This window comes from Ferrovibrio sp. GW821-FHT12D07 (assembly GCF_058807275.1).
Genome location: NZ_JBXAQN010000001.1, coordinates 657,856 through 769,749 on the forward strand (window position 1 = coordinate 657,856; position 111,894 = coordinate 769,749).

A 111,894-nucleotide genomic window follows, 5' to 3' on the forward strand; every position below is an offset into this window, starting at 1 on the left:
ATCGCAACCAACCAGACCGTCACTGCGGTGGATGCCGAGGCCGGTACTGTCACGCTGGGTGATCACGGCACGCTGCAGGCGGATCGCGTGCTGGTGACGGCCGGACCCTGGACATCGAAGCTGCTGCCCGGTCTGGCCGATGTCTCGCGGCCCTCGCGCCAGGTGGTGGTGTATCTACAGCCGCCGGCGGATTTCTCCGCCGCCTGGTACAGCGCGCCGATGCTGCTGGAAATCGGCGCGACCAAAGGCTTCTACATCGTGCCGCCGCGTATCACCCGTGACGGCATGCGCACCGGGCTGAAGATCGGTGATCACCGCTTCGGCGCCACCGCCGATCCCTCGAAGGATCGCGAGCCGACCAAGGCTGAGATCGCCGGCATCATCGACAACGCGCGCCATCGCATCGCCGGTCTGGATGATTACAAGGTCACGCAGGCCAGGACCTGCTTCTACGATGTCGAAGCCGAGGAGCGCTTCCAGTTCCGCACGCTGGGCAGCCGCGCCTACGCCTTCTGCGGCACGTCAGGCCATGGCTTCAAGTTCGGACCGCTGGTCGGCGAACTGATCGGTGATGTGCTGATGGACAAGGCGGAAGCGCTGACCACGGCGCAGTGGCTGGCCGGCAATGTCGAGCGTGTGACGCTGACTGCCGATCACATCGATCCGGCCGGCGCCATCAGCAGTGTGCCGGCATCCGCATCCGACAAGAGCGGATAGCGGCGCGGCTGGAACAGCTGATAGTGCCACCATTCATTGCGATAGAAGTCCCAGCCGGCGGCGGTCATGATACCCAGCAGCAGCGCGCGGTTCTTCTGCTGCTCAGGGCTGATCTCCAGCACGCCATGGAAGGCCAGCGGCGTGAAGGCATCGAAGCCGGTGCCCATGTCCAGCTCGTCGCCGGCGGCATCAACCAGCGTCACATCGACGGCCGCGCCGCGCGAATGCGGCGAACCTTTTCGTGGGTCGGCCAGGAAAGTCGGGTCGGGATTGTGGTTCCACAGCGCCCAGGCGGCTTCCGTCGGCCGGAAGGCATCGAACACTTTCAGTCGCAGGTCCATCTGGGCGGCGAGCCGGATGGCGTTTTTCAGCAGTCCGGCAGCCTCGGGGTTGAGGAAGCAGGCGGCGCGGCCGTAGATCGGCTTGCCCGTCAGGTTGTCGTCCGTGGCATAGCGCATGTCGATCAGGACCGGAAAGTCCGGCGGTTTGATCTCGACCAGCTTGATCTCGACCGGGCTGATCTCGACGGGGGCGGTCATCGCTGCTACTCCATCACCATGATGAATCCTTCCTACCATCGCCGGCCGGGCCCGTGAAGCTGCTGGCCATTGATACCGCGCTGAACGCCTGCTCGGTTGCCATCACCGATGGAGAACGGGTCCTGGCGCGCGTGGTCTCGGCCGGCGGCAAGGGCCATGCCGAACGGCTGCTGGCGCTGATCGAGGAAGCGCGGCTGCAGGCCGGTATCGAACTGACGGCACTCGATGGCATCGCAGCCACGGTCGGCCCAGGCTCCTTCACCGGCATCCGCACGGCCTTGGCCACGGCGCGCGGCCTGGGGCTTGCGCTGGATCGCCCGGTCTACGGCGTCACCACCACGCAGGCGTTGGCCGTGGCGGCTGCCCGGCCCGGCTGCGGCACGGTGGCGGTGATCGATGCTCGCCGCGATGAAGTCTATCTCCAGGTCTTTGCACCCGATGGAAGCGCGATTACCGAGCCGCTGCTGCTGGCGCTGAAAGATGCCGCTGCGCTGCTGCCGGCGGAACCGCTGACTCTGGTGGGCAGTGGTAGCGCGCTGCTGGCAGAAACTTTTGGCCGCACGGATCTGCATCTGTCACTCGTTTCGCCTGATCCCGACCCGGTGCTCGTGGCGCGTCTGGCAGCCGGCATGCCGAAACCGCAAATGGCGCCGGCACCGCTGTATATCCGCCCGCCCGATGCGGCTTTGCCCAAGGCGCCGCAGCCGCGCGCAACCCTGTCGGTCGTCATCGAGCCCTGCGGCATCGAAAGTGCGGAACTGGTGGCGGCCCTGCATGCCGATGCATTTCCCGATGCTGCCTGGACGGTCGAAAGCCTGCGCGATCTGATGGCCATGCCGGGCGCGCTGGCGCTGCTGGCCCGGACCGATGATGCGCAGCCTGCCGGTTTCGTGCTGCTGCGTCAGGCGGCCGACGAGGCCGAGGTCATCACGCTGGCGGTGCGGCCGCGCCTGCGTCGCCTTGGCGTGGCGCGTCGCCTGCTGGACGCTGGCCTTGCCGAACTGAAGGGGCGCGGCGTTACACGCTGCTTCCTCGAGGTCCAGTCCGACAACCGGCCGGCGCGGGGGCTGTATCTCGCGCTGGGCTTTGCCGAGGCTGGCCGCCGCGCCGCCTATTACCAGACCCCGGCCGGGCCGCGTGACGCCATTGTCATGCAGCGCCCGCTCTGAGGCCTGCCTTTAAAGTCCTGGTTGAAACGGCAGCGCTCCGACACGCTATAATTTGTTGCGAATAGGCTGGATTTACAGAGTTGGGCTCCATAACTTAAGTATCGACCCTGAGATTTACTTTAACGATTACTGGAGCACGCCGATGCCGCAGTCCGCAGAGCGGTCGCAATTGCTGGCGCTGACCGCCCAAATCGTCGCCGCCCATGTCGCAAGCAACCGAATCGAGACCGCCGCCCTGCCGGCACTCATCCGTCAGGTCTATGCTACGCTGTCCGGCCTCGAAGGCACGGCTTCCGCCGCGCCGTCATCGAGTCCTGCAACTGCGGAGCGCTTGCAGCCGGCCGTGCCGGTGAAGAAATCGGTGATGCCCGATTTCATCGTCTGCCTGGAAGACGGCAAGAAGCTGAAGATGCTCAAGCGACATCTGATGAGTCATTACAAGATGACCCCGGAGCAGTATCGCGAGCGCTGGGGCCTGCCGGCCGATTATCCGATGGTGGCGCCGAATTACGCCCTGCAGCGTCAGGTGCTGGCCAAGAAGATCGGTCTTGGCAAGGGGCGTCGCCGCTAGACTGCGGCACCGGCCGCGCAGTATTAACGAATCTGCTGATTCGCGACCGTGTTCGCCGGTGTTTTGTAGGTGCCGTGGTGCGTTTCATCGGTCGGTCGGCCGTGCTAAGGTCGACTCGCAGGGAATTTCAACCAGATAAGGGCGTTCGGCGAACATGAGCAGCCGCCTCGAACAACTTTGCGAACAACTTGGCATGCGGATGACCGACCAGCGGCGTGTGATCGCCCGGGTCCTGAGCGCATCGCATGATCATCCCGATGTGGAAGAACTGCACCGCCGCTCGGTTGCCGTCGATCCCCGCATCTCGATTGCCACGGTCTATCGCACCGTGCGCATGTTCGAGGAGAACGGCATTCTCAGCCGCCTCGATCTGGGCGACGGCCGTGCGCGCTACGAGGAAATGCCCGAGGCGCATCATGACCATCTGATCGATACCCGTTCGGGCAAGATCATCGAGTTCAACGATCCTGAACTCGAGGCCCTGCAGGAAAAAATCGCGGCCCGTCTGGGATACAAGCTGGTCGATCACCGGCTCGAACTCTTCGGTGTGCCGCTCGACGACAAGGAAAAGAAGAAGGGCTGATCGCTCAGTCCTTCCATCACCATGACAGCCCGTGCCATTGCGACGCTCACCGTTTTCCTTGTCTGGACGGTGCTGTTGATCCCCGTGCAGATGCTGCTGCTCCGCATGGGTAGCCCGCTGATGCGCCGCCTGCCGTATTTCTATCACGTCTCAATCTGCTGGTTGCTGCGCGTGCGTGTGCGCACCGTTGGCCGTCCGTCACAGGCCGCGCCGACACTGTTCATTTCCAACCATATCTCCTGGCTCGACATCGTCGTGCTTTCGGCGGCACTGCCGGAAGTCAGCTTCATCGCCAAGCGTGAAGTGAGTGAGTGGCCCTTTTTCGGCACGCTGGCCAGGCTGCAGCGCACGGTGTTCGTGGAACGCGAAAAGCGCTCGCGCACGGCCGAGCATCGCGACGAGATGGTCGAGCGCCTGCAGAATGGCGACCGCCTGATCCTGTTCCCGGAAGGCACGTCGTCAGACGGCCTGCGCATCCATAATTTCAAGTCCGCTTTCTTCGGCATGGCCGAGCAGCCGGTGAATGGCCGCCCGCTCACCGTGCAGCCCGTCAGCATCGGCTATGCGCGCCTCAACCACATGCCGGTCGGCCGACGCTGGATGCGGCTGTTCGCCTGGGTCGGCGACGAGGACCTGGTGCCGCATCTGTGGCGCTTCCTGAAGGCCGGTCCCAGCGAGGCGGTGGTGGAATTCCACGAGGCCGTCACCATGGAGCAGTTCAACTCACGCAAAGGCATGGCGGCCTGGTGCCACCAGCGCGTGGCCGAAGGCCTGAGTGACATCAACGCCGGCCGCGAACTGCCCGGCCCGCGCACGCCGCCGCAACTCAAGCTCCAGCCGGCCCCGGTCACCGCGATGGACAACATTTCCTAAACCGCAAATTCGTTGCCCGGTCTTGCAGGCTTGCCCAGCCTGAATCGTCCTAGAGAATAGGGGCCGACCAGCAAGCCAGCCGTCGCCAGCCAGCCTTTGCCCCTGCCGTTTGGGCTGTGCCTGCCGGTTTCCGGCTGCACAGCCCAAACGTCCCTTCGATAACTCTTTGATTCTCCTGTGAAGAATCTGTGACGCAGGACCCCCTGCATCCCGGTTGCCCTTGGTTTTTGGGACCCGGGGTGGTAGCGTGGGTGTGTCGGAAACGAATTCTTAAGGAGCGTCTGGGGCGTCGTCAGATCGAAGGCCCGCCCCGCTGAAACCCGGATTTGGCCAAAAAGCTGTTCATCAAGACCTACGGCTGCCAGATGAACGTCTACGACTCCGCCCGCATGGCGGACGTGCTGGCCCCGCTTGGATACGCCAAAACCGATTCGCCCGAGGATGCCGACATGGTCATCCTCAACACCTGCCACATCCGCGAAAAAGCCGCCGAGAAGGTCTTCTCCGAGCTCGGCCACTGGCGCATCCGCAAGGCCGAGGCCCGTGAAAAAGGCGGCGACGTCACCATTGCCGTCGCCGGCTGCGTGGCCCAGGCCGAGGGTGAGCAGATCAACCAGCGCGCGCCCTTTGTCGATCTCGTCGTCGGCAGCCAGGCCTATCACAAGCTGCCCGAACTGCTGGCCCGCGCCGAACGCGCCCGGGTGAAGCCCAGCGGCGGTCGCGGCCTGCTGGAAACGGCGTTTCCGGTCGAATCGAAATTCGATCATCTTCCTGATGAGATTTCGTCTGCGTCCGGCCCGGTCGGCTATCTCGCCGTGCAGGAGGGCTGCGACAAGTTCTGCACCTTCTGCGTCGTGCCCTATACGCGCGGCGCGGAATATTCGCGCCCGGCCGAGGCCATCATCAGCGAAGCCCTGCGTATCGCCGCGACGGGTGTGCAGGAGATCGCGCTGCTCGGCCAGAATGTGAATGCCTGGCATGGCGCAGGCGCCGATGGCCGGACCTGGTCGTTGGCACAACTGCTGAAAACCCTGAAGGACCGCGTGAATGCGCAGTATCCGCATATCCGCTGGCGCTACACCACCTCGCATCCGCTGGAAATGACCGATGATCTGATCGCCGCCCATGGCGATCTCGAGACGCTGATGCCTTTCCTGCATCTGCCGGTGCAGGCCGGTTCAGATGCAGTGCTGAAAGCCATGAACCGCCAGCATCGCGCCGAAGACTATCTGCGCATCGTCGACAAGCTGCGCACAGCCCGGCCCGACATCGCGCTCAGCGGCGACTTTATCGTGGGCTTCCCCGGCGAAACCGATCGCGATTTCGAGGCGACGCTCGATCTGGTGCGCCAGGTGCGTTACGCCTCGGCCTATTCCTTCAAGTATTCCATCCGTCCCGGCACGCCGGGCGGCCTGATGCCCAACCACGTGCCGGAAGCAGTGCGCCGCGAACGTCTGCTGGCGCTGCAGGCGCTGCTGCGCGAGCAGTCGACCGACTTCAACCGCGCCTGCGTCGGCCGTGAACTCGATGTGTTGTTCGATCGCCCGGGCCGTCCCGGTCAGGTGCTGGGGCGTTCGCCCTATCTGCAGTCCGTCATCGTGGAGGATGCGTCGCTGCAGGTTGGCGACCGCGCCCTGATCACCATCACCGCCGGTCACGGCAGTTCCATCGACGGGCAAATCGCTCGTCGCGAGGCAGCATGAGGGTCGATTGGACGCAGCAACGAGGCCAAAGCCTGTGAGCGATGCACGCGGCGCGGATAAGACGGCAGCCGATCCGATCATTCTGGATTTCGAGGACAATCGTCTGCTCGCGCTTCTGTTCGGCGAGCATGACCGCTATCTGGCCCGCATCGAGGAACGCCTCAATGTGACGGTGGCGTCGCGTGGCAACCGGCTGATGATCACCGGTCCGGCCGATGCGATGGCGCAGGCCCGCAAGATTCTCACCGACCTCTATCGTCGCCTGGAAAGCGGCGCGGAGATCGAGATGGGCGATATCGATGGTGCAATCCGCATGACGCAAGGGGGTCCAATGAATGCTCCAGTGACGGCGAAGCTGCGTGACAAGGCCGAGTTGGTTCGCGATGACCGTCCGGTCCCCGATGGCGCGGTGCGCACCAAGAAGCGGATTATCCTGCCGCGATCGCATACGCAGAAGCTCTACTTCGAAGCGCTGCAGCAACATGAACTGGTCTTCGGCCTCGGCCCGGCCGGCACCGGCAAGACCTATCTTGCCGTCGCCATGGCGGTGAACATGCTGCTTGAAGGCCGCGTCGACCGCATCATCCTGTCGCGTCCCGCCGTCGAAGCCGGCGAACGCCTCGGCTTCCTGCCGGGCGACATGCGCGACAAGATCGACCCCTACCTGCGTCCGCTCTATGACGCGCTTTACGACATGCTGCCGGCCGAACGCGTGGCCAAGGGACTGGAAAGCGGCGAGGTGGAAGTCGCGCCGCTGGCCTTCATGCGCGGCCGTACGTTGGCCAATGCCTTCGTCATTCTCGACGAAGCGCAGAATACCTCGCCGGTGCAGATGAAGATGCTGCTGACGCGACTTGGCGAGAATTCACGCCTGGCGGTCACCGGTGACCTGTCGCAGATCGATCTGCCGATCGGTGTGCCGTCAGGCCTGCGCCATGCGCTGGATATCTTGGATGGTGTCGAGGGCATCTCGTTCGTGAAGTTCGGCGAGGCCGATGTCGTGCGTCATCCGCTGGTGACCAAGATCGTACGGGCCTATGCCCAGAAAGAGCAGCAGCTCGATCTCGGCGCCGACGCCATGCGTCCCCGCCGCTAGAAGCAGGATTATCCAGGTTCCGTCATGCCCGAAGGTTCCAGTAGCCAGTCCCGTATCGAGATCGATATCCGCATTGCCGCGGCCGGCTGGCGCACCGCGCTGCCCGGCGCGGCGGCGGCGATCCGCAAGGCCGTGCAGGCGGCGCTGAAGTCCGAACTGCCGAAGACGGCGCGGGTGGCGCTCAGCATCCTGCTCACCGAAGACGCCGAGATGCGCAAGCTCAATGCCGGCTGGCGCGCCAAGGACAAGCCGACCAACGTGCTGTCCTTTCCGGCCGAGACCGCCATCGATCCGTCACGACCGCCGCCGTATCTGGGCGATATCGCGTTGGGGCTCTCGACCTGCCGCCGTGAGGCGAAGGAGCAGGGCAAGACCCTGGCCGACCATGTGACGCATCTGACCGTACATGGCGTGCTGCATCTGCTGGGCTATGACCATATGGACGACGACCAGGCTGAAGCCATGGAGCCGCTGGAAACAGCAATCCTGGCGGACATGGGCGTCGCCGATCCCTATAAATCCTCCGCGCCAGCCGTTAAGAAGGCCCCCAGGAAGACTGCTGTTAAGAAGCCTGTTGCAAAAAAGAAGAGTGTTGTGAAAAAGAAGCCCGCGGCCGCCCGGTCGCAGAAGAAAGCCGTGCCCGTCAAGGCGAAGACGAAAACTGCGAAGCGGAAGCGCGCAGCATGAGCGAGACCCGTGAGCATGCCGGCAACGGCACGACATTCTGGCGCCGCCTGCTGACGCTGCTGCGTGGCCGCGATGAGTCCTTGCGCGAAAGTATCGAGGAGCTGCTCGAGGAACATGCCGAGGACAGCGCTACACCCGAGGAGACCGCCGAGCGCGCGCTGCTGCGCAACGTGCTGGAAGTGGGTGAACTGCGGGTAGGCGAAATCCGCGTGCCGCGCACCGATATCATCGCCGTATCGGCCGAGATCGAGTTCGAGAAGCTGTTGAAGACCCTCGTCGATGCCGAGCATTCGCGCCTGCCGGTCTATCGCGGTTCGCTGGACGATGTGATCGGCATGATCCATGTGAAAGACGTGCTGCCCTATCTCGCCGGCCGCAGCGGCTTTTCCATGGACAAGATTCTGCGCAAGCTGCTGGTGGTGCCGCCATCGAAGTCGGTACTCGAGCTGCTGCGCGAGATGCGCGACAATCGCACCCATATGGCCATCATCGTCGACGAATACGGTGGCGTGGACGGCCTGGTCACCATCGAGGATCTGGTCGAGCAGATCGTCGGCGAGATCGACGACGAGCATGACGAAAGCGTCGGCGCGATGCTGATCCAGCGCGCTGATGGCGTGCTGGAGGCTCATGGCCGTTGCCCGGTCGAGGATTTGGAAGAAAAGCTCGGTCGCCCGCTGCTTGATCCTGAAGAGGATGAAGAAGTCGACACCGTCGGCGGCCTCATCGTGTCGTATCTGGGCCGCGTGCCGCTGCGCGGTGAACTGGTCGAACATCCGGCCGGCCTCGCCTTCGAGGTGCTGGATGCCGATCCGCGCCGGGTCAAGCGCGTGCGCATCCGCGTGCAGGCGTCTGAATCCAGCGCCGATGCGGCCTGACCCACTGAAATGACGGCCCTGCTTGCGATGCCGGCCGCTCTGGCGGCCTTAAGCGGCTGGCGGCGCTATGCGCTCGCGCTGGCACTAGGCGTGGCGCTGGCCGGTGCACAGGCGCCGCTGTCGGTCTGGCCGCTGGCCTTCATCGCTTTTGCCGGCCTGCTGCTGATGATGGTGGGTGTCCGTGGTTGGCGCAGTACATTCACCGCCTTCGCCTTCGCCTACGGCTATTTTGTCGCAGGATTTTACTGGATCGGCATCGCTTTCTTCGTTGATGCCGAGAAATATGCATTGCTGCTGCCGGTGCCAGTGCTGGGTCTGCCGCTGTTGCTGGCACTGTTTCCGGCAACCGGCCTGTGGCTGGCGCATCGCGTGGCTGGTTATCGTCCTTCGCGCTTTATCCTGTTGGCGCCTTTTGGCTGGCTGGTCGCCGAATATCTGCGCAGTCATGTGCTGACTGGCTTTCCCTGGAATCTGGTCGGCGCCGTTTGGGGTGCATGGCCCTCGACCATGCAGCTTGCAGCCTTCATCGGTGAACAGGGTCTGGGCCTGCTCACTATGCTGGCGGCCAGCGGCCTGACGCTTGCGCTGCTGCCAGTGCTCCCTTCGCGCCGCCGTCTGATCGCCTCGCTACTGCCGGCGGGTTTTGCGCTGCTGCTCGGGCTGGGCTGCCTGCGTTTGCCGGCCGATGCCGTTGAAACCGTTCCCGATGTGCAGTTGCGCCTGGTGCAGCCCAGCGTGCCGCAGACAACAAAATGGCGCGACGACCTGCGCCAGCAGCATCTGCAGGAGCATGTCGCGCTCAGCCTGAAGCCGGCCGCCATTCCGCCCACGCACATCATCTGGCCGGAAACGGCATTGCCCTATCTGCTGGATGAGGAGGGTCCGCTGCGCGAGGGCCTGTCGCGTCTGCTGCCGGTCAAGTCCGGCGCGCTGATCACCGGTGCGCCGCGTCGCATGTTCGATGCCAAGGGCCAGATGGTGCTGTTTAACAGTGTCTTCGCCGTTGATGGCATGGGCACGCTTGCTGGCGTCTATGACAAGCTGCATCTGGTACCCTTTGGTGAATATCTGCCATTTCGCAGTATCCTGAAACCGCTGGGGCTCGATGCATTGGCCGCCGGCAGCATCGACTTCTCCCCAGGCTTTGCCGCATCGCCACTCGCTTTTCCCGGTTTACCGCCCGCGCGTGTGCTGGTCTGCTACGAGGCGATCTTCGCCGACGAAATCAGGGATGATGCATCGCCGCGGCCCGGCCTGCTGCTCAATGTCACCAATGATGGCTGGTTCGGCCGCTCGTCCGGTCCCTATCAACATCTTGCTTCCGCACGCTTTCGTGCCGTTGAACAGGGTCTGCCGCTGGTGCGTGCGGCCAACAATGGCATCAGTGCGATCGTCGATCCTTATGGTCGTGTAACGGCCAGTCTCGGTCTTGATGCAATTGGTACGGTTGATGGTGCGCTGCCCAAGGCGTTGTCGGACTATCCGCCTTACACGCGTATCGGCGACATACCTTTGCTCGCATTATCGATATTGCTTCTCATCTGTTGCTTTGTGGCGGAACGTCGCACCACAAGGCATTGACCGCAGCCATCGCGGCGGCCTTTAATCCGCCCTTCGTTTTTTGGTTTTGCGTGCGTGAGGGCAGTTCAGTGACGAAGAATTCCGTCGACGTCCATGTCGGCAATCGATTGAAGTTGCGTCGGACCATGGTCGGCATGAGTCAGGACAAACTCGGCCAGATGGTTGGCCTGACCTTCCAGCAGATTCAGAAATACGAAAAGGGCGCCAACCGCATCGGTGCCAGCCGGCTGTTCCAGTTCGCCACCATTCTCGACGTGCCGCCGGCCTATTTCTTCGATGGCCTGGAGGGCGTGCCGGTCGCCAACCGCGATGGCCGGGTGCTGTCTGCCGCCGTGCCAGCCGACAGTCCGGCCGCGTCCTTCAGCCGCGAGGATGTCGAATTGCTCCGTGCCTTCCATGGCCTGCGCCAGCCCGGTCTGCGCCGCCGCATCATCGAACTCGTCTGGGCCATGGGTGGGAATGAGGTCGGAGAGTCACCGGAACTGGCTGTGGAACCGGCAGAAGCCCCCATTCGGTCACGCCATTCTGCTTGACCCCCGGGTCAGGCTCTGCGAAATAACCGGACTTTTCCCGTTTTCCAATCCCGGCGTGCGCCAAACGCCGGTGCGGGGGCGGGCTGACAAAAAGCCTGGGGCCGGTTGGCGCGGCCTTTGAGGAGATAACACGTGGCGCGTTCTTCCTATCTGTTCACCAGTGAATCGGTGTCTGAAGGTCATCCCGACAAGGTCTGCGACCAGATCTCTGACGGTGTGCTGGATCTCTTCCTCAAGGAAGATCCTTATGCCCGCGTCGCTTGCGAAACCCTGGCGACCACCAACCGCGTCGTCATCGCCGGCGAAGTGCGCGGCCCGAAGAGCCTGGTGTCGAAGTCGGGCGCCGTGAACAAGAAGAAGATCGAAGAGGTGGCGCGCGCCACCATCAAGAAGATCGGCTACGAGCAGAAGGGCTTCCACTGGAAGACCGCCAAGGTCGAGGTGCTGCTGCACGGTCAGTCTGCTGACATCGCCGTCGGCGTCGATGCCGCCGGCAATAAGGATGAAGGCGCGGGCGACCAGGGCATCATGTTCGGTTACGCCACCAACGAGACGCCGGAACTGATGCCGGCGCCGCTGCAGCTGTCGCAGAACATCCTCTCGGCGCTGGCCGCCGTCCGTCACAGCGGCAAGGAGCCGCTGCTTGGCCCCGACGCCAAGAGCCAGGTCACGCTGCTCTACAAGAACGGCAAGCCGACCGGCGCCACCGCCATCGTCGTCTCGACCCAGCATGCGCTGAAGGACAAGAAGGGCCGCGTTCTGGAAAGTGGCGACATCAAGCGCATCGTGAAGCCTTACGTGCAGAAGGTCATGCCGAAGGGCTGGATGTGCGATGACGAGCATTTTTATGTGAACCCGACCGGCCGCTTCGTCATCGGCGGTCCGGACGGCGATTGCGGCCTCACCGGCCGCAAGATCATCGTCGACACTTACGGCGGCGCGGCCCCGCATGGCGGCGGCGCTTTCTCGGGCAAGGACCCGACCAAGGTTGACCGTTCGGCGGCTTACGTTTCGCGCTATCTGGCGAAGAACGTTGTCGCGGCCGGCCTGGCCGACAAGTGCCTGATCCAGCTGTCCTATGCCATTGGCGTCGCTTATCCGCTGTCGGTCTATGTCGATACTTACGGCACCGGCAAGGCCGACGAGAACAAGATCGCCAAGATCCTGCAGGAGCTGGTAAAGCTCAGCCCGCGCGGCATCCGCGAGCATCTGAAGCTTAACCGTCCGATCTACGCCCGCACTGCTGCCTACGGCCATTTCGGCCGCAAGCCGGAAAAGGACGGCGGCTTCTCGTGGGAGAAGACCGATCTGGTCAAGGACCTGAAGTCGGCCTTCAACGTCCGCTAATACGTGTCTGACGACGAGTCCGCGGCCGCGCCGCGACGCCTGATCTTCGGGCGTCGGCGCGGCCGCAAACTTTCCCCCACCCGCGAAAACCGTTTCGGCGACTGGCTGCCGCGCGTGTCGATCACGCTGCCGAAGCCCGGCGCAGTGCTCGATCCCGCATCGCTGTTCTCGACGCCGAAGCAGGCCTACTGGGTCGAGATCGGCTTCGGCGACGGCGGGCATCTGTTCGCGCTGTCGCAGCAGCATCCCGATGTTGGTTTCATCGGCATCGAACCCTACGAGCATGGCGTGGCCAAGCTGGTGATGCGCATCGCCGAACGTCATGAGGGCGGTGATGTCCGCGACAACGTTCGTATCCTGACCGATGATGCACGCCTGCTGCTCAAGGCGCTGCCCGACAACAGCGTGGCGCGCGGCTTCACGCTGTTTCCCGATCCCTGGCCGAAGAAGCGCCATCAATGGCGCCGCATCGTCAACGCCGACACGCTGGCCGACTGGTCGCGGTTGATTCCGGCGGGCGGTGAACTTCGCGTCGCCACCGACGTTCCCGATTACCAGCGCTGGATGCTGCGCCATATCCTGGCCGAACCGCGGTTCGACTGGCAGGCGGAGAGCAGCGCCGACTGGCTGACGCGGCCCGCTGACTGGCCGCCCAGCAAGTACGAGCAGAAAGCCATCACGGCCGGGCGCACGCCGCATTACTATCGTTTGCGCCGGGTCTGAGTTTTTCCTTCCTCCCCGAGAGGACGCGCGCCGATGTCGTTTCGCCTGTTTGCCGCTGCGGCCATGGCCGCCATCGCCGCCACGCTCGGGCTGATGGTTTTTCGCGTCTTTTCCATCGCCCTGATGCCGATCGATCCGGCTGAAACTGATGCCCTGCTGTTACACCATCTGGGGCTGGGCCTGGCTGGCAGCCTGCTGATGCTGCCCCTGCTGCTGAAAGCCGATGGCGGTTTCCGTCAGGGTCTGAGGCTTGGCGGAGGTATTTTCCTTGTTTTCTGCCTTTTTCCATGGCTGGCGCAGCCTGGGACCCATCCCGGCCATGTGCCGGCCGGCCTCGGACTTTGGCTGTTTTCCGTGGCTGCCAGCATGGCTGGCCTGTGGCTGTTCCGGCGCGGCGACTGGCAGCGCCGCCTGGCCGGCCTGGTGCTGCTGATCCTGCCGCTGCTGCTGGGCTATGTGCTGGCCGACCGGCCCGACGTCCTGACCACGCCCGGTTTCGGTGAGGCGCGGGACCCAGACATTGCGGTCTGGCGTGACCTTGCCCTCAATCTGCTGTTCTGGCTGCTGCTGGGGGCTGGATCGTCGCTGGCGGTCCGCCGAGTCCTGGTCCGCAAAGTTGCTTCCAGAGCCGGAACCGAGACCGAAACCGGCACCTGAAAACCGGCGTTCCGGCAGGCCCGTAAACGGGCCGAAAAGCCTTGCATTGGTGGAATTTGCCGCTATAACAGCCTCCGACATTGCTGGCCTGGTCCATGGTCGGATCGGGAAGGGGACATGGGCCAGCCGGCCCATTTTTTGTTTCTACGGGGTCAGCCGGATTTCCCGGCCCCGACCAGCCAGGCTGACCGCCCGCAGAAACGCTTTTTCGACGCCTTAAAGGACATTGCGCGGGCATGGATGCTGCGACCCGGATTGCCGACCTGATTGCGCCCACGCTTGAAGCGATGGGCTTCCAGCTCGTGCGGGTCAAGCTGATGGGCACCGAGCGTCCCGTGCTGCAGATCATGTTCGAGCGCGACACTGGCGGCGCGCCCCATGACGGCGGCGTCACGGTCGACGACTGCGCCGATGTCAGCCGCGGCGTCAGTGCCGTGCTGGACGTGGAAGATCCGATCGCCAGCGCCTATCGGCTGGAGGTGTCGTCGCCTGGCATCGACCGCCCGCTGACCAAGGCGGCCGACTATGAGCGGTTCAAGGGCTTTGCTGCCAAGGTCGAGCTCGGCCGTCCGCTGGATGGCCGCAAGCGCTTTGCTGGCCGTATCGGCGGCCTGGCTGGCGATACGGTGGTGCTGAAGGACGAAGAGAAGGGCAACGAGGCGCGTCTGCCCGTGGCCGAGATCACCAGCGCCAAGCTTATTGTCACCGACGACCTCATCGCTGCGGCGATGGCGGCTCGCCCGGTGGCGAACTGAAATTTTTGAGTCTGTGACCAGGTAAGGGTTCGAGGAACACGACAATGGAAACGGTGACCAGTTTCAACCGGATCGAGCTGCTGCAAGTGGCCGATGCCGTGGCCCGCGAGAAAGCCATCGAGCGCGATGTTGTGCTCATGGCCATGGAAGATGCGATCCAGAAGGCGGCGCGCTCGCGCTACGGCCTGGAAAACGACATTCATGCCGAGATCGACCGCAAGAGCGGCGAGATTCGTCTCGAGCGTCATCTGCAGGTCGTCGAGAAGGTCGAGAACGACGCCATCGAGATCGGCCTGGTGGAAGCGCAGCGCCGCAATCCGGACGCCCAGTCGGGCGACGTGATTGCCGAGCCGCTGCCGCCGATCGATTTCGGCCGCATCGCCGCACAGACCGCCAAGCAGGTGATCGTGCAGAAGGTGCGTGAAGCTGAGCGTGAGCGTCAGTACAACGAATACAAGGACCGCATCGGCGAGATCGTGAACGGTCTGGTCAAGCGCGTCGAATACGGCAACGTCACCATCGACCTGGGCCGCGCCGAAGCGATCCTGCGTCGCGACGAACTGCTGCCGCGCGAGACTTTCCGCCAGGGTGATCGTGCCCGCGCCTACATCTACGACGTCCGTCGCGAACCGCGCGGCCCGCAGATTTTCCTGTCGCGGTCGCATCCGCAGCTGATGGCCAAGCTGTTTGCCCAGGAAGTGCCGGAAGTCTATGACGGCATCATCGAGATCCGCGCCGTCGCCCGCGACCCGGGCAGCCGCGCCAAGATCGCCGTCTTCTCCAACGACACCTCGATCGATCCGGTTGGCGCCTGCGTCGGCATGCGCGGCAGCCGCGTCCAGGCGGTGGTCAACGAGCTGCAGGGCGAGAAGATCGACATCATCAAGTGGTCGCCCGATCCGGCCACCTTCATCGTCAACGCGCTGGCCCCGGCCGAAGTGGCCAAGGTCGTGCTCGATGAAGAAGCCAATTCGGTTGAAGTCGTGGTCCCGACCGACCAGCTGTCGCTGGCGATTGGCCGCCGTGGCCAGAACGTGCGCCTGGCCTCGCAGCTCACCGGCTACGACATCGACATCCTGACCGAGGAAGAAGAGAGCGAGCGCCGCCAGAAGGAATTCCGCGAGCGCAGCCAGCTCTTCATTGATGCGCTGGATGTCGACGAGACCCTGGCCCAGCTGCTGGTCACCGAAGGCTTCACCAAGGTCGAGGAACTCGCCTATCTGCCGGTGGAAGAACTGGCCGAAATCGAGGGCTTCGATGGCGACATCGCCCACGAGCTGCACGAGCGTTCGGTCGAGTATCTCGACAAGCGTAACAGCGAGATGGAAGAGAAGCGCAAGGCGCTCGGCGTCACCGACGAAGTCGCCGCGATCGAAGGCCTGACCCCGCCGATGCTGGTTGCCCTGGGCGAGAAGGGCGTGAAGACGCTCGACGACCTCGGCGATCTGGCCGGCGACGAACTGCAGGAAATCGTCGGCGAAGGCATGTCGAACGAAGATGCGAACACCATCATCATGGCGGCGCGTCAGCATTGGTTCGACGGCGAGGAGACTGCGGGCGACAAGGCGTAAGCCTGTCACCCGGTGAATTGAAGGCTGTCGAAGCCATGCCGCGGCGCCGTTGTTTGTTGACCGGCCTGCGCGCGGATGAAGACAGCTTGCTGCGCTTCGCCATTGATGTGGCGGGTGCGGTGACGCCGGATCCGGCGCATCGGCTGGGTGGCCGCGGGCTTTGGCTCGCACCGGCCAGGGATGCGGTGGCGACGGCAGCGGCCAAGGGCATGTTTGCCCGGGCGGCGAAACGCAAGCTGCAGGTGCCGGTCGATCTGGCGGCCCGCAGCCTGGAAGCCTGGACAGCGCATGCCGCTGCCCAGGTGGCGAAGGCCCGGCGTGCCGGGTTGGTGGTGACTGACGCGGATGCGGATGACGCGGTGTTGTCCGTCGATGCGGCGGTTCTGGGTTGCGGGCGGCTGGCGCTGAAGCGTACGCCGTTCGGAATGCGGGCGGCGGCCGATGTGGCGCTGCTGACTCGACTGGTTGTTTAAGGTCCACCCGGGCCATAGGTAATGCATCGCGAGATGCGTTTTTTGTTTTTTGCGGTAGGCGGAAGCGGACTGTATGAGCGACGTGAACGAGCAGGACAAGGACAAGGCAGCGGCAAAGCCCAAGCGGCTTGAGCTGAAGAAGACGGTTGAGACCGGTCAGGTCCGCCAGAGCTTCAGCCATGGACGCACCAAGGCGGTGACGGTGGAAGTGCGCAAGAAGCGCACCATCGTTCCCCCGGGTTCGGCTGCTGCCAAGGCTGAAGCGGCTCCGGCCGCAGCGGCCGCGCCTGCTGTTGCGCCCGCTGCGACGCCGGCAACCAAGACCGCTGCGCCCAGCGTGCATGTGCCCTCGCGCGCCGAGATCATCGCCGAACATGATGCCGCTCAGGCAGCCAAGGCTGCTGAAGAGGCGGCTGTCGCCGCTGCAGCCCGCGCCGCTGAACCGGCGCCCGCGCCCAAGGCCGCCGCTCCCGCCGGGACCACACCGGCTGCTGCGCCGACCGCCCGCATTGTCGACCCGTCCCGCACCGGCCCGCGCATGACCGCGCAGCCGACCGGCGATTCTCGTCCCAATGCCCGCACCGAACGCGCCGAGCGCGGCGTGGATCGCACCGAGCGCCCTGGCGCCGCTGCGCGTCCGCAGCGCACCTCGGGCATGGTGCTCAAGCCGATGTCGGATGAGGAGAAGCAGGCCCGCGCCCGCAACGATGATCTCCGCAGCCGTGTGGGTGAAATGCGCCGCGTCGCCGAAGAAGGTATGCGACGCCGCATGGACGACCAGTCCAAGATTCACGCCGAGCGTGAAGCGGCGCTGCGTCGCCAGGCCGATGAAGATGCCCGCAAGAAGGCCGAAGACGATGCCCGCAAGAAGGCCGAGGCTGAAGCGGCCCGTCGCCTTGCTTCGCCCGAGACCACTGGCACCGAAGCCGCGCCCGGCGCAGCAGCGCCGACCGGCGTGCGTCCGGCCATGGACGAGGAAGAGGATGCCGGCGCGAAGCGCCGCACCGGTCCGGGTGGCACCAAGATCGTGCCGGCCAAGCCGGCCACGCTGCGTCCGAAGGACGGCGGCGAGCGCCGCACCGGCAAACTGAGTGTCACCAAGGCTCTCGATGACAACGAGCGTGTGCGTTCGGTGGCGAGTTTCCGCCGCCGCATCGAACGCGAGAAGCGCGCCCATGGCCAGGCCGCCATGGAGCAGCAGAAGATTTTGCGTGACGTCATTATTCCTGAAACGATTACGGTGCAGGAGCTGGCCAACCGTATGGCCGAACGTGGTGTCGACGTCGTCAAGGCGCTGATGAAGATGGGCGTGATGGCGACCATCAACCAGACCCTCGATGCCGATACGGCCGAGCTGATCGTCAGCGAATTCGGTCACCGCGTGCAGCGCGTGGCGGAATCCGACATCGAGCTGGGTCTGGGCGGCGAGAAGGACGAGGATGCAGTGATGCAGTCGCGTCCTCCGGTCGTCACCGTCATGGGCCACGTCGATCACGGCAAGACCTCGCTGCTGGATGCGCTGCGCGCGACCGATGTGGTCAGCGGCGAAGCCGGCGGCATCACCCAGCATATCGGTGCCTATCAGGTGCATATGAAGTCGGGCAAGGCGATCACCTTCCTCGATACACCTGGCCATGAAGCCTTCACGCAGATGCGCGCCCGCGGCGCCAAGGTCACCGACATCGTCGTGCTGGTGGTTGCTGCCGACGACAGCGTGATGCCGCAGACGGTGGAAGCCATCCACCATGCCAAGGCCGCCGGCGTGCCGATCGTGATTGCGATCAACAAGTGCGACAAGCCGGCTGCCAATCCGCAGAAGGTGCGGCAGGAACTGCTGCAGCATGAAATCGTCGTGGAACAGATGGGCGGCGAGGTGCAGTCCATCGAAGTGTCAGCCAAGACCAAGATGGGTCTCGACACGCTGGAAGAAGCCATCCTGCTGCAGGCTGAAATCCTCGACCTCAAGGCCAATCCGGACCGCAAGGCGGAAGGCGTGGTGGTTGAAGCCAAGCTGGAGCGCGGCCGTGGTTCGGTTGCCACCGTGCTGGTCGCGCGCGGCACGCTGCATGTCGGCGATGTCTTCGTGGCCGGCAGTGCCTGGGGCCGTGTGCGCGCCCTGATCGATGATCACGGCAAGAACGTCGTCTCGGCCGGTCCGGCCGTCCCGGTCGAAGTGCTGGGCCTGCAGGGCAACCCGGAAGCCGGCGATGAATTCGTCGTCGTCGAGAACGAGGCGCGCGCCCGTGAGGTCGCCGAGTTCCGCGAGCGCAAGCAGCGCGCGGCCCGTTCCGCCATCTCGGCCCGTGGTTCGCTGGAGCAGATGTTCTCCAAGATCCAGGCCGGCGAAGCCAAGGAACTGCCGATCGTCATCAAGACCGACGTGCAGGGCTCGCTCGAAGCGATCCAGGCCGCCGTCAACAAGCTCGGCACCGAGGAAGTGGTTGTCCGCTTCCTGCATGGCGCCATCGGCGGCATCAACGAGTCCGACATCTCGCTGGCCGGCGCCTCAAAGGGCGCGGTCATCGGCTTCAACGTGCGTGCGTCCAAGCAGGCGCGCGAACTGGCCGAGCGCGAAGGCGTCGACATCCGCTACTACTCGATCATCTATAACCTGATCGATGACCTGAAGGCGCTGCTGTCGGGTATGCTGGCTCCGACCATCCGCGAACGCTTCCTCGGTTATGCCGAAATCCGCGAGGTGTTCAACATCTCGAAGATCGGCAAGATCGCGGGTTGCATGGTTACCGAAGGTCTGGTCAAGCGCGGCGCCAAGGTGCGCCTGCTGCGCGACAACGTGGTCATCCACGAAGGCGCGCTCTCGACCCTCAAGCGCTTCAAGGACGATGCGCGCGAGGTCAAGCAGGGCATGGATTGCGGTATGTCGTTCGAGAATTACAACGACATCCAGGTCGGCGATGTGATCGAGTGCTTCGAACTCGAGAGCGTGGCGCGCGAGCTCTAAGCCCGCGCGTCCGTCTCTGTTTCGGGGAGAATCTGTCATGGCGCAGCGTAAAAGCGGTGGCGGTAAAGGCAGCAGCCGGGGCGATTTGCCCGGCGGCCGCAGCCAGCGTCAGCTGCGCGTCGGCGAGGAACTGCGCCATATCCTGTCGGACGTGCTGCGCAACGGCCATTTCCGCGATCCCGATCTGGTCGATCTCGTCGTCACCGTCACTGAAGTGCGCGTCAGTCCCGATCTGAAGGCGGCCACCGCTTTCGTCATGCCGCTGGCCGGCAAAGACGCGCCCAAGATTATTGCCGGGCTCAATCGCGCCACTGCCTATATCCGCACCGAGGCCGTGAAGCAGGTCAACCTGCGCGTCGCGCCGCAATTCTCCTTCAAGCTGGATCACAGCTTCGACGAGGCCGCCCGCGTCACCAAGCTGCTGCAGGGACCGGCCGTGCGTGCCGATCTCGACAAGCCTGCGGATTCTCCCGCGGATTCCGAGGAATGAAGAAAAGAGGCCGCCCGATCCATGGCTGGGTGATCGTCGACAAGCCGCTGGGGCTCACCTCGACGCAATGCCTAGCGAAAGTCCGCCGTCTCACCGATGCCGCCAAGGCCGGCCATGGCGGCACACTCGATCCCCTGGCCAGCGGCGTGCTGCCGATTGCTTTGGGCGAGGCCACCAAGACCGTCAACTGGGTGATGACCGCAGGCAAGACCTATCGCTTCACCGTGCGCTGGGGCCAGGGCACCGAAACCGACGATGCCGAAGGTCCGGTCATCCAGCAGTCCGACATCCGGCCCGACCGCGCCGCCATCCTGGCCATGCTGCCGGGTTTCACCGGCGAGATCATGCAGCGCCCGCCGCCCTATTCCGCCATCAAGGTCGACGGCCAGCGCGCCTATGACCTGGCCAGGAAGGGTGAGGCGCCCGAGTTGCCGGCCCGTCCGATCCGCATCGACGCGCTGCGTCTGGTCGACTGTCCCGATGCCGATCATGCGGTCTTCGAGGTGGATTGCGGCAAGGGTGCCTATGTACGGGCGTTGGGCCGGGATTTCGCTTTATCTTTAGGGACTTACGGGCATATCACGGCCCTGCGGCGCACCCGGGTCGGGCGCTATGAGGAAAAGGCGGCCTTTTCGCTGGATTCACTGGAGGAACTATGCCAAAAGGACGCCGCGCACGCGTATCTGCTGCCGATTGAAACCGCGCTGGACGACATCCCGGCCCTGGTTCTGACCGGCCCGCAGGCTGACCGCCTCAGACACGGACAGCCTATCAAGATCGCGCTCACGGCCCCCGGACTCCCGCCGGAAGGCGAACTTCTGGCCATGGCAGACGGCAAGCCCGTTGGTCTGGTCGAACGTCTCGCCGACGACGTCCGCCCGTTGCGTTTGTTCAACCTATGATGTCGCGGAGTTAAGACCATGACGATCACTGCCGAGCGCAAGACCGTAGTTGTTTCGGAATTCGCCACCAAGAAAGGCGACACCGGTTCGCCGGACGTCCAGGTGGCCCTGCTCACCGAGCGCATCAACAACCTCTCTGAGCATTTCAAGACCCACAAGAAAGACGTGCATTCGCGTCGCGGCCTGCTGATGATGGTCAGCAAGCGTCGCAGCCTGCTCGACTATCTGAAGCGGACCGACACGCCCCGCTACGACGCGCTGATTCAGCGCCTGGGTCTCCGCAAGTAATAGATTATGGCCGCTGCCGCGAAGCGAATCGCCAGCAGCCGTATTCCGGATACGATGAACCACGCCCGCTCCCGGATCGCCGGGGCGGGCGTTGTCATTTCATCGTAGGCCGGACCCATGGCCGGTGGCATCGGGATGGACTCGATGCGCCGGTTTGCCGCGTGCGACTGAACTGAATTCAGTTGTGCCGGCCGGGCGGGAGGCGATGGGCGCCGTCCCGCCAGGTGCCTAGGTCAGGGACAGTCCGAAGGACCGAGGGCGCCGAGGAAGGAAGAAAAGACATGTTCAATATCCACAAGACCGAACTGATGTGGGGCGGACGCAAGCTCACCATCGAGACCGGCAAGATTGCCCGTCAGGCCGATGGCGCCGTGATGGTCACCTATGGCGACACCATCGTGCTCTGCACCGCGGTTGCTGCGAAGTCCCCCAAGCCGGGCGTCGACTTTTTCCCGCTCACCGTGAACTACCAGGAAAAGACCTTTGCCGCCGGCAAGATCCCCGGTGGTTTCTTCAAGCGTGAAGGTCGTCCGACCGAGAAGGAGACGCTGACCTCGCGTCTGATCGATCGTCCGATCCGTCCGCTGTTCGCCGACGGCTTCCGCAACGAGACCCAGGTCGTCGCTACCGTGCTGTCGCACGATCTGGAAAACGATCCCGATATCGTCGCCCTGGTCGGCGCCTCTGCCGCACTCACCATCTCGGGCATTCCCTTCATGGGTCCGATCGGTGCCGCCCGCGTCGCCTATATCAACGGCGAATACGTGCTGAACCCAACCAAGACCCAGCTCAACGAAGAGGGCAACAAGCTCGACCTGGTCGTCGCCGGCACCGCCGACGCCGTGCTGATGGTTGAGTCGGAAGCCCAGCAGCTGCCGGAAGACGTGATGCTCGGTGCCGTGATGTTCGGTCACAAGGGCTTCCAGCCGGTGATTGAAGCCATCATCGGCCTGGCTGAACGCGCGGCCAAGGATGCGATGCCGCTGCAGGCCCGTACCGGTTACGAGACCGCCTTCAAGAAGCTGCAGGATTCGGGCATCGAAGCCGAACTGCGCAAGGCTTATGAAGAGAAGGTCAAGCAGGCCCGCTACGCCAAGGTCGGTGAAGTGAAGGCCAAGGCCAAGGCGCTGTTCGCCGAGGGCGAAGCCAACCCGGTCGACGTTTCCGATGCCTTCAAGCATCTGGAAGCCCAGGTCGTGCGCTTCAACATCCTCGACACCGGCCTGCGCATCGACGGCCGCGACACCAAGACTGTCCGTCCGATTGTGTCGGAAGTCGGCGTGCTGCCGCGCGCCCATGGCGCCGCGCTGTTCACCCGTGGCGAGACCCAGGCACTGGTTGTCACCACGCTGGGCACCGGCACCGACGAGCAGATCATCGACGCGCTGGACGGCGAATACCGCGAAGCCTTCATGCTGCACTACAACTTCCCTCCCTACTCGGTCGGTGAAGCCGGTCGCATGGGTTCGCCGGGCCGCCGCGAAATCGGCCATGGCAAGCTGGCCTGGCGTGCGGTTCGCCCGCTGCTGCCGGCGAAGGAAGCCTTCCCCTACACCATCCGCGTTGTCTCGGAGATCACCGAGTCGAACGGCTCCTCCTCGATGGCCACCGTCTGCGGCACCTCGCTGGCGCTGATGGATGCCGGCGTTCCGCTGACCGCTCCGGTCGCCGGCATCGCCATGGGCCTGATCCTGGAAGACAAGCGCTTTGCCGTGCTGTCCGACATTCTGGGTGACGAAGATCACCTCGGCGACATGGACTTCAAGGTGGCTGGTACTGAAGCGGGCGTCACCGCCCTGCAGATGGACATCAAGATCGCCGGCATCACCGAAGAGATCATGAAGGTGGCGCTGGAGCAGGCCAAGCATGGCCGCGTCCACATCCTGGGCGAGATGGCCAAGGCAATGTCGCAGAACCGCAGCGGGGTGAAGGAAAACGCGCCGCGCATCACCACCATCACCGTGCCGAAGGACAAGATCCGTGAAGTGATCGGTTCGGGTGGCAAGGTGATCCGCGAGATCGTGGAAAAGACCGGCACCAAGATCGACATCGAGGATGATGGCACGATCAAGATCGCCTCGTCGGATCCGGCTGCTTCGGATGCCGCGATCCAGTGGATCAAGTCGATTGTCTCGGAGCCCGAGGTCGGCATGATCTACAAGGGCAAGGTTGTGAAGCTGGTCGACTTCGGTGCCTTCATCAACTTCTTCGGCAGCCGCGACGGCCTCGTGCATGTCTCGGAAATGGCGCCCAAGCGCGTCAACAAGCCGAGCGATGTGGTGTCGGAAGGCCAGGAAGTGCGCGTCAAGGTGCTCGGCATCGACGAGCGCGGCAAGGTGCGCCTGTCCATGAAGGTGGTCGACCAGGCCACCGGCGAGGACCTGTCGAACAAGCCGCGCGGCGACGACGCCGAAGCTGCCCAGGCTGAATAAGCCTTACGACAATCAGACACGGAAAAGGCCGGGAGCGATCCCGGCCTTTTTTATTAGCTACGACGGACTTTCCAGCGGCGCGATGATGCGCTTATAGCGGCCGTCAGAGCGCAGCGCGCGATAGGCGGTGCGCAATCGCGCTACCGTCTCGCCCGGCAGGTTGGCGGATGCCGCGATCCAGAAGGGCAGCACCGCAAAGGTTTCGCCGTCCTGCAGGTCAGCCGGATCGAATTCCAGCATCTTCCAGGTGGTGCGGGCCACCGTGCGCGGCGCGAACCAGCCATCGACGCGGCCGGCGCGCAGCAGGCGGGCGATGTCGGTCTCGTTGTTGCTGGGTTCGATATCGGTGATGCCGAAGGATTGCAGCATGGTCTGCAGCTCCGAGCCGCGCATGACGTTGATGCGGCCGATCCGGTGCGCCGTCTCCAGGGTGTTCACTACGGGCGAGCCTTTGCGGGTCAGGAACACGGCGCGGTCGCTATACACCTCGCCGATCCAGATGTATTTGGTCTCGCGCGGTGGCGTGCGCAGCAGGGCGGGATAGAGCACGCCACCCTGGTCCAGCGCCATGATGGCGCGCTGGAAGGGCAGGATGCGCACGGTCGGGTCGATGCCGGCGGCGGGTGCGATCTGCTTCAGGATTTCGACGGCGGGGCCGGTCCCGAAGCCGTCGCGGTCGACCACGTAGGGCGGCCGGGCGGCACTGATGATCTGGATTCCGGAACTCTGGATCGGCTGCGGATCAGCACCCGTCGCAGCCGTCTGTGCGGAAACCGGCCCAGCCACAGACAGGCCGGTCACAGACAGGCCGGCCAGGATGACGAGCGCCCCCGCATGCCTCTTGAGCCCTTTTGGGGGCACAGTGTTTCCTTCCCGCAAAACCGGGGCCAGCTTACGACAAGTCCTATTCTGGTCACGGATTTTTTTGGTTTTGAGGCGTCCTCGCCATTGCGCCGCCCGATTCCTGCCGCTTTTCTGCGTTCATGTTGTAATAGGTGATTCTGCATGGAGCTGACCCCATGAAGACCCCGTCTTCCGGCTTTCTGACCCGACCCATTGCCGCCCTGCTGCTGAGTGCTGCCGTCCTGGCCGCGCCCGGTTTTGCCTATGCGCAGATGCTGGCGCAGACCCCGGCGGGTGACCAGACCGGGCAGGCCGCTGACGGCACCGAGGATATGGCCGACGGTGCCACCATCGTGCGCGGCCGCTATACCGCGGGCGAGACCAAGGCCGACTGGGAGGCCGCCGTGCAGAAGGGCAAGCCCGAGCGCATCGCCGAATGGCGCGACTACGGCCAGAACGGCAATGCCAATGTGATCTTCTCTTTCCATAACGGCGACCTCATGCATTACGGCGAGCATGGCCAGCGTCGCGGCGGCCAGGCCGGCTCGATGGATGGCATGCGCAAGGTCGAGCTCAGCCTCTCCTTTGCCAATGGCAAGTATACCGGCGGCAAGAAGACCATCGACGGCATCGAGACCGAACCGACCGAGGCCGAGATTCGTGGTGCCAATGTGCAGGCCGTCGCCGCGCTGGAACGTCTGGCCGGCTCGAAATCCGCCTGGCAGGAAACCCGTGGCGCCGGCTTCTCGATGAATTCGCTTCCGCAGCCCGCACCGGCGACGCCGGAAGCGCGCAAGCTGGCGGGTGAGGGCGGCGAGATCGTCTTCCGCTGCTCCGATACGCTGCATGCCGTGCTCGGCTCGGCGCAGGACCGCCTGGTGGTGGAAACCGCCGGCCGCGATCCGGTGGTGCTGCAGCGCCAGCAGCCCGGCGCGCGCTTTGATTATTTCGGTGCCGGCTGGGGCGCGGAACGCAGCGGCGAGGAACTCCGCCTGCAGGATGCCGGCGGGCGCGGCCAGCTCTGCCGCATCGTCTCCGCCGGGGCGCCACCCGACTCGGTGCCGCCAGCGGCGCGTCAGCAGCAGCCGGCCCAGCAGTCAGGTGCGCCGATGGAGCCGCTGCCGGCGATGACCATTCCGGCCACGCGCAACTAACCGGTCGACACTAGTCCCTCTTCTCGGGGACGCTGAACACGGCACTGGCCTTGCAGGCTACCGTTTCTCCGATTCGCAATTCCATATTCACGGTGATGTAGCGGCCTTCGCGCGTGATGCTGGCGAGATGGCCCTCCAGCCAGGCACCCATCGGCGCCGGCCGCTTGTATTCCATGCTCATCCGCGCCGTCCACATCACCACCGCGGGATCGCGATGGTGCACGAAGGCGGCCATGAAGGTATCGGCGAGCGTGGCGAGGAAGCCGCCATGGCCGGTGCCATGCCGGTTGGCATGCTTGGGCCGTACATGCAGGCCATAGACCGGATCGGCTCCGTTGCCGGGATCACGGACATACACCTTGCCGAGGCTGCGGAAGAAGGGCGAGACCGGTGGATGCGCGACGAAACCGGGCGGCACCGGAGCGGGCTTGGAACGACGGGTCATGAAAAATGTGATGGCCCATGCAGGCGCCGAAGGCAAGCCATGCAGCCCAGGCAAAGGTATTGGGCAAAAAAGAAGAGGGCGATCTGGGGGGAGATCGCCCTCTAGGGGGTATTCATTGGGGGAGGAAATAGGAAAACGAAGCGACTCTGCAAAATCTCTCCGTATCCCCGAACCAGCGCGACTCTGCAAAACCACGCCGCTTCATGATCCCTATATAGGCCGCTTCCGCCCAGTGTGCAGTGATGGCGGTCACGAATCTCGCGCAACCGCCGGTTTGCCCATAACCCCAGTAAAAACTAGCGCTTGCGCAGACGCAGCAGCAGCGGCGTCAGCAGCAACAAAGCTGCAATAATTAGCAAAGTCAGGCTGAGCGGGCGGGTAACAAAGGTGGACAGGTCGCCGGCCGAAATCGTCATGGCGCGCCGGAATTCCTGCTCGGCGAACGGCCCGAGGATCATGCCGATCACGGTGGGCGCAGTGGGGAAATCGAAGCGCCGCATCAGGTAGCCGACGCCGCCGATCAGATACAGCAGCACCAGGTCGACCGGCGACTGGCTGATGCCGTAGGTGCCGATGGTGGCGAAGACGAGAATGCCGCCATAGAGCCAGGGCGAGGGGATGGTGAGGATCTTGGCCCACATGCCGGCCAGCGGCAGGTTCAGCACCAGCAGCATCACGTTGCCGACATAGAGCGATGCGATGAGGCCCCAGACCAGTTCGGGCTGGTTCTGCAGCAGCAGCGGACCTGGATTGATGCCATAGGACTGGAACGCCGAGAGCATGATCGCAGCCGTCGCCGAAGTCGGCAGGCCAAGCGCCAGCATCGGCACCAGCACACCGGCAGCGGAGGCGTTATTGGCGGCCTCGGGCCCGGCCACGCCCTCGATGGCACCATGGCCGAATTCCTCGGGCTTCTTCGACAGCTTCTTCTCTAGGAAGTAGCTCACAAAGGTCGGCACCTCCGCGCCGCCCGCCGGCAGCGCGCCAAAGGGGAATCCCAGGAAACTGCCGCGCAGCCACGGTTTCCACGAGCGTTGCCAGTCTTCCTTGGTCATGAAGGCGCGGCCTTTCAGCGGCACCAGCGTCACTTCATCCTTGGGGCGGCCGGCCAGATACAGTGTCTCGCCGACTGCGAACAACCCGACGGCGACGACAATCACGTTGATACCGTCCAGCAGCTCAGGGAGTCCAAACGTGAAGCGCGGCTGGCCGGTCTGCAAGTCGATGCCAACCAAGCCCAGCATGATGCCAAATGCCAGCGCAGTCAGGCCGCGCACGACAGAGCTGCCCAGCACGGCGGAGACGGCGATGAAGGCGACCACCATCAGTGAGAAATAATCGGCCGGGCCAAACTGCAGTGCGAATTCCACCAGCGGCGGGGCGACGAAGGTGAGCCCCAGCGTGCCAATGGTACCGGCAACAAAGCTGCCGATGGCCGCAGTGGCCAGTGCGGCTGCGGCGCGGCCCTTGCGGGCCATCTTGTGGCCTTCCAGCGCCGTGATGATGGTGGCGCTTTCACCGGGCGTGTTCAGCAGGATCGACGTCGTGCTGCCGCCATACATCGCGCCGTAATAGATGCCGGCAAACAGGATAAAGGCGGCGGTGGCCGGTACGCTGAAGGTGATCGGCAGCAGCAGTGCGATGGTCAGCGCCGGGCCCAGACCCGGCAGCACGCCGATAGCGGTGCCGAGCGTGACGCCGACCAGCGCCCACATCAGGTTGATCGGCTGCAAGGCGACGGCGAAGCCGCCAGCCAGAAGCGACAGCGTTTCCATTAGATCCAGCCTTCCAGAAGTCCGGCGCCGATATTGATGTTGAGCAACTGGGCGAAGCCGAAATAGGCAATCGCCGCGAAGATGAAGCCGATCAGGGCATCGCGGCCCGGTCGCGTGCTGCCAAATGCCCGCGCAGTGCAGGCGAACAGCAGCATGGAGGCGGGGATGAACCCGAGAGGCCCGATCAGGCCGATATTCAGGATCAGGCCCAGCACCAGCCAGCCCATGGCCTTGAGGTCGAGCGTCACCTCGGTCTCTTCCGGCGGGCTGGTCCAGACACCGGTCCAGACCTGCACCAGCAGCGCGACGCCCAGGCCCAGCAGCAGCGCGCTGGCCAGATAGGCCATCGCGGTAGGCCCGACCTGGGCATACATCGGAGAGACGGGAATCTGGGTTGTCTCATAGAAGGAGAGACAACCCAGGGCGACAACGCCGAACGCGACCGCCGTTTCCGGCTTCTTCAGGCGATTCATTTAAGCGAGACCAAGTTCTTTCAGGATCGCCTCGATGCGGGTCGATTCCGCTTCCAGGAATTTTCCGTAGGCATCGCCGGGCAGGAAGATGTCTGTCCACTCGCGCGTCTTGAGCTGTTCCTGCCAGGGCGCGCTCTTGCTCATCTGGGTGACCAGATCGATCATTGCCGTCTTGTCGGCATCCTTCACGCCCGGAGGCGCGAAGACGCCGCGCCAGTTGAACAGCTCCACGTCCAGGCCCTGTTCCTTGATGGTCGGCACGTCGATGCCGGGCTGGCGCTTGTCGGCCGAGATGGCGAGCGCACGCAGCTTGCCGGCTTTCACCTGCTCGCTGAACTCGCCCCAACCCGACACGCCGCAGGTCACCTGATTGCCCAGCAGCGCAGCCTGGGCCGGACCACCACCGGCATAGGCCACGTACGACACTTTCTTGGCGTCGCCGCCAGCCGCCTTGGCGATCATGCCGGCGAGGATATGGTCGGAGCCGCCGGCCGAACCGCCAGCCCATGACACCTTGGTCGGATCGGCCTTGAAGGCGGCGATCAGGTCTTTCAGATTCTTGTGCGGCGAATTAGGCGGCACCACGATCACCTCGAACTCACCGGTCAGGCGGGCGATCGGCACCGTCTGCGTCATCTTGACCGGTGACTTGTTGGTCAGCAGCGCGCCCACCATCACCATGCCGGCAACCATCAGCGCGTTGCCCTGGCCTTTCCACTGATTGACGAACTGCGGTAGGCCGACAGCGCCGCCAGCGCCGCCCACATTGGTCACCTGCGCGCCCTTGATCAGGTTGGCCTGCTTCAGCGCCAGCTCCATGCTGCGCGCGGTCTGGTCCCAGCCGCCGCCCGGATTGGCTGGCACGAAGAATTTCAGGTTGTCGATGGCAGCCTGCGCATTGCCGATGCCCATGGGCAGCAGGGCGGCGGCGGTGCCGGCATAAACGGAGGACTGCAGGAAGCTGCGGCGGTTCATCATGACGTTTTCTCCCAGATACGGTTTCTATGATTGGTGACGGGTTGCACGGCCGAAAACAAGGAAATATCGCGTAAAAAACAGATGTTACAAACTGCGGGGGGCATGGCCGGTGTAACGGTAGGGCAACTGTCGCGGCAGGGGCCCCTTGTTACGCTCGCCACGACCCGATTGTTCCCAGGCATGGGCCAGAATGCCGACACTGCGCGACAGGCAGAACAGGCCGCGCGCCAGCGCCGGGGGGAATCCCAGTTCGGTATAGATCACCGCCGTCGCGCCATCGATATTCATCGGAATGGCCTTGCCCTTGGCGGCCTGCAGTGCGACTTCCACCGCACGGGCGATGCCGGCAAAGCGCCCCGAGATCGCGCCGCGTGTAGCGGTGTCATCCACCAGGGCTAAAAGCCGGCCTGCGCGCGGGTCGACAGGATGAAACCGGTGCCCGAAACCGGGGATGAACTTGCCATACTCTGTCGTGAAGGCATCCAGCCCGGCACGCGCGGCCTCATCCAGCGGCTGGCCGCCGGCCACGCGGCGGTCGATATCCAGATACAGCGCGCTGGCCTGTTCGCCGGCGCCGCCATGCACGTCGTCAAGCGCGTTCACCGCGCTTGCCATCGCGCCGTTCAGTGGCAGGCCGCAGGTCACTGCCATGCGTGCGATTGCAATTGAGGGCGCCTGCGGGCCGTGATCGACCGCCGAGACCAGCGCCGCCTCCAGCAGCCTCGCCTCATCCTCGCTCGGCCGCTCACCGCGCAGCATCAGCCAGATCATGGCGGGAAGGCTGACATTGCCGATCAGGTCTTCAATGGCGAAACCGCGCATGCGGATCGAGCCGGGATGGATGTCGACAATCGCCGTATTCCAGTAATCGGCTGCCAGCTGCGCGCTTTTCTCGTCAGTCATGCTCATATGGCGCCCTCGGATTTCAGGATTTCGATCCGTGCCTCGTCATAACCCAGATGTTGCAACCAGCGCACCGTATCGGCCGACAGCGCCGGCGCGGGCGAAGTGGGCGCGGGGGCTGTGTCATCGAAGCGGAAACCGCCGCGCGTCATATATTGGGCCCCCTCAGGCGTATCGAAGCGATGCAGGAAGTCGCGGTCTGAAATCTGCGCGTGGTTCAGGATGGTTGGCACATCCATCACTTGGCCGGCCGGCACGCCGGCCTTGATGAGCGCGGCTTCCCATTCGGCTGCCGTGCGTTCCGACAGCGCCAGACTGATCTCGGCATTCAGGCCGGCGCGGTTGGCCTTGCGTGCCTGACGTTCGGAATAATGCGGATCGCTGGTCAGTTCGGGTCGACCGATCACGTCACACAGCGCGGCGAACTGCTTGTCCTCGTTGGCGGCGATATTGAGAAGGCCTTTCGCCGTGCCGAAGGTGCCGGATGGGGCGGCCGTGAAATTCTCATTGCCCATCGGCTCCGGCGTCACCCCGGCATTCAGGTAGTTCGACACCACCCAGCCCATGGTGGCCAGCGACGATTCAAGCATCGACAGGTCGATCATGCGGCCCTGGCCGCTCTGCTTGGCGCCAAATAATGCCGACACGATGCCGAATGCCGCGGTCAGGCCGCCGACGGTGTCGCAGACGGGATACCCTACCCGCAGCGGCGCACTGTGCATGTCGCCGGTCACGCTCATGATCCCCGATAGTCCTTGAATGATCTGGTCATAGGCTGGGCGGTCGGCGAACGGCCCGGTCTTGCCGAAACCGGAAATGGCGCAATAGACCAGCGCCGGATTGATATCCTTCAGCACCGCATAACCCAAACCTAAGCGGTTCATCACGCCAGGGCGGAAATTCTCGACCAGCGCGTCGAATTCGGCCACTAGCTTGCGCAGGATGGCTTTTCCTTCTGCATGTTTCAGGTCCAGCGTCACCGATTGCTTGCCGCCATTCACGGCCACGAAACTGGCGCCCATGTCGCGTTTGGCGGCCTGAGGGTCGGCGCCCAGCCGGCGCGCCAGGTCGCCGCGCCCGGGCTGTTCGATCTTCACGACTTCCGCCCCCATCAGAGCCAGTTGATAGGTGCAGAAGGGCCCGGCCAGCACGTTGGTCAGGTCCAGTACACGGATGCCGGTCAAGGGAAGCGCACTCATGATGTGATCTTTTCCGCCATGTCGCGCAGCGGATCGGCGTCGCCACCCATCGCCCAGGTGGCTTTCGCGGCGGCCTGCAGCAGCGGAGCGCGAGTGTTACTGATGAAATCTTCCGTCACACGCGAGCGCGGTCCGGCCACGGTCAGCGCACCGATCAGATGTTGGTCGCGGCCAAATACTGGCGCGGCGACGCCGGCAATATCGGGATCGCGTTCGCCAAACGAGGCATAGTGAAGATGTTTGCGGATGCCGGCGTAAGGTTCGCCGCGCTCGTCATACAGGAAGGTGGCGATGACACGGCCGGCCGATCCGGCATCCAGCGGCAGGCGGTCGCCTTCGCGCACGTGATAGCGCACGGCATGGGTCGACTGGATGCGATAGAGACAGATGCGCGCGTCAGCTTCGGGCACATAGAAGGCGACGCTCTCGCCTGTCTCGGCGGCCAGCGCGCGCATCGCTGGCAGCAGCGCATCGCCCATGGCGAAATTCTGCTGGCACAGCGCGCCCAGTCTCAGCAACTCGCTGCCCAGACGATAGCGGCCGTCCTCCAATCGCAGCAGCAGCCGGCGTGCGATCAACGACTGGGTCAGGCGCAGGATGGTGCTTTTATACAGGCCGGTGCGCAGGGCCAGGTCGGCCAGCGTCAGGCTGCGGTCATCGGCGGTGAAGGCGGCGAGGATGGAGAGCGCGCGGTCGACGGCGGCCACGCCGCCGGCAGCTTCGATGGTGGAATCACCAGTCGTGAGTGTGGCAGCAGAAGCCCTGGCCATCAGCCGGCGTCATCCTCGGTTTCGTTTCTCCCATCATTCCGCTCGATAAAGTTCTATCTAACAGAACAGCATTCTATTTTATGAAAAGATTGCCGAGCGGGCAAATGGATTCGACCGCCATGACCGGCAGGGCAGCACGAAGCCGGCTTATCGTGCCTCACTGACTCTCAGTGCGGGCTGGACGGACGCTTATTGATTCTGCGCAAACCGCGCAGCGCCGGGAACCGGCGTCAGCCATGCCGCCGCATGATCGGTATAAATCTCAGTTGTTGGCTGCAGCCCCTCCACGCTGTCGAGCGTGCCGGCCTTCACCACGACTTTTCCGGGCGCTGCTGCAATCTTCGCAAAGACAGGTGAGCCGCAGCTTCCGCAGAAATGACGATACACCGGCTGCCCGCTGTCGCCCTGGTCGATGTAGACCATGGTCTCGCCCTGCTGCTCATAATCAGTGCTCCTGGTGATGAGGTTGAGAGAGAACAGGCTGCCGCTTTGCTTCTGGCAATGCGTGCAATGGCAGAGGGTAATGGCGCGCGGCTCACCTTTCAGCACATACCGCACCGACCCGCATAAACAGCCGCCTTTGCGCTCCTGCATGATATTTCAGGCCGCGTCTTTGGCATATTGCGCGAGGCCAAGGCCAAGAGACCAGTTCTCGGGCACCACCTCGACCAGACTGATCAGGACATCCTCCGGGCGAAGGCCAGGATTGTGGCCGAGCTTTTCGATGATACGGCGATACAGCGTTTTCTTCTGCACGACCGTCCGCGTGTTGTTAACGGTCAGCTGAACGATGACGAGATCATCGCTGCGTGCGACGCCGAGATAGGTGGGGCTGCACCAGAAATCATCCGCGTCATGCTCCGTGACCACCATGAAGTAGTCATCCTCGGGCACATTGAAGGTCTCGTGCATGGCCTCGCTGAGGCCCTTGAGAATGGCCTGGCGATAGGCGGTGGGCTTGCCCCGGCGCAAAAAAACACGGCTGAGCGGCATGGTGTGATCCTCCTGATGGGGACGGTCCGGTTCATCAATGGCCCGGAGCGTAGCCCGGTATTGACCATTCGAAAATCGCATGAAAGTATATTTCAATGATTTATATTCAACATGATTGGCCGTCATGAAGGCGCTGGATATCGAAACCGTTCAAGCCTTTGTTCTGGTTGCTGATCTCGCCAGCTTCACCCGGGCGGCGGAGGCGATGGACGCGACGCAGTCTGCGGTGAGCCTCAAGATCAAACGGCTGGAGGATGAACTCGGTCGGCGCTTGTTCGAGCGGACGCCCCGACGGGTCCGCCTGACTGCCGCCGGCCAGCTTTTCCTCGACCGCGCACGCATGCTGATCGCGGCCCATGGCAATGCGCTCGACGCGTTCGCGACCGAGCAGCGGCGGCTCGCCATTGGCATCAGCGACCATGCGGTTGGCGGCGAACTGCCGTTGCTGCTGCAGCGGGTGAAGCGCGCCGAGCCGGGCCTGGTGCTGGAAATGCAGGTCGGCAGTTCGCGCGACATCCTCGCTGCGTTCGATGATGGCGCGCTCGACGCCGCAATTGTGCTGGGGCATGACGCGGGTCGGCGTGATGGCGAGGTGCTGCGCGCCGAGGCATTCGGCTGGATGGCTGGTCGTGATTTTGCGCATCGTCCGGGTGATCCGTTGCCGCTTGCCGCGCATTCCGAAACCTGCGGCATGCGCAGCATGGGCGTGGTGGCGCTCGACGATGCCGGGATTCCTTGGACCGAAGTCTTCATCGGTGGCGGAGTCGGCACCATCGCCGCGGCGGTCTCGGCTGGGCTAGCCATCGCCGTGCTCGGCCGGCGTGTCGCCCCGCCGGACACGGTCGATGTCGGTCCGGTGCTCGGCCTGCCGGCGCTGCCGTCGCGCGATCTCGTGCTCTACGCGAGCCTTTCCGATCCTGCGGCCCGGCAATCGCTCAAGACGCTGGCGGCGGCCATTCGTGCAACGGCGGCCTGAAACCGGGCGAAATCTGTAGCGAACACAAACGAAGCGGAATAAGACGAAGATCGCATTCGGTTACGCCGGCAGCGCGATTTCCACCGTGGTGCCCACGCCGGGTTCGCTGCGCAGCTCCATCCGGCCACCATGCAGTTCGATCAGGCTTCGGCAGATCGAGAGCCCAAGGCCGGCGCCGCTGTTGGCGCGGCTGCGATAGACGTCGGAGCGGTAAAGTGGCTGCACCACGGCGCGGCTTTCCGCCTCGCTCATGCCGATGCCGGTATCGCTCACCTGAATATGGATCACGCCATTGGTGTTGGTGGCCCGCAGGGTGACCGTGCCCTGGGGCCGGTTGAACTTCACTGCGTTGCCCAGCAGGTTGATCAGGATCTGGGTCAGCGCACGTTCGTCGGCGCGTAACGTGAGCTGCTGCGGTTCGAAATCCAGCGTTACCTGCGCCTGGCGCGCCTGCGGTTCCACCATGGCCAGCGCGCTCTGGGCGATCTGGTCAAAGTTGCAATCTTCGAGGCTGATTTCCAGTCGGCCGCTTTCCAGCCGCGACAGGTCGAGGATGTCGTTGACCAGCCGCAGCAGATGCTCTCCGGAATCACGGACATTGATAGTGTAGTCCTGCTGGCGCGGCGTCAGCGGTCCGGCATAGCCCGCCGCCATCATGTCGGCGAAACCGATAATGGCGTTGAGTGGCGTGCGCAGTTCGTGGCTCATGTTGGCGAGGAAGCTGGTCTTGACGCGGCTGGCCGTCTCGGCCGCCTCGCGCTGCTCGATCAGCTGGGCTTCGGTTTCCTTCAGTCGCGTGATGTCGACGCCGCAGGTAATAATGCCGATGACCTGGCCCGTCATGTCGCGCAGCGGCACTTTCAGGGCGAATAGTACCAGCCGGCGGCCGTCGGGACCGGTCCAGACCTGCTCCATATGCTCGGGCTCGCCGGTTTCCAGGATGCGGCGGTCGGCCTCTTCCACGATGTCGGCTGCGACATCGCCGACAATCTCGGCCCAGGTGCGGCCGATGAAGTCGCTGCCATACATCGCCATCAGCTCATGCATGCGACGATTGATGATGCGGTAGCGCAGCGCGGTGTCCTTGTAGGTCATGGTCGCCGGCATCACGTCCAGCACAGTCTCGAAGAACACGCGCGTCTCGCGCTCACCGTCGCGGGCCTGCGCCTCGCGATACCGTGCGTTGTCGAATTCCATCAAGATCAGGCCCAGCCCGGTGAGCAGGTTGACGAAGATCGACGAGGTCAGTGCGCTGTTCAGTTCGGCCACCTGCAACAGCTTCAGGCCCAGCGACAGGGTCAGCATGGCCCGCACCAGCAGCAGCAGCCCGGTGAAGGTATAGAGGATCGAGCGGCGGTGCTGCAGCAGCGTCACGCCGGCATAGACCAGGAACAGTGCGCCGATCACGGTTGGTGCCAGATAGAAGAAGGTCTCGTTGATCTGCTGCAACAGCAGCACGGCCACCGTCACTGCAGCAGCCACCAGCAGGGTGCCGCGCAGAGTGTCGGACTTGCCGGTCAGGACCCGGATGCCGGCGGCCAGCATCACGGTCCAGAGCTGGTTGCCGACGACGGCAAGAACGGCGAGCGGCCAGGGTGGGTTGGTGAAGTCGGTGAAGCCCAGCAGGGCCAGCGTAATGGCCAGGCCGGCATGGCCGATGGCCCAGAACATCAAATGGCGGCCGCCATCCAGGCGCCGCCACGTGAAATAGCAGATAAGGGTGACGACCAGCGGCGCGGCGATGGCTATGGCGGCGATGATCGGAAAGGTCATGGTCGTCTGCTGGTCCTGTTTCTTCACTCTTATGGTCAGATGATTGTTATTTGATTAACCGGTGATGGCAGTTCCGTGAGGCAAGGCCTTGAAAGCGCGGAGGCTTCTCTCCACGATGCCGGCCATGACAATGCAATGGTCCCGCCTGCTGTCGGCCCAGCGTCTCGGTCACGAAACCGCCGAACCGGTGACGCCGGCCCGCAATCCCTTCCAGAAGGACTGGGACCGTGTGGTCTTCTGCTCGGCCTTCCGGCGCCTTCAGGACAAGACCCAGGTTCACTCGCTCCCCGAAAGCGACTATGTCCGCAACCGGCTGACCCATTCGCTGGAAGTGTCATCTGTCGGCCGCTCGCTCGGGGCCCAGGTGGGCCAGACCGTGCTGGACCGCCATGGCGATCTGGGCGGCATCGGCGCGGCGGAATTCGGCCATATCGTTGCTGCCGCCTGCCTCGGTCACGATATCGGCAACCCGCCGTTTGGCCATTTCGGCGAGGCGACGATCCAGCACTGGTTCCGCTCTGGCGCGGGTGTGGCGCTGGTGAAGGACCTGTCGGAAGCCGAGCGCCGCGACTTCCTGCATTTCGAAGGCAATGCGCAGGGCTTCCGCGTGATGACGCGGCTGCAGAACTGGCGCGATGCCGGCGGCCTGCGGCTGACCTGCGCGACGCTCGCCACCTTCATGAAATACCCCTTCGGCAGTCCGGCGGCCGACCCGGCGAAGGGCAAGTTCGGCCATTTCGCCGCCGAGACTGCAGCCTTCGAGGAAGTGGCGCGCAATGTCGGGTTGCTGGCGCTGGGCCAGGATCGCTTTGCCCGCCATCCGCTGACCTATCTGGTCGAGGCAGCCGACGACATCTGCTACTCGGTGGTGGATATCGAGGACGGCTTCAAGCTCGGGCGCATCACGTTTGCGCAGGCCGAAGATCGGTTGAAGAAGCTGCTGCAGAAGGTACCGCCGCGCTATGTCGAGATCGAGGATGAGACCTGGAAGATCGCCTATCTGCGCGCCAAGGTGATCGGTGACCTGATCGATCTGGCCGTGAAGGTCTTTCTCGATCATGAAGCCGACATCCTGGCTGGCCGCTTCGAGGGCGACCTGCTCAGCCGCAGCGTTGTAGCCCCGGCGCTGAACGAGATCGCCGGGTTTACCCGCAATCGCATCTTCGAGACGCGCGAGCGCTTCCAGACCGAGGTCATGGGCGGTGAGGTGCTGACCAGCCTGCTGGAGGCTTTCTGCGGCGCGCATCATGCCCTTGAGCTGGCGGGTGGCGACGTGACGGCGCTGGCACCGCGCCAGCGCGCGCTGCTGCGCCTGATGCCGCAGAAACCCAAGGCCGGGGCCAGTCGTTACGACTGGCTGCTGACGGTGACCGACTTCATCAGTGGCATGACCGATTCTTACGCGTTGCGGCAGTTCCAGCGATTGCGCGGCCTGCAGTAAAACAAGATATCTCCGGAGGATTCATGGCGGCGCAGATCGACTATTACGTCTTCATCACGTCGCCCTGGGCCTATCTCGGATCCAAGCGTTTCGAGGCCATCGCCGCGAAGCACAAGGCCAACGTCAACATCATTCCGATGGGATCGCTGGCGGTCTTCGATGCCAGTGGCGGCCTGCCGCTGGCCAAGCGATCCAAGCAGCGCCAGGCCTATCGCCTGTTCGAGTTGAAGCGCTGGAGCGAGCATCTCGGCATCAAGCTGATCCCGCAGCCGTCTGTGTTTCCACTGAACGAGGCACTGGCGGCGAAGCTGGTGGTCGCGGCGCGCATAGCGGGCGACGACGCCGTCACGCTGGCTCATACGATGATGCAGGCGCTGTGGGCAGACGAGCGCAATCTCGCCGATCCGGAAATCCTGGAAGAGATCATCACCGAAGCGGGCCTCGATCCGGCCAAGCTGTTCAAGGCCGCCGACACCGGCCCCGTACAGGCGGCCTATGAGCGCGGCACGCAGCAGGCAATCGATGCCGGCGTGTTTGGTGCACCGTTTTTCGTGCTGAATGGCGAACCTTTCTGGGGCCAGGATCGCTTGGAGTTTGTCGACCGCGCGCTGGCGAAGGCGAGTTGATCATGCGCCGGCTGCTGGTCACCCTGTTGGCAGCCGCTCTGCTGAGCAGCGCGGCTGCAGCGCAGGAAACCGCGGCCCAGGTAGCAGTTACCGAACCGGCGAAGCCACTGGATGCCGAAAGCAAATGCCTGGCGCTGGCGGTCTACTGGGAAGGCAAGACCGAGGCGCGCCAAGGCCAGCTTGCGGTGGCGCATACGGTGCTGAACCGCACCAGAAATCCGAAATTCCCCAATACCATCTGCGGCGTGGTTTCGCAGAAGGCTGAAGGCGGCAAGAAAGGCTGCCAGTTCTCGTGGTGGTGCGACGGCAAACGCGACGAGCCCAAGGAAGACGAGAACTGGAAGGAGGCGGTCGAGAGTGCGCGTGCGGCCATGCAAACTGGTGCCAAGGATCCGACCAACGGCGCGCTGTATTTCCACAGTGCCAAGATCAGGCCGCCAGTCTGGGCGAAGAAACGCAAGACTCTCGGCCGCATCGGCGATCATGTATTCTACCGCTGAAGGAGCGAAACATGACGAAGACTGATGAAACCAAGGCGCTGTTCGAGGCCGGCCTGAAGGTGCGTCGTGAGGTGTTGGGCGCAGACTATGTCGACGGCTCGATCGCAAAGGCCAACGACTTCATGATGGCTTTCCAGCACATCACCACCGAATGGTGCTGGGGCTATGGCTGGGATCGTCCGGGCCTGGATCGCAAGACCCGTAGCATGCTGAACCTTGCCATGCTCACTGCGCTCAACCGGGCACCTGAGATCAAGCTGCATGTGAAAGGCGCGCTGAACAACGGCGTCACCGTCGACGAGATCAAGGAAGTGCTATTGCACGCCACCATCTACTGCGGCATTCCGGCTGGGCTGGATGCCTTCAAGGCGGCCAACGAAGTGCTGGAGGCCGCCGGGGCGGTAAAGCCGAAATCCTGATCGCCCACTCGGGAGGGGCCGATATTTGGCAAGCTGTCAGCCGCCCTTCCGAGCTATCATTTTGATTTCACTACAATTTTATCTGATCACTTTTTCATTCTTGCGAATGCTTCCTAGTTGCTAAACCGATTGTGACACGTTAAGAGAGACACCACTCAGCCAGCCACCCACCCGCGCATGCTCGCGGCAAGGCAGCCAGCCACAACATCAAACAGGGCCGACAGTGCCCATTGTTGGGGGATTGGCGTGGTGAGCGCATCCAATCGAAATCGCTATTTTGCAACGACTTTTCTGGGCCTGACGCTGGCCGGGGGCGTAGTTCTGCCGGCCTTCGCGCAACAAGTGGCGGCCGGTCCGTCCACCAGCAGCGTACAGCTCGATCCCGTGACGGTGACCGCGACCAAGACCGAACACAAGCTGGATGAAGTGCCGGCCTTCGTGTCGATCATCGACATGGAGGCGATCGACAGCCGTAGTCCCGCGAAGATGGACGATCTGCTCCGCGATCTGCCGGGCGTCGACATGGCCGGCGGTCCGCGCCGCGTCGGTCAGGACATCAATATCCGCGGCTTTGGCGGCCAGCGGGTGGTCACCACGCTGGATGGTGCGCGTCAGAACTTCAACGCCGGCCATAAGGGCCGCTTCTTCCTCGATCCCGACCTGCTGCGGCAGGTGGAAGTGGTGCGCGGCAGCAACTCTGCCCTCCATGGCTCGGGTGCCATCGGCGGCGTGGTTGCGATGGAAACCAAGGAAGCAGCCGATTTCCTCGATTCCGGTGAGACCGTCGGCTTCCGCACCAAATATGGCTACAGCTCGGTGCAGCGCGAGAATTACTACAGCGCCGGTGCTTTCGGCCGCGTCCAGGACAAGGTCGACCTGGTCGGCAATGTATCCTTCCGTGACAGCGGCACGCTGAAGCAGGGCCGGGACACCGAACTGCCGTATTCGTCGGAAGACCTGCGCGACCTGATGCTGAAGGCGACCTTCCGGCCGGCAGAGAATCACAAGCTCAGCGTCAGTGCGATCGGCTTCAAGGAAGACGGCCTGTCGCTGCTGAATCCGGACTCGGCCCCGAACACGACGAGCAACGTCCCGCATTTCCGCGAGACGCGGATGGAGACCTATTCGGCGGGCTATTCCTACGCCAATCCGGACATGCCGCTTCTCAATCCGTCGGTGAAAATCTATCACAACAGCATCGACATCCAGGAAGTGCGCGTGCCGCCGGCGGCTTTCCGCCTCGATACGACCACGCTGTTCACCGACGGTTATGACATCTACAACACCAGCCGGTTCAATACTGGTGCGCTGAAGCATGCCGTCACCTTTGGCACCGAATATTACACCGATAGTCAGAAGGCCACGCGTAACAACGCGCCGCGACCGGGTTATCCGACAGCGAAAAGCGAGGTAACTGGCTATTACCTGCAGGACGAGATCGAGCTGTTCAAAGGCTTCACGCTGACACCGGCCGGCCGCTTCGACATGTATGAATCGTCGTCCACGGTTTCGCGCAAGGTCGAGGAAGATGCGTTCTCGCCCAAGATCGCCGCCAACTGGCAGGCGCTGGACTGGCTGAGCCTGTACAGCTCCTACGGCTACGGCTTCCGCGCACCCAGCCTGCTGGAAACCTATGTCTCCGGCACCAACGGCATTCCGCCGAACGGCGTGTTCATCCCGAACCCGAACCTGCGTCCGGAAAAGACAGAAAGCATCGAGGGCGGTGTCCGCACCAAGTTCAACAATGTCGTGAATGACAAGGATGCGGTGCGCTTCAACGCAACGTATTTCCACACCAAGGCAGAAGACCTGATTGAGACAATCTTCCAGGGCATCAATCAGACGAACATCAACGTGCCAAACGCCGTGGTGCGCGGTACCGAACTGTCGGCGCAGTATGATGCGCCATCCTACTTCGGCAGCCTGGCCTATGCCCGCATCCGCGGCGAGAATGACGACACCAAGAAGCCGCTGGATTCGATCCCGGCCGACAAGGTGGTCGGCGTCATCGGCGGCAAGCTGCCGGAATACGGCCTGCGCTACGGCTGGCGCACCGAATATGCCTTCAAGCAGACGGAGGTCAGCGGCGATTCCACGCTGGGCGCCCCGATTACCGATCCCTATGCAGTGCATAGTGTGTTCGTGACCTGGTTCCCGATGCAGCAATACCTGCAGGGCTTCCGCGTCGATGCCGGTGTCGAGAACATCTTCGATACTGCATATCGCCGACACATGGCCTCGCTCTACGAGGAAGGCCGCGATTACCGCATTTCCGTCAGCTACACGAAGGGGTTCTGATCACCGCCCTGCGGGCGGTCCGCATAGTCACAGCAGTGCAGGCCGGCCGGGAGCCCCATCCCGCGCCGGCCGCATCTGTGTTTATCACCATTTTGTCTGTTCCAGTTTCTGCCCTACTTTTCCATTCTCAGAGATACGGGAGACCGTTCATGACCAGCCAGACCACCACCACCCTTGCCGACCGTTGGACCGCACTGCGTGCCAGCGAAACCAACCTCCGCATCCGTGATGCCGCCCAACGCCTGGGTGTGAGCGAAGCCGAGCTGCTTGCCACTCGCCTGGGCAATGGCGTCACGCGCCTGACCGGCCCCTGGCCCGACATCATCACCGCCGTCGGCGGGGTGGGTGAGGTGATGGCGCTGACGCGCAACGATTCCGTCGTGCATGAACGGCATGGCGCCTATGGCGAACTATCGGTGCAGGGCCATGTCGGTCTGATCGTGGGCGAGGATATCGACCTGCGCATTTTCTTCGGTCCCTGGGCCTACGGCTTCGCGGTTTCGGAAGACACCAAGTCCGGTCCGCGCAACAGCCTGCAGTTCTTCGACGCCGCCGGTCAGGCGGTCCACAAGATTTATGCCACCGAGAAGACCGATGCAGCCGCCTTCAAGGCTGTCGCCGACAAGTTCCGTGCGGCCGAGCAGTCCGCCGACTTGGCGGTCAAGCCGGCCGCCGCAAAGGCGGCGCCGCATCCCGACGCCGATATCGATGCGACATCGCTGCGCAGCGAATGGGCGGCGCTGAAGGATACGCATGACTTCTTCCCGCTGCTGCGCAAGCATAAGGTGGCGCGCGAGCAGGCCTTCCGTCTGGCGGGCCGCGAATTCGCCGAACCGGTGTCGAATGACAGCGCGCGCCGCATGATGGAGGCCGCGTCTGCGTCCGATCTGCCGATCATGGTCTTTGTCGGCAATCCCGGCATGATCCAGATTCATACCGGCACGGTGAAGCGCCTGGTGCCGACCGGCCCGTGGTTCAACGTGCTGGATCCGATGTTCAACCTGCATCTGCGCGAAGATGCCATCGTGTCGAGCTGGCTGGTGCGTAAGCCCAGCGTGGACGGTACGGTCACGTCGCTGGAGCTGTTCGACAAGGATGGCGAGCTGATCGTCTCCTTCTTCGGCAAGCGCAAGCCGGGCAATCCCGAACTGCAGGAATGGCGCAGCCTGGCCGAATCGCTGGTGACACGGGCGGCGGCGTGATGATCAGCCGTCGTGCCCTGCTTGGCGCGGTGGCGGCGGCAGCGACCCTGCCGCGCATCGGATTTGCGGCCACTGCCGACCAGCGGTTGGTGGTGGCCGGCGGTGCGCTGACAGAGATCGTGGTGGCGTTGGGACGGGGTGACCGGCTGGCCGGCGTCGATTCCACCAGCCTGTATCCCTATAGCCTGACCAGCAGGCTGCCGCAGATCGGTTATGTACGCACGCTCAGCGCCGAAGGCATCCTGTCGCTATCGCCCAGCCTGCTGATCACGTCCGATCATGCTGGCCCGCCGGCCACGATCGCGCAGCTGAAGGCGGCCGGCGTACCGCTGTTGGTGGTGCCGGAAAGCTACACCGACCCGGCAGTGCCGAAGAAAATCCGCATGATCGGCGAGGCGATTGGTCGCGTGGCCGAAGGCCGGGCGGTTGCGGATGCAGTGGAGGCTGACCAGAAGGCAGTGCAGGAAATGGTGGCCCCGCTGAAAAAGCCTCGCGTGCTGTTCGTGCTCAGTACCAGCAACGGCAATATCCTGGCTGCCGGGCAAGAAACCTCGGCCGATGCCATGCTGCGTCTTGCCGGGGCGCAGAATGTCGTGACCGACTACAAGAATTTCAAACCGCTAAATGCCGAGGCCGCACTCGCCGCCGATCCCGATGTCATCCTGCTGCCGGGCCATTCCTTTGAGGCATTGGGCGGCGCTGCCGGCGTTGCGGCCATACCCGCACTGAAGCCCACGCGTGCCGTGCGCGATGGCCGTGTGCATGCCATGGATACGCTCTACATGCTCGGCCTGGGGCCGCGCATCGCCCATGCCACACGCGACCTGGCGGAACTGCTGCATCCGGGCACGAAACTTCCGGTCCTCCCGGCGCGGTCATGGATATGAGTGCAGGAGCATGAGCGTGATCGAAGCCTCGGTGGGGACTGCTCCGTTGCGCCTGCGTCTGCCGGTGCTGCTGGGGGTGGCGCTGGTCCTGCTGCTGATCGCCGCCATCGCCGGTCTTGGCATCGGCGCGGTGGCGCTGTCACCCTCTGATGTGCTGTCCGCTCTGATCGGTCAGGCGCATGAAAGCCGTCATGAAGCCATCGTGCTGCATCTGCGCCTGCCGCGCGTGCTGTTGGCCGGTCTGGTCGGCGCCGCACTTGGCATTTCGGGTGGTGTGATGCAGGGGTTGTTTCGCAATCCGCTGGCCGATCCCACCCTGATCGGCGTCTCGGCCGGCGCCACGGTGGCGGCAGCCAGTGTGATCGTGCTGACCGGCTCTGTCTTTCCTGCGGCCTGGCAGCCGGTACTGCTGCCGCTGGGCGCCTTCTGCGGGGGTCTGGTCGTGATCGCGATGATTTACCGCGTCGCACTGGTCGATGGCATCACCGTGGTGCCAATGCTGCTGCTGGCCGGTATCGCCTTCAACGCTATCGCCATGTCGCTGACCGGATTCCTGATTTTCCTCGCCAACGACAATCAGCTGCGCGACATCTCTTTCTGGACGTTTGGCAGCGTCGGTGGCGCGCGCTGGCAGACCGTGATGATGCTGGCGCCCTTTGCGCTCGTGCCTTTCCTGGCGCTGCCCTGGTTCGCACGCGCACTGGATGCGCTGAATCTGGGCGAGCGCGAGGCCGCACATCTGGGATATCGCGTCGAGATGGTGAAGCGGCTGGCCTGCCTGTGCACGGCGCTGGCGGTAGGCGGTGCGGTCGCGGTCAGCGGCACGGTCGGCTTCGTTGGCCTGCTGGTGCCGCATGTGGTGCGCCTAATCACCGGGCCGCAGCATGGCCGCCTGCTGCCGCTCTCGGCCATTCTTGGCGCGGCGCTGCTGATCGGCGCCGATCTGGTTGCGCGCACCATCGTGGCGCCGGCCGAACTGCCGCTCGGCCTGCTAACCTGCCTGATTGGCGCGCCGGTCTTCCTCACCCTGCTATGGCGAACGCGCAAGGATTTCCTGCCATGAGCCTGCAGGTCGATAACGTCACCGTAGAGCGCAAGGGCCGTCTCCTGCTGGACAATGTGAGCTTCCAGCTCCAGCCTGGTGAGCTGCTGGCCATTATCGGGCCCAACGGCGCCGGCAAGACCACGCTGCTGTCTGGCATGTCCGGTGATCTGTATCCCGATGGCGGCGCCGTGCACCTAGATGGCCGGCCGCTGCGGCAATGGACGCCGCTGGCGCTGGCGCGTCGTCGCGCCGTGATGCCGCAGGCCTCGCGGTTGGGCTTTTCGCTGCCGGTCTGGGATGTAGTGGCGCTGGGCCGCGCGCCCTTCCGCGAACGCAACGACAGGGCCGGTGATACCCGTGCGGTGCAGCAGGCATTGGCCGCAGCCGATATCACGCATCTGGCGCAGCGCACCTACGGCACGCTGTCGGGCGGCGAGCAGCAGCGCGTGCAGCTCGCCCGCGTGATGGCGCAGCTCGATTTCGATGAAGCGCCGGCGGTTCCGCCGGTGCTGCTGCTGGACGAACCCACGGCCAGCCTCGACCTGTCGCATGCCCATGGTGTGCTGCGGCTGGCCCGCGACCTGGCGGCGCGCGGCGCCGCTGTCGCCGCCGTGCTCCATGACCTGAACCTGGCCTATCGCTATGCCGATCGCGTGCTAGTGCTCAGCGGCGGCCGGCTGGAGGCGCTGGATCGTCCGCAGGCAGTGCTGGGACCCGAGATTCTGCGCCGCATCTTCGCCGTCGAGGGTCGCGTCCTGGACGACTGCCTGGTGATCAGCGGACCGGTCCTGCACTAGTCGTTCGCGACAATTCCCCGGGCTGCGGCCATAATTGCCGCCGCAGGAGGGATTCGCCATGAAAAGCCTGATGATAAACTGGCAGCTCTGGGCAGTGCTGTCAGCCACCTTCGCCGCGCTCACGGCCATTTTCGCCAAACTGGGCGTGGCGGATGTGGCGGCCGATTTCGCCACCTTGCTCCGCACTGTGGTGATCCTGCTGCTGCTCGCCGGCATCGTGCTGGCCACAGGGCAATGGCAGCCGCTGCACAGCATTTCGACCAAGACCTATGTCTTCCTGCTGCTCTCGGGCCTGGCCACGGGGGCGTCGTGGCTGTGCTATTTTCGCGCGCTGCAGCTGGGCGATGCGGCGCGGGTGGCGCCAGTCGACAAGCTGAGTGTCGTCATGGTCGCCGTCTTCGGCGTGCTGCTGCTGGGCGAAACGCTGTCGCTGCTGAACTGGGCCGGCATCCTGCTGATCGCTGCCGGCAGCTTGATGGTGGCCTGGAAGCAGGGTACTTGAGCGTAAATGATTTGATCCGTATAGCCCTGAGTGGCTAAATGCCGTCGATGGCTGTACCGCATAAGGCGGTGCTCTGGCATACACGAAGATGCAGGGGCCTGTGACAAAGACACAGATACTGATCGTCGAGGACGACCCCGCTGTCTCGAGGCTTCTGACTGCCTATCTGGGTAAGGAAGGGTTTGAGACGGTCGTGGCCGGCAGCGTCCCGGACATGCGGCAGGCGTTTCTCGCCACGCCGCCTGACATGATCATTCTGGATGTGATGCTGCCTGGTGAGGATGGCTGGAGTGCATTGCGCTGGCTGCGCGCCCGCAGCCAGGTGCCGGTGATCATGCTGACCGGCAAGGGCGATACGGTCGACAAGGTGGTCGGACTGGAACTCGGCGCCGATGACTATCTTTCCAAGCCCTTTGATCTGCGCGAACTACTGGCGCGTCTGCGCACGGTGCAGCGGCGAGCGGAAAAGCCCGGTGCGCCGCCGCCGGCGCCGACTGGGGAAATACGGTTCCAGGGCTGGCTGCTCGATCTGGCGGCGCAGCAGTTGCGCAATGATCAGGGCGATGTCGTGCATCTGACGTTGGCGGAATATCGCATCCTGGTTCTGCTGGCCCAGGCGCCGCGCCAGGTGGTGACGCGCGAACAGCTGATGGAGGCCGTGGCGGGCCGCGACTGGGATCCGATGGATCGCAGCATGGATGTGCATGTCAGCAACCTGCGCCGCAAGCTGGAAGCCGATCCGAAACGCTCCGGCCTGATCCGCACCGTGCGCGGCTCCGGATACATGCTGGTACCGAACTAGTCGTCGCCGCCCGGCGGTTTGTCGTCCAGCACGGCGCGCAGCAGGTTGGCGAGTTCGGATTTCCGGTAAGGCTTGCTGAGCAGATGCACGCCCTCGAGGCCATCCATGTCGTCGCCGACCTTGGTATCGGGGAAGCCTGAAGTCAGCACCACCTTGACCTGCGGCCATTTGCCCGGAATCAGGCGCGCGAGATCCAGACCATCCAGCTTGCCGGCCATGACGATGTCGGTGAAGACCAGATCGACATGCTGTCCGCCTTCCAGCAGCGACAGCGCCTTGCTGCCATTGTCGGCTTCCAGGGTGCTGTAGCCCAGACCATTGAGTTCATGCAGCACCAGCTTGCGGATCGCCGGATCGTCCTCCACCACCAGGATCACCTCGCCGCCGCCGCGCGCCGCTACTTTCTGCTGCGCCAGGCTGCTTTCGGCGGCCGGATCGTGATGGCGCGGCAGATATAGCCGGAAGGTGGTGCCTACGCCCACCTCGCTGTAGACGTTGATATGGCCGCCGGACTGCTTCATGAAGCCGAACACCATGCTCAGGCCGAGGCCAGTGCCGCGGCCGCGATCCTTGGTGGTGTAGAAGGGCTCGAAGATGCGGGCCAGCACCTCGGGCGGAATGCCGGTGCCGGTGTCTGATACCTGCAGCATCACATAATCGCCCGCTATCGCCTCCGGATACTGCGCGACATAGGTTTCGTCCAGATGCCGGTTCTGCGTGGCAATGGTCAGACGGCCGCCACGCGGCATCGCATCGCGGGCGTTGGTGGCCAGGTTAGTCAGTGCGGCCTCCACCTGCACGGGATCGGCCTTGACCGGCCAGAGCGTGCGGCCTGACTCCAGGGCGATGCTCACCTTCTCACCCAGGATGCGGGCCAGCATCTTGGTGGTGCTGCTCACGACCTCGTTGATGTCGATCTGGCGCGGCCGCAGCGGCTGGCGACGGGCAAAGGCCAGCAGGCTGCGGATCAGGTCGGCGCCGCGCTCGGTCGCCTTGTAGGCTTCGGTGGCGAAATCGAAGACCTCCTTCTGGTCTTCGGTTAGGTCCATGACAAGCTGCAGGTTGCCCATGATCACCATGAGCAGGTTGTTGAAGTCATGCGCCATGCCACCGGTGAGCTGGCCCAGTGCTTCCATCTTCTGCGATTGCAGCAGCTGTGATTCCAGCGACAGGCGCTGCGAGATGTCTTCCAGTATACCGACGACGCCGCGCAGCTCGCCATGATCGAACAGTGCCGCGCCGGAAAAACTGATTGCCAGCGGGCTGCCGTCTTTCCTGAGGGCCCGGACGGGATGGTTGCGTATCACCTTGCCTGCGATGATGGCGTCGAGCATGGCATCGAAGGTTTCACGATCCTCTTCCATGGCGAGGCTGAAGGGTTCGCCCAGAATTTCGCCGGCCGAATAGCCAAAAATCTGCTCAGCCGTGTGACTCCAGAACAGGATGTTTTTGCGTGGATTCAGGTGAATGATGCCGACCGGCAGGGTTTCCAGCGTGGCCGCCAGGGTTTCGGCCTGCTGCTGCAAGGCTATTTCGGCGCGCTGGCGCTCGGCGATCTCACGGTTGAGCGTGAGATTGGCGGCCGTCAGGTCCGCTGTGCGGGCGGCGACCAGTCTGTTGATGCTGCGCGTAATGGCCTGCTGGCGTGCCATATACATGACGATCAGCGCCGTCAGCATCAGGGCGGTTGCAAACAGCGCCAGTGGTGCCCAGGATCGCAGGCCGGCGACAAGCTCGACGGGGAAGATTGAGACCAGGGTCCAGTACTGTCCCAGAATCTCGAACTGCCGGCTGATGGGAAGGCCTGAGACTGCCTCCGCATTGGACTCCGGCACAAAGCCTTTGCCAGGACTATAGACGGTGACGAGCTGGGGCGGCCTGTCGATGGCAGGAGATCCAACATGGAAGCGAATCTGTTCGACGATCTCGGGCGTGCCCTCGATGGCCGCGGCCAGCACCGCTTCGATGCGGAAATGGCCCATGGCAAAGCCGCGCAGGAGTTGCCGGCGTTCCTCGAGGGCATTGGGTATCAGGTCGGTGCTGTAGACGGGCCAGAAAACCTGAAAGGCCGGTAGCACGAGCGGCGGCACTGCCGTACTGACGGCAGACACCATGACGGGCAGGCCGCTGTCACGTGACAGGGGGAGCAGTCGACCGAAATCGGGATGGGACAGAAGGTCGAGGCCGATGGCAGAAGCCTGATTCTCGAAGCGCTCGCTCAGCCAGACCGGAAAATACGCGTCACGATTGGCGGCGGACACCAGCGCGCCGTCCTGGCCGCGTTGCAGGATGCTAAACTGCGGCTGGCCGCTCATCCGGGCGTGGGATTCGAACCAGGCCCGATCGGCGCCGGTGACATAGGGCACCCAGTTCAAGGTCCGGATCGGGGCGGTGAGCTGCTGCTTGCGGACGAAGCGATAGAAATCGCCGGGTGTGACCGGATCCTGCGAGGCGACGAGGGCGGCAAGGTTGCCGACCGTGAAGGTGCTGTTGCGGATTTTGGCTTCGATATCGCGGGCGCGCCATTCGGCGCGGAATTCCAGGATGCTCAGGACACGCTCTTCATCCAGCCTGCGTCCGACGATCAGCAGGGCCGATGAAATCGCCACACCCAGAACAGCCACGAAAAGCAGCAGCTTGTTGGCACGCACCCATTGCCCGGGATGCAGGCTGGCAGACAAGGGCTGGGATGCATCGCTTGGGTCCGCTGCCATGGGGCCTGTCGGTGAAGATCGGCAACTCGGTGCTATCACGGGTAAAACACCAGCGGCAAGAAATAGTGCCGCGGGCGAGAAACCGCAGAATACGCCGGTATGAAAAGAGTAATATTTAAGTATTTACTTATTTAAGTATATAGTATAAATAATGAGCCATGCAGACCAATACCGCACCCATCTTCACCGCGCTGGCGGATCCGACCCGTCGGCAGATTGTTGAACTGCTCAGCCGCGGCGAATCCTCTGCAGGCGAGATTGTCGAGGCCTTCGAGGTCAGCGGTCCGGCAATCTCGCAGCATCTGAAGGTGTTGCGCGAGGCGGCGCTGGTTCAGGTGCGCGTGGATGGTCAGCGCCGGATTTATCAGCTCAACCCGCAGGGCCTGAGCGAGATGGACGACTGGTTGAACAGCGTGCGGCGGTTCTGGGCCCCGAAGCTCGATGCCCTGGAGCGCGAGCTGCGCCGGCCGGATAAACCGAAATCAAAGGCGAAAGGAACCAGACGATGAGCGCGGATATGGTCGACAACAATGCCTATGGCACAGTGCTGGAATCGGGTGCAGTGCGTTTCGAACGCCTGCTGCCCGGACCGGTCGAGCGGGTCTGGGAATACATCACCGATTCCGACAAGCGTGCCACCTGGCTGGCTGCGGGCAAGATGGACCTGCGGATCGGCGGCGCAGTGACACTGGAGTTCCGCAACGGCGATCTGGCGCCGAAAGGCGAAACCGTCCCGGAGCGCTACAGCAAATACACCGGCCCTGTCACCCATCGTGGTCATATCACGCAACTCGAGCCGCTACGCCTGCTGGCGATGACCTGGAATGAGAAAGACGGCGGCGCGGATGCCGGTTGCAGCGGCAACAGTTCCGAAGTGGTCTTTGAGCTGACGCCAAAGGGCAAGGACGTGCTGCTGACGCTGACCCATCGCCGGCTTGCCACCCGCGGCGACATGCTGGGCGTCTCGTCCGGTTGGCATACCCATGTGGCCGTGCTGATCGAGCGACTGAATGGGCGCGCGCCCACAGAATTCTGGGGCAGCCTCGACCGCTTGTCGCCGGTTTACGACAAGCGCATCCCGGACTGATCGGACATGAAAAAGCCCGGCCTTGCGGCCGGGCTTTCCATGGAGCGGACCTGGCTGCGAGTCAGTTCACACTCTGGATGCTGTCTTTCAGGATGCCGAAGATGTCGTCGATATGGCCCTTGTTCAGGATCAGCGGCGGCGACAGAGCGATGGTATCGCCGGTCAGGCGGCACATCAGGCCCTTTTCATAGGCATTCACAAAGACCTCGTAGCCGCGCTTGCCGACACCGTCTTCACGCGGGCTGAGCTCGATGCCGGCCATGATGCCGATATTGCGGATGTCGATGACATTATTCACGCCCTTCAGGCTGTGCACCGCATCCTGCCAATAGGGCGACAGTGCTTTGGCATTCTCGAAGATGCCTTCATCGCGATAGATATCCAGCGTGGCGATGCCGGCAGCGCAGGCCAGCGCATGGGCCGAATAGGTGTAGCCGTGGAACAGTTCGATCATGTTCTCCGGGCCACTCATGAAGGCGTCATGCACATGCTTGCGGGTGAAGACGGCGGCGGCCGGCACGGCGGCATTGGTCAGGCCCTTGGCCACCGTCATCATATCGGGGATCACGTCGAAGGTATCTGCGCCAAAGGCGGCGCCAGTGCGGCCGAAGCCGGTGATGACCTCGTCGAAGATCAGGAGGATGCCATGCTTGTCGCAGATCTGCCGCAGCTTCTGCAGATAGCCCTTCGGCGGGATCAGCACACCGGTGGAGCCGGCGACAGGCTCGACGATCACGGCGGCGATGGTGCTGGCGTCATGCAGCGCGACGATGCGCTCCAGATCATCGGCCAGATGGGTGCCCCAGTCCGGCTGGCCTGTGGAGAAGGCCATGTCCTTCAGGCTGTGAGTGTGCGGCAGATGGTCGACGCCGGCCAGCAGCGGGCCAAAGACCTTGCGGTTGGACACGATGCCGCCCACCGAAATGCCGCCGAAGCCCACGCCGTGATAGCCGCGCTCGCGGCCGATCAGACGGGTGCGCGCCCCGTCGCCGCGGGCGCGGTGATAGGCGATGGCGATTTTCAGCGCCGTGTCGACGGCCTCGGAGCCGGAATTGGCGAAGAAGACATGATTGAGGTCGCCTGGCGCCAGATGCGCGAGGCGGGCGGCGAATTCAAAGGCTTTGGAGTGGCCCATCTGGAAGGTGGGCGCGAAATCCATTTCGGCCGCCTGCTTCTGGATCGCGTCGACGATGGGCTTGCGGCAATGGCCGGCATTGACGCACCACAGGCCGGCGGACCCGTCGATCACCTGACGGCCGTCATGGGTCGTGTAATGCATGTCCTTGGCGCCGACGAGCAGGCGGGGATTGGCCTTGAACTGGCGGTTCGCGGTGAAGGGCATCCACCAGGATTCAAGGTCGTTCGGCACCGCCGTATTTTCGTTGGATACGAGCGCGGGTTTGGCGGGCATGCGGAACTCCGGGATGCGGAAGGGAGGGGCTGGCCGTGATCATCGGGGAGTTTGCGATGGCGAAACAGGGTTTTTCTGAAGATTCTTAACTCATTGATTTTTATGAAGTTGAACGTCAAAATGTTTATGATCGTAAACAATAAAACAGGCCAAAACCCGGCCTGGGGCGGAGACCGGCATGGAGATCGATATCGGGGCGCGGCTCAAATCCGTGCGGCTAGCGGCCAAGCTGTCGCAGCGGGCGCTGGCCCGGCGTGCCAACGTCACCAATGCCACCATTTCGCTGATCGAGTCGAACCAGATGAACCCATCCGTCGGTGCGCTGAAGCGCGTGCTGGACGGCCTGCCGATGAGTCTGGCGGAATTCTTCGCCGCTGCGGAGCAGCCGGCGCCACACAAGGCTTTCTATGCGGCCGACGAACTGGCAGAAGTCGGCAAGGGCAAGATCAGCTATCGCCAGCTGGGCGCCGATCTGAGCGGCCGTGCGCTGCAGATCCTGGTCGAGCGTTATGCGCCCGGCGCCGATACCGGCCGTGTCATGCTGCAGCATGAAGGCGAGGAAGGCGGCGTGATTATTCGCGGTCGCATGGAAGTGACGGTGGCGGGCCAGGTGCGGGTGCTGGGGCCGGGCGATGCCTATTATTTCGAAAGCGCGCAGCCGCATCGCTTCCGCAATCTCGGCAGCGAACCCTGCGAGCTGATCAGCGCCTGCACGCCACCTACTTTCTGAAGCGGGCGGCGCGCAGGCTGCAGGATCAGTCCTTCGTCGCGGCGACGGCGACGATCTCCAGCAGATGCGTGGTATCCAGCGTCGCGCCGATGCAGGCGCGCTGCGGCTCGTTGGCCTTGTCGACCCAGCCGAGCCAGACGTCGTTCATCTCCGATTTCCGTTTCATGTCGGCGATATAGACGGTGACCGACAGCAGACGCGACTTGTCGGTGCCCATCTCGGCGAGATGCTTGTCGATCTTGGCCAGCGCCTCCGTGGTCTGCTTGCGCATGTCCAGTTCAGCGGTATCGGCCACGGCGACGGTGAAGACGAGGTTGCCGTAGCCGACGGCGCGGCTGCGGCCCGGCGCCATGCCGGTGAGACGGGTGATGGGAAGCATGGGGATTCTCCTGAGGTTGTATTGGCCGTAACCGGCGCATAAACGGCTGAGAGAAAAGCAGATTTTTAGTCAGCTGCACAGAGATTGACCAGCCGTAGAAACGAACAAAGTCTTGTAACGATACGGTCTATGACTGATAAGTTTCGGCAGCAATTGGTTTGTATCGGGGGTCGTATGAAAACGCAGTATGGACCTGGAGCGACCGCCGTGCGGCGCGCCCTAGACGGTCTTTATCTTGTTTGCGGCTGGGCAGCCGGACTTCTGCTCATCATGATCTGCGGCATCATGCTGATCCTGTCGGTCGGCCGCGAGATCGGCTTCGTTCTGCGCGGCGGCGACGAGATCGCCGCCTGGGCGTCCACCGCCTGCTTCGCGCTTGGTCTCGCCTATACCTTCAAACAGGGCGAAGTGGTGCGCGTCGGCATTCTGGTCGAACGGTTCGAAGGCAATACGCGCCGCTGGCTGGAAACGCTGTGCCTGCTGGTCGGCTGCTTCCTCACCGGCTGGATCGCCTGGTATTGCGGTGATTTTGTCTGGGATGCTTATCGCTTCAAGGACGTGACGCCCGGTATGCTGGTCCTGCCGTTGTGGATCGTGCAGTTCCCGCTGGTCTTCGGCACCACGGTGCAGTTCATCGCTTTCGTCGAGCAGCTGGTGATCGTGGCGCTGGGCTACAAGCCCGATTACGCCAAGGACCCGCCGAAGACCGCCGAGGAAGTTCTCGAGCGCGCCGCGTCGATGGTCTGAGGAGCGCGCCATGGGACAAATCGAACTCACTGCCCTCGTACTGGTCTTCATGCTGCTGCTGCTGGGCACTGGCGTCTGGATCGGTATTTCGCTCGCCGCCTGCGGCTGGCTTGCCATGTACCTCTATACGCCAGCGCCGGCCGGCAAGGTGCTGGCCGTCGCCTTCTGGGATTCCAGCGCCTCGTGGACGTTGGCGGCGCTGCCACTCTTCATCTGGATGGGCGAAATCCTGTTCCGGACAAAGCTGTCGGAAGAAATCTTCAAGGGACTGGCGCCCTGGCTCGGCTGGCTGCCGGGCCGCCTGATGCATGTGAACGTCATCGGTTGCGGCATCTTCGGTTCAGTCTCGGGCTCGTCGGCCGCAACCACGGCGACGATCGCCAAGATCGCGCTGCCGGAGTTGAACAAGCGCGGTTATGACGAGCGGGTCTCGCTGGGCTCGCTCGCCGGTGCCGGTACACTTGGCATCCTGATTCCGCCGTCGATCACTATGGTGGTCTATGCGGTGGCCGCCGATGTCTCGATCATCCAGCTCTTCCTCGCCGGATTCCTGCCCGGTCTGCTCGTGATGGTGCTTTATTCGGGCTATATCATCATCTGGTCGCTGCTGAACCCGGACAAGACGCCGCCCAACGACATGAAGGACATGCCGTTCCGGGAGCGGATCCGGGAATCGAGGAACCTGATCCCCACTGCATTGCTGATTCTCTTCATCACGGTGACGCTGATTTTCGGTTGGGCCACGGCCACCGAATGCGCCGCCTGGGGTGTGGTCGGGTCCTTCGCCATCGCCGCCTGGTCGCGCTCGCTCACCTGGGAGAACTTCTGGCAGAGCGTCATGGGCACGGTGCGCATGACCTGCATGATCATGCTGATCCTGGCATCTGCCGCCTTCCTGTCCAAGGCGATGGCCTATACCGGGATTCCGCGCGGTCTGGCCGATTACGTCGGTGGCCTGCATCTCAGCCCGTTCGCGCTGATTGCAGCGCTGACGATCATGTACATCATCCTCGGCACGGCGCTGGACGGTATCTCGATGATCGTGCTGACCACCGTGGTGGTGTTGCCGCTGATCAAGCAGGCCGGCTTCGATCTGGTCTGGTTCGGCATCTTCATGATCCTGGTGATCGAGATGGCAGAGGTGTCACCGCCAGTAGGCTTCAACCTCTTCGTGCTGCAGACCATGTCAGGACGGGACAGCTTGTTCGTGGCGAAAGCCTCGCTGCCCTTCTTCTTCCTGCTGGTGGTGGCGGTGGCACTGATTACGATCTTCCCCGAGATCGTGTCAGTCGTGCCGAAATGGGCCTTCCCGGATAGCGCGGGCGGATAGTCCGCGCCAGAAGGACAATAAAAAAGGGCGGCCTTTCGGCCGCCCTTTCTTTTTTGCGCCGCCCGAGAGCGGCGTCAATTACATCTTCTTGTAAGCGTCGACGATGCCGGCGCCATCGGCACCGGCCTTCTTGACCCATTCTTCGGTCAGGGTGACGCCAAGCTTCTCCAGGCCCGACTTCAGCGCCGGCGACGGCGGCAGAACCTTCATGCCGTTCTTGGTCAGCTCGGCCTTCGACTCATCGGTCTCGGTCTTCGACATCGCCAGGCCGCGTGTTTCGGCGGCAGCGGCGGCGTCCATCACCGCCTTCTGGGTGGCGGCATCCAGCTTCTTGAAGGCATCGTTGTTTACGAAGATCAGGTTCTTCGGCAGCCAGGCCTGGGTGTCATAGAAATGCGTCAGGCTTTCCCAGACCTTCATGTCGCGGCCGGTCGAACCCGAGGTCATCATGGAGTTGATGACGCCGGTGGCCAGCGCGCCCGCCAGTTCAGCGACCTGGATGGTCACCGGCTGCGCCTGCACCAGCTCGGCGATGCGCGAGGTGGCCGGGCTGTAGGAGCGCCACTTGGTGCCCTTCAGGTCGTCGATGGTGTTGATTTCCTTCTTGGCATAGATGCCCTGGGCCGGCCACGGCACGGCATAGAGGACAGTCATGCCCTGTTCGGCCAGCTTCTTCTCGACCACCGGCTTCTGGGCTTTCCACAGCTTGACCGAGGCGTCATAGCTGGTGGCGAGGAACGGCACGGCATCGGCGCCGAACACCGGAATCTCGTTCTCGATGTTGCTCATCAGCACTTCGCCGAGCTGGACCTGACCGGTCTGCACAGCGCGCTTGATTTCCGGAGCCTTGAACAGCGAGGCGCCCGGATGGACGGTGATCTCCAGCTTGCCGTTCGACATCTTCTTCACGTCTTCGGCGAACAGGACCAGATTCTTGGTGTGGAAGCTGTTGACGCCATAGGCGTTCGGCAGATCCCACTTGGTCTGCGCCGAGGCGCCGCCAGCGATCATTGCGGTGCCGAGCAGGGCAGCGCTAAGCCACATCTTCGTCATATCGATTGTCTCCCCATTGGACGATGCGCCAGCCAGATATAAAGCGCGCATGAAATTAGTTTGTCATCGTATGACCGGTATTGGCAAGGCCAAGGCCGAGAAAAGAGGCTGATGCCGAAACGGGCAGACTGGTCGCGTAGCGGTCAGCCCGTGCTTATTCCGTGTCGAAAACCGCGGCGACGGCGCGTCGCACATCTTCAGGCGAGAAGGGTTTTTCCAGGCAGGGCTGGCCGCTGTCGCGCAGGAAGTCGGTCACATCGGGGCTCAGCGTATCCCCGGTGACAAAGATGATGCGCTGCGACAAAGCGGGATTCTGCTGTTGCAACCGGGCGAACAGACTGGGACCGTCTAGTCCCGGCATGCGCAGGTCGGTGAGAATGACGGCGAACTCGGTATGGCCGAGCATGTCGAGTGCCGTCTGCCCGTTATCGGCGAGCGCCACCGTGAAGCCGGCGTCGCGCAGGATTTCGGCCAGAAGATCGGCCACGCCGCTTTCATCGTCCACCACCAGCGCATGATGGCCGATCGGCAGGGGTGGCACGGCCTTGTCGCCATGTCGTCGCGCCGGCTGCGCACTGCCGGTGAGAACGGGCAGGCGCAGACGGAAGCAGGCGCCACCATCGGTTGCCGCCTCGGCTTCCAGCGTGCCGCCATGCGCGGTGACGATGCCGTGGCTGACCGCCAGGCCGATGCCGGTGCCGCTGCCGGGACTGGATCCGGGCGGCTTGGTAGTGAAGAAAGGCTCGAAGATGCGGCGCCGTAGATTGGGCGGGATGCCGGGACCATTGTCGCAGACCTGCGCCTCGATCCACTGGCTGTCGTCGCCAAGTGCGATGGTGACGGTGATGCGGCGTGGTCCGGTCTGCCCGGCCAGCGCCTGCTGCGCATTGATGACCAGATTGCTGAACACCTGGTTCAATTGGTCCGGATCGGCCGAAATTGTCGGCAGGTCGGTGGAGAACCGGCGCTCGATGCTGACGCCGGCGCTGCGCAGATTGTAGTCCAGCAGGTTGAGTACGTCCTCGACCACGCGCTCCAGCATCACCGGACGGCGGGCAGGGCGGCGCTGGCGCGCCATCGACAGGAAGGTGCGGGCGATGCGGGCGCAACGGCCGGCGGCGGTCTCGATCTTGGTCGCGCGTTCGGCGTAGGGCGTGTTGGCGGCAGTTTCCTTCAGCATCTGCGCCTGGCCGACCACGATGGACAGCGGATTGTTCAGTTCATGCGCCACGCCAGCCAGCAGCGATCCGAGGGCGGAGAGCTTCTCCGACTGGTACAACGCCTCGCGCTGGCGTTCGATTTCGGCAGCGGCACGCTTGCGGTCGGTGATGTCGCCGATCGAGCCGCCGATGCGCAGCACCTGGCCATTGGCATTGCGTTCGGTCGCCGCCGTCACCTGAATCCATCGCTCCACGCCATCACTGCGATAGATGCGATATTCCATCACGATGCGCTGGATGTCGCCGCGCAGCAGCTTGCGGGTCTCTTCCTTCAGGCCATCCAGGTCTTCCGGATTCACAAAGGCATGCCAGGCCGTGATGTTGTTGCCCAGATCGCGCGCCTTGCGGCCGACGATTTCCTCCAGCCGCGCCGAATAGAAGGCGGTGCCATGCTCGACATCCCATTCAAAGATGCCGTCATTGGCGCCGCGGATGGCGAGGCGATAGCGTTCCTCGCTGATGCGCAGCTGCTGGCGCGCGGTGATGTCGCGCACATAGGCCAGCAGCAGCCGGCCGCCGCTGGGCAGCATCACGTCGGTGACGGTCAGTTCCACGGGGAAGACGGTTCCGTCCGAACGCAGGCCGTCGGTCTCGAAACGCTGGCGATTGCGGGTGTCGCCCGGATTACCCAGCCGGCGCAGCATGGCTCTTTCATGCGAGTTGCGCAGGCGCGGTGGCACCACCACATTCCCGACAGGCCGGCCGATGATGCGATCGCGCTGCTGGCCGAACATGGCTTCGGCGGCGGGGTTGAATTCGATGATGCTGCCCTGGATGTCGGTGAGGATCACGCCGTCGAGCGACGCATCCAGGAAAGGACGCAGATGGTCGAGATCGTATACGGCGTCCTTGTACACGCGCTACGAGGCTCGACGGCTGAACAGATAGCCGGCGCCGCGCACGGTCTTGATCACTTCCGGCTTGGTCGGATCCGCCTCGATCTTGCGGCGCAGGCGTGCGATGCGGATGTCGATGCTGCGATCGAACGGCTCCCAGTGATGATGATGTGCCAGGTCCAGCAGCTGGTCACGACTCAGCACGCGGTCGGGATGGCGGGCGAAGGCGGCTAACAGATCGAACTCCATGGCGGTCAGTGCAATCTCACTGCCGGTGCCGTCAAACAGCTTGCGTGCGGCCAGATTGAGGAAGGTACCGCCAAACCGCACAACCTCGATCTCCTCGGTCGGCTGTGGCGCATCGTCCACGCGGCGCAGTACGGTGCGTACACGGGCACGCAGTTCACGCAGGTCGAAGGGTTTCTGGATATAATCATCGGCGCCGATTTCCAGGCCGACGATGCGATCGATCACTTCGCCGGCCGCCGTCAGCATGATGATGCCGACTTTGGAATGGGCGCGCAGCCAGCGGGCTAGACTGAGGCCGTCTTCACCGGGCATGTTGATGTCGAGGATCACCAGATCGGCCGGGCGTTCGGCCTGCAGCAGGCGGAAGCTGGCCGCGTCAGCGGCGGTTTCGACGTGGAATCCGTGACCGCCGAGATATTCCGCGACCATGTCTCGGATACCCGGTTCGTCGTCCACCACAATGATGCGAGGCTCGCCCGTCATGCTGCGCCATCCTGTCCCCACTGCTGTGATAGCAAGAGGAGGGCGGGGCCGTCCATTCCTCTTGCCTGGCCTGGTGAATTTAGGCCCGATGAACGCTGGCCTGGTGAATGCTGGCTTGGCGGATTTCAGCCCCGGACGTGCGGCGGAAGGGCGCGCTCGCAGACGTTCAGGAATGGCTGGATCACCCGGGCCACGGCTTCGGGGTGGGTGACCGGCGCCAGATGGCCGAGTTCGGGCAGAATGGCATGGCGGACCAGTGGCATCACCCCGGCGAGGCGGTCAGCGATCAACCGGAGCGTGCTGGACGAGCGGCTGCCGCTCAGCAGCAGCACCGGCATGCGCAGCGCACGATAGGTGCTGGGCGGCTGGCTGGGACCGAAGCTCATGCCGATATCAAGGCACAGCCGGGGCGCCTGCACGGCCAGCAGGGTCCGCCGCGGCTCGGACAGGACGTCATAGGCGCCCGCCCCATGACAGTGATCGAAGAACAGCCGTGCGGCGTCCAGTGTCGCGCCACGCAGGCAGGCTATGCGCATTTCGCCGGCCATGATCTCGATCTGCCGCTGCGCCGGCGCATGGCCCTCGCATTCGGGTTTCAGCAGATGCAGGGCCAGCGGCTCGTACAGCGTCATGCTGGCCAGGCGTGTCGGATTGTCCAGTGCCGCCCGCAGCGCAACAGCGGCGCCGAAGGCATGACCGACCAGATGCACCGGACGGTCGAAGCGGCGCAGCAATGCGCCGATCAGGCTGGCATTGTCTTCCAGTGTCATGCGCTGCTGCACCGGCAGCGGTTCGCTCTGGCCATAGCCATAGAGATCGGGGCAGTGCAGGCGGAACTCGTCATTCATGCAGGGCAGCATGCTGCGCCACATTGCGCCCTGCGTGCCGGAGCCATGCACCGCCAGCACCGGCGCGCCGGTACCGGCGGCAAACATGTGGACCACCGTGCCATGCGGACCGACGAAGGCCTGGATCGGCACGCTGCTGGTCAGCGCTGTGGGCAGCGCCGGATGTATGACGGCCGGCTGCGCTGCGTCGGCCGGAGCGATCTGCTGCTGAGGGAGTGTGGTCATGGCTGGATCATGGGTCAGGCGGCCTTCCGTGACGCCTCGATCATCACGCTGCTGAGCGCACCATAGGCGGTAGCCCAGGCCTCGCGCATTTCAGGTGTGAAGGCATCGCCAAAGGCGCCGGCCAGTGTATCCAGCAATGCACCACCGACAGTCGCGTAATGGCTCTCCTTCACGCCGTAATCGGCATGACGGCGACCCAGCGCCTGCACGGTCGGCAGAACGGTCTCAAGGCGGTCGAGGGCTGCAACCACGGTGCCGATGGCCAGCATCAGTTTCTGGCCCTGGGCCACCAGATCATTCTTGAACAGCGGCTTCAGCGAAGGATCAATCGTGAAGAGACGATCGTAAAAAGCCGCCGCGGCAGCCTCCTTGATCGGCAGGACCTTGGAAAAACTCTCTTTGACGAGCGTGATCTGCTGCGGGGTCATGCGGGGTCTCCTGGGAAAACCGGTGCCATGGGCGTTGCCGGCTGGCTGGTGCAGGCCGGTTTATCGGGCGTGCCGGTTTCGCCTCTGTTTCCCGCAACTGCGAAAATTGTTTCAATTGTGTCTGCGCGCGTACCGGTGGCAATTGGCGCTGTCGCATCCGGCCTCTATGCTGGGGCAAACGACTGGAAGCAGGATGTCCATGACGGCTGACAACGATGCCATGCCACAAACTGCTGCATCCGCGGCCCGCGCGCCGGCATCATGGCGGGCGCGTCTGTCCTGGGCGATGTTCGATTGGGCCAACCAGCCCTATTTCACCGTCATTACCACCTTTATCTTCGCGCCCTATTTCACCAGCAAGGTGATCGGCAATCCCATCGAGGGTCAGTCGCTCTGGGGCTTCACGCAATCCTTCTCCGCCGTGATCGTGGCGCTGGGCGCGCCCTTCCTGGGCGCCATCGCCGATGCCGGCGGCCGTCGCAAGCCCTGGCTGTTCCTGTTCCAGCTTGTGCTGGCCTGCGGCTGTGCGCTGCTGTGGCTGGCGCAGCCGGGACAGATGCAGCTTCTGCCGCTGGTGATCCTCGGTCTGGTGCTGGCCAATATCGCCGCGGAATATTCCATAACCTTTAACAACGCGTTGTTGCCGTCACTGGAAACGCAGCGGCATGTCGGCCGGCTCAGCGGTCTGGGCTGGGGGTTGGGTTATGCCGGCGGCCTGATCGCGCTGTTCGGTATTCTGATCGTCTCGCAGCCCGAGCTGATCGGCATCACACCGCCGCCGGGCGAGGCGCTGCTCGGTTTGCGGCGCGATGCCTTCGAGGCCGAACGCATCATCGGTCCCGCGACTGCGGTATGGGTCGCGATCTTCGTGCTGCCGATGTTTCTGTTTACGCCGGATCGTCCCGGCTCAGGCCTGCCGTTCGGCCAGGTGGTGAAGGTCGGCATCCACCGCGTCATCACCACCATTCGCCATATGCGGCAATATGAAAACCTGTTCCGCTTCCTGATCGCCTACATGATCTTCTATGACGGCCTGGTCACCGTGATCGGCTTCGGCGGCATCTATGCCGCTGGTATTTTCGGCTGGGGCACCACCGAGCTCGGCATCTTCGGCATCCTGCTCAACGTGATCGCCATTCCGGCCGTGATCGCCGGCGGATCGCTGGAAGACCAGATCGGCTCCAAGCGTGCCGTGCAGTTCGCCATTCTTTCGGTCGGCCTCGGCACGCTCGGAATTCTCTCCATCACGCCGACCTCCATCTTCTTTGTCATCGATGTCGTGCCGCGCGTGGCCGGCGCTGGGCTGTTCAGCTCAACCGGCGAGCAGGTCTTTTTCCTCTGCGCCATTCTTCTCGGCCTCGGCATGGGGCCGATGCAGGCCGCCAGCCGCACCCTGGTGGCGCGGCTCTCGCCGCCTGACATGGTGGGCGAGTTCTACGGCATCTTCTCGCTGTCGGGCCGCGCAACCACCTTCCTCGCGCCATTCCTCATTGCCGTGATGACGCCGATCTTCAATTCACAGCGCGCCGGCGCGGTGATCGTGCTGGTTTTCCTGGTGGCGGGCTTTATTGCCTTGTGGAAGGTGAAGGAGCCGGTACGCAGCTAGGCAGCGCACCGGCTTTCACAATTCAGGCCGTCTTGGCGAAGGGCCGCTGCGGCAGTTCGCGTCCGGCCAGCGCCAGTTCGGTCTCGTGCATGTAGTCGCGCGTGACCGGCAGGGTGTCGACCCGCTTGGTCAGCTGCATCTGGAACACCATGTTGCCCCAGTGCCGGAAGGTGACTTCCGAGGCGGCGAGATAGAATTCCCACATGCGGCAGAAACGCTCGTCATACAGCGCCTTGGCCTTGTCCCATTGCGCGATGAAACGCTGACGCCAGTGCAGCAGCGTCTCGGCGTAATGCAGGCGCAGGATTTCCATATCGGTGATCCACAGCCCGGTGCGTTCGACCACCGGCACCACTTCCGAGAGGCCGGGGATATAGCCGCCGGGGAAGATGTATTTACGGATGAAGCCCGGCGTGGTGCCTGGGCCGTCCATGCGGCCGATGGAATGGATCAGCGCCACGCCGTCATCTTTCAGCAGTCGGGATACGCCGCTGAAATATTCGCCGTAATGCGGCACGCCGACATGCTCGAACATGCCGACAGAGACGATGCGGTCGAACTGGCCAGCGAGCGTGCGGTAATCCTGGATATGGAATTTCACCCGGTCGCTCAGGCCCCGCTCCTGGGCGCGGCTGGTCGAGATGGTGTGCTGCTCGGTGCTGAGCGTGACGCCGGTGACTTCGGCGCCACAGGTCTCGGCCAGATAGAGCGCCATGCCACCCCAGCCTGAGCCGATCTCCAGCACTTTCATGCCGGGTTCGATCTGCAGCTTGGCGGCAATATGCCGCTTCTTGGCCAGCTGCGCCTGTTCCAGCGTCGTCTCCGGCGTGGGAAAGTAGGCGCAGGAATACTGCTTGTCGGTATCGAGGAAGAGATCGTACAGCCGGCCGTCCAGATCGTAGTGATGCTGCACGTTCTTGGTGGCCCGGCTGATCGGGTTGAACTGGTGCCACAGCCGGGTGAAGCGGTCGATGGAACTCTGCAGGCCCGACAGCGGAAGCTGTCCATGGGTGCCGAGATTACGGACCACCACGGCGAGGAAGTCGTAGATGGAGCCTTTCTCCATCACCAGATCGCCGTTCATGTAGGCCTCGCCCACGGCAAGGTTCGGGTCCAGCGCCATGCGCCGTCCCGTCTCTGACTTCATCAGTCTGATCACAACGTTGTCGGGACCCGGCGGGTCACCGTAATGGCGGCTCTGGTTGCGATGATCGATCACCGTCAACGAACCGGACTTCAGTACCGACTTCAGAACAAAATCGAGAAGCATGCGGAATCTCCGGTTAATAGAGATAACGCCCCAATCCACCAACTATATTGGCGCGCTGGGTTGCCCTCGACAAGAGGGGTTGTGCAGGTTGGGCCTGCACGGGACTGGAAAGATAACGGTGCGTTGGTTACCGACCCGGCGAATACGCGGGACAGTTATGCGGCGCGGGCGACAGGTCTACTTTTGCGGCCAGTTTTCCGCCCAGCCGATGCCCTGCTTCTGCATCATCCGCTGGAAGGCCGGACGGGTGTAGGCATTGCCGGCCACGCGTTTGATATTCGCCCACTGCCACATCGGCCGGGCCAGGAAGCGGCTCCAGCGCGTCATCATGGCGAGATAGATGTCGCAGATGCTGTAGGCGTCGCCCAGCATATGGCGTGTGCCGACGCCGATGCCGTCATCCAGCACCTGGAAGATGCCATAGAGCCGGGTCTCGGCCTGGGCTTTCAGCGCCGCCTGCAGGGCGGCATCCTCGAAAATCCAGTCGGGGTGGAACCAGTCGCTGAATCCCACCTGCACGGTATTGGTCATGTAGGTCAGCCACTGGTGATGACGGCCGCGGCTGCGCAGATCGGTCGGCACCAGCTTTGCGTCCGGATGTTTGTCGTTCAGGTATTGGCAGATCGCGGCGGTCTCGAAGATGACGAAGTCGCCGTCCACCAGGGTCGGAATCCGGCCGTTGGGATTGAGTTTTTTGTAGGTCGGCCGCTCATGATCCTTGGCGGCGCGGTCGAGCAGCACGGCCTCATAGGGCGCGCCGATCTCTTCCAGCATGGTCTGCGGCGCCATCGCCGCGGTGCCCGGAGCCCAGTAGAGCGTGTACATGAGATCTGCCCTTAGTGGCGGAAGTGGCGCATGCCGGTGAAGACCATGGCCAGCCCGGCCTTGTTGGCGGCGTCTACCACTTCCTGGTCGCGGATCGAGCCGCCGGGCTGGATCACGGCGGTGGCGCCGGCTTCGACCAGCACTTCCAGGCCGTCGGCAAACGGGAAGAAGGCGTCGCTTGCCGCCACCGAGCCCTTGGTCAGGCTTTCGGTCAGGCCGGCCGCCTTGGCCGAATCCTGCGCCTTGCGGAAGGCGATGCGCGCGCTGTCGACGCGGCTCATCTGGCCGGCGCCGATGCCGACCGTGGCGCCATTCTTCGCATACACAATCGTGTTCGACTTCACATGTTTGCCGACGCGGAAGGCGAACAGCATGTCGGCCAGTTCCTGCGGCGTCGGCGCGCGCTGGGTCACGATCTTGAGGTCGGCTTCCACGATGCGGCCGGCGTCACGCGTCTGCACCAGATAGCCGCCGGCAACCGTTTTCACGAACCAGCCCGGCGCCACCGGATCGGCCATGCCGCCGGTCAGCAGCAGGCGCAGGTTTTTCTTGGCTGCCAGCAGCGCCTTGGCGTCTTCATCGGCCTCGGGCGCGACGATCACCTCGGTGAAGATGGCGGCGATCTTCTCGGCAGTGGCCTTGTCCAGCTTGCGGTTCATGGCGACGATGCCGCCAAAGGCCGAGACCGGATCGCAGCGCAGGGCAGCATCCCAGGCGGCGGCCAGGGTGTCGGCGGTGGCGACGCCGCAGGGGTTGGCATGCTTGATGACGGCGATGGTGGGCTTGTCGCTGAACTCCGAGACCAGCTCGAAAGCCGCGTCGGTATCGTTCAGGTTGTTGTACGACAGCTCCTTGCCCTGCACCTGCACGGCGGTGGCGACACCCGGACGCTTGTCGCCGGTGATGGTGTAGAAAGCCGCGTCCTGATGCGGGTTTTCGCCATAGCGCAGGCTCTGCTTGCGCTCGGCCGAGAGCAGCAGCGTGGGCGGGAAGGTCTCGCCATTCTGGCGCGCGAACCAGGTGGCGATCATCGAGTCATAGGCGCCGGTATGGGCATAGGCCTTGGCGGCCAGTTCGCGGCGCAGCTTCAGCCCAGTGGCGCCGTTATTGGTCTTCAGTGCATCCAGCACCTTGGCGTAATCCGCCACATCGACGATGACATTGACGAAGCCGTGGTTCTTGGCCGCCGAGCGGATCATCGCCGGACCGCCGATATCGATATTCTCGATGCAGGTGGGGAAATCCGCGCCCTTGGCCACGGTGGCGGCGAAGGGATAGAGGTTCACGACCACCAGGTCGATCGGCGGGATGTTGTGCTTGTCCATCGCCGCCTTGTGATCAGCTTCGTCGCGCAGGGCGAGGATGCCGCCATGGATGGTGGGATGCAGCGTCTTCACGCGCCCGTCCATCATCTCGGGGAAGCCGGTATGCTCGGCGACCTCTTTCACAGCGACGCCGGCATCCTTCAGGGCCTTGTAGGTGCCGCCGGTGGACAGGATCTCGATCCCGAAGCCGGCGAGCGCCTTGCCGAACTCGATCAGCCCAGTCTTGTCGGATACGGAAAGCAGCGCGCGGCGGACAAGAATGAGATCGGCGGACATCGGATGGGGCCTCTGGACTCGGCAGGAGGGAAGGGCGGACGGGCTATAGCATGCCCCGGGCACCCCCGAAAGATGTGGAAAACTTCACCCAATACAATGGCTTAGGGGGTTTGTCCGCCGCCGCGATCCATGCTAAACGATGCCCCCATGCGCTCTTATCTGGAATTCGAGAAGCCGATCGCTGAACTCGAGGCGAAAATCGCCGATCTGAGGAAGCTGGTCGACAGCGGCAACACCGATATCGCGGAAGACCTGGAAAAGCTGGAGGCCAAGGCCGCCCAGCAGCTGCAGAGCACCTACGCCAAGCTGGGTGCCTGGCAGAAGACCCAGGTCGCCCGCCATCAGGACCGGCCGCATTTCGCCGACTATGTCGCGACGCTGATCTCCGACTATGTCCCGCTCTGCGGCGACCGCGCCTTTGCCGAGGACGGCGCCATCACCGGCGGTCTCGGTCGCCTACGTGGCCGCGCCGTCATGGTGATCGGCCATGAAAAGGGTCGTGGCACCGAAGGCCGCGTGAAGCACAATTTCGGCATGGCCAAGCCGGAAGGCTATCGCAAGGCGATCCGCCTGATGCGCATGGCCGACCGCTTCCGCCTGCCGGTCGTAACGCTTGTCGATACTGCCGGCGCCTATCCGGGCGTGCAGGCTGAAGAGCGCGGCCAGGCCGAAGCGATCGCGCGCGCCATCGACTGCTGCCTCGACATCCGCGTACCGCTGGTCGCCGCGATTGTCGGCGAGGGCGGTTCGGGCGGTGCGGTGGCGTTGGCCGCCGCCAACCGCGTGCTGATGTTCGAACACGCGATCTATTCGGTGATCTCGCCCGAGGGCTGCGCCGCCATCCTGTGGAATGACAACGCCAAGGCGCCCGATGCGGCCGAAGCGCTGCGCGTCACCGCGGAAGACCTGCTCAAGCTCAAGGTCGTGGACGAGATCGTGAAGGAGCCGCTGGGTGGCGCCCATCGCGATCCGGTGCGGGCCATGAACAGCCTGGGCGATGCGCTGGACGCCAACCTGCGCAGCCTGGCCGGCCAAGAGCCAGGTGCTCTACGCGAGGCGCGCCGTCGCAAATTCCTCGATATGGGCGCCACTGGTCTTTAAATCTGACGCAAGTCATTGAAGATGCGCGGCCGGTCTTGACCGGCCGTCGTCATTTCAGGGTCAATAGGGTGCCAGATGCGGCTCATATGGAGCCAATTGAAGCCCATTCGGAGCCAGGTCTGTCCCATTGGGAGCCAATCCTGTCCCGTTCAGGGCCAATTGAGTCCCATTTCGTCCCGAAGATTTTCACGATGTCCGACAGCAGCATCCTTGAGATGGTGCCTGTATCGGGATGATCAAGCGCGCAGGAAATTTTCCACCAGCGGCGCGATCCCGGATGCGCGATCATGCGGAAAGCCGTGATCGCCGCCCCTGATGATCTGCAAGGTCGACTGCGGCAGCAGGCCGTGCAGATGCCGGCCGACGCCGAGCGGACTGATCGGATCGGCATCGCCCCAGAGCAGCAGCGCCGGTGCGGTGATGCTGCCGATCTCGGCCGTGTGATCGGCGCGCGCTTCGGTGATCCATGGCGCCGCGTCGGGATATTCGGCGCGATAGGCCGGCCGCCAGTCGGCGGCGCGGAACTTCATCACATCGACGCCGCCCGATGATGCGGTCAGCACCAGATGCGTGATGCGCTCGGGATACAGCAGTGCCAGCCGCATCGCGAAAATCCCACCCATTGAATGTGCGACGATGGCGCTGCGCGGCTCAAGCTGCGCCGCCGCGTAAGCCGTCAGTTCATCCAGGCTGTCGAAGCCGGGCCTGTGTTTCTCGCGGCCAAGGCCGGGCCAGTTCAGATAGGTCTTGCGCCAGCCTTCAGGCAGCAGCGCGCCGAGCGGATGCCAGAATTCAGCCGCGCCGCCGGCGCCGGGCAGAAAAAGAAGATGCGTCATGGCGCGATGATAGGCTCGATAAAATCCGGCGTCGCTGTTTAGATTGCATCCATCCATTGGGGAGAGGCGTGATGCTTGTCATTCTGTCGCTGGCTGCCGCCGCGCTGTTCGGACTTGCGCTGGTGCTGGGGCAATCCGGCCTGCGCCGCATCGAACCGCTGGCTGGCGCCTGCATCAGCCTGCCAACCGCCACCGCCATCCTCTGCCTGCTGTTCGCCGCGCATATCGGTATGCAGGGCTGGCCATCGACCGACAGCATGCGGTCCGGCATACCGTATTTCGCCCTGAGCGGCCTGCTGTTTCCCGCCGTCGTCACGCTGATGACCTTCTTCGCCAACCAGCGCATCGGCCCGGTGCTGACCGCCAGCTTCGGCAATCTTTCGCCGGTCTTTGCCGTGGCGCTGGCAGCGGTGTTGCTGGGCGAATGGCCGCTGCCGCTGCAATGGGCCGGCATCACCGTCATTCTTGGTGGCGTCTTCGTGCTGCTCTATGCGCCACGCGGCAGTGCTGATGCTTCGTTGCAGGTTGTCGCGATTGCTTTCGCGGTGCTGGCCGCCTGTATCCGCGGATTCATGCAGCCGGTGTCGAAGCTGGGGCTTGTAGCCTGGCCCGATCCATTGGCCGCCGCCACCATCGGTTATGTCTGTTCCAGCAGCACGATGTTTGTCATCTATCTGCTCATGCGCCGTCGCCTGCCGCGTCTGATCCAGCCGGGCGCGATGTGGTTCGTCGGCGTTGGGCTCTGCAATGGCGGTGCCATGCTGTGTCTTTTTGCGGCGTTGTCGCTTGGCGATGTGATCATCGTTGCGCCGCTGGTGGCGACCTATCCGGTTTTCACGCTGCTGATCGGCCACGTTTTGCGCAGTCAGGACAAGCTGCCGGCACGTGGCCTCGCCGGGGTAATGCTGACGGTGATCGGCGTTGTATGCTTATTGATTACGTTGCGATGAGATATCGCATCATTTTGTAATCCCGCGGGATTATCCCACGAATTTTACAACGCTGGCTCTCACTCCATTGTGATTCTTCTTGTGACCGTTGTCGCAAAGATCCACGCAACACGCGTGCTATAGCGCAACGCAGATCGTCGGCTTTTCCGAGTCGGCTCAACGTCGCGAGTTGCCATGACAGTAATGACATATCCGACCTCTCCCGCATGCCTGCCGGCGGATTTTCCTATCGGCTGCGACGATATCGGTGCGCAGTCAGCCACTGGACGGCCGCTGGTGCTGCTGCATTGCTCGGGTGCGGATCGCCATCACTGGAAGCGCGTGATCAACGCCTGGGGTGAGACCGGCCGCCGCATCATCCGGCCGGAACTGTTCGGTTGTGGCCAGACGGCCGCCTGGTCCGGCGACCGTCCGATCACGCTGGATGATTACGCCGCCATCGTGACGCGCTGCGTGCAGGATATCGACGAACCCTTCGATCTTGTCGGGCATTCGATGGGCGGTGCGGTGGCGCTGCGCTTCGCGCTGACATGGCCCGACCGCATCCGCACGCTGACGGTGATCGAGCCGGCGGCCTTCTTCCTGCTGAAGGATCGCGGCGAAACCGAATTGCGACTGTTTGCCGAAATTTCCGCCGTCGCCACCGCAGTGCATACCGGCGCGGCCTCGAAGGCTGAAGAGGGCCGGCACTGCGCCATGGAATATTTCTTCGATTACTGGAGCACCGCAGGCCGCTGGCAGACAGTGGACCAGCCGCTGCGCGATGCCATGGCCCAGACGGTGGGTGCGATTTCGGGCGACTTCACGGCCGCCTTCAACGAGCCCACGCGACTGCCCGACTACGCGGCGCTGACCATGCCGGCACTGCTGGTCAGCGGTGGCCAGTCGCCGGGTCCGGTGCGTAACATCGTCGCCGGTCTGGCCAATATGCTGCCGGCGGCGCAACAGATCGGCATTCCCGATGCCGGCCATATGATGCCGCTGACCCACGCAGCCATGGTCGCGGAACTGATCCGCGATTTCCAGCACCGCGCGGCCGGCTGACCGCAGCGCTCGTTTCCGCCAGTCCGGTATTCAGGGCTGCGGCATGACTGCCGCAGCGATCCTCGTCATGCCAGGAAGGATTCGATTTCCGACTTCAGGGTCGACCAGGCCGGTTCGCTTTCCAGGATCAGGTGGTTCGGGCTGGGCAGCGTGATGAACTGGGCCTGCGGTATGCCGGTGGCGCATTCGCGGCCGAATTCCATCGGCACCATGGAATCATCGCGGCTGTGCAGGACCAGGGTCGGGCACTGGACCTGGGCGAGCAAACCGCTCACGTCATAGTCGCCGAAACTGTCCATCAGCGTGGCCGCCGCTTCGGGCGTGGCCGAGACGCGTTGCAGCTCGTTCAGCCATGTGGCTTGCTCCGGCGTCGCCTCGGGGAACATCAGCGAGGTGAAAATCTGCCGGAAGGCCGGATTGTCCAGACCCCAGCCATGACGCGTCAGGGCGACCATGTGCTCGTTGGGCGCATTGCCATGCGCGCGCCGGCGCCAGCCCAGCGCCGATGTGCCGATCAGGATCAGGCGGCGTACGCGCTCCGGGTGACGCGCCGCATAGACGATGGCCATGGCGCCACCGCTGCAGAAGCCGACAAGATCGAAGGGTTCGGTATCGAGTGTGTCGGTCACAGCCTCAAGGTCGGCCAGTGACTCGTCGAAGCTCAAGGCCTGGGTCGTGCGATCCGACAGGCCGCAGCCGCGCCTGTCATAGCGGATCAGCTGCCGGTCCTGTGCCAATGTGTTGATCAGGTGCTGCCAGATCGGGCTTTCCAGATCGTATTCCAGATGGCTGTACCAGTTGGCCGCCTTCACCAGACGCGGGCCGTGGCCGGAAACGGCATAGGCGATCTGCACGTCATCGGAACTCGTGCAGAAATGGACGCGCTGCCGTGCGGGATTGCTCCTGATCCGGTCGACAGCAGGCTGACGTGTGGTGCGATGGGCAGCCCATTGCCGGATCAGCTTGTGCGGAGGCGCTAGGTCGGCTGTCTTGAACTGCCGCTGCGCCGTTTCGACATGCGATTCCGCTTCCGGCATGCGGCCGAGCGCAATCAGCATCGTCAGCAGCGACACATGGGCTGCTTCCTCTGTCGGCTCAAGCAGCACGCGCCGGCGCGCATAGGGCAGCGCCTGTTCGGTGGCGCCGAGCCGGTCGCACAATGCCGCCAGGATCGCGACCTGCGAGCGGCGCAGGTTTTCCCGTTCCGCCATGCACCAGAGCCGGAATTCATAGCAGTCCGGCAGATCAAGGCCTTCGAGAAACTCGCCCTGCACCAGACCGGCAGCCGCGATCAAGTCTGCCGTGGATGACAGCGCGGGCGTCATGGTTGCGATTCTCTGCAGCGCCCAGATATCGCAATCCGTATGAGCCGCATCCAGGACGATCGTGTCCCGGTCGGCGACAAGACGGACCATGCCATCCAGTTCAAGCGTTTTACGCAGACGGCTCAGGCTCCAGCGCAGTCCCTCGCGGCCGGCTTCCGTCTCGCCCCACAGCAGGGACGCCAGCTGCTCGCGGCGCTGCGGACGGCGGGTGGATGCCAGATAGGCCAGCAGGGCGCGCGCCTTTTTGGATGGCGGCAGTTCCAGGTCGGCACCATCCAGGTTCGCGGACAGCGAGCCTGTCAGCGAGAGCATCAGTATCCCGCTTGGTTTGTTTTGAACGGCGTTCCTGTTGCGCATGTGTCGTCCGAGCCTCTGCCGTCTTGTAGGCCATCGACAGAAGCGTCACAAGCTCAGGTTTTTCGCCATGCGGAGTTCAGAAACTGAACTTATTGATGCGATGCGCGACGCACCAATCCGGCGTTTCTACTTCCAGTGGGGCGGCCAGGTCTTCTGCATGATCGGCAATGCCTTCATGCGCTCCATCCAGGTGCCCACTTTCGGCGTGAAGAGATCGGCCGGAATCGCTTCGGGCCTGCGCAGCTGGAATCGCCCGATGATGGCCAGATGCGGATACAGCGTGTAATCCACCGCTGACACGGCATCACCGTTAACATAGTTGCCGGCGATCTGCGGTTCCCAGCGGGCGATCTCGGCCTTCACATCGGCGACAGCCTGCGTCAGCGCGGCGGCATCGGCCTTCTCCGGCGGCGCGAACACGGCATGGAACAGATGCTCCACCGTCTCGCCCACGTAATTGTCGGCCTCGCGGATCATGCGGCGCTGTTCGCCGCGCATGCGCAGGTCGCCGGAAAACAGCGGCGCCTGCGGCCAGCGCTCCTCGACATATTCCATGATTGCCGCCGATTCACGCATGATGAAATCGCCGTCCACCAGGGTGGGCACGCGCTGGCGCGGGTTGAGCTTGGTGTATTCGGGCGTCTTGTGGCCGCCCTCGCTGAAGGACAGCACCTTCAGGTCATGGGCAACGCCTTTGTGCTCCAGCGCCAGCCAGATGCGCCAAGCATAGGCCGAGCCGGAACCGTAATAGAGCGTGACGGACATTCTGTGTAATCCCCCGGAAGCGGTTGTGGGCCTGAAAAAGGGTGGGGTATGGGCTTAGTCAAGCCGAGTTTGCGCGATTTCCACGCCGGCTACCACGCCTGTCCCCACAGGGTCCGGCCACAGTGGCAGGCAGGAAGGGCCGCCGAATCGGTGGCCCGGTATGCGTTCAGGATACAGTGTCCATGCAGAGCGTCGCCGCCGGCCGTTCGATCCCCTCCGTCCTGATCTATACCTGCATCATGGCGGCCTGCCTGATGGCCTTCCTGTCGTTTGGCGTGCGCACCACCTTTGGCGTGTTCCTCGAACCAATCCTGCAGGCGCGCGGCTGGGAGCGCGAAACCTTCGGCCTGGCGCTGGCGATCCAGAATCTGGTCTGGGGCCTGTCGCAGCCGCTGGCCGGCGCGATGGCCGACCGCCATGGCTATGGCCGCGTGCTGGTTGGCGGCGTGCTGCTCTATGTCGCCGGCATCGCCGGCATGGCGGTGGCCGATACGCCGATCCTGTTCCATCTCGCCGGCGGCGTCGTCGCCGGCCTGGGTCTGGCCGGCGCATCCTGGACCATGAGCGTGGGTGCGATGACGCGCGTCGCGCCGCCACATCTGCATGGTTGGGCCACCGGCATGGCGATCGCCGCCTGTTCGATGGGGCAGTTCGTGCTCGCCACCGTCAGCCAGGCGCTGATCGTGATCTATGACTGGCAGACGGCGCTGCTGATCATGGCCGGCTGCATCGGCGTGATCCTGCCCTGTGCTTTGCTGCTGACTGCCAATATCAGAAACGGCGGGTCATCAGTCCCGCGCAGCAGCCTGACGGCGACGATGACAACGGCGGCCGGCAGCGGCAGCTTCTGGATGATCTTTGCCGGCTTTGCCGTCTGCGGCCTGCATGCGGGTTTTGTCTTCACCCATATGCCGGCCTATGTGGCCAGCCTTGGCCTGTCGGCCGAGACCGGCGCCTGGGCGCTGGGCGCCATCGGCCTGACCAACCTGTTCTCGGCCTACTTTGTCGGCGTGCTCGGCCAGACGCGCAGCAAGCGCACCATCCTGATCTGGATTTACGGCTGCCGCGCGCTGGCGATGACGGCGCTGCTGTTCGCGCCGGTCAATGATGGGGCGGTGCTGCTGCTCTCGGCGGTGCTGGGCGTGTTCTGGATGTCGTCGATCCCGCCGACCTCGGGGCTGCTGGGCCAGATTTTCGGGCCGTACTATATGGCGACACTGTTGGGCCTGGTGTTCCTCGGCCATCAGGTCGGCGCGTTTCTTGGCGCCTGGCTTGGCGGCGCGCTCTACGATCTCACCGGCTCCTACGCGATGATGTGGTGGATCTGCATCGCGCTCAGCGCCGCCGCCGCCCTGGTCAACATCCCGGTCAGCATGAAGCCGCTGGGCGATGCGGCGCAGCCGGCCAGAGCGTGAGTAACCCCCAGTCATGAACGCCATCACTTCCATGCTCGATGTGCAGCTGGCTTGCCGAAAATCCGGCAGCGGCCTGTCGATCGTCTTCATTCATGGCACGGCGGGCGACCGTGGCCATTGGCACAAGGTGATCGCCGAACTGGCCGAGCAGCAGGTTCCGGTCTGCGCCATCACGCCCGAACTGTATGGCTATGGCAAATCGCCAGCCTGGCCGCTGGACCGCGATGTCACCGTCGAGGACCATGTGCGCGCCGTGCGGGATGTGCTGGCCACGCTTCTGGATGGCCCCGCCATTATCGTCGGACATTCGATGGGCGGTGCCATCGCGCTGCAGCTCACGCTCGATCATCCCGAGATGGCATCGCATCTGATCCTGGCCGAGCCGGCGGCCTTCCACATGCTGCGCAGCGGCGATGCGGAAGACGCGGTGCTGCTGGAAGACCTTGCCCGCATCGGGCGTCAGCTCGCCAGCGGCGGCAAGCAGGATGATCCGGTGGTCAGCCATATCACCACGGGGCTGTTCGTGGATTACTGGAATGGCGCCGGTACCTGGGCGAGTCTGCCCGGCGCGATGCAAACCGAGATGACCCTGCGGCTGTCCAGCATCGGCAGCGACTTCACCGCACTCTATGCGGCCCGCATGCCGGCCGAGCGGTATGCCGAACTGGGCATGCCGGTGCTGGTGATCCGCGGCGGCCGTTCGCCGCAGCCGACGCGTCGCATCGCCGAACTGCTGACTCGGTCGATTCCGCATGCGAGCCTGGTCGAGATCACCGATGGCGGCCATATGCTACCGCTCAGCCATGCCAAGCGGCTGGCGGCCTTCATCCGCGAGGAGCTGACGCTGGAGCGGGTCTAGGGCCGCTTCAGCACCATCTGGGTGCCAAAGAAGCTCATCACGGTTTCGCCTACCTGGTTCTCGATCCAGTATTTCATCCGCACGATGCCGCGATCAGGCTTCGACTGGCTTTCGCGCTTATCCTCGATGCTGGCGCGGCCGTACAGCGTGTCGCCCGGGCGCACCGGCATGAACCAGCGGATTTCATCCAGGCCGGGAGAGCCCATGCTGCCTTTCCCAAGCAGGCCGGCATTGAGTAGCATGCGGAAGCCCAGCAGGCCGGTCTGCCAGCCGGACGCGATCAGGCCTTTGTACGGCGATCGCTCAGCGGCAATCTTGTCGAGATGAAACGGCTGCGGATCGTAGGTGAAGGCAAAGGACAGGATTTCGGCTTCTGAAATGGTGACGCCATCGGCGCGGATGATCTCGCCGACAGTGTAATCCTCAAACCAGCGTTCGCTCTTGCTCATGATCCTAGATCTGCATGTTGCGGAAGAATGCCTGCACGTCGGCCGCGAAAGCCTCGGGCTGCTCCATGGCGACGAAATGGCCGCCCTGCGGCAGGTCGTGGCGATGCGTCACGGCATAGCCGCGCTCCAGCCAGCCTGGCGGTGGCGGCGGCGTCAGGTCCCAGGGCACCAGCAGGAAGCCGGTGGGCACCGCGATGAATTCACCGGGCTTCAGATTGAAGTCGCCGGTCTCGCGCGCGGCCCAGTATATCCAGGTGGCAGTGGTCGCCGTATCGGTCAACCAGTAGAGCGCGATATTGGCGATCAGGTGATCCATGTCGAAGACCGGCTCTTGCTGGCCGGGCGCGCGGGCGAAGCCGTGGAATTTCTCGACGAACCAGGCCGCCAGTCCCACCGGGCTGTCGCTTAGGCCATAACCGAGCGTCGAGGGCTTGGTGCTCTGGATCGCCAGATAGCCGGTCTCGGCGGCATGCCGCTTCTTGGTGCGCGCGATCCAGTCCTTCTCGGCATCGCCGAGCGGAGCAGAGTCCTTGGTGATCGCCGGGCGCAGCGGCACCATGTTGAGATGCAGGGCTTGGACATGCGCGGCATGGTCGACGCCCATCCAGCTCGAGACGATGGAGCCGAAATCGCCGGCCTGCACCAGGAAGCGTTCGCAGCCCAGCACATCCACCATCAGGTCGCGCCACAGCCTGGCAATCGCGCGCGGGCCGATTGGTTTTTCGATGGGCATCGAGAAGCCGTAGCCGGGCAGGGTGGGGCAGACCACCGTGAAGGCGTCTTCCACCCGGCCGCCAAAGCGTTCGGGATGCGCCAGCCGCGGGATGACATCAAGGAATTCCAGCACCGAGCCCGGCCAGCCATGGGTCATCAGCAGCGGGCGGGGCGCGTCACCCGAACCGCGCTCGATCAGGAAATGCACGGTTTGCCGGCCGCCATCGGGGCGCTGCAGCGCCACGCGATATTGCGGATAGGCATTTAGCTTCGCTTCCCAGATGCGCCAGTCGAAACCGTCGCACCAGCGCGCGACGAAGCGGCGCATATAGGCGCCGTTGCTGCCGTATTGCCAGGCCGCATCCTGCGGCTCGGCCGGAAAGCGGCTGAGTGCCAGTCGTGCCTGCAGATCGGCCAGCGCCGCATCCGGAATCCGGATGCTGAACGTCTCCGCCGAAGCCGCGAGGCGCATCTCAGGCCTTTTTCAGCGACGCGGTCAGCATGCCGGCGCCGACCAGCATGGCGCCGCCGGCGCGGTTCATCCATTTCAGCACGCGCGGGCTCATGATGCGGTTGCGCGCCTGACCCATCATGGCGATCCAGCAGCCCTGGATGCCGGCGGCCAGCACGTTCAGCGTGAGCGTCAGCACTACCACCTGCGGCAGCAGGGGCTTGGCCGGATCGATGAACTGCGGCAGGAAGGCGGCGAAGAACAGGATGCCCTTCGGGTTCAGCAGTGTGACCAGGAAGGTCTGCAGGATGGCTTCGCGCGCCGAGCTCTTGCCGCTGCTGACGGGCGTGATCTCCATCGGTGGCGAGCGCCACAGCTTGATGCCGAGATAAACCAGATAGGCGGCGCCGATCCATTTCATCGCCGTGAAGGCTTCGGCGGATGCTGCCAGCAGCGCGCTGAAGCCCAGCATGGACAGTGTGATGGCGCAGATGTCGCCGAGCGTTACGCCGATCAGGCTGAGCGCGCCGATGCGCGGACCGCCAGCCATGGTGTGGCCCATCACCATCAGCGTGGTGGGGCCGGGAATCAGGATCATGATCGCGGCGGCGGCAGCGAAGGCGAGCCAGAGTTCGGGGCTGACGGGCATGCGAATCCTCCAATCTTTGTCCCAGCCAGCCATAGGGCGGGCCGTTTCTGCAAGGGGTGGCAGGGGCTTAGGTAAAAAAAGAACAAAATGAGAAATTATTCTGGCCATATTAAGATAAATATCCTATTATAAGTTCATCTATTGTTCCAAATGGAGTCTTCCATGTCGCTGTTGTCTCCTGATCCGGATACCGGTTTCGACCCTGACCGCCTGTTCGGCCCGGTGTCGGCACCGGAACCCGATTCCGATCCCTTCGGCCGCATCGGTGCCGGCGATCCGGCCTGGGAGGCGGCGCGTGGCCGCTGGATGGATGGCGCGCCGTTGAAGGATTTGTTCGGCGATCACCTGTTCAGCCTGAACGACACGGTGGGCACCGGCCGCACCAACCAGCGTGGCGATGTATTCAAGATGCAGGCGCTGTTGCATCGCGAGGCCGCACTGGATGCCGAAGCCACCGGCGGACCAACCGGCTACTGGGGCAACCGCGACGATGAGGCGCTGCGCGCGCTGCAGAAGGACAATGGCCTCACCGTGGATGGCTGGGCTGGTCCGCAGGGTGAAACCATCACCGCGCTGCAGGCGGGCTATCGCCCGGTGCAGCTGGCCCAGGCGTCGACGCCAGCGCCAAAGCCGGAATCAGTGCAGCCGGCACCGCAGCCGGCCGTTGATGCCTGGCCTGAGTCGCCGGTTAGCGCCGATTTCCGCAATGCCATCGCCAGGCTGGAGAGCAGGAACGGTGGCTATGGGGCCGAGAATGCCGGCGCCTATGGTCGTTACCAGATGCGCAAGCCGGCCTTGCGCGATGCAGGGCTGCTGGACGAGAAGGGAAACTGGACCGGCAAGTACGGGATCAACAGCCTGGAGGATTTCAAGCGCAATCCGAAGGCGCAGGAACAGGCCTTTGCCGATTTCATGGCGCGCACGGCTGCCTATCAGCGCGAGGCAGACCTGCCGAAGTATCTCAACCGCGAGGTCATCGGCCTGGAGGAAAAGTTCAAGGTCACCGAAGGCGGTCTGGCTGCGGCGACACATCGCCAGGGCGCCGGCATGGTGAGGGCCTATTTCGATTTCAAGAATGCAACCGACTGGGTGAAAAGCGACTTCGATAATATCCCCAAGACGATCGAAGTCGCCATCGCCAGGATGCAGGATGGCCTGAAGCCGGAGCAGAAGCGGGCAGCGAAAACGATTTTAAGTAGCGTGGAAACGCGGCTGCGCGAATTCAGTAATATCGACTATCGCAGGTGACCGTGACTATGGGTTGTTCTTGGGTTGCCAGACGACAGGGTTCTTTCTTGTGTAATTCAGGATGCGCAGCCAAGATTCGTGCGCAGCTCCGACCTCGATATCGTGAATCTCTTTATATCGCGCAAAGGCACTGACGGTGGGGAGCAGTTCACTCATATAGCGTGTATCGGCGAACACGATGGTTTCTGCTTCGGTGCGAATAACGACCTCAGACGAGCCACCCGTCCACGAAACCAGGACGAGGACATTATCCGTGACCCAGTGGTCCTTTACTTTCCTTTCTCCGATATGGCCGCTAAGGGCTAGGAAGTAGGACGCCTCGTAACCGATATGCTTGGTGAGCGTCATGTTACTGATCCGCTCGTAATAGGGGCCGGTCAGTGCGCGCAGCTGCCGTTCGACTTCCGGATGCTTCAGCACCAGGTCTCTGTTCATGGTGCCGATGGCGGGGGACAGGTCGGCCGCGTATTTGCCGAACTTCTTCATGTCGTCTTGGTCAGCATCGGCGGCATGCACCGGCGCGGTAGGCAACAGGAAGAGCAGGGTGAGAATCAGCAGGTGTTTCATCATGACGCCAGCCTAGCGCAACTGCCGCGCTATTTTCCAGCCAGTCCTTCGACGCTCAACGCGCCATAGGTGGCGAGCCAGTGCTCACCACCGTATTCACCGCTCTCCAGCAACGGCAGGCTGGCCTGCTCATGCGCGGCGGCGGCGAGCAGCAGCGCGGTGGAATCACCGGCAAGTTTCGCGGCGATGCCGCGCAGGCACCAGGCACGGCTCAGATTGAGGCCATCCAGATGCACGCCTTTGGCATCGGACCGGTCGGCGACGATGGCGGGGCGAAATACAGTTGCAGCATCGGGCAGGAAGCGTGCCCACCAGGCGGCGAAGTCGCCGGCCGGCAGCAGCTCAGCCATCAGCAGTGCCTCGATCAGCGCGCCCGACAGGAAGTCGTCGCCATTGGGCTCATAACGCGCCGGATAATCGGTGTCATGAGCGAAGACGCGGCCGGCATAGGCCGTGATCGCCGGCTCCAGCGTCGGCTCATTGGTGATGCGCGCGTAATGCAGAGCCAGCAGCAGGCCAAAGGCGGTGTTGAAATGCGTGCCGACGCGGATCGGATAGGTCAACTTGTCCATGTAGGCCGGAAAGCGCTGTACGATGCGCTGCTCCAATGGCAGCAAGGCCGCGCGCCAGGTCTTCGCCTGGGTGTGATCCCACAGCGACAATTCGGCCGAGAGCGCCAGCAGCCAGCCCCAGCCGTACGGCCTTTGCCAGGTGCCACGACCCGGCGCATCCAGATAGGCGGCCTCACCCGCGCCTTTCTCAGGCGTGAAATGCACGGGGAACAGCTGCTCGGCCTTCACGCGGCCGCTGAGATCGGGATGGCGGCGCAGGCAGCGCGCCAGCAGCCACCAGCCATGCACGCAGGAATGCCAGTCGTAGCTGCCGTAGAAGATCGGATGCAGCCGGTGCGGCGGCAGCACATCGGCGGCGTCGTTGTTGAAATGCGTCAGGTTGTTGGGGAATTCGCGGTCGAGGTTGCGCAAGGGCAGCGCGGCGAAGCGCTCGGCCTGATCACGGGAGAGGCGGGGCTGTGTCATATGCCGATCATGGCATGACACAAGAGAAGTCGTCATCCCGGGCTTGACCCGGGATCCCATGATTCTTTTTGCGGGAATGACGGAAACGAGGGCGAGGCAAAAGAAAAGGCGCCCGGCCGGAGCGGGGCGCTTTTCTGTTCAAGCTGTTTGGCTTATTTGCCGTGGCAGTATTTGAACTTCTTGCCCGAGCCACAGGGGCAAGGGGCATTGCGCGGCGTGGACTTCCAAGTGCTCTCGTCGTTCGGATCGACGGCAGCCGAGCGGGCCTGCGACACCGGACGTGCCGGCAGTGCATCGTCGTCCTCGCCATCGAGGCTGCGGCCCTCGTGCATTTCCTGCGGCGGGCGGGCGAAGGCCGGCGGCTCCTCGGCGCGCACTTCGACGCGGGCGAGGATCGAGGTCACCTGCTCGCGTACGCGCACCAGCATCTGTTCGAACAGCGTGAAGGCCTCGCGCTTGTATTCGTTCAGCGGGTCCTTCTGCGCATAGGCGCGCAGGCCGATGGCCTGGCGCAGGTAGTCCAGGTGATGCAGATGTTCCTTCCAGGTCTGGTCCAGCACCTGCAGCAGCAGGCTGCGCTCGACCATACGCATCACGTCGGGGCCGAAATTGGCGGCCTTTTCGGCCATGCGGCGTTCGACGGCATCCAGCAGGCGCTCGCGAATCTGCTGTTCAGCGATGCCTTCTTCCTTGGCCCAGTCAACAATCGGCAGGTCGAGCGCGAAGATGCGCGACACTTCCGCCTGCAGGCCCTCGGCGTTCCACTGTTCGGCATAGGCCTTTTCAGGGATGTGGATGTCGACCAGGTCGTTGATGATCTCGTCGCGCATGTCGGTGACCGTGTCGGCCACGTGATCGGCGCTCATGATCTCGATGCGCTGCTCGTAGATGACCTTGCGCTGGTCATTCATCACGTCGTCGTATTTCAGCAGGTTCTTGCGGATTTCGTAGTTCCGCGCTTCCACCTTCTGCTGCGCCTTTTCCAGCGCCTTGTTGATCCAGGGGTGGATGATGGCTTCGCCTTCCTGCAGGCCAAGGCGCTGCAGCATGCTGTCCATGCGCTCAGAACCGAAGATGCGCAGCAGGTCGTCTTCCAGCGACAGGAAGAATTTCGACGCGCCCGGATCGCCCTGGCGGCCCGACCGGCCGCGCAGCTGGTTGTCGATGCGGCGGCTTTCATGGCGTTCGGTGCCGATCACGTAGAGTCCGCCGGCGGCGCGCACCTTGTCCTTTTCGACCGCGACTTCGGCGCGAATCTCGGCCTCGCGCTTTGCCTTGGCGGCATCGTCCAGGCCTTCGGTTTCGCGCAGGATGCGCATGTCGGCGTTGCCGCCGAGCTGGATGTCGGTGCCGCGGCCGGCCATGTTGGTGGCGATGGTGACGGCATTCAGGCGGCCGGCCTGCGCGACGATATAGGCTTCCTGGTCGTGATGGCGCGCGTTCAGCACATTGTGCTCGATCTTGCGCTGCTTCAGGTAATCCGACAGCAGTTCCGACTTCTCGATCGAGACGGTGCCGACCAGCAGCGGCTGGCCCTTCTCGCGGCATTCGGCGATCAGCTTGACGATGGCTTCGTATTTCTCGCGGGCCGAGCGATAGACCTCGTCATCGGAATCGATGCGCGCGACGGCGACGTTGGTGGGGATTTCCACCACTTCGAGACGATAGATGTCGGCAAATTCAGCGGCTTCCGTCGAGGCCGTGCCGGTCATGCCGGCCAGCTTGGGATACATGCGGAAGTAATTCTGGAAGGTGATCGAGGCCAGCGTCTGGTTCTCGGTCTGGACGGCGACGCCTTCCTTGGCTTCCAGCGCCTGGTGCAGGCCGTCGGAATAGCGGCGGCCTTCCATCATGCGGCCGGTGAATTCGTCGATGATGACGACCTTGCCGTCCTTGACGATATAATCCACGTCGCGGCTGAACAGCACATGGGCGCGCAGCGCCTGGTTCGCGTGATGCACGGCGGCGATGTTGTCGATATCGTAGAGCGAGTCCGACTTCAGCAGGCCGGCATCGCGCAGCAGCTGTTCGATATGGCCGGTGCCTTCCTCGGTGAAGTTGGCCGAGCGCTGTTTCTCATCCTTCTCGAAGTCGCCCGGCACCAGGCTCGGGATCAGCGCATTGACCTTCACATAGAGGTCGGTGGTGTCTTCGGACGGACCGGAGATGATCAGCGGCGTGCGTGCTTCGTCGACCAGGATCGAGTCCACTTCATCGACAATCGCGAAGGTGAAGGGGCGCTGCACCATCTGCTCGCGCTGGAACTTCATGTTGTCGCGCAGATAGTCGAAGCCGTATTCGTTGTTAGTGCCGTAGGTGACATCGCAGGCATAGGCCGCGCGGCGCTCCGCGTCATCCAGGCCATGCACGATGATGCCGGTGGTGAGGCCGAGGAAGCCGTAGACGCGACCCATCCAGGCGGCGTCGCGGCTGGCGAGGTAGTCGTTCACGGTGACGACATGCACGCCGTTACCGGTCAGCGCATTGAGATATACGGCGAGCGTGGCGACCAGGGTCTTGCCTTCACCGGTCTTCATTTCGGCGATGCGGCCATCATGCAGCACCATGCCGCCGATCAGCTGCACATCGTAATGGCGCTGGCCCAGCACGCGCTTGGCGGCTTCGCGGGTGACGGCAAAGGCTTCGGGCAGCAGGTCGTCCAGCGCCTCGCCCTTCTCCAGGCGCTGCTTGAACTCGACGGTCTTGGCCTGCAGGGCGGCATCGGTGAGGGCGCTGATCTCGGGCTCGAGCGCGTTGATGGCCTGGACGGCCTTGGAATAACCCTTCACGGCGCGGTCGTTGGCCGAACCGAACAGCTTCTTGGCAATCGCGCCGAACATGCCGTACCCCTGAAAATGCCGCTAAATATGCGTCGCCAAACGAGAACCGGGCGACGGAAACCCGGCATTAGATATGCATTGCCCCCGCCCGTGTCAACGAAGGGGGGTGCGGTAAAACAGCCCGTAAACCCAGCAGGAAGTCAGTCTGTCCGCCGCATTGACCCGCGTCGATTCAAGGGGTTACATGCCCGCTCTCCGGCCAGATGCCCGAAATGGCCGTTTCCGCAGCCTTTCCCACAGTTTTCAGGGGCTTTTCAGCCGTGTCTGCCTCCGCTCTGCCCGATCCCGTCGACCTGTCTCAGGCCCTGATCCGCTGCCCCAGCATCACGCCCGCCGACAAGGGCGCGCTGGGGGTGCTGGAACAGGCGCTGACCGGGCTGGGCTTCCACTGCGAACGCCTCAAATTTTCGGCACCCGGCACGCCGGATGTGGAAAATCTCTATGCCCGCTGGGGTGCCGGCGCGATCGGCCAGATGAAGCCCGGCACGCCGAACTTCTGTTTCGCCGGCCATACCGACGTGGTGCCGGTGGGTGATGCCAAGGCCTGGACCGTTGATCCCTTCGGCGCCGAGATCATCGAGGGCCAGTTGTATGGTCGTGGCGCCACCGACATGAAATCGGCCATCGCCGCCTTCGTTGCCGCCGCCGGGCGTTTCCTGGCCAGCCGCAACAATCAGCTCGATGGCGGCATCAGCCTGCTGATCACCGGCGACGAGGAAGGCCCGGCCATCAACGGCACCACGCGCGTGCTCGACTGGCTGAAGGAAAAAGGCGAGACGCTGTCGGTCTGCGTGGTGGGCGAGCCGACCAATCCGCTGCAGCTGGGCGAGATGATGAAGATCGGCCGGCGCGGCTCGCTGACGGCGCGGCTCACCGTGCATGGTATCCAGGGCCATGTCGGCTATCCGCATCTGGCTGACAATCCGGTGCCGAAGCTGCTGGACATTCTCTCGGCGCTGAAGGCGCGCCGCCTGGATGCCGGGAATGCGCATTTCGAGGCTTCCAATCTGGAGATCACCACGGTCGATGTCGGCAATCCGGCCAACAACGTGATCCCGGCGGCCGCCAAGGCCGTGCTCAACATCCGCTACAACACCGAACAAACCTCGGCCGGCCTGAAGGACTGGATCACGCGCGCGGTCGAAGCCGTCTGCGGATCGCAGAGCGCCAATCGCAGCCTGCAGGGCACCCGCTTCGACCTGCTGCTGGAAGACGGTGCGATGCCCTTCCTGACCAAGCCCGGGCCGTTCGTCGCCGCGATGGCCGAAGCCGTGAAGACCGGCACGGGACGAGTGCCCGAGTTGAGTACGACGGGCGGCACATCCGATGCGCGTTTCATCCAGGCCTACTGCCCCGTGGTGGAATTCGGCCTGGTCGGCCAGACCATGCACAAGGTGGATGAACGCGCCGGCGTGGACGACATCCGTGCGCTCAGCCGTGTTTATGAAAGCATGCTGCAGCGGTTCTTCGATGGCGTTGTCGCTTAAGGGCGAAATCCTCGCCGCCATCGGCGGGCTCGGCCTGCTGCTGCGCGGCGACGCCCGCGCGCTGCTGGCCTACGATGTTTCCGAAAGCGGCTTCTGGCGCAGCTTCCGCTGGCCGTTTCTCACGCTGCTCGCCTATATCGCGCTGATGCGGCCCGATGCGGTCGAGCTGGCGGACTGGAATGACGACGTGCTGGCCTACAACATGGTGCGCGGCGTCGAATTCCTGCTGGCGTGGATGGTCTATCTGGCCGCGATGGCGGCCTTGAGCCGCGCCTTCGGCCTGGGCAACCGCTTCGCCGTCTTCACCGTGCTCTACAACTGGGCGCAGGCGATCACCACGACGGCGACCTTGCCGCTGCTGGCCGGGACTAGCTTCGGCCTGCTGGGGCCGGGCATTCTCTCGGGCTGGAGCACCGCGCTGCTGCTGGTCTGGCTCTATATCGTGGCGCGAATCGCCCGGCTCGGGCTCGGTGCTGGCTGGTCGCTGGCGGTTGCCGCGGCGGCGCTGGATCTGACCATCAGCATTCTTGTGCATCGGCTGATCGGCACCGTCATCTGAGAGGGTTATCCGGATGCGCGTGGCCGTGCCCGATTTTGGCCAAAAACATGTGTGTCAGACTGGACTTAGCCGGTCCAAAGCGTCAATCTAACCGGAAGATTCGAACCCAGAATCGGTTCGACATGCATGCCGGAGAACTGGCCTGATCGTACAGGACTATCTGAGGTATCAATGGACCAGGCATTGCGCAGCCGACTGATCGGCATGCTGGAAGAGAACCGGACGCTGCGAACCTCGCTCGCCGCCGATGGCACCCTGTTCCAGGGCTATAACGAACAGATGCGCGCCCTGCACAACAAGCATGCCAAGGCGTTGGCCGATATCGTCGATGCCAAGGGCTGGCCCGGCTTTGCGCTGGTCGGTGAAGACGGCTGCACCTCGGCCTGGTTGATCGCCCAGCATGCCATCGGCCTGCCGCGCTTCATGCGCGCCTGTCTGGAAATGATCGAGGAGGCCGCGGCCAAGGGCGATGCGCCGCCCTGGCAGGCCGCCCTGCTGACCGACCGTATCCGCTGGCTGGAAGGCAAGCCGCAGGTCTATGGCACCCAGTTCGACTGGGATGAGAAGGGCGAACTCAATCCGCTGCCGATCGAGAATCCGGCCGGCGTCGATGCCCGCCGCGCCCTGGCTGAACTCACCCCGCTGTCCGAGGGTGTCGCCCAGCGTCGCAAGGAAGCTGCCGATGCCGGCGAAGTGGCGCCGGCCAATCCGTCGGCGCGCAACGCCGATTTCGCCGCCTGGGCCAAGGCTATTGGCTGGCGCGACTAAGGCGTCAGTAGTCGACGCGGGTCAGGCATAGCCCGTCCGGCGGCGCCGTCGGACCGGCAGCGGCGCGATCCTTCTTTTCCAGCGCGGCTTTCACATCCGCGGCCGTCCAGCGGCCTTCACCCACCATTTTCAGCGTGCCCGCCGTGATGCGGACCTGGTTGTGCAGGAAGCTGCGCGAGCGCACGGTGATATGAATCTCTTCGCCGACGCGGCTGACGTTCAGGTGATCCAGCGTGCGTTCGGGCGTTTTCGCCTGGCATTCGGTCGAGCGGAAGCTGGTGAAGTCGTGATGGCCGATCAGCACCTGCGCCGCCTCATGCATCGCCTGCGCATCCAGCGGCACCGGCACATGCCAGACAAAGCCCGCTTCCAGCGCCGGCGGCGGCCGGCGGTTCAGGATGCGATAGAGATAATGCCGCGCAGTGGCGGAAAAGCGCGCATCGAAGCTGTCATCGACAATGCTTGAATCCAGCACGGCGATGCGCTGTTCGCGCAGATAAAAATTCAGCCCGTCGCGGATGCGGTCGGCCGTGAAGTCACGCGCCAGATCGAAATGAACCACCTGGCCAGTGGCATGCACCCCGGCATCGGTGCGACCGGCGGCGAATATTTCGATGGGCGTGCTGCACATGGCTTCCAGCGCTTCTTCCACCGCTTGCTGCACGGCGCGGCCATCCCTCTGGCGCTGCCAGCCGACAAAGGCCGTGCCGTTGTATTCCAGCGTGAGCTTGAAACGTGGCATTACGAGAGCCGCGTCGATTTCGGCAGCGGCTGGCCGCGCAGGAAATCGGCGATGGCAACGGCGGATTTGCTCGGACGCTGCAGTTTCAGCAGCTTCAGTGTGCCTTCACCACAGGCGACGGTGCCGGCATCGTCCAGCATCGTACCGGGCGCGCCGCTGCCTGAAGCCGGTTCACAGGCCAGCAGTTTGATGCGTTCGCCGTTCAGCTCGAATGTCGTGCCGGGGCCGGGATTGAGCGCGCGCACCATGCGGTCGATTTCGATGGCCGGCTTCGTCCAGTTGATGCGGCCTTCGTCCTTGGCCAGCTTGGACGCATAGGTCACGCCATCTGTGGGCTGCGGCTGCGGCGTGATCTTTCCCTCGTTGAAGGCATGCAGCGCACGCACCATCAGCGGCGCGCCAAGGCGGGCGAGGTCGTCATGTAGCTCGGTGATGGTCATACGCGGCGTGATGGCGACGCGCTCGCAGTCCAGCACCGGGCCGGTATCGAGGCCGACATCCATCTGCATGGCGCAGACGCCGGTTTGGGAATCGCCAGCGAGAATGGCGCGCTGTATCGGCGCGGCGCCACGCCAGCGCGGCAGCAGTGAGGCATGCAGGTTGAAACACCCCAGACGCGGCGCATCGAGCACCGGCTTTGGCAGCAGCAGACCATAGGCGACAACGACAGCCGCATCGACGTTGAGCGCGGCGAACGCGGCCTGCGCCTCGGGTGCCTTCAGGCTGACGGGATGGCGCGTGCTGAGGCCCTTCTGTTCGGCAAAAGCCTGCACGGGCGAAGGCGTCAGCTTCTGGCCGCGACCGGCGGGACGGGGCGGCTGGCTGTAGACGGCGACGATCTCGTCGCCGGCTTTCAGGAAGGCGTCGAGCACCGGCACGGCGAAATCCGGCGTGCCCATGAAGACGAGGCGCAATGTCATGCGCGGATCAGGCGGTGGTGGTGAGGCGCTTCTGCTTCAGCAGCTTGCGCAGGATCATGTTGCGCTTCAGCGCCGAGATATGATCGACAAAGAGGATGCCGTCGAGATGGTCCATCTCATGCTGCAGGCACACGGCCATCAGGCCATCGGCATGCAGTTCCTGTTTCTCGCCGTTGCGATCGAGATAGCTGACCTTGATTTCGGCCGGGCGTTCGACCTCGGCATACTGCTCCGGCAGTGACAGGCAGCCCTCTTCATAGAGCTGGTCGTCATCCGACACCCAGGTGATTTCCGGGTTGATGATGAAATAGGGCTGCTTGTCTTCGCCCTCGCGGCTCACATCCATCACCAGCATGCGCTTCTGGATGCCGACCTGGATGGCGGCGAGGCCAATGCCCGGCGCCGCGTACATGGTTTCCAGCATGTCGTCGAGCTGCTGGCGCACCTCGTCCGTCACCGCCTCGACGGGGGTCGAGACAGTCTCCAGAACGGGGTCTGGCGCCGTGATGATGGGCAGCAGGGCCATAAGCGGTTTCCGTGATAATCCGGGCGTAAATCCGAGGCGTGAGATAGGCCGCGGGCTGGCGGTCCGTCAAGCCCGCTGTTATTTAACATCCATGCCTATGGATATAATGCCGATTCTCGCCGTCGCCAGCATTATCGGGCTGGGTATCGTGCTGATTCTGCTGGTCTTGCTGCTGCGCCGGGGCGCCCATCCCGGTGACGAGGCGGCGCTGGTGGCCGAGCTGCGCGACCAGGTGGATGCCGCCCGCGACGAAGCCGCAGCCGCCCAGGCCGCCCGGCTGGAGGCCGAGCGCATGGCGGCCGGCCTGCGCGCCGAACTGGCCGTGAAGACCCAGGCTTTCGAGAAGCTGGCCGAGACCGCCACGATGGCGGCCAAGGCCGCCGCCGTGGAATCGGCGACCCAGCTTTCCAACAAGCTGCTGGCCGACCACAAACGCGAAACGGAAGCCCAGAAGGAAGAGTCGCAAAAGCAGGTGCAGCAGGTCACCGAAGGCGTGGTCAAGCAGATGACCGAGGTGGCGCAGGTCGTCGCCGGCACGGTGGCGCAGCAGCAGAAGGACAACCAGCGCGTCGACGCCATCCATCGCATGCTGTCGCATCCCGGCGGCGCAGGCAGGCTGGCCGAAATCGGACTGGAGAACACGCTGAAGGCCTTCGGCCTGCAGCCCGGCGTTGACTTCATCCTGCAGTATCATGTGGCCGGCGACAGTAATCGCGGTGCCCTGCGTCCCGACGCCGTGATCTTCCTGCCGGGCGACGCGGTGCTGGTGGTGGATTCGAAAGCTTCCAAGCTGCTGCTCGATCATGCCGAGGCCGCAGGCGAGGTGGCCGAGGCCGCAGCACTAGCCCAGCTCGCCCAGCGCATGACCGCACACCTGCGCGCCTTGACCGCCAAGGATTACGGCAATGCCGTGGTCGCGGCGTACCGTGATGCCCAGCGCGGCGGTAGCCTGAAGCGCAGCATCGTCGCCATGACGCTGCCCAACGATGCCGCCGTGGAAAAGTTGCGGCTGGCCGCGCCCGATTTCGAGCAGCGCGCCATCGAATCCGGCGTAGTGCTGGCCGGGCCGTCGTCGCTGTTCTCGCTGATCGCGTTTTCGCGCATGCAGATCGATACGGGCCGCCAGGCGGAGAATCTCGACAAGATCGTCGATGCGGTCGCTGCCCTGGTGGACAGCACGGCCACAGCCTTGTCACTGGCCGAGAAAGTCGGGCGCGGATTGCAGCAGGCGACGGAACAGTTTGAATCCTTCAGCCGTTCGGTCAATGCGCGCCTTCTGCCGCGCGTGCGCAAGCTGGCGCAGCTGGGCATCCGTCCCGGCAAGAGCGCGCCGGCGGCATTGCCCAGTTTCGAGGTCAACGTGCATCGGACCGAAGACGTGATCGAAGCGGATGTGGAAGAGGTCGTCGCACCGCGTCTGCCCGGCTTCACGGATAGCAAGTGAACGACAGCCCGACACCAGAGAAGGTCAGCGATATCGTCGCTGCACTTTGCGATGGCACCGGTGAGGATCGTATCAGCCTGGACGAATTGCTGCGCGCCTTCGGCCTGCGCAGCTTCGGCCTGCTGGTGCTGGTTTTCGCGTTGCCCAACGGCATCCCCGCCCCGATAGCGCCCGGCCTCTCGGCTGTTTTGGGCGCGCCGCTGCTGCTGCTGTCGATGCAGATGCTGCTGGGCTTCAACACGCCGTGGTTTCCGCAGAGCTGGCGCGCGCGCAGCTTCCGCCGCGCCGATGTAGCCAAACTGCTGCGGCCGACCTTGCCGGTGATCATCAAGATCGAGCGCTTCGTGCGGCCGCGCCTGCCGCAGCTCTCGGGGCGCAGCGCCAACCGGCCGCTGGGCCTCCTGATCCTGTGGAATGCCGTGCTGCTGTCGCTGCCGATCCCGTTCGGCAACCTGATCCCGGCCTGGGCGGTGATCCTGGCGGCGCTGGGCCAGGTGGAGCGTGACGGCGCGCTGGTGATTGCAGCCTTGGCCACCACGGTGCTGGCAACCGGCTGGGTCTGGTTCCTGCTCGATGTCGGCCTCGTGCTGATCGAGAAAATCTTCTCATGACTGCCGACGAGATCATCGCAGCGCTCGGATTGCTGCCGCATCCCGAAGGCGGGCATTTCGTCGAGACCTTTCGCGATGCACCGGCCGCCGATGGCCGCAGTCGTTCGACCGCAATCTATTTCCTGCTCCGCCGCGGCGAACGCTCGCACTGGCATCGTGTCGATGCAGTGGAGATTTGGCATTTCCATGCCGGCGCGCCACTCAGGCTCAGTATCGCCGAAAAAGCCGGCGCGCCCGTGCAGACAGTCATGCTGGGTAGCGACATTGCAGCGGGTGAACGCCCACAGGGCATCGTGCCGCCGCATTACTGGCAAGCGGCCGAGACGCTGGGCGAGTGGACGCTGGTCGGCTGCACGGTTGCGCCGGGTTTTGACTTCTCTGGTTTCGAACTCGCACCACCGGGCTGGAAACCGTAGGGCGGGTCGCCCTGGTTTTCCGTAGCTTTCCCTGCCTCCGGTTTTTCGGACAAGTTTTCCGTTCGGCCAGCCAAAGACCGGCCGCCTCTGCTTTGCCTATAACCCATGCGGTTTAGGACGATGCAACGCGGGAGCGCAGATCATGTACCTGAGGACGATTGCGGAAAATGAGGCGACTGGTGCTGTTGCCGAGATTTACCAGGGTCAGATGCAGCGCATGGGCTTCGTGATGGAAGCGGCGAAATGCCTAACCGCGCGGCCTGATCTGCTGCCGGTCTACAATGACTTCGTCGACAAAATACGGGCCGGCTTTTCGCTGTCGCCGCGCGACTGGCGGCTGATCACCCTGATCGCGGCCAAGCATGTGCCTTCCACCTACTGCTCCTTCGTCTATGGGCAGCAGCTGATCGAGGATTTCGGCAGCCGCAATGCCGTGCTGGCGGTGCAGTACGATTTCCGTCATGCCGGACTGTCCGATCGTGACATGGCAATGCTGAGCTATGCCGAGAAGATTGCCCTGGACGCCAGCAGCGTCGAACAGGCGGATGTGGATCGCCTGCGTGTTGCCGGCTTCAACGACCAGCAGATCTGCGATATCGCGCTCTGTGCCGCTTTCCGTTGCTTTGTCGGCAAGCTCTTCGATGCCCTGGGCGCTGGCCCGGAGGCGGTATTCGCCAGCGAAAGCCGCACCTTCCGGACGGCGATGGCCGTGGGCAAGCCATACCAGGCCGATGGCGATCAGCCCGTTGTGGCGCGGCGGAAACCGAAATACCGGCTTGGTGTCGTGCCCAGGGCGCGGCGGAACATCGCCGTGAAGGCGGCGGCAGACGCATAGCCCAGATCGCTGGCCACCAGCGCCACCGGACGGCCGCTGCTCAGGCGCGACAGTGCTTCGGCCAGCCGTGCCTGCTGTCGCCAGGCCTGGAAGCCCATGCCGGTCTCGCGCTGGAACAGTCGCGCCAGACTGCGGCTCGACATGCCTGCCTCCAGTGCCAGCGTCTCGATATCGATGTCATCGCTCAAGCTTTCCAGTACGCGGCGGCATACAGGTTGTAGCTTGATGTCGCGTGGCATCGGCAAGTGCAGCGGCAAAGCCGAGACGGCGCGCATCTCGTGCAGCAGCAGCTGCGCAATCGCCGCGCCGCGACTCCCCCGGTCGTAGTCCACCGGTTCGTCGATGGCGGCGAGGATCAGCGCGCGCAGCAGGTCGGAAACTTCGATCACCTGACAGGTATCAGGCAGTGTCGTGGCCGTTTCGGGTGCAACATACAGCGTGCGCATGGCGACGGCGGCACTGCCCATGCGAATCTCATGGCGCACCTTCGGCGGAATCCACAGGGCACGCTGCGGCGGCACCACCCAGGTCCCGCCATTGCTGTCATGACTGGGCGTGGTCGTCACCTGCATCACGCCCTTCACGGCATAGACCAGCTGCGCCCGCTCGTGGCTGTGCGGCTCGATATGGAAGCCGGGCGGAAAATCCTTGGGCATCGCCGCCACCGGGATGGCGAGGCGCTGGTAATCCTCTGGATTGGTGCTGCGGCCAAGTATAGCTTTTCTCGGGACCATTTTGTCTGATTCTCGACAGAAACAGGCAGGACGATAGCTATCAGACACCTCTATGCTGGGCCCTGCAACTGTCTTTCTCAGGGATTCCGTCCATGTCGCTGCCGCGCCGGGTGATCAATTTCGTCAACATCGCCCATCTGTTCGACCACATGTTCATGCTGATCTTCCCCACTGCCGTGCTGGCGATGGAGGCGGATTTCGGCAAGAGCTACGGCGAGCTGCTGGCGCTGTCGATCGGCGGCTTCATCGCCTTCGGCGCCGGGTCGATCCCGTCGGGCTGGCTTGGCGACAAATGGAGCCGACGCAACATGCTGGGCGTCTTCTTCATCGGCATCGGCGGCGCCGCGATCCTGGCCGGCAGCACGACGTCGCTGTGGATGCTGGCGGCCGCGCTGACGCTGATGGGGCTGTTCGCCTCGATCTATCACCCGGTCGGCACGGCGATGCTGACCGCGCATGCGGAATCGCTCGGTTCGGAGAAACTCGGCCGCGAACTCGGCACCAATGGCGTCTGGGGCAATGTCGGCGTCGCCTGCGCGGCGCTGGTGACCGGCGCGATCGCGCAGTTCCTTGGCTGGCGCTTCGCTTTCATCCTCCCGGGTGCGGCGTCAATCCTGTTCGGCATCGCCTATCTGCTGATGGTGCCCGAGCATGTGAGCCCGCCGCGCAAGGGCAAGGCGCAGGTGAAGGTGCCGCGCGCCATCGCCATCCGCGCCTTTGCCGTGCTGGCGGTGGTGGGCGTCAGCGGCGGCGTGGTGTTCAATGCCGCCACCATCGCGCTGCCCAAACTGTTCAGCGAACGCATGCATGACCTGGTCGGCACGCCGATCGGCATCAGCATGCTGGTCTTCACGGTCTATCTGGCCGGTGCCATGGCGCAGCTGATCATCGGGCGTCTGGTTGACCGCTACACGCTGAAGCAAATCTTCGTGCTGGTGTCGTTCCTGCAGGCGCCGTGTCTTCTGTTTGCCGGCTTCACTGAAAGCTGGTGGTTGGTGCTGCCTTGCCTCGGTGTCATGTTCGCCGTCTTCGGCCAGGTGACGATCAACGACACCATGGTGGCGCGCTATACCTCGGATGAATGGCGCGCGCGGGCGTTTTCGCTGCGCTACCTGCTGTCGTTCGGCGCCAGCGCCACGGCGGTGCCGCTGATCGCGTTGATTTATGAGCGCGGCGGCGGATTCGACACGCTGTTCGCCGTGCTGGCGGCGCTGGGCCTCAGTATCTTCCTGTCGGCGCTGGTCTTCCCGGGCGGCTCGCCCACCGAAGCCGCCCGCAGCGAAGACGTGGCCGTTTCAGCGACGTCTAAGGTCGCCGGTGCCTAGCACGGCGCCGCCGATGATTAGCGCGCAGGCAAGGATGACGGGCAGGGTGAGCGCGCCCTGTCCGAACACGATCAGCAGCAGGGTGGACAGCAGCGGCGCGGCATAGGCCATGGTGCCGAGCGCACGCACATCGCCGCGCTTCATGCCGTGATCCCAGCAGAAAAACGCCAGGCCGACCGGCCCCAAGCCCAGCGCGACGATCGCCGCCCATTCGGTGACATCCGCCGGCCAGCCGGTGGTCTCGAAGGCAAAATGCCCAATCCATGACAGCAGCGCTGTCGCTGCGCAAAACGCCCCGACCGCGTCGGTGGGCACAGCAGCGAAGCGCCGGCTCAGCACCGAATAGCCAGACCAAGTGAAGGCGCAGGCAAAGGCGGCTGCATAACCGGCGGCATAGCGCCAGTCGAAGCCGAGTTCGCCTTTGCCGGCGATCAGGATGATGGTTCCGGCCAGCCCCAGCGCCGCACCGGCAAGATGGAACCAGCGCAGGCGCTCACCCGGCAGCAGGGCTGAGAACAGCACGATCAGCAGCGGCCAGAGATAGTTGATCAGGCTGGCTTCCAGCGGCGGCGCCAGTTTCAGCGCCAGGAAATACAGTGCGTGATAGCCGAACAGGCCGCAGACGCCGAGCGCCCAGGCTGCTGGTGCGAGACGGAAGTGCTTCACGACACCATCGCCGCGGATGATCCAGAGCAGCACGGCGGCCAGCGCCGACAGTGTGAAGGTCATAGCGGTGAGCTGAAGGGCCGGCACGTTCGGCGTCAGCGTGGTGAACAGCGCGAGCGCCGCCCAGAGCCAGATGGCGATGGTGCCGATGAGAGTCGCGCGCAGGCGCGCGGATGAATCAGACGTGGTCATTGTTGTGAATCCAGCAATACGGAAAAGAGCGCGGCAATGCCCCTATACAGTGATAGGGCGCATTGCGCAGGGATAGGGATGCCGCCGCCGGGACTCGAGATGTACGAAAAAGCCTGCTTTAGATCAAGCAGGCTCAGACCGCCTTGGCCGCCTCGAGGCGATAGAACAGCGGCGACTGCTCGTCTTCCAGCAGGCGCAGTGTGCCGCGAATCTGCAAGGGCTCTTCCACATAGGCGACCGGCGTGGCGGCTCGCACCGCCACGATTCGCGAGAGGCTACCGGCCATGCAGCCGGGGCAGTGGAACTGCAGGCCGCCGAACAGGAATTCGGTATGCGTCGCGCCCTCGCGGAAGGGCATCATGTAGCCGAACAGGGTGACCTCGTGGTTGTCGAGCGCGCGCACGGCGGCGGGGAAGCGGCTGACTATGCCGTCCTGCAGCCGGGTCTCGCCGGCCTGCGCTAGCAGGCTCCAGTCCAGCGTCCCCTCGGCCTCCGGAGCCTCCAGGCGCAGATGCGCCGGCGCCGGCGCCGGCGCAGGCTCCAGCGACAGGGCGCGCGCTGCGGGTGCGGCTCCCAGGCAGGTGAAGCCGGCGACGGAAAGAGGGGCAGCGGACAGGAAGCGACGGCGCAGCATGACGGTCTCATTCAGGAATAATGTTATAATATATCACAATTAAGAGACCGGACAAGTCAGGCGACAGGTCGGGCTTCTTTCGCGCCGCATAAGAAAATCTCATGCCGCTCCACGGAAAGCCCGGCTATAACGCCGCCATGTTTCTCAGCACCTATCGCCGCGACGGCTGGCCGCTGGTCGCCACGCTCTCTGTCGCGCAGCTCGTTTCCTGGGGCACCATCTTCTACGGCTTCCCGCTTTTCGTGGTGCCGATGGAGTCCGATCTGGGCTGGAGCCGTGCCGAGATGAACGGCGCGCTGTCGCTGGCGCTGCTGCTCGCCGGCTTCCTGGCGTTCCCCGTGGGCCGCCGCATCGACAGCCATGGCGGCCGTGCGTTGATGAGTGCGGGTTCGCTGCTCGCCGGCCTGCTGTTTGTCGCCTGGTCGCTCAACAGCAGCCTGATCCTGTTCTACGGCATCATCATCGGCCTCGGCCTGACCCAGGCGCTGACACTCTACACGCCGGTCTTTGCCGTGCTGACGCGACTGTTCCCGGTCGACTACAAGCATCGCATCACCGTGCTCACCCTAGCCGGTGGCCTGGCCAGCACGGTGTTCACGCCGCTGATCGCCTGGAGCATCGAGGCGATGGGGTGGCGTAACGCATTGCTGATGATGGCCGGCGTCAACTTGCTGTTCTGCCTGCCGGTGCATGTGCTGATGCTGCGCGACCGCGATGTGCCGCCAGTGGAAAAGGCAGCGGATGTCGAAGCCAATCCGATGAGGCGCGCCCTGCGCCATCCGGTTTTCTGGGGGCTGGCTGTCTGCTTCACCTTCTATCTGCTGGCGCATGCCATGCTGATCTTCCACTTCATGCCGATGCTGAACGATTATGGCATTCCGCTGGCGATTGCGGTTGGCGTGATGGCGGTGATCGGTCCGTCGCAGGTGGCGGGTCGCGTGCTGCTGCTGTTCGGCCGCAAGATCAGCACGGTGGCGACCGGCACTATCGTGATGGGACTGTTCATCTGTGCCATGCTGCTGCTGGCGCTGTTTCCCTCGGTGGTATCGCTGCTGTTTCTCTTCGCCGCGATCTATGGCGCGGCCAACGGCATGATGACCATCCTGCGTGGCACGGCGATTCCGGACTTCCTCGGTCGCGAAGGTTATGGCGCGATCGCCGGTGCGCTGATGCTGCCCGCCAGCATCGCCGCCGCAGTGGCGCCGTCGCTGGCGGCGCTGATCTGGGAACTCACCGGCGGCTACGGCATGGTGCTGATCGCCATGCTGGGCGCGATGGTCATTTCGGCGGTGGGATTCGCCTTCGCCGCACTCAAGGCGCGACCGGGTATTCGGTAATAATTATTAATTTCCACAGCCTTAGCTGACGCTTGACGATTTCCGCTTTCAGGCAGAGGATCGCGCCGCGTTTGACTGAAAACGCTTCAGCGACAGGCAACTGCCTCTCCCTTTTCCCGTTATCACATCATGAAACCTTCTTGGCTGAGTCTCGAACGACTCAAGCGTCTCTTTCTGGGCGCTCCTCTTGATCCCTTCTCGCCGAAAGTGCGTCAGCATATCGCGCTGGCTGCCTTCCTTGCGTGGGTCGGCCTTGGCGCAGACGGATTGTCCTCGGCCAACTACGGCCCGGCGGAAGCCTTCCTGGCGCTGGACGGACATACGCATCTGGCGCTGTACCTTGCCGTGGCCACCGGCCTCACGGTGTTCATCATCGCCTTCGCCTATAACCAGGTGGTCGCGCTGTTTCCCAATGGTGGCGGCGGCTACAAGGTCGCCACCGAACTGATCAGTCCCAATGCCGGCCTGGTCTCGGGTTCGGCGCTGATCATCGATTATGTGCTGACCATCGCCATCTCGGTGGCCAGCGGCGTCGACGCCCTGTTCAGCCTGTTCCCGCCGCATTGGCAGGCCTGGAAGCTGCCGATCGAATTCCTGGTCGTGATCCTCCTCACCACGCTGAACATGCGCGGCATGAAGGAGCCGATCGCACTGCTGCTGCCGCTGTTCCTCGGCTTCGTGGTCACCCATGTGCTGCTGATCCTGATCGGCATCGGCACCCATGCGGATGCATTGCCGGCCCTGATCCCGGCGACCGTGACCGAGACCCAGGACCTGGCCGGCACCATCGGCATGGTCGGCGTCATCGCGCTGCTGCTGAAGGCCTTTGCCATGGGCGGCGGTACCTATACCGGTATCGAGGCGGTCTCGAACAACGTCAACATGCTGCGCGAGCCGCGCGTGCAGACCGGCAAGCTGACCATGCTCTACATGACGCTGTCGCTGGCTTTCATGGCGGCGGGCCTGATCGTGCTCTACCTGCTGTGGAATGTGAGCTACGAGGAAGGCAAGACGCTGAACGCGGTGGTGTTCCAAGCCATCCTCGCCGAGCTGTTCGGCGAAAGCGTCTGGGTGCCGATTGCACTGACCATCACGCTGATCTTCGCCGCCGCCCTGCTATTCGTTGCCGCCAATACCGGCTTCCTCGGCGGCCCGGCCGTGCTGGCGAACATGGCGGTCGACCGCTGGATGCCGCATCAGTTCAGCCAGCTTTCGGATCGCCTGGTCACCCAGAACGGCGTCGTCGTCATGGGCGCGGCCGCCATCGGCGCGCTGTGGGTCACCGGCGGCGAGGTGCATTTCCTTGTGGTGCTCTACTCGATCAACGTGTTCCTGACCTTCTCGCTCTGCTTGGCCGGGCTGTGCCGCTACTGGATGATGCACCGGAAGGAAAAGGGTTTCGTGATCGGCATGCTGCAGTCGGGCATCGGCTTCGCGGTCGCCTTCTCGATCCTGCTGGTGACGCTGGTGGAGAAATTCCTCGATGGCGCCTGGTTCACCGTGCTGGCCACCGGCTTCGTCGTCTTCCTCGGTTATTCGATCAAGCGCCATTATGACGCAGTGAATCGCCAGTTGGCCGAAGCCGACATGCTGTTCGGCAATGGCCAGGGCGCACCGCCGGCGCGCGAGCTGGTGCCCGATCCGAAGGCGCGCACGGCGGCGCTGTTCCTCGGCGGCCGCGACGGCGTGGCCATGCATACGCTGCTGGCGGCGCTGACGCTGTTCCCCAACCAGTTCAAGAACGTGGTCTTCCTCACCGTGGGCGAGATTGACATCGAGCAGTTCCACGGCCAGGAGAAGGTCGCCAGGATGCAGGTGGAGATCGACACGCGGCTGGAGCGCTTCTCCAACTGGTGCGAACGCCGCGGCATCGCCACTGCTACCTACCGTGCCTATGGCACCGAGACGGTAGAGCTCCTGGACAAGCTGTCGGGCGAGGTGCTGCAGACCTTCCCCAACACCATTTTCTTCGCATCCAAGCTGCTGTTCGCCAACGAGAACTTCTTCACCCGGCTGTTGCATAATGCGACGCCGCTATCGCTGCAGCGCAAGCTGCACAGCCGTGGCGTAACGATGGTGATTCTGCCGATGAAGGTGTGAGGCCCGCCCCACACCGGACATGAAAAAGCCCGCTGGTAACAGCGGGCTTTTTTTTAATGGCGTCTGGCATTACTTCTTTTTTGGCTTCTTCTTTTTGGCGGGCGCCGGTTTTTTCTTCGGCGCGACCTTCTTTTTCACAGCCTTTTTTGCCTTCTTCTTCGCAGGCGCGGCCTTGGCGGCTTTCGGCTCCGGCAGCAGGCGGGCGACGAAGTTCGGCAGGGCAAAGGCGCCGAAGTGGATTTCCGGGTTGTAGTAGTTCAGTGCCGGCAGCTTCGCCGCATCGAAGCGGGCAAAGATATGGCGCGGATCGACATCGGTCATGTCGCGATCAGACGCCCAGGTCATCGACATGAAGCCGCAGACATAGGTCGGCACCACGGCGAGATAGGTGCCCGAATGCGCCCAGATCTGCTGGAACAGCTTGATCGCGTCGGTCAGTTCCGGGCCCTGCATATGCGGCACGCCGTTCTGCGCGACAAGAATTGCACCCGGCTTCATCACCCGGCGGCAGTTCTGGTAGAAGGCCTTGCTGAACAGCACGGTAGCCGGGCCGACCGGGTCCGGGCGATCCACGATCACCAGGTCGTAGCGGTCCTTGGTCTCGGCCACATAGGCCGCGCCATCGCCGACGATCAGGTTGGTGCGCTTGTCGCTGAAGGCCTTGCCGCAAATCTTGGGCAGGTACTTCTTGGCGATGTCGATCACCATGCCGTCGATCTCGACCATGGTGACGCGCTTGATCGTCTTGTGCTTCAGCACTTCTTCGAGGATGCCGCCGTCGCCGCCGCCCACGATCAGCACCGACTGCACCTTGCCATGGGCAAGGATCGGCAGATGGGTCAGCATCTCGTGATAGACGAACTCGTCGCCCTCGGTGCACTGCACGACGCCGTCGAGCGCGAGCACGCGGCCAAAGCGGCCGCTCTCGAACACACCGACATTCTGGTATTGCGACTTGCCCTCGAAGAGGACCTTCTTGACCTCGTGCGCCTGGCGGAAGCCCTTGTAGAGGGTTTCGTTGAACCAGGTCGTCACAGGACGAGGCCCCGCTTCAGTTCGGTGCACTGGATGTTGTCGGGCAGGAAGGCGCGGCGCAGCACCGGAATCGCCTTCTGCGGCTGGCAGTCGCCACAGACGAAGACGTCCAGCGCCGCATAGCCCTTTTCCGGCCAAGTGTGGATCGACATGTGGCTTTCCGCCAGCACGGCCACGCCCGAGATGCCGCCATTGGGCTCAAAATGATGCAGGTCGATGTTGAGCAGGGTCGCGCCGATCTCGGCCACGGCCTCGGTCAGCGTCTGCTTCACCAGCGCCAGGTTATCCAGGCCCTTGCCGCCCCACAGGTCGATGATCAGGTGCATGCCGGCATAACGCATGCCGTCCTTGCAGATGAAATGTTCCTCGGCCGCAGCCGACTCATCGATCGACACGGCATGCAGGGCGGGCTTGAGCGAATTCTTGGTCATACAGGTCTCTCCACCACGGGGATTGCTATCCGCAATCCTGGGAAAAATGAGCGCCCCCGGTAACGATAAGGGGGTGTCCGATTGGCAGAGAGACTGTTGGGAAAGCCCCGTGGTTCCGGTCGGTGGACACAAGGTCCGGGCCGACGGCCAGTGCGCAAACTTTCCAAACAGTCTCGAGAGGGGGGTATGGGGCCAAACCCCCGGCAATGCAAGAAAAAACTGCCCCTTTGGGGGTGTTTTTTCCCCCTGTTGTGCGGGGGTCACAAGCGTGGCGCAAAAGCGGCTGTGAATCGCCGTTTCATGGCGGGATTCCGGTGCATTCGGCTGTCATATGTGACAACCGCGCCCTGCCGTTCACGCCAGTCTTTCACGCCAGCGGCGGACCGACATGGCTGGAGGGGCGCTTGGCGAAAATCTGGCAGGCCAGCAGCATGTCGACGGTCTGGTGATCGCTGGCCAGCGGCAGCCAGATCGCTTCGTAATCGTACCAGCGCTCATCATAGAACTGCTTGTTGTGCACCAGCACCGGCATCGGCTCGCGCGCCACCATTTCCAGCCGACTGAGCAGCAGCGCGCGGTATTGCAGCAGCGGCAGCTCATCCAGCCATTTGCCGGTATGGTCGAAACCATCACGTGCGACGATGGCCGAGCCGATCAGGCGGTACCGGAAACGCAGGCCGCTGGGCGTATCGGCGTTGCGATGGACTTCGAAGATGGTGATGCCGCCCAGTGCGAAACGCATCTCGATCGGATCGACATCGCTGCGGGCAGGAAAACGGTGTGTCCCGCGCTGCACCTGCCAGTAATCATACAGCCGTCCGATGGCGGGTTCGCGGCAGTCGGCCGCGGTGAAGTCCCGGCGCAGCTGGCTGGCGGTGGAGAAGGTGGAGCGGCCAGGAGCCGCTGGCGTCTCCGATGTACCTGGCGGATGCCCCTCGGTCATGGCGGCAGCTTGGCGGCTTGGCCGGCGGCCGTAAAGCCCGCGTGCTGCAATGAATCCGTGACGGCGGCGGAGAGTAAGGTCTGGTTTTCGGGATGGCCCGGACGCCGTACAATCCGGGGGTGATTTGGTGGAGCCAAGCGGGATCGAACCGCTGACCTCCTGCATGCCATGCAGGCGCTCTCCCAGCTGAGCTATGGCCCCATTAAATCACGGACTTAAAGGCTTCTGGTAAGCCTGAGGTCCGTCGGCGGGGGCGGACCATAAGCCGGCCCCCGCCGCTTTGCAAGTGCTTCGTGGCCCTGAAAAAGGGCCCCGAATCCAACGCTATTAGCGTTCTTCTTCGGTCGGCTCAGTCTCGACGTCGATCTCTTCGGCGACATCATCCTCTTCGAACTCGTCGGCATCCTCGAGGATCTCGTCGCCGATCTCGGTATCCTCAACCTCGTCATCCACCGCATCGGGGACGACGGCGACCTTCGGGACCTTCTTTTCCTCGACCTTGGCAGGGCGGCGGGCCGACTTGGCCGGCACTTCGGGATTGAATTCCGTGCCGCATTTCGGGCACAGGATGGGCGACTTGTTCAGATCGTAGAATGCCGCTCCGCAACTCAGGCAGCGGCGCTTGGCGCCCCATTCGGCTTTAGCCATCGAGCAAATCTCCATGCTGGTCGGCGCCCGGACATCCTTGAAAACGGGTCCGGCGGCGACGCCCCGGCCGGCTGGCCGGAGCGGCGCGATTGTGTTAAAGAAGCGCGCTCTGTCAACCCGTTAATCCCGGCTTTTTTACAGCCGGCGACCCGTCCTGGGACCATTTCCCCGATGACCGCTCATTCCACCCCCAAAGCCCAGCCTGACGCCCCTGTCCTGCGGGCCCGTCCGGCCACATCCGGCCTGTCCGGCACTGCTGCCATTCCGGGCGACAAGTCGATCTCGCATCGTGCCCTGATCTTCGGGGCGCTCAGCGTGGGCGAAACCCGGGTCAGCGGGCTGCTTGAGGGTGAAGACGTGCTGCGGACGGCCGCCGCCATGCGCGCCATGGGCGCCGAGGTCGAGCGGCTGGGCGACAGCCCGCGCGGCGGCGGCGACTGGCGCGTCTGGGGCGTGGGCGTGGGCGGCCTGTCCGAACCCGACGACGTGCTGGACATGGGCAATGCCGGCACCGGCGCGCGTCTGGTCATGGGCCTGGTCGCCAGCCACGATTTCTCCGCCACTTTCACCGGCGACGCATCGCTGCGCCGCCGCCCGATGGGTCGCGTGGTTGAGCCGCTGTCGCGCATCGGCGCGCGCTTTGTCGGCCGCAGCAACGGCCGGCTTCCGCTCACCGTCGTCGGCACTGCGCATCCGCTGCCGATCGAATACGAACTGCCGGTGGCCTCAGCGCAGGTGAAGACTGCCGTGCTGCTCGCCGGCCTGAACGCGCCGGGCATCACCACGGTGATCGAGCACGAAGCCACGCGCGACCACACCGAAAACATGCTGCGCCATTTCGGCGCCGAGGTGAGCGTCGAAAAGACCAAGAGCGGCGGCCGCATCGTGAAGCTGGTCGGCCAGCCTGAATTCAAGGCGGCAACGATTTCTGTCCCCGGCGATCCGTCTTCGGCTGCCTTCCCGATGGTGGCGGCGCTGATCGTGCCGGGTTCGGAAATCACGCTCACCAATGTGGGTCTCAATCCGCTGCGCACCGGTCTGTTCACGACGCTGCAGGAGATGGGTGCCGACCTCAGCTTTAGCAACCGCCGTGACGAAGGCGGCGAGGCGGTGGCCGACATCACGGTGAAGCATGGTCGTCTGAAGGGCGTGACCGTGCCGCCCGAACGTGCGCCCAGCATGATCGACGAATATCCGATCCTGTTTGCTGCTGCTGCCTGTGCCGAAGGCGACACGGTCGTGCGCGGCGCCAAGGAACTGCGCGTGAAGGAAAGTGACCGTCTGGCGGTGATGGCGCGCGGGCTCAAGGCCTGCGGCGTCGATCTCGAGGAATTCGAGGACGGCATCGTCATTCGCGGCAAGGGCGCGCCACCCAAAGGTGGCGCGACCATCGCAACCGAACTCGATCACCGCATCGCCATGTCTTTCCTGGTGCTGGGCCTGGCGGCCAAGGACGGCACCGTGATCGACGATGCCCGCGTGATGGATACCAGCTTCCCCGGCTTCGCCGACCTGATGCGCCGCCTGGGGGCGACGCTGGAGCGCGTCTAGGAACGCATCTGGCGCATCACGCCTTGTAGCAGACGCGCAGGCCACCCCAGAGGCGGCCGTCGATCATGATCGGGGCGGACGCATCCTTCATCAGCGCGAAGGCACCGCCGCCCATGTCGCGGCGATAAGTCTGCAGCAGGAACGGTGCAGTGCTGCGGGTGATCGCCTGCGCGGTCTTGTCCAGATACTGGCGACGATTGCGGCAATGCGCCGCGTTCCACACCGGATCGTTGCTCAGCGGCTGCCGGAACTTCGGGTTATGTGTCGGGATCAGCTGGTTGTGGTCGGTGGTGGCGCAGAAGACCATGCGCTCGTCCAGCGCCATGATCGGGTCATGCAGCGGCGGCAGCACCTTGTCGAGGAAGGGGATGTAGCGGGTCATGTATTGCGCCGGATTGCTGCCCTGGATCGGCTGCAGATTCTTGTCGAACAGCGCATCCACGGTGATCTCGCCGCGGGCGATGGCATCCCGGAAGCAGGTCTCGATCTTCGCCGCCGTCTCCATCGCCTTGGCGATGAACTTGGTGTCGGTAATCTCGAAGCCCGATGTCGCGGTCAGCATCATAATCGATTCCGCGCCGGCCAGCGTGCGGTCGATGCGGGCCGAGGCGGCTTTAAGTGCCTCATTCGACTGATCCACACCCTGGTTCAGTTCGGTGACGGTTCCGGCGAAACTGTCGCAGCGCTGCCCGATCGCCTCGGTCATGCTGGCGATGGTGTCGGCATTCTCATCCACGCGTTTGACTGCGTCGCCCACGGTCTGCATCGCACCGCTGATGGTGTCGGCGCTCCGGCGCACCCGTTCGGTGCTCTCCATGCCGGCTGTCATGCGGTCGCTCAGCTGCTTCATCTGCGCGGTCAGCGCCGCCAGCGTTTTTGCGATCTCGTCGGTGGCGCCGCTGGTCTGCTTGGCCAGGGCCTTCACCTCATGGGCGACAACCGCAAAGCCGCGACCGGCCTCACCGGCGCGCGCCGCCTCGATGGTGGCGTTGAGCGACAGGATGTTGGTGTGGCGTGCGATCTGTCCGATCTCGGCCGAAACCTTGGCCACGCTCTGCATGGCGGTTTCGAATACTGTGAGCTGCTTGCCGATGGCGCCCACGGCTTCCACCAGGTCGCTGATATCGGTTAGCGATTTCTTCAGTTCGATATGGGATGCGTCGACATCCTTATGGGCCTGCTTGGCGACGTTGCGCGTCTCCACCGCCATGCCGGCGATCTTCTGGTTGCTTTCGACGATTTCCTGCGTCGCATCGGCAATCGCATGGAACTGCTCGGCCTGCGTATCGATCAGGCGGCTGACCTGCTGTACGTCGCCGACGACATCGGCGATATCCACGCTCAACTGACCGACTTCGTCCGAGATGCGGCTGATCAGAACGCCCGCGTCTTTATTGATCTGTTCTAGGCTGGCATCCATGCGCCGGTAATTCTCCGCTAAATCCGTATGCTTTTTTTCTTGTTCATAACGCAAAAGCTTCATCCATGGCGAGTCTTGTGAGGCACCGTATTTATTTCCCGATTATCCGGATGAACACTAATCCTTTGAAATTAGGATACAGCCGAAGCGAAATCCGCTAATAGCTGTAAGCCAAAAGGGCGGGAGCAATGATCGACAAGCTTGAGTTTCTGCTGGCGTTGGCCCGGGAGAAGAATTTCCGGAAGGCCGCAGACGAATGCGGCGTCACGCAGCCTACATTTTCTGCTGCAATCAAGCAGTTGGAAGACACGCTCGGCGTTTTGCTGGTGCAGCGCAGTTCGCGTTTCCTGGGCTTTACCGCGGAAGGCGAGCGAGTCCTGGACTGGGCGCGCCGCATCGTGGCCGATTCACGCGCTATGCGGCAGGAGGTGCAGGCGCTGAAGCGCGGCCTGGTCGGACATCTCAAAATCGCAGCCATTCCAACGGCTTTGGGCATGGTCTCAGAGCTCACCACGCCTTATCGCGAGAAGCATCCCGATGTGAAATTCACCATCTATTCGCGCACTTCTGTTGAAGTGCTCTCCATGTTGGCGAATCTCGAGGTCGATGCGGGAATCACCTATATCGACAACGAACCGCTCGGCAAAGCACGTTCAATTTCACTTTACTCCGAGCAGTACCGGTTGGTGACATCGGAGCACAGCCCGCTCGGTGATCGCGAAACCGTGACCTGGGCGGAGGTGGGCAAGATCCCGCTCTGCCTGCTGACGCCCGACATGCAGAACCGGCGCATCATCAACCGGCTGCTGCGCTCGGCTGGTGGCGGTGATCCGGAACCGACGCTGGAATCGAACTCGATGATCGTGCTGTTTTCCCATGTGCGTACCGGTCGCTGGGCCAGCGTAATGCCTGAGAAACTGGCGAATACGCTGGGTTTGACCGAGCGTCTGCGCTCCATTCCGATCATCGAGCCTGAAGCTGTGCACATGATCGGTCTCGTGGTGCCGAATCGCGAGCCGATGACGCCGTTGATCGTTGCCCTCGTGGCTGAAGCCAAACTGCTCGCCTCGCGTCTGCGCGACTAATCGCTCCGATCATGTAAGCCTATCGGGTGATATGAAAAGCATGGGTAATGAGCATGCTTTGATAGCTTTATGCTATCGCAGCATAAGGATGCTGTATTGATCGAGTTCTCGGAGTCGATCACTAAAAGCTTTGTGATTCTAAAATCATGACGGTAGCCGCGAGGAAATAACGACGGCCACTGTTCGGAAAAGCCCTTGGGAGGGGAAAACTATGGCGACTGCACAAGACACTGCAGGTCTGCTACCCGGTGTCGGGTTGCTCGATCGCGAACGTATTATCGCAAAACCTGGCTTCAATCGTTGGCTTGTGCCGCCGGCGGCGCTCGCCATCCATCTCTGCATCGGCATGGCCTATGGCTTCAGCGTGTTCTGGCTGCCGCTGTCGCGTGCCATCGGCATCACCTCGGCCAAGGCTTGCCCGCCCGACATGGGCCTGATGGCAGCGCTGTTCACCACGGCTTGCGACTGGAAGGTCAGCGACCTGGGCTGGATGTACACCCTGTTCTTCGTGCTGCTCGGTTCGGCTGCCGCCATCTGGGGCGGCTGGCTCGAGCGCTCTGGCCCGCGCAAGGCCGGCGTCGTCTCGGCGCTGTGCTGGTGTGGCGGCCTGCTGATCTCGGCCATCGGCGTCTATACCCATCAGCTCTGGCTGATGTGGCTGGGTTCGGGCGTGATCGGCGGCATCGGCCTCGGTCTCGGCTACATCTCGCCGGTCTCGACGCTGATCAAATGGTTCCCTGACCGTCGCGGCATGGCGACCGGCATGGCCATCATGGGCTTCGGTGGCGGCGCCATGATCGGCGCCCCGCTGGCCGACATGCTGATGAACACCTTCCGCACCGCCAACTCGATCGGCGTGTGGCAGACCTTCGTCGCCATGGCGGTGATCTACTTCGTGTTCATGATGGGCGGCGCCTTCGGCTATCGCATTCCGCCGGCTGGCTGGCGTCCGGAAGGCTGGACTCCCCCGCCGGAGAACGCCAAGTCGATGATCACCAAGCACCACGTGCACCTGAAGAACGCGCACAAGACGCCGCAGTTCTGGCTGGTCTGGGCTGTGCTCTGCCTGAACGTCAGCGCCGGCATCGGCGTGATCGGAATGGCATCGCCGATGCTGCAGGAAATCTTCGCTGGTGGCCTGATCGGCGCGCCGGACGTTTCCTTCACGCAGCTGAACGACGAGCAGCGCCGCACTGTGGCGGCGATCGCAGCTGGCTTCACCGGCCTGCTGTCGCTGTTCAACATCGGTGGCCGCTTCTTCTGGGCCTCGCTGTCGGACAAGCTCGGGCGCAAGATGACGTACTACACGTTCTTCGCACTTGGCATTGCCATGTACGCGCTGTCCCCTTGGGCGGCCGGCATTGGCAGCAAGGTGCTGTTCGTGACCTTCTTCGGTGTCATCCTGTCGATGTATGGCGGTGGTTTCGCCACCATTCCGGCCTATCTCGCCGATCTGTTCGGCACGCAGTTCGTGGGCGCCATTCATGGTCGCCTGCTCACCGCGTGGTCGACGGCCGGCATCCTTGGCCCGGTGGTGGTGAACTACATCCGTGAAGCCCAGATCGCGGCCGGCGTGCCGCGTGCGCAGGTGTACGATTTCACCATGTACATCCTGGCCGGCATGTTGCTGCTCGGCTTCATCGCCAACCTGTTCATCAAGCCAGTGGACCCGAAATGGTACATGAGCGAGCAGGAAGTGGCGGAACTGCAGGCCAAGACTGCGGCCTCGAATGCCGCCACGGCCACCGGCTCCTTCGGCATCGGCAAGGGTGGCTTCGACGGCAAGGCCATGCTGGCCTGGGCCATTGTCGGCATCCCGATCGCCTGGGGTGTCTGGATTACGCTGTCCAAGTCCCTCGTGCTGTTCCGCTAAGGCGGCGCAGTATCACAGGACTGGTGTTACGACTGCTCTCCGGCGTCCTGCGGACGCCGGAGAGTTTTATGATTTTTAGCGGTACCAGCAGCTATGAACGTCAACGCCAACATGAACATCCGTAACAACCGGAAGGGCCGGGCGACGCCGCGTGGCCGCCAGGCGTCGGATGCTGATCATGAGGCGCTGCGGGCCATCGTGAAGCCTGATGCAGGCCGTCGCGACCTGCTGATCGAATATCTGCATCTGATCAATGACGCGAAGGGGTACCTCCCGTCGCCTTTGCTGACCGCACTGTCCGAAGTCATGCGCCTGCCGTTGGCCGAGGTTTTCGAGGTCGCCACCTTCTATGCGCATTTCAAGGTTGTCGATACCGATGAGGTGCAGCCCGCATCGATCACGCTGCGCGTCTGCGATAGTCTGAGCTGCGTCATGGCCGGCGCCGATGCGCTGGCTGAAAAGCTGGACAACATCAGTCCCGATGTCCGCGTCGAGCGCGCACCCTGCATGGGTCAGTGCGACCGCGCGCCCTGCGCCATCTATGGCAAGAATGTGATTGCGCCGGCCTCTGTCGAAACCGTGCTGATGGCGCATGTGCAGAAGGCTGTGGCACCGGTGCTGCCGAACTACAAGGGTCTTGCCGCGTATCGCGCGCAGGGCGGCTATGGCGTGCTGGCGAAACTGCGCAGCAATGCCATGACACGCGAGGCATTGGTGGCCGAGATCGAAGCCGCCGGCCTGCGCGGCATGGGTGGTGCTGGCTTCCCGACCGCACGCAAATGGAAGGCGCTGCTGGAGCAGCCCAAACCCCGGCTGCTGGCGGTGAACGGCGATGAGGGCGAGCCCGGCACGCTCAAGGATCGCTGGTTCCTGGAAACCGATCCGCACAGCTTCCTGGAAGGCATGCTGATCGCCGCCCATCTGATCGAGGCGGAGACGGCTTATATCTATCTGCGCGATGAGTACCCGGCTTTACATGTCGTCATCGAGACCGAACTGAAGGCGCTGAAGGCCGCCGGCCTGCTTGGCAGCGTGAAGGTCGAACTGCGGCGCGGCGCCGGCGCCTATATCTGCGGCGAGGAGTCGGCGATGCTGGAAAGCATCGAGGGCAAGCGCGGTCTGCCGCGCCAGAAGCCGCCATTCCCCTTCCAGGTCGGCGCCTTTGGCCGCCCGACCCTGATCAACAATGTCGAGACGCTGTACTGGGTGCCGCAGATCGCCGACAAGGGCGCAGCCTGGTGGCAGGGACATGGCCGCAATGGCGGCAAGGGCCTGCGCAGCTATTCGGTCTCGGGCCGCGTGCGCAATCCGGGCGTCAAGCTGGCCCCGGCCGGCGTCACCATCACCGAACTGATCGAGGAATTCTGCGGCGGCATGCTGCCGGGCCATACCTTCACGGCCTATCTGCCGGGTGGCGCTTCTGGCGGCATCCTGCCGGCCAGTATGAACGACATTCCGCTCGACTTCGGCCAGCTTGAGAAATACGGCTGCTTCATCGGTTCGGCCGCCGTGATCGTGCTGTCGGACCAGGATGACGTGAGGGATGCGGCGCTGAACCTGATGAAGTTCTTCCGCCATGAATCCTGTGGCCAGTGCACGCCCTGCCGCGTCGGCACCGAAAAGGCCGCCGACCTGATGGCGCAACCGAAATGGAACGAGCCGCTGCTGCGCGACCTGGCACAGGTGATGCGCGATGCCTCGATCTGCGGCCTGGGCCAGGCGGCGCCCAATCCGCTTCTCAGCGTGCTGGAGCGATTCAAATGATCCGCTTCCATCTGGACGGCAAACCTGTTGTGGCCATGCCGGGCGAGACCATCTGGCAGGTGGCCAAGCGTGAAGGCACCGATATCCCGCATCTGTGCTACACGCCGCAGCCGGGTTTCCGCGCCGACGGCAATTGCCGCGCCTGCATGGTGGAGATCGAGGGCGAACGCGTGCTGGCGCCAAGCTGCAAGCGCACGCCGACCGAGGACATGAAGGTCGTTTCGGCCAGCGAACGCGCCAAGAAGGCGCGTGAACTGGTAATGGAGATGCTGGTCGCCGATCAGCCCAAGCGCAGCGAGACCCATGATGCCGGGTCCAAGTTCTGGCACTGGGCCGAGGCGCTGAACGTCACCGAGAGCCGTTTCCCCGCCCGCGAGCACCAGCCCGCGCCCGACCGCAGCCACAGCGCCATGGCGGTCAACATGGATGCCTGCATCCAGTGCAATCTCTGTGTCCGCGCCTGTCGCGAAGTGCAGGGTAATGACGTGATCGGCATGGCCTTCCGCGGTCATCATTCCGAGATCGTCTTCGATTTCAACGATCCGATGGGCGACAGCACCTGCGTCGCCTGCGGCGAATGCGTGCAGGCCTGCCCGACCGGTGCGCTGCTGCCGGCCACTCTGGTGGACGAGCATAATCATGGCGTCGAGAAGGCGACCAAGGCGGTCGACAGTCTCTGCCCCTTCTGTGGTGTCGGTTGCCAACTCACCTATCACATCAAGGATGAGAAGATTCAGTATGTCACCGGCAAGGACGGTCCCGCCAATCGCGGTCGTCTCTGCGTGAAGGGCCGTTTCGGCTTCGACTACGTTAATCATCCGCATCGCCTGACCGTGCCGCTGATCCGCAAGGATGGCGTGCCGAAGCATGGTGAGGACTTTGTCGATCCGGCCAACCCCTATACGCATTTCCGCGAAGCCACCTGGGAAGAGGCGATGACCCGCGCCGCCGCTGGCCTGATGAAGGTGCGCGATGAGATCGGCCCCGAGGCGATGGCCGGTTTCGGTTCGGCCAAGGGCTCGAACGAAGAGGCCTATCTGTTCCAGAAGCTGGTGCGTATGGGGTTCGGCACCAACAATGTCGATCACTGCACCCGCCTGTGCCATGCCTCCTCGGTGGCGGCCCTGATGGAAGGTGTCGGTTCGGCGGCGGTCACCGCGCCGTTTGCGGCCGCCATGGATGCCGAAGTGATCATCGTGATCGGCGCCAATCCCACCGTGAACCATCCGGTGGCGGCGACCTTCATCAAGAATGCCGTGCGGCAGAAGGGCGCCAAGCTGATCGTGATGGATCCGCGTGGCCAAGCCCTGACCAAGTTCGCCACCCATCATCTGCGCTTCAAGCCCGGCGCCGATGTGGCGATGCTGAACGCGCTGCTCAATGTCATCATCGAGGAAGGCCTGACCAATCCGGCCTATATCCAGCGCTTCGTCGACGGCTTCCCCGACCTGGAGCAGGCCGTGAAGGAGTCGACCCCGGAAGCGATGGCGCCGCTCTGCGGCATCGAGCCCGAGGTGCTGCGCAAGGTCGCGCGCATGTATGCCACCTCGAAAGCCTCGATCATCTTCTGGGGCATGGGCGTGTCGCAGCATGTGCATGGCACCGACAATGCCCGCTGCCTGATCGCACTGGGCCTGATCACCGGCCAGGTCGGCAAGCCCGGCGCCGGCCTGCACCCGCTGCGCGGCCAGAACAATGTTCAGGGCGCGTCCGATGCCGGCCTCATCCCCATGGTGCTGCCCGACTACCAGTCGGTCGAGAATGCGGCCAAGCGCGAGGCCTTCGAGGCGGTCTGGGGTCCGGGCGCGAAGAATGAGCATATCGCGCCCAAGCGCGGTCTCACGGTCGTCGAGATCATGAACGCGATCATGAAGGACGAGATTCGAGCCATGTATATCATGGGCGAGAATCCGGCGATGTCCGATCCAGATGCGGGCCATGCGCGCGAAGCGCTGGCCAAGCTGAATCACCTCGTCGTGCAGGATCTCTTCCTCACCGAGACGGCGTTCCATGCCGATGTGATTCTGCCGGCGTCTGCTTTCGCGGAAAAGGACGGCAGCTTCACCAACACCGATCGCCGCGTCCAGATCGGCCGTGCGGCACTGAAGCCGCCGGGCCAGGCACGGCAGGACTGGGAACTCGTTCAGGAAATCGCCCAGCGCATGGGCCTGCCGTGGAATTACAAGCATCCGAGCGAGGTCTATACCGAGATGGCGAGCGTCATGCCGTCGCTCTCCGGTATCACCTGGCCGCGTCTGGTTGACGAAGAGGCTGTCACCTATCCGGGCGGGCGCGAGATCATCTTCACCGATGGTTTCCCCACCGCCACCGGTCGCGCCAAGATCGTGCCGACCAAGGTCACGCCGCCGGCCGAACTGCCCGATACGGAATATCCGATGGTGCTCAGCACCGGCCGCTTGCTGGAGCATTGGCATACCGGCGCGATGACCCGCCGCGCCACCCAGCTCGATGCCCTGGAGCCCGAAGCCATCGCCATGCTGCATCCGCGCGATGCGGCCCGTCTGGGGGTGAGCGTCGGTCAGCATATCCGCGTATCCACCCGGCGCGGCTCGATCTCGCTCAAGGCCCGCATCGACCGCGATGTGGCCGAGAACATGGTCTTCATTCCCTTCGCCTTCTACGAGGCGGCGGCCAATCTGCTGACCAACCCGCAGCTCGACCCCTTTGGCAAGATCCCCGAATTCAAGTTCTGCGCTGCCAAGGTCGAGGCGGTGCAGGAGGCTGTTGCCGCCGAATAGCCCGCCGCGCCATGATGGCGCAGGGGGGATTTGGGCATGACTTCAGGACAGACGACGCGGCCGACCTTCGAGATCGGCCTGGTGAATGCTGGCGCGGTCTCGGGTGGCGCCTATGCCGCCGGCGCCCTGGATTTCCTCTACGAAGCCCTGAACGAATGGCAGCTTGCGAAAGATCGCGGCGAACGCGTGCCCGATCATCGCGTGGTGCTGAAGGGCGCGGCCGGCGCATCGGCGGGCGCCATCGGCAATGCGCTGACCGCCATCGCACCCTGGCATGGCATCCATCCTGTCCGCGATCTGGTGCGGCGTGATGCCAAAGGGCGCCTCAGCGGCATCAGCGATGCGACCGAGGCCGCCAACTGGCGGGTGAATGAATTCTTCCGCTCCTGGGTGATCGAGGCTGACCGCGCGCAGCTGTTTTCCACCACCGACCTGCAGCGCGGAGCCTCCGTGCCATCGCTGCTCAATGCCGACATGGTGGATGGTATCCGCGACGGTCTGCTGGGTCGGCTGAATGCAGCCACGGTCGCGCCGCCGCGTTATCCTTTCATCGCTACGCCCTATCGGTTGTCGTTGAGCGTCACCAACCTGCCGGGTCTGCCCTATCGCATCAGCATGACGGGCGATGACCGCGACGGGCAGGTGGTGACCACCCATGGCGACTATGTGCATTTCCGCGTCGATGGTCTGGGCGGCGCCGCCGATGGTCCCGATGAGGAACCGGGCTTCGATCTGCCGTTGCCGGCGCCATCATCGCTGCAGGCATGGCAGCCGCTGGGCGAAGCAGTCGCGGCCTCGGCTGCCTTTCCGGTCGGCTTCCGCGCCCGCGCGGTGCAGCAGCCCGGCAGCGTCTATCAACAGCGGCCCTGGACGGTGCCGGCCGCGCCCGACAGCGACGCCTGCACCAAGGTCACGCAGATTCCACCGGGCTACGATCCGATGCCGCAATCTTACGGTTACTGGGCCATAGACGGCGGCATGGTCGACAATGCGCCGGTGGAACTCGGTCGCCGCATCCTCGCCGGCCCGGGCAGTCGCAATCCGCGCGATGCGCATACCGCCCATCGCGCGCTGCTGCTGCTCGATCCGTTTCCCGATGCATTGCCGGC

The 111,894-nt window shown here is 63.7% G+C and carries 106 protein-coding genes, 1 tRNA gene and 1 pseudogene (2 of these 108 cut by a window edge); 64 read left to right on the forward strand and 44 right to left on the reverse strand.

All coding sequences use genetic code 11. The features are described 5' to 3' along the window. Nucleotides 1–717, forward strand: the 3' portion of a protein-coding gene (locus AC1RRE_RS03430; RefSeq protein WP_492979685.1) for an FAD-dependent oxidoreductase. 486 nt of this gene lie to the left of the window's left edge; 717 of the gene's 1,203 nt are visible here — the last part of the coding sequence; its start codon lies beyond the left edge, outside the window; the stop codon is at nt 715–717. On the opposite strand, the gene ddpX is transcribed toward AC1RRE_RS03430, so the two are convergent. Next, the gene (gene ddpX / locus AC1RRE_RS03435; protein ID WP_492979686.1) at nt 654–1,256 is read right to left on the reverse strand and encodes a D-alanyl-D-alanine dipeptidase; all 603 of its coding nucleotides are present in this window, start codon (nt 1,254–1,256) and stop codon (nt 654–656) included. The two genes, AC1RRE_RS03430 and ddpX, sit on opposite strands and share 64 nt — an antisense overlap. Nucleotides 1,257–1,309: 53 nt before the next feature. Between ddpX and tsaB the strand changes: the two genes are divergently transcribed. The 21 genes and pseudogenes from tsaB (at nt 1,310) to pnp (ending at nt 23,530) form a co-directional block, all read left to right on the forward strand. Beyond that, the gene (gene tsaB / locus AC1RRE_RS03440) at nt 1,310–2,425 is read left to right on the forward strand and encodes a tRNA (adenosine(37)-N6)-threonylcarbamoyltransferase complex dimerization subunit type 1 TsaB (RefSeq protein WP_492979687.1); all 1,116 of its coding nucleotides are present in this window, start codon (nt 1,310–1,312) and stop codon (nt 2,423–2,425) included. A gap of 142 nt (nt 2,426–2,567) precedes the next feature. Then, the gene (locus AC1RRE_RS03445) at nt 2,568–2,996 is read left to right on the forward strand and encodes a Ros/MucR family transcriptional regulator (RefSeq protein ID WP_492979688.1); all 429 of its coding nucleotides are present in this window, start codon (nt 2,568–2,570) and stop codon (nt 2,994–2,996) included. A 154-nt stretch (nt 2,997–3,150) separates the two neighbouring features. Beyond that, nucleotides 3,151–3,579: a Fur family transcriptional regulator gene (locus AC1RRE_RS03450; RefSeq protein WP_492979689.1), complete on the forward strand. Its 429-nt coding sequence runs from the start codon at nt 3,151–3,153 to the stop codon at nt 3,577–3,579. 21 nt (nt 3,580–3,600) lie between these two features. Then, nucleotides 3,601–4,452: a lysophospholipid acyltransferase family protein gene (locus AC1RRE_RS03455; protein ID WP_492979690.1), complete on the forward strand. Its 852-nt coding sequence runs from the start codon at nt 3,601–3,603 to the stop codon at nt 4,450–4,452. A gap of 326 nt (nt 4,453–4,778) precedes the next feature. Next, the gene (gene miaB, locus AC1RRE_RS03460) at nt 4,779–6,155 is read left to right on the forward strand and encodes a tRNA (N6-isopentenyl adenosine(37)-C2)-methylthiotransferase MiaB (protein ID WP_492979691.1); all 1,377 of its coding nucleotides are present in this window, start codon (nt 4,779–4,781) and stop codon (nt 6,153–6,155) included. Nucleotides 6,156–6,189: 34 nt separating this feature from the next. Then, nucleotides 6,190–7,251 carry a PhoH family protein gene (locus AC1RRE_RS03465; RefSeq protein ID WP_492979692.1) on the forward strand — a complete coding sequence of 354 codons (1,062 nt, stop codon included), beginning with the start codon at nt 6,190–6,192 and terminating at the stop codon, nt 7,249–7,251. A 24-nt stretch (nt 7,252–7,275) separates the two neighbouring features. Next, nucleotides 7,276–7,767, forward strand: a pseudogene (gene ybeY, locus AC1RRE_RS03470) (rRNA maturation RNase YbeY); the annotation flags it as partial. Nucleotides 7,768–7,934: 167 nt separating this feature from the next. Next, the gene (locus tag AC1RRE_RS03475; RefSeq protein ID WP_492979693.1) at nt 7,935–8,816 is read left to right on the forward strand and encodes a hemolysin family protein; all 882 of its coding nucleotides are present in this window, start codon (nt 7,935–7,937) and stop codon (nt 8,814–8,816) included. Between the two features lie 9 nt (nt 8,817–8,825). Further along, nucleotides 8,826–10,397 carry an apolipoprotein N-acyltransferase gene (gene lnt / locus AC1RRE_RS03480; protein WP_492979694.1) on the forward strand — a complete coding sequence of 524 codons (1,572 nt, stop codon included), beginning with the start codon at nt 8,826–8,828 and terminating at the stop codon, nt 10,395–10,397. 68 nt (nt 10,398–10,465) lie between these two features. Continuing rightward, a complete protein-coding gene (locus AC1RRE_RS03485) occupies nt 10,466–10,930 on the forward strand; it encodes a helix-turn-helix domain-containing protein (RefSeq protein ID WP_492979695.1) in 465 nt (154 codons plus the stop codon). Between the two features lie 132 nt (nt 10,931–11,062). Continuing rightward, nucleotides 11,063–12,277 (forward strand): methionine adenosyltransferase, encoded by a 1,215-nt coding sequence (metK, locus tag AC1RRE_RS03490; protein WP_492979696.1) that lies wholly within the window; start codon nt 11,063–11,065, stop codon nt 12,275–12,277. Between the two features lie 3 nt (nt 12,278–12,280). Beyond that, nucleotides 12,281–13,000, forward strand: a complete 720-nt coding sequence (gene trmB, locus AC1RRE_RS03495; protein ID WP_492979697.1) for a tRNA (guanine(46)-N(7))-methyltransferase TrmB — start codon at nt 12,281–12,283, stop codon at nt 12,998–13,000. 33 nt (nt 13,001–13,033) lie between these two features. After that, a complete protein-coding gene (locus AC1RRE_RS03500) occupies nt 13,034–13,657 on the forward strand; it encodes a hypothetical protein (RefSeq protein WP_492979698.1) in 624 nt (207 codons plus the stop codon). A gap of 236 nt (nt 13,658–13,893) precedes the next feature. Continuing rightward, nucleotides 13,894–14,412 (forward strand): ribosome maturation factor RimP, encoded by a 519-nt coding sequence (gene rimP, locus AC1RRE_RS03505; protein WP_492979699.1) that lies wholly within the window; start codon nt 13,894–13,896, stop codon nt 14,410–14,412. A 44-nt stretch (nt 14,413–14,456) separates the two neighbouring features. After that, nucleotides 14,457–15,983 carry a transcription termination factor NusA gene (nusA, locus tag AC1RRE_RS03510; protein ID WP_492979700.1) on the forward strand — a complete coding sequence of 509 codons (1,527 nt, stop codon included), beginning with the start codon at nt 14,457–14,459 and terminating at the stop codon, nt 15,981–15,983. A gap of 35 nt (nt 15,984–16,018) precedes the next feature. Next, nucleotides 16,019–16,456: a DUF448 domain-containing protein gene (locus AC1RRE_RS03515; protein ID WP_492979701.1), complete on the forward strand. Its 438-nt coding sequence runs from the start codon at nt 16,019–16,021 to the stop codon at nt 16,454–16,456. A 73-nt stretch (nt 16,457–16,529) separates the two neighbouring features. Beyond that, nucleotides 16,530–19,418: a translation initiation factor IF-2 gene (gene infB, locus AC1RRE_RS03520; RefSeq protein ID WP_492979702.1), complete on the forward strand. Its 2,889-nt coding sequence runs from the start codon at nt 16,530–16,532 to the stop codon at nt 19,416–19,418. A gap of 37 nt (nt 19,419–19,455) precedes the next feature. Further along, a complete protein-coding gene (gene rbfA / locus AC1RRE_RS03525; protein ID WP_492979703.1) occupies nt 19,456–19,908 on the forward strand; it encodes a 30S ribosome-binding factor RbfA in 453 nt (150 codons plus the stop codon). Beyond that, a complete protein-coding gene (gene truB, locus AC1RRE_RS03530; protein WP_492979704.1) occupies nt 19,905–20,810 on the forward strand; it encodes a tRNA pseudouridine(55) synthase TruB in 906 nt (301 codons plus the stop codon). The genes rbfA and truB overlap by 4 nt, the downstream gene beginning before the upstream one ends. An 18-nt stretch (nt 20,811–20,828) precedes the next feature. Then, nucleotides 20,829–21,098 carry a 30S ribosomal protein S15 gene (rpsO, locus tag AC1RRE_RS03535; RefSeq protein ID WP_492979705.1) on the forward strand — a complete coding sequence of 90 codons (270 nt, stop codon included), beginning with the start codon at nt 20,829–20,831 and terminating at the stop codon, nt 21,096–21,098. Between the two features lie 281 nt (nt 21,099–21,379). Beyond that, complete coding sequence (gene pnp / locus AC1RRE_RS03540) at nt 21,380–23,530, forward strand: polyribonucleotide nucleotidyltransferase (protein ID WP_492979706.1); 2,151 nt, start codon at nt 21,380–21,382, stop codon at nt 23,528–23,530. Between the two features lie 57 nt (nt 23,531–23,587). Here the strand turns inward: pnp and AC1RRE_RS03545 are convergent, their stop codons facing one another. After that, a complete protein-coding gene (locus AC1RRE_RS03545; protein ID WP_492979707.1) occupies nt 23,588–24,331 on the reverse strand; it encodes a substrate-binding periplasmic protein in 744 nt (247 codons plus the stop codon). 218 nt (nt 24,332–24,549) lie between these two features. Here AC1RRE_RS03545 and AC1RRE_RS03550 point away from each other — a divergent pair, with 218 nt between their 5' ends. Next, nucleotides 24,550–25,527, forward strand: coding sequence for a hypothetical protein (locus tag AC1RRE_RS03550; protein WP_492979708.1), 978 nt, complete (start codon nt 24,550–24,552; stop codon nt 25,525–25,527). Nucleotides 25,528–25,537: 10 nt separating this feature from the next. Here the strand turns inward: AC1RRE_RS03550 and AC1RRE_RS03555 are convergent, their stop codons facing one another. The 9 genes from AC1RRE_RS03555 to AC1RRE_RS03595 all read right to left on the reverse strand — a co-directional run bounded on the left by AC1RRE_RS03555 (nt 25,538) and on the right by AC1RRE_RS03595 (nt 33,189). Further along, the gene (locus AC1RRE_RS03555) at nt 25,538–25,972 is read right to left on the reverse strand and encodes a PaaI family thioesterase (protein WP_492979709.1); all 435 of its coding nucleotides are present in this window, start codon (nt 25,970–25,972) and stop codon (nt 25,538–25,540) included. A 296-nt stretch (nt 25,973–26,268) separates the two neighbouring features. Further along, on the reverse strand, nt 26,269–27,747 hold the full coding sequence (locus tag AC1RRE_RS03560; RefSeq protein ID WP_492979710.1) for a tripartite tricarboxylate transporter permease: 1,479 nt from the start codon (nt 27,745–27,747) through the stop codon (nt 26,269–26,271). Continuing rightward, the gene (locus AC1RRE_RS03565; protein WP_492979711.1) at nt 27,747–28,220 is read right to left on the reverse strand and encodes a tripartite tricarboxylate transporter TctB family protein; all 474 of its coding nucleotides are present in this window, start codon (nt 28,218–28,220) and stop codon (nt 27,747–27,749) included. The genes AC1RRE_RS03560 and AC1RRE_RS03565 overlap by 1 nt, the downstream gene beginning before the upstream one ends. Next, a complete protein-coding gene (locus AC1RRE_RS03570; RefSeq protein WP_492979712.1) occupies nt 28,221–29,198 on the reverse strand; it encodes a Bug family tripartite tricarboxylate transporter substrate binding protein in 978 nt (325 codons plus the stop codon). An 84-nt stretch (nt 29,199–29,282) separates the two neighbouring features. After that, nucleotides 29,283–30,107 (reverse strand): citryl-CoA lyase, encoded by an 825-nt coding sequence (locus tag AC1RRE_RS03575; protein WP_492979713.1) that lies wholly within the window; start codon nt 30,105–30,107, stop codon nt 29,283–29,285. Further along, nucleotides 30,104–31,300, reverse strand: coding sequence for a CaiB/BaiF CoA transferase family protein (locus tag AC1RRE_RS03580; protein WP_492979714.1), 1,197 nt, complete (start codon nt 31,298–31,300; stop codon nt 30,104–30,106). Before AC1RRE_RS03580 ends, AC1RRE_RS03575 begins: the two co-directional genes overlap by 4 nt. Next, nucleotides 31,297–32,070: an IclR family transcriptional regulator gene (locus AC1RRE_RS03585; RefSeq protein WP_492979715.1), complete on the reverse strand. Its 774-nt coding sequence runs from the start codon at nt 32,068–32,070 to the stop codon at nt 31,297–31,299. Before AC1RRE_RS03585 ends, AC1RRE_RS03580 begins: the two co-directional genes overlap by 4 nt. 189 nt (nt 32,071–32,259) lie before the next feature. Beyond that, entirely contained in the window at nt 32,260–32,664 is a 405-nt protein-coding gene (locus tag AC1RRE_RS03590; RefSeq protein WP_492979716.1) for a GFA family protein, read from the reverse strand. Nucleotides 32,665–32,670: 6 nt separating this feature from the next. Beyond that, complete coding sequence (locus AC1RRE_RS03595) at nt 32,671–33,189, reverse strand: tautomerase family protein (RefSeq protein ID WP_492979717.1); 519 nt, start codon at nt 33,187–33,189, stop codon at nt 32,671–32,673. Between AC1RRE_RS03595 and AC1RRE_RS03600 the strand changes: the two genes are divergently transcribed. After that, nucleotides 33,188–34,039: a LysR family transcriptional regulator gene (locus AC1RRE_RS03600; RefSeq protein ID WP_492979718.1), complete on the forward strand. Its 852-nt coding sequence runs from the start codon at nt 33,188–33,190 to the stop codon at nt 34,037–34,039. The two genes, AC1RRE_RS03595 and AC1RRE_RS03600, sit on opposite strands and share 2 nt — an antisense overlap. Nucleotides 34,040–34,099: 60 nt before the next feature. Here the strand turns inward: AC1RRE_RS03600 and AC1RRE_RS03605 are convergent, their stop codons facing one another. Next, nucleotides 34,100–35,812 carry a sensor histidine kinase gene (locus AC1RRE_RS03605; protein ID WP_492979719.1) on the reverse strand — a complete coding sequence of 571 codons (1,713 nt, stop codon included), beginning with the start codon at nt 35,810–35,812 and terminating at the stop codon, nt 34,100–34,102. A 124-nt stretch (nt 35,813–35,936) separates the two neighbouring features. On the opposite strand from AC1RRE_RS03605, the gene AC1RRE_RS03610 reads away from it, so the two are divergent. The 11 genes from AC1RRE_RS03610 (at nt 35,937) to AC1RRE_RS03660 (ending at nt 46,331) form a co-directional block, all read left to right on the forward strand. Beyond that, complete coding sequence (locus AC1RRE_RS03610) at nt 35,937–37,253, forward strand: deoxyguanosinetriphosphate triphosphohydrolase (protein ID WP_492979720.1); 1,317 nt, start codon at nt 35,937–35,939, stop codon at nt 37,251–37,253. Nucleotides 37,254–37,276: 23 nt separating this feature from the next. Beyond that, nucleotides 37,277–37,879, forward strand: a complete 603-nt coding sequence (locus AC1RRE_RS03615) for a 2-hydroxychromene-2-carboxylate isomerase (protein WP_492979721.1) — start codon at nt 37,277–37,279, stop codon at nt 37,877–37,879. Between the two features lie 2 nt (nt 37,880–37,881). After that, on the forward strand, nt 37,882–38,379 hold the full coding sequence (locus AC1RRE_RS03620; protein WP_492979722.1) for a cell wall hydrolase: 498 nt from the start codon (nt 37,882–37,884) through the stop codon (nt 38,377–38,379). A gap of 11 nt (nt 38,380–38,390) precedes the next feature. After that, nucleotides 38,391–38,798 carry a carboxymuconolactone decarboxylase family protein gene (locus tag AC1RRE_RS03625; protein WP_492979723.1) on the forward strand — a complete coding sequence of 136 codons (408 nt, stop codon included), beginning with the start codon at nt 38,391–38,393 and terminating at the stop codon, nt 38,796–38,798. 249 nt (nt 38,799–39,047) lie between these two features. Next, entirely contained in the window at nt 39,048–41,096 is a 2,049-nt protein-coding gene (locus AC1RRE_RS03630) for a TonB-dependent hemoglobin/transferrin/lactoferrin family receptor (protein ID WP_492979724.1), read from the forward strand. Nucleotides 41,097–41,245: 149 nt separating this feature from the next. Beyond that, complete coding sequence (locus AC1RRE_RS03635; protein ID WP_492979725.1) at nt 41,246–42,298, forward strand: hemin-degrading factor; 1,053 nt, start codon at nt 41,246–41,248, stop codon at nt 42,296–42,298. Beyond that, nucleotides 42,298–43,185 carry a heme/hemin ABC transporter substrate-binding protein gene (locus AC1RRE_RS03640; protein ID WP_492979726.1) on the forward strand — a complete coding sequence of 296 codons (888 nt, stop codon included), beginning with the start codon at nt 42,298–42,300 and terminating at the stop codon, nt 43,183–43,185. The genes AC1RRE_RS03635 and AC1RRE_RS03640 overlap by 1 nt, the downstream gene beginning before the upstream one ends. A gap of 10 nt (nt 43,186–43,195) precedes the next feature. Beyond that, entirely contained in the window at nt 43,196–44,248 is a 1,053-nt protein-coding gene (locus tag AC1RRE_RS03645; protein ID WP_492979727.1) for a FecCD family ABC transporter permease, read from the forward strand. After that, nucleotides 44,245–45,027 carry a heme ABC transporter ATP-binding protein gene (locus tag AC1RRE_RS03650; RefSeq protein WP_492979728.1) on the forward strand — a complete coding sequence of 261 codons (783 nt, stop codon included), beginning with the start codon at nt 44,245–44,247 and terminating at the stop codon, nt 45,025–45,027. The genes AC1RRE_RS03645 and AC1RRE_RS03650 overlap by 4 nt, the downstream gene beginning before the upstream one ends. Nucleotides 45,028–45,085: 58 nt before the next feature. Then, nucleotides 45,086–45,529, forward strand: coding sequence for an EamA family transporter (locus tag AC1RRE_RS03655; protein WP_492979729.1), 444 nt, complete (start codon nt 45,086–45,088; stop codon nt 45,527–45,529). Nucleotides 45,530–45,629: 100 nt separating this feature from the next. Then, nucleotides 45,630–46,331, forward strand: coding sequence for a response regulator (locus tag AC1RRE_RS03660; RefSeq protein WP_492979730.1), 702 nt, complete (start codon nt 45,630–45,632; stop codon nt 46,329–46,331). Here the strand turns inward: AC1RRE_RS03660 and AC1RRE_RS03665 are convergent. Continuing rightward, the gene (locus AC1RRE_RS03665) at nt 46,328–49,045 is read right to left on the reverse strand and encodes a CHASE domain-containing protein (RefSeq protein ID WP_492979731.1); all 2,718 of its coding nucleotides are present in this window, start codon (nt 49,043–49,045) and stop codon (nt 46,328–46,330) included. The genes AC1RRE_RS03660 and AC1RRE_RS03665 overlap by 4 nt on opposite strands. 158 nt (nt 49,046–49,203) lie before the next feature. Between AC1RRE_RS03665 and AC1RRE_RS03670 the strand changes: the two genes are divergently transcribed. Then, on the forward strand, nt 49,204–49,554 hold the full coding sequence (locus tag AC1RRE_RS03670) for an ArsR/SmtB family transcription factor (protein ID WP_492979732.1): 351 nt from the start codon (nt 49,204–49,206) through the stop codon (nt 49,552–49,554). Beyond that, nucleotides 49,551–50,132 carry an SRPBCC family protein gene (locus tag AC1RRE_RS03675; RefSeq protein WP_492979733.1) on the forward strand — a complete coding sequence of 194 codons (582 nt, stop codon included), beginning with the start codon at nt 49,551–49,553 and terminating at the stop codon, nt 50,130–50,132. The genes AC1RRE_RS03670 and AC1RRE_RS03675 overlap by 4 nt, the downstream gene beginning before the upstream one ends. Before the next feature lie 61 nt (nt 50,133–50,193). Here the strand turns inward: AC1RRE_RS03675 and aptA are convergent, their stop codons facing one another. After that, a complete protein-coding gene (gene aptA, locus AC1RRE_RS03680; RefSeq protein ID WP_492979734.1) occupies nt 50,194–51,543 on the reverse strand; it encodes an omega-aminotransferase AptA in 1,350 nt (449 codons plus the stop codon). A gap of 178 nt (nt 51,544–51,721) precedes the next feature. Between aptA and AC1RRE_RS03685 the strand changes: the two genes are divergently transcribed. Further along, nucleotides 51,722–52,273, forward strand: coding sequence for a cupin domain-containing protein (locus tag AC1RRE_RS03685; protein WP_492979735.1), 552 nt, complete (start codon nt 51,722–51,724; stop codon nt 52,271–52,273). 25 nt (nt 52,274–52,298) lie between these two features. Here AC1RRE_RS03685 and AC1RRE_RS03690 read toward each other — a convergent pair whose 3' ends face one another. Further along, nucleotides 52,299–52,652, reverse strand: coding sequence for a RidA family protein (locus tag AC1RRE_RS03690; protein ID WP_492979736.1), 354 nt, complete (start codon nt 52,650–52,652; stop codon nt 52,299–52,301). Nucleotides 52,653–52,859: 207 nt separating this feature from the next. On the opposite strand from AC1RRE_RS03690, the gene AC1RRE_RS03695 reads away from it, so the two are divergent. Beyond that, a complete protein-coding gene (locus AC1RRE_RS03695; RefSeq protein WP_492979737.1) occupies nt 52,860–53,399 on the forward strand; it encodes a TRAP transporter small permease in 540 nt (179 codons plus the stop codon). Nucleotides 53,400–53,409: 10 nt separating this feature from the next. Further along, nucleotides 53,410–54,729 carry a TRAP transporter large permease gene (locus AC1RRE_RS03700; RefSeq protein ID WP_492979738.1) on the forward strand — a complete coding sequence of 440 codons (1,320 nt, stop codon included), beginning with the start codon at nt 53,410–53,412 and terminating at the stop codon, nt 54,727–54,729. Between the two features lie 78 nt (nt 54,730–54,807). Here AC1RRE_RS03700 and AC1RRE_RS03705 read toward each other — a convergent pair whose 3' ends face one another. The 5 genes from AC1RRE_RS03705 to AC1RRE_RS03725 all read right to left on the reverse strand — a co-directional run bounded on the left by AC1RRE_RS03705 (nt 54,808) and on the right by AC1RRE_RS03725 (nt 60,071). Then, nucleotides 54,808–55,782 (reverse strand): TRAP transporter substrate-binding protein, encoded by a 975-nt coding sequence (locus AC1RRE_RS03705; RefSeq protein ID WP_492979739.1) that lies wholly within the window; start codon nt 55,780–55,782, stop codon nt 54,808–54,810. Nucleotides 55,783–55,936: 154 nt separating this feature from the next. Then, nucleotides 55,937–57,859, reverse strand: coding sequence for a PAS domain S-box protein (locus AC1RRE_RS03710; RefSeq protein WP_492979740.1), 1,923 nt, complete (start codon nt 57,857–57,859; stop codon nt 55,937–55,939). A gap of 3 nt (nt 57,860–57,862) precedes the next feature. Further along, nucleotides 57,863–58,570, reverse strand: a complete 708-nt coding sequence (locus AC1RRE_RS03715; RefSeq protein ID WP_492979741.1) for a response regulator — start codon at nt 58,568–58,570, stop codon at nt 57,863–57,865. Between the two features lie 125 nt (nt 58,571–58,695). After that, nucleotides 58,696–59,643 (reverse strand): alpha/beta fold hydrolase, encoded by a 948-nt coding sequence (locus AC1RRE_RS03720; RefSeq protein ID WP_492979742.1) that lies wholly within the window; start codon nt 59,641–59,643, stop codon nt 58,696–58,698. A gap of 14 nt (nt 59,644–59,657) precedes the next feature. Beyond that, complete coding sequence (locus tag AC1RRE_RS03725) at nt 59,658–60,071, reverse strand: globin family protein (protein ID WP_492979743.1); 414 nt, start codon at nt 60,069–60,071, stop codon at nt 59,658–59,660. Nucleotides 60,072–60,098: 27 nt separating this feature from the next. On the opposite strand from AC1RRE_RS03725, the gene AC1RRE_RS03730 reads away from it, so the two are divergent. Beyond that, the gene (locus tag AC1RRE_RS03730; protein WP_492979744.1) at nt 60,099–60,281 is read left to right on the forward strand and encodes a hypothetical protein; all 183 of its coding nucleotides are present in this window, start codon (nt 60,099–60,101) and stop codon (nt 60,279–60,281) included. Continuing rightward, on the forward strand, nt 60,271–61,677 hold the full coding sequence (locus AC1RRE_RS03735; protein WP_492979745.1) for an MFS transporter: 1,407 nt from the start codon (nt 60,271–60,273) through the stop codon (nt 61,675–61,677). The genes AC1RRE_RS03730 and AC1RRE_RS03735 overlap by 11 nt, the downstream gene beginning before the upstream one ends. A 22-nt stretch (nt 61,678–61,699) precedes the next feature. Here the strand turns inward: AC1RRE_RS03735 and AC1RRE_RS03740 are convergent, their stop codons facing one another. The 3 genes from AC1RRE_RS03740 to purH all read right to left on the reverse strand — a co-directional run bounded on the left by AC1RRE_RS03740 (nt 61,700) and on the right by purH (nt 65,373). Continuing rightward, on the reverse strand, nt 61,700–62,947 hold the full coding sequence (locus AC1RRE_RS03740) for a cyclopropane fatty acid synthase (RefSeq protein WP_492979746.1): 1,248 nt from the start codon (nt 62,945–62,947) through the stop codon (nt 61,700–61,702). Nucleotides 62,948–63,124: 177 nt separating this feature from the next. Continuing rightward, nucleotides 63,125–63,772, reverse strand: coding sequence for a glutathione S-transferase family protein (locus AC1RRE_RS03745; protein WP_492979747.1), 648 nt, complete (start codon nt 63,770–63,772; stop codon nt 63,125–63,127). Nucleotides 63,773–63,783: 11 nt separating this feature from the next. Further along, nucleotides 63,784–65,373, reverse strand: a complete 1,590-nt coding sequence (gene purH / locus AC1RRE_RS03750; protein WP_492979748.1) for a bifunctional phosphoribosylaminoimidazolecarboxamide formyltransferase/IMP cyclohydrolase — start codon at nt 65,371–65,373, stop codon at nt 63,784–63,786. 147 nt (nt 65,374–65,520) lie between these two features. Here purH and AC1RRE_RS03755 point away from each other — a divergent pair, with 147 nt between their 5' ends. Beyond that, nucleotides 65,521–66,474, forward strand: a complete 954-nt coding sequence (locus AC1RRE_RS03755; RefSeq protein WP_492979749.1) for an acetyl-CoA carboxylase carboxyltransferase subunit alpha — start codon at nt 65,521–65,523, stop codon at nt 66,472–66,474. A 236-nt stretch (nt 66,475–66,710) separates the two neighbouring features. On the opposite strand, the gene AC1RRE_RS03760 is transcribed toward AC1RRE_RS03755, so the two are convergent. After that, on the reverse strand, nt 66,711–67,310 hold the full coding sequence (locus AC1RRE_RS03760; RefSeq protein WP_492979750.1) for an alpha/beta fold hydrolase: 600 nt from the start codon (nt 67,308–67,310) through the stop codon (nt 66,711–66,713). Between the two features lie 71 nt (nt 67,311–67,381). On the opposite strand from AC1RRE_RS03760, the gene AC1RRE_RS03765 reads away from it, so the two are divergent. Together AC1RRE_RS03765 and AC1RRE_RS03770 are read left to right on the forward strand one after the other, a co-directional pair. After that, entirely contained in the window at nt 67,382–68,260 is an 879-nt protein-coding gene (locus AC1RRE_RS03765) for a DMT family transporter (protein ID WP_492979752.1), read from the forward strand. Between the two features lie 174 nt (nt 68,261–68,434). Next, complete coding sequence (locus AC1RRE_RS03770; protein WP_492979753.1) at nt 68,435–69,304, forward strand: alpha/beta fold hydrolase; 870 nt, start codon at nt 68,435–68,437, stop codon at nt 69,302–69,304. 65 nt (nt 69,305–69,369) lie between these two features. On the opposite strand, the gene AC1RRE_RS03775 is transcribed toward AC1RRE_RS03770, so the two are convergent. Next, nucleotides 69,370–70,941, reverse strand: coding sequence for a bifunctional AfsR/SARP family transcriptional regulator/alpha/beta hydrolase (locus AC1RRE_RS03775; protein ID WP_492979754.1), 1,572 nt, complete (start codon nt 70,939–70,941; stop codon nt 69,370–69,372). Between the two features lie 171 nt (nt 70,942–71,112). After that, nucleotides 71,113–71,751 carry a glutathione S-transferase family protein gene (locus AC1RRE_RS03780; RefSeq protein WP_492979755.1) on the reverse strand — a complete coding sequence of 213 codons (639 nt, stop codon included), beginning with the start codon at nt 71,749–71,751 and terminating at the stop codon, nt 71,113–71,115. Nucleotides 71,752–71,933: 182 nt separating this feature from the next. Between AC1RRE_RS03780 and AC1RRE_RS03785 the strand changes: the two genes are divergently transcribed. Both AC1RRE_RS03785 and AC1RRE_RS03790 read left to right on the forward strand, forming a co-directional pair. Further along, nucleotides 71,934–73,166, forward strand: a complete 1,233-nt coding sequence (locus AC1RRE_RS03785) for an MFS transporter (RefSeq protein WP_492979756.1) — start codon at nt 71,934–71,936, stop codon at nt 73,164–73,166. A 13-nt stretch (nt 73,167–73,179) separates the two neighbouring features. Further along, nucleotides 73,180–74,025: an alpha/beta fold hydrolase gene (locus tag AC1RRE_RS03790; protein WP_492979757.1), complete on the forward strand. Its 846-nt coding sequence runs from the start codon at nt 73,180–73,182 to the stop codon at nt 74,023–74,025. Here AC1RRE_RS03790 and AC1RRE_RS03795 read toward each other — a convergent pair. From AC1RRE_RS03795 to AC1RRE_RS03805, 3 genes are read right to left on the reverse strand one after another with little or no spacing between them, the layout of a single operon-like run. Then, nucleotides 74,022–74,474, reverse strand: a complete 453-nt coding sequence (locus AC1RRE_RS03795) for a MaoC family dehydratase (protein WP_492979758.1) — start codon at nt 74,472–74,474, stop codon at nt 74,022–74,024. The genes AC1RRE_RS03790 and AC1RRE_RS03795 overlap by 4 nt on opposite strands. A 4-nt stretch (nt 74,475–74,478) precedes the next feature. Next, nucleotides 74,479–75,660 (reverse strand): epoxide hydrolase family protein, encoded by a 1,182-nt coding sequence (locus tag AC1RRE_RS03800; protein WP_492979759.1) that lies wholly within the window; start codon nt 75,658–75,660, stop codon nt 74,479–74,481. A gap of 1 nt (nt 75,661) precedes the next feature. Next, nucleotides 75,662–76,288: a LysE family translocator gene (locus AC1RRE_RS03805; protein WP_492979760.1), complete on the reverse strand. Its 627-nt coding sequence runs from the start codon at nt 76,286–76,288 to the stop codon at nt 75,662–75,664. A 162-nt stretch (nt 76,289–76,450) separates the two neighbouring features. Between AC1RRE_RS03805 and AC1RRE_RS03810 the strand changes: the two genes are divergently transcribed. Beyond that, nucleotides 76,451–77,536: a peptidoglycan-binding domain-containing protein gene (locus tag AC1RRE_RS03810; RefSeq protein WP_492979761.1), complete on the forward strand. Its 1,086-nt coding sequence runs from the start codon at nt 76,451–76,453 to the stop codon at nt 77,534–77,536. A 6-nt stretch (nt 77,537–77,542) separates the two neighbouring features. Here AC1RRE_RS03810 and AC1RRE_RS03815 read toward each other — a convergent pair whose 3' ends face one another. The 3 genes from AC1RRE_RS03815 to secA all read right to left on the reverse strand — a co-directional run bounded on the left by AC1RRE_RS03815 (nt 77,543) and on the right by secA (nt 81,980). After that, the gene (locus AC1RRE_RS03815; protein WP_492979762.1) at nt 77,543–78,106 is read right to left on the reverse strand and encodes a hypothetical protein; all 564 of its coding nucleotides are present in this window, start codon (nt 78,104–78,106) and stop codon (nt 77,543–77,545) included. A 26-nt stretch (nt 78,107–78,132) separates the two neighbouring features. After that, entirely contained in the window at nt 78,133–79,140 is a 1,008-nt protein-coding gene (locus tag AC1RRE_RS03820; protein WP_492979763.1) for a DUF2891 domain-containing protein, read from the reverse strand. Between the two features lie 152 nt (nt 79,141–79,292). Then, complete coding sequence (secA, locus tag AC1RRE_RS03825) at nt 79,293–81,980, reverse strand: preprotein translocase subunit SecA (protein WP_492979764.1); 2,688 nt, start codon at nt 81,978–81,980, stop codon at nt 79,293–79,295. A gap of 260 nt (nt 81,981–82,240) precedes the next feature. On the opposite strand from secA, the gene dapE reads away from it, so the two are divergent. The 3 genes from dapE (at nt 82,241) to AC1RRE_RS03840 (ending at nt 84,794) form a co-directional block, all read left to right on the forward strand. Next, nucleotides 82,241–83,467, forward strand: coding sequence for a succinyl-diaminopimelate desuccinylase (dapE, locus tag AC1RRE_RS03830; protein ID WP_492979765.1), 1,227 nt, complete (start codon nt 82,241–82,243; stop codon nt 83,465–83,467). After that, nucleotides 83,451–84,026: a hypothetical protein gene (locus AC1RRE_RS03835; RefSeq protein WP_492979766.1), complete on the forward strand. Its 576-nt coding sequence runs from the start codon at nt 83,451–83,453 to the stop codon at nt 84,024–84,026. Before dapE ends, AC1RRE_RS03835 begins: the two co-directional genes overlap by 17 nt. A gap of 171 nt (nt 84,027–84,197) precedes the next feature. Then, complete coding sequence (locus tag AC1RRE_RS03840) at nt 84,198–84,794, forward strand: DUF6624 domain-containing protein (RefSeq protein WP_492979767.1); 597 nt, start codon at nt 84,198–84,200, stop codon at nt 84,792–84,794. Nucleotides 84,795–84,798: 4 nt separating this feature from the next. Here AC1RRE_RS03840 and truA read toward each other — a convergent pair whose 3' ends face one another. From truA to def, 3 genes are read right to left on the reverse strand one after another with little or no spacing between them, the layout of a single operon-like run. After that, the gene (gene truA / locus AC1RRE_RS03845; RefSeq protein WP_492979768.1) at nt 84,799–85,536 is read right to left on the reverse strand and encodes a tRNA pseudouridine(38-40) synthase TruA; all 738 of its coding nucleotides are present in this window, start codon (nt 85,534–85,536) and stop codon (nt 84,799–84,801) included. Then, nucleotides 85,536–86,456, reverse strand: a complete 921-nt coding sequence (gene fmt, locus AC1RRE_RS03850; protein WP_492979769.1) for a methionyl-tRNA formyltransferase — start codon at nt 86,454–86,456, stop codon at nt 85,536–85,538. The genes truA and fmt overlap by 1 nt, the downstream gene beginning before the upstream one ends. Nucleotides 86,457–86,463: 7 nt before the next feature. Further along, nucleotides 86,464–86,982 (reverse strand): peptide deformylase, encoded by a 519-nt coding sequence (gene def / locus AC1RRE_RS03855; protein ID WP_492979770.1) that lies wholly within the window; start codon nt 86,980–86,982, stop codon nt 86,464–86,466. A 106-nt stretch (nt 86,983–87,088) separates the two neighbouring features. Here def and rmuC point away from each other — a divergent pair, with 106 nt between their 5' ends. The 4 genes from rmuC (at nt 87,089) to AC1RRE_RS03875 (ending at nt 90,288) form a co-directional block, all read left to right on the forward strand. Continuing rightward, on the forward strand, nt 87,089–88,426 hold the full coding sequence (rmuC, locus tag AC1RRE_RS03860) for a DNA recombination protein RmuC (RefSeq protein ID WP_492979771.1): 1,338 nt from the start codon (nt 87,089–87,091) through the stop codon (nt 88,424–88,426). Beyond that, on the forward strand, nt 88,423–89,037 hold the full coding sequence (locus AC1RRE_RS03865; protein WP_492979772.1) for an exopolysaccharide biosynthesis protein: 615 nt from the start codon (nt 88,423–88,425) through the stop codon (nt 89,035–89,037). The genes rmuC and AC1RRE_RS03865 overlap by 4 nt, the downstream gene beginning before the upstream one ends. Then, nucleotides 89,034–89,453, forward strand: coding sequence for a cupin domain-containing protein (locus tag AC1RRE_RS03870; RefSeq protein ID WP_492979773.1), 420 nt, complete (start codon nt 89,034–89,036; stop codon nt 89,451–89,453). The genes AC1RRE_RS03865 and AC1RRE_RS03870 overlap by 4 nt, the downstream gene beginning before the upstream one ends. Nucleotides 89,454–89,595: 142 nt before the next feature. Continuing rightward, nucleotides 89,596–90,288, forward strand: a complete 693-nt coding sequence (locus AC1RRE_RS03875) for a carboxymuconolactone decarboxylase family protein (RefSeq protein ID WP_492979774.1) — start codon at nt 89,596–89,598, stop codon at nt 90,286–90,288. Here the strand turns inward: AC1RRE_RS03875 and AC1RRE_RS03880 are convergent. Continuing rightward, nucleotides 90,192–91,022 (reverse strand): AraC family transcriptional regulator, encoded by an 831-nt coding sequence (locus AC1RRE_RS03880; RefSeq protein ID WP_492979775.1) that lies wholly within the window; start codon nt 91,020–91,022, stop codon nt 90,192–90,194. The two genes, AC1RRE_RS03875 and AC1RRE_RS03880, sit on opposite strands and share 97 nt — an antisense overlap. Nucleotides 91,023–91,114: 92 nt before the next feature. Between AC1RRE_RS03880 and AC1RRE_RS03885 the strand changes: the two genes are divergently transcribed. Next, on the forward strand, nt 91,115–92,347 hold the full coding sequence (locus AC1RRE_RS03885) for an MFS transporter (protein WP_492979776.1): 1,233 nt from the start codon (nt 91,115–91,117) through the stop codon (nt 92,345–92,347). On the opposite strand, the gene yddG is transcribed toward AC1RRE_RS03885, so the two are convergent. Both yddG and AC1RRE_RS03895 read right to left on the reverse strand, forming a co-directional pair. Beyond that, nucleotides 92,318–93,205 carry an aromatic amino acid exporter YddG gene (gene yddG, locus AC1RRE_RS03890; protein WP_492979777.1) on the reverse strand — a complete coding sequence of 296 codons (888 nt, stop codon included), beginning with the start codon at nt 93,203–93,205 and terminating at the stop codon, nt 92,318–92,320. The genes AC1RRE_RS03885 and yddG overlap by 30 nt on opposite strands. A gap of 133 nt (nt 93,206–93,338) precedes the next feature. Continuing rightward, nucleotides 93,339–93,839: a hypothetical protein gene (locus tag AC1RRE_RS03895; RefSeq protein WP_492979778.1), complete on the reverse strand. Its 501-nt coding sequence runs from the start codon at nt 93,837–93,839 to the stop codon at nt 93,339–93,341. Between the two features lie 101 nt (nt 93,840–93,940). Here AC1RRE_RS03895 and AC1RRE_RS03900 point away from each other — a divergent pair, with 101 nt between their 5' ends. Both AC1RRE_RS03900 and AC1RRE_RS03905 read left to right on the forward strand, forming a co-directional pair. Then, nucleotides 93,941–95,176 (forward strand): MFS transporter, encoded by a 1,236-nt coding sequence (locus tag AC1RRE_RS03900; protein ID WP_492979779.1) that lies wholly within the window; start codon nt 93,941–93,943, stop codon nt 95,174–95,176. Between the two features lie 129 nt (nt 95,177–95,305). Beyond that, nucleotides 95,306–97,276, forward strand: a complete 1,971-nt coding sequence (locus tag AC1RRE_RS03905; RefSeq protein ID WP_492979780.1) for an APC family permease — start codon at nt 95,306–95,308, stop codon at nt 97,274–97,276. A gap of 69 nt (nt 97,277–97,345) precedes the next feature. Here the strand turns inward: AC1RRE_RS03905 and speE are convergent, their stop codons facing one another. The 5 genes from speE to AC1RRE_RS03930 all read right to left on the reverse strand — a co-directional run bounded on the left by speE (nt 97,346) and on the right by AC1RRE_RS03930 (nt 100,333). Continuing rightward, nucleotides 97,346–98,311, reverse strand: coding sequence for a polyamine aminopropyltransferase (gene speE / locus AC1RRE_RS03910; protein ID WP_492979781.1), 966 nt, complete (start codon nt 98,309–98,311; stop codon nt 97,346–97,348). After that, nucleotides 98,308–98,742, reverse strand: coding sequence for an adenosylmethionine decarboxylase (gene speD, locus AC1RRE_RS03915; protein WP_492979782.1), 435 nt, complete (start codon nt 98,740–98,742; stop codon nt 98,308–98,310). Before speD ends, speE begins: the two co-directional genes overlap by 4 nt. 367 nt (nt 98,743–99,109) lie before the next feature. Further along, entirely contained in the window at nt 99,110–99,685 is a 576-nt protein-coding gene (locus tag AC1RRE_RS03920) for a PAS domain-containing protein (protein ID WP_492979783.1), read from the reverse strand. Between the two features lie 125 nt (nt 99,686–99,810). Then, a tRNA-Ala gene (locus AC1RRE_RS03925) sits at nt 99,811–99,886 on the reverse strand. Nucleotides 99,887–100,012: 126 nt separating this feature from the next. Continuing rightward, entirely contained in the window at nt 100,013–100,333 is a 321-nt protein-coding gene (locus AC1RRE_RS03930) for a TIGR02300 family protein (protein WP_492979784.1), read from the reverse strand. A gap of 171 nt (nt 100,334–100,504) precedes the next feature. On the opposite strand from AC1RRE_RS03930, the gene aroA reads away from it, so the two are divergent. Continuing rightward, a complete protein-coding gene (gene aroA / locus AC1RRE_RS03935; RefSeq protein WP_492979785.1) occupies nt 100,505–101,884 on the forward strand; it encodes a 3-phosphoshikimate 1-carboxyvinyltransferase in 1,380 nt (459 codons plus the stop codon). Between the two features lie 16 nt (nt 101,885–101,900). Here aroA and AC1RRE_RS03940 read toward each other — a convergent pair whose 3' ends face one another. Next, nucleotides 101,901–103,304 (reverse strand): methyl-accepting chemotaxis protein, encoded by a 1,404-nt coding sequence (locus AC1RRE_RS03940; RefSeq protein ID WP_492979786.1) that lies wholly within the window; start codon nt 103,302–103,304, stop codon nt 101,901–101,903. Between the two features lie 188 nt (nt 103,305–103,492). Between AC1RRE_RS03940 and AC1RRE_RS03945 the strand changes: the two genes are divergently transcribed. The 5 genes from AC1RRE_RS03945 to AC1RRE_RS03965 form a co-directional block, all read left to right on the forward strand. Further along, nucleotides 103,493–104,389, forward strand: coding sequence for a LysR family transcriptional regulator (locus tag AC1RRE_RS03945; protein WP_492979787.1), 897 nt, complete (start codon nt 103,493–103,495; stop codon nt 104,387–104,389). 211 nt (nt 104,390–104,600) lie between these two features. Then, nucleotides 104,601–106,262, forward strand: a complete 1,662-nt coding sequence (locus AC1RRE_RS03950; RefSeq protein ID WP_492979788.1) for an OFA family MFS transporter — start codon at nt 104,601–104,603, stop codon at nt 106,260–106,262. 111 nt (nt 106,263–106,373) lie between these two features. Then, the gene (locus tag AC1RRE_RS03955; RefSeq protein WP_492979789.1) at nt 106,374–108,026 is read left to right on the forward strand and encodes an NADH-ubiquinone oxidoreductase-F iron-sulfur binding region domain-containing protein; all 1,653 of its coding nucleotides are present in this window, start codon (nt 106,374–106,376) and stop codon (nt 108,024–108,026) included. Next, entirely contained in the window at nt 108,023–110,785 is a 2,763-nt protein-coding gene (gene fdhF / locus AC1RRE_RS03960; protein ID WP_492979790.1) for a formate dehydrogenase subunit alpha, read from the forward strand. The genes AC1RRE_RS03955 and fdhF overlap by 4 nt, the downstream gene beginning before the upstream one ends. Nucleotides 110,786–110,821: 36 nt before the next feature. After that, a protein-coding gene (locus tag AC1RRE_RS03965; RefSeq protein WP_492979791.1) for a hypothetical protein crosses the window boundary here: on the forward strand, nt 110,822–111,894 show its 5' portion. 709 nt of this gene lie beyond the right edge of the window; only the first 1,073 of its 1,782 coding nucleotides appear in the window; it begins with the start codon at nt 110,822–110,824; the stop codon falls past the right edge of the window.

What these genes read in the sequence shown, in the direction of transcription:
- AC1RRE_RS03455 (WP_492979690.1), top strand. Translation starts at nt 3,601, where the DNA reads ATGACAGCCCGTGCCATTGCGACGCTCACCGTTTTCCTTGTCTGGACG.
- rpsO (WP_492979705.1), top strand. Translation starts at nt 20,829, where the DNA reads ATGACGATCACTGCCGAGCGCAAGACCGTAGTTGTTTCGGAATTCGCC.
- speD (WP_492979782.1), bottom strand. Translation starts at nt 98,742, where the DNA reads ATGACCAAGAATTCGCTCAAGCCCGCCCTGCATGCCGTGTCGATCGAT.
- AC1RRE_RS03955 (WP_492979789.1), top strand. Translation starts at nt 106,374, where the DNA reads ATGAACATCCGTAACAACCGGAAGGGCCGGGCGACGCCGCGTGGCCGC.
- AC1RRE_RS03575 (WP_492979713.1), bottom strand. Translation starts at nt 30,107, where the DNA reads ATGAGCATGACTGACGAGAAAAGCGCGCAGCTGGCAGCCGATTACTGG.
- AC1RRE_RS03565 (WP_492979711.1), bottom strand. Translation starts at nt 28,220, where the DNA reads ATGAATCGCCTGAAGAAGCCGGAAACGGCGGTCGCGTTCGGCGTTGTC.
- AC1RRE_RS03560 (WP_492979710.1), bottom strand. Translation starts at nt 27,747, where the DNA reads ATGGAAACGCTGTCGCTTCTGGCTGGCGGCTTCGCCGTCGCCTTGCAG.
- AC1RRE_RS03930 (WP_492979784.1), bottom strand. Translation starts at nt 100,333, where the DNA reads ATGGCTAAAGCCGAATGGGGCGCCAAGCGCCGCTGCCTGAGTTGCGGA.
- fmt (WP_492979769.1), bottom strand. Translation starts at nt 86,456, where the DNA reads ATGACATTGCGCCTCGTCTTCATGGGCACGCCGGATTTCGCCGTGCCG.
- AC1RRE_RS03640 (WP_492979726.1), top strand. Translation starts at nt 42,298, where the DNA reads ATGATCAGCCGTCGTGCCCTGCTTGGCGCGGTGGCGGCGGCAGCGACC.
- AC1RRE_RS03685 (WP_492979735.1), top strand. Translation starts at nt 51,722, where the DNA reads ATGGAGATCGATATCGGGGCGCGGCTCAAATCCGTGCGGCTAGCGGCC.
- AC1RRE_RS03675 (WP_492979733.1), top strand. Translation starts at nt 49,551, where the DNA reads ATGAGCGCGGATATGGTCGACAACAATGCCTATGGCACAGTGCTGGAA.
- AC1RRE_RS03800 (WP_492979759.1), bottom strand. Translation starts at nt 75,660, where the DNA reads ATGCGCCTCGCGGCTTCGGCGGAGACGTTCAGCATCCGGATTCCGGAT.
- AC1RRE_RS03745 (WP_492979747.1), bottom strand. Translation starts at nt 63,772, where the DNA reads ATGTACACGCTCTACTGGGCTCCGGGCACCGCGGCGATGGCGCCGCAG.
- AC1RRE_RS03810 (WP_492979761.1), top strand. Translation starts at nt 76,451, where the DNA reads ATGTCGCTGTTGTCTCCTGATCCGGATACCGGTTTCGACCCTGACCGC.
- truB (WP_492979704.1), top strand. Translation starts at nt 19,905, where the DNA reads ATGAAGAAAAGAGGCCGCCCGATCCATGGCTGGGTGATCGTCGACAAG.
- fdhF (WP_492979790.1), top strand. Translation starts at nt 108,023, where the DNA reads ATGATCCGCTTCCATCTGGACGGCAAACCTGTTGTGGCCATGCCGGGC.
- AC1RRE_RS03735 (WP_492979745.1), top strand. Translation starts at nt 60,271, where the DNA reads ATGACGGCTGACAACGATGCCATGCCACAAACTGCTGCATCCGCGGCC.
- AC1RRE_RS03740 (WP_492979746.1), bottom strand. Translation starts at nt 62,947, where the DNA reads ATGCTTCTCGATTTTGTTCTGAAGTCGGTACTGAAGTCCGGTTCGTTG.
- AC1RRE_RS03895 (WP_492979778.1), bottom strand. Translation starts at nt 93,839, where the DNA reads ATGCTGCGCCGTCGCTTCCTGTCCGCTGCCCCTCTTTCCGTCGCCGGC.
- AC1RRE_RS03615 (WP_492979721.1), top strand. Translation starts at nt 37,277, where the DNA reads ATGGCGGCGCAGATCGACTATTACGTCTTCATCACGTCGCCCTGGGCC.
- AC1RRE_RS03765 (WP_492979752.1), top strand. Translation starts at nt 67,382, where the DNA reads ATGCTTGTCATTCTGTCGCTGGCTGCCGCCGCGCTGTTCGGACTTGCG.
- AC1RRE_RS03940 (WP_492979786.1), bottom strand. Translation starts at nt 103,304, where the DNA reads ATGGATGCCAGCCTAGAACAGATCAATAAAGACGCGGGCGTTCTGATC.
- yddG (WP_492979777.1), bottom strand. Translation starts at nt 93,205, where the DNA reads ATGACCACGTCTGATTCATCCGCGCGCCTGCGCGCGACTCTCATCGGC.
- rbfA (WP_492979703.1), top strand. Translation starts at nt 19,456, where the DNA reads ATGGCGCAGCGTAAAAGCGGTGGCGGTAAAGGCAGCAGCCGGGGCGAT.
- secA (WP_492979764.1), bottom strand. Translation starts at nt 81,980, where the DNA reads ATGTTCGGCGCGATTGCCAAGAAGCTGTTCGGTTCGGCCAACGACCGC.
- AC1RRE_RS03475 (WP_492979693.1), top strand. Translation starts at nt 7,935, where the DNA reads ATGAGCGAGACCCGTGAGCATGCCGGCAACGGCACGACATTCTGGCGC.
- AC1RRE_RS03635 (WP_492979725.1), top strand. Translation starts at nt 41,246, where the DNA reads ATGACCAGCCAGACCACCACCACCCTTGCCGACCGTTGGACCGCACTG.
- aptA (WP_492979734.1), bottom strand. Translation starts at nt 51,543, where the DNA reads ATGCCCGCCAAACCCGCGCTCGTATCCAACGAAAATACGGCGGTGCCG.
- AC1RRE_RS03805 (WP_492979760.1), bottom strand. Translation starts at nt 76,288, where the DNA reads ATGCCCGTCAGCCCCGAACTCTGGCTCGCCTTCGCTGCCGCCGCCGCG.
- lnt (WP_492979694.1), top strand. Translation starts at nt 8,826, where the DNA reads ATGACGGCCCTGCTTGCGATGCCGGCCGCTCTGGCGGCCTTAAGCGGC.
- AC1RRE_RS03700 (WP_492979738.1), top strand. Translation starts at nt 53,410, where the DNA reads ATGGGACAAATCGAACTCACTGCCCTCGTACTGGTCTTCATGCTGCTG.
- AC1RRE_RS03645 (WP_492979727.1), top strand. Translation starts at nt 43,196, where the DNA reads ATGAGCGTGATCGAAGCCTCGGTGGGGACTGCTCCGTTGCGCCTGCGT.
- AC1RRE_RS03725 (WP_492979743.1), bottom strand. Translation starts at nt 60,071, where the DNA reads ATGACCCCGCAGCAGATCACGCTCGTCAAAGAGAGTTTTTCCAAGGTC.
- infB (WP_492979702.1), top strand. Translation starts at nt 16,530, where the DNA reads ATGAGCGACGTGAACGAGCAGGACAAGGACAAGGCAGCGGCAAAGCCC.
- AC1RRE_RS03815 (WP_492979762.1), bottom strand. Translation starts at nt 78,106, where the DNA reads ATGATGAAACACCTGCTGATTCTCACCCTGCTCTTCCTGTTGCCTACC.
- AC1RRE_RS03720 (WP_492979742.1), bottom strand. Translation starts at nt 59,643, where the DNA reads ATGACCACACTCCCTCAGCAGCAGATCGCTCCGGCCGACGCAGCGCAG.
- AC1RRE_RS03785 (WP_492979756.1), top strand. Translation starts at nt 71,934, where the DNA reads ATGCAGAGCGTCGCCGCCGGCCGTTCGATCCCCTCCGTCCTGATCTAT.
- AC1RRE_RS03775 (WP_492979754.1), bottom strand. Translation starts at nt 70,941, where the DNA reads ATGCTCTCGCTGACAGGCTCGCTGTCCGCGAACCTGGATGGTGCCGAC.
- AC1RRE_RS03905 (WP_492979780.1), top strand. Translation starts at nt 95,306, where the DNA reads ATGAAACCTTCTTGGCTGAGTCTCGAACGACTCAAGCGTCTCTTTCTG.
- AC1RRE_RS03595 (WP_492979717.1), bottom strand. Translation starts at nt 33,189, where the DNA reads ATGACGGCCAATCATGTTGAATATAAATCATTGAAATATACTTTCATG.
- AC1RRE_RS03550 (WP_492979708.1), top strand. Translation starts at nt 24,550, where the DNA reads ATGAAGACCCCGTCTTCCGGCTTTCTGACCCGACCCATTGCCGCCCTG.
- rimP (WP_492979699.1), top strand. Translation starts at nt 13,894, where the DNA reads ATGGATGCTGCGACCCGGATTGCCGACCTGATTGCGCCCACGCTTGAA.
- AC1RRE_RS03620 (WP_492979722.1), top strand. Translation starts at nt 37,882, where the DNA reads ATGCGCCGGCTGCTGGTCACCCTGTTGGCAGCCGCTCTGCTGAGCAGC.
- AC1RRE_RS03570 (WP_492979712.1), bottom strand. Translation starts at nt 29,198, where the DNA reads ATGATGAACCGCCGCAGCTTCCTGCAGTCCTCCGTTTATGCCGGCACC.
- AC1RRE_RS03690 (WP_492979736.1), bottom strand. Translation starts at nt 52,652, where the DNA reads ATGCTTCCCATCACCCGTCTCACCGGCATGGCGCCGGGCCGCAGCCGC.
- AC1RRE_RS03585 (WP_492979715.1), bottom strand. Translation starts at nt 32,070, where the DNA reads ATGGCCAGGGCTTCTGCTGCCACACTCACGACTGGTGATTCCACCATC.
- def (WP_492979770.1), bottom strand. Translation starts at nt 86,982, where the DNA reads ATGGCCCTGCTGCCCATCATCACGGCGCCAGACCCCGTTCTGGAGACT.
- AC1RRE_RS03445 (WP_492979688.1), top strand. Translation starts at nt 2,568, where the DNA reads ATGCCGCAGTCCGCAGAGCGGTCGCAATTGCTGGCGCTGACCGCCCAA.
- AC1RRE_RS03730 (WP_492979744.1), top strand. Translation starts at nt 60,099, where the DNA reads ATGGGCGTTGCCGGCTGGCTGGTGCAGGCCGGTTTATCGGGCGTGCCG.
- AC1RRE_RS03835 (WP_492979766.1), top strand. Translation starts at nt 83,451, where the DNA reads ATGGCGTTGTCGCTTAAGGGCGAAATCCTCGCCGCCATCGGCGGGCTC.
- ddpX (WP_492979686.1), bottom strand. Translation starts at nt 1,256, where the DNA reads ATGACCGCCCCCGTCGAGATCAGCCCGGTCGAGATCAAGCTGGTCGAG.
- AC1RRE_RS03555 (WP_492979709.1), bottom strand. Translation starts at nt 25,972, where the DNA reads ATGACCCGTCGTTCCAAGCCCGCTCCGGTGCCGCCCGGTTTCGTCGCG.
- truA (WP_492979768.1), bottom strand. Translation starts at nt 85,536, where the DNA reads ATGCCACGTTTCAAGCTCACGCTGGAATACAACGGCACGGCCTTTGTC.
- AC1RRE_RS03795 (WP_492979758.1), bottom strand. Translation starts at nt 74,474, where the DNA reads ATGAGCAAGAGCGAACGCTGGTTTGAGGATTACACTGTCGGCGAGATC.
- AC1RRE_RS03515 (WP_492979701.1), top strand. Translation starts at nt 16,019, where the DNA reads ATGCCGCGGCGCCGTTGTTTGTTGACCGGCCTGCGCGCGGATGAAGAC.
- AC1RRE_RS03760 (WP_492979750.1), bottom strand. Translation starts at nt 67,310, where the DNA reads ATGACGCATCTTCTTTTTCTGCCCGGCGCCGGCGGCGCGGCTGAATTC.
- AC1RRE_RS03590 (WP_492979716.1), bottom strand. Translation starts at nt 32,664, where the DNA reads ATGCAGGAGCGCAAAGGCGGCTGTTTATGCGGGTCGGTGCGGTATGTG.
- AC1RRE_RS03655 (WP_492979729.1), top strand. Translation starts at nt 45,086, where the DNA reads ATGAAAAGCCTGATGATAAACTGGCAGCTCTGGGCAGTGCTGTCAGCC.
- AC1RRE_RS03870 (WP_492979773.1), top strand. Translation starts at nt 89,034, where the DNA reads ATGACTGCCGACGAGATCATCGCAGCGCTCGGATTGCTGCCGCATCCC.
- AC1RRE_RS03605 (WP_492979719.1), bottom strand. Translation starts at nt 35,812, where the DNA reads ATGACCTTTCCGATCATCGCCGCCATAGCCATCGCCGCGCCGCTGGTC.
- rmuC (WP_492979771.1), top strand. Translation starts at nt 87,089, where the DNA reads ATGCCGATTCTCGCCGTCGCCAGCATTATCGGGCTGGGTATCGTGCTG.
- AC1RRE_RS03900 (WP_492979779.1), top strand. Translation starts at nt 93,941, where the DNA reads ATGCCGCTCCACGGAAAGCCCGGCTATAACGCCGCCATGTTTCTCAGC.
- nusA (WP_492979700.1), top strand. Translation starts at nt 14,457, where the DNA reads ATGGAAACGGTGACCAGTTTCAACCGGATCGAGCTGCTGCAAGTGGCC.
- AC1RRE_RS03580 (WP_492979714.1), bottom strand. Translation starts at nt 31,300, where the DNA reads ATGAGTGCGCTTCCCTTGACCGGCATCCGTGTACTGGACCTGACCAAC.
- purH (WP_492979748.1), bottom strand. Translation starts at nt 65,373, where the DNA reads ATGTCCGCCGATCTCATTCTTGTCCGCCGCGCGCTGCTTTCCGTATCC.
- AC1RRE_RS03790 (WP_492979757.1), top strand. Translation starts at nt 73,180, where the DNA reads ATGAACGCCATCACTTCCATGCTCGATGTGCAGCTGGCTTGCCGAAAA.
- AC1RRE_RS03500 (WP_492979698.1), top strand. Translation starts at nt 13,034, where the DNA reads ATGTCGTTTCGCCTGTTTGCCGCTGCGGCCATGGCCGCCATCGCCGCC.
- AC1RRE_RS03665 (WP_492979731.1), bottom strand. Translation starts at nt 49,045, where the DNA reads ATGGCAGCGGACCCAAGCGATGCATCCCAGCCCTTGTCTGCCAGCCTG.
- AC1RRE_RS03755 (WP_492979749.1), top strand. Translation starts at nt 65,521, where the DNA reads ATGCGCTCTTATCTGGAATTCGAGAAGCCGATCGCTGAACTCGAGGCG.
- AC1RRE_RS03715 (WP_492979741.1), bottom strand. Translation starts at nt 58,570, where the DNA reads ATGACGGGCGAGCCTCGCATCATTGTGGTGGACGACGAACCGGGTATC.
- AC1RRE_RS03840 (WP_492979767.1), top strand. Translation starts at nt 84,198, where the DNA reads ATGGACCAGGCATTGCGCAGCCGACTGATCGGCATGCTGGAAGAGAAC.
- AC1RRE_RS03670 (WP_492979732.1), top strand. Translation starts at nt 49,204, where the DNA reads ATGCAGACCAATACCGCACCCATCTTCACCGCGCTGGCGGATCCGACC.
- AC1RRE_RS03600 (WP_492979718.1), top strand. Translation starts at nt 33,188, where the DNA reads ATGAAGGCGCTGGATATCGAAACCGTTCAAGCCTTTGTTCTGGTTGCT.
- AC1RRE_RS03770 (WP_492979753.1), top strand. Translation starts at nt 68,435, where the DNA reads ATGACAGTAATGACATATCCGACCTCTCCCGCATGCCTGCCGGCGGAT.
- AC1RRE_RS03920 (WP_492979783.1), bottom strand. Translation starts at nt 99,685, where the DNA reads ATGACCGAGGGGCATCCGCCAGGTACATCGGAGACGCCAGCGGCTCCT.
- aroA (WP_492979785.1), top strand. Translation starts at nt 100,505, where the DNA reads ATGACCGCTCATTCCACCCCCAAAGCCCAGCCTGACGCCCCTGTCCTG.
- AC1RRE_RS03705 (WP_492979739.1), bottom strand. Translation starts at nt 55,782, where the DNA reads ATGACGAAGATGTGGCTTAGCGCTGCCCTGCTCGGCACCGCAATGATC.
- AC1RRE_RS03880 (WP_492979775.1), bottom strand. Translation starts at nt 91,022, where the DNA reads ATGGTCCCGAGAAAAGCTATACTTGGCCGCAGCACCAATCCAGAGGAT.
- AC1RRE_RS03610 (WP_492979720.1), top strand. Translation starts at nt 35,937, where the DNA reads ATGACAATGCAATGGTCCCGCCTGCTGTCGGCCCAGCGTCTCGGTCAC.
- pnp (WP_492979706.1), top strand. Translation starts at nt 21,380, where the DNA reads ATGTTCAATATCCACAAGACCGAACTGATGTGGGGCGGACGCAAGCTC.
- AC1RRE_RS03780 (WP_492979755.1), bottom strand. Translation starts at nt 71,751, where the DNA reads ATGTCCGTCACGCTCTATTACGGTTCCGGCTCGGCCTATGCTTGGCGC.
- AC1RRE_RS03650 (WP_492979728.1), top strand. Translation starts at nt 44,245, where the DNA reads ATGAGCCTGCAGGTCGATAACGTCACCGTAGAGCGCAAGGGCCGTCTC.
- AC1RRE_RS03945 (WP_492979787.1), top strand. Translation starts at nt 103,493, where the DNA reads ATGATCGACAAGCTTGAGTTTCTGCTGGCGTTGGCCCGGGAGAAGAAT.
- AC1RRE_RS03625 (WP_492979723.1), top strand. Translation starts at nt 38,391, where the DNA reads ATGACGAAGACTGATGAAACCAAGGCGCTGTTCGAGGCCGGCCTGAAG.
- AC1RRE_RS03950 (WP_492979788.1), top strand. Translation starts at nt 104,601, where the DNA reads ATGGCGACTGCACAAGACACTGCAGGTCTGCTACCCGGTGTCGGGTTG.
- AC1RRE_RS03450 (WP_492979689.1), top strand. Translation starts at nt 3,151, where the DNA reads ATGAGCAGCCGCCTCGAACAACTTTGCGAACAACTTGGCATGCGGATG.
- AC1RRE_RS03885 (WP_492979776.1), top strand. Translation starts at nt 91,115, where the DNA reads ATGTCGCTGCCGCGCCGGGTGATCAATTTCGTCAACATCGCCCATCTG.
- AC1RRE_RS03875 (WP_492979774.1), top strand. Translation starts at nt 89,596, where the DNA reads ATGTACCTGAGGACGATTGCGGAAAATGAGGCGACTGGTGCTGTTGCC.
- AC1RRE_RS03820 (WP_492979763.1), bottom strand. Translation starts at nt 79,140, where the DNA reads ATGACACAGCCCCGCCTCTCCCGTGATCAGGCCGAGCGCTTCGCCGCG.